Source organism: Pulveribacter sp. (genome assembly GCF_032079985.1).
GTDB lineage: Bacteria > Pseudomonadota > Gammaproteobacteria > Burkholderiales > Burkholderiaceae_C > Melaminivora.
On the sequence record NZ_DAMATK010000001.1, the window covers coordinates 933454 to 1044578 of the forward strand.

Annotated in this window: 111 protein-coding genes and 5 tRNA genes (1 of these 116 running past the window's edge); 66 read left to right on the forward strand and 50 right to left on the reverse strand. The window is 67.8% G+C overall.

The window, feature by feature from the left end:
• The 8 genes from hisF to tatC all read left to right on the forward strand — a co-directional run.
• On the forward strand, positions 1–347 hold the end of the coding sequence (gene hisF / locus RT282_RS04310; protein WP_313312039.1) for an imidazole glycerol phosphate synthase subunit HisF. 433 nt of this gene lie to the left of the window's left edge; the window shows 347 of its 780 coding nt (coding positions 434–780); its start codon lies beyond the left edge, outside the window; it ends in the stop codon at positions 345–347.
• 103 nt (positions 348–450) lie between these two features.
• Positions 451–840: a phosphoribosyl-AMP cyclohydrolase gene (hisI, locus tag RT282_RS04315; protein WP_312304864.1), complete on the forward strand. Its 390-nt coding sequence runs from the start codon at positions 451–453 to the stop codon at positions 838–840.
• Positions 841–850: 10 nt separating this feature from the next.
• Positions 851–1240: a phosphoribosyl-ATP diphosphatase gene (locus tag RT282_RS04320; RefSeq protein ID WP_313312041.1), complete on the forward strand. Its 390-nt coding sequence runs from the start codon at positions 851–853 to the stop codon at positions 1238–1240.
• Positions 1237–1623 carry a hypothetical protein gene (locus tag RT282_RS04325; protein WP_312304834.1) on the forward strand — a complete coding sequence of 129 codons (387 nt, stop codon included), beginning with the start codon at positions 1237–1239 and terminating at the stop codon, positions 1621–1623. Before RT282_RS04320 ends, RT282_RS04325 begins: the two co-directional genes overlap by 4 nt.
• A gap of 6 nt (positions 1624–1629) precedes the next feature.
• On the forward strand, positions 1630–1989 hold the full coding sequence (locus RT282_RS04330; protein ID WP_312304831.1) for a histidine triad nucleotide-binding protein: 360 nt from the start codon (positions 1630–1632) through the stop codon (positions 1987–1989).
• Between the two features lie 74 nt (positions 1990–2063).
• Positions 2064–2327 carry a Sec-independent protein translocase subunit TatA gene (gene tatA, locus RT282_RS04335; protein ID WP_312304828.1) on the forward strand — a complete coding sequence of 88 codons (264 nt, stop codon included), beginning with the start codon at positions 2064–2066 and terminating at the stop codon, positions 2325–2327.
• 25 nt (positions 2328–2352) lie between these two features.
• Positions 2353–2850 (forward strand): Sec-independent protein translocase protein TatB, encoded by a 498-nt coding sequence (gene tatB, locus RT282_RS04340; RefSeq protein ID WP_313312044.1) that lies wholly within the window; start codon positions 2353–2355, stop codon positions 2848–2850.
• 85 nt (positions 2851–2935) lie between these two features.
• Positions 2936–3724, forward strand: a complete 789-nt coding sequence (tatC, locus tag RT282_RS04345; RefSeq protein WP_312304822.1) for a twin-arginine translocase subunit TatC — start codon at positions 2936–2938, stop codon at positions 3722–3724.
• A 91-nt stretch (positions 3725–3815) separates the two neighbouring features.
• On the opposite strand, the gene RT282_RS04350 is transcribed toward tatC, so the two are convergent.
• Positions 3816–4958 (reverse strand): Do family serine endopeptidase, encoded by a 1143-nt coding sequence (locus RT282_RS04350; RefSeq protein ID WP_312304820.1) that lies wholly within the window; start codon positions 4956–4958, stop codon positions 3816–3818.
• Between the two features lie 102 nt (positions 4959–5060).
• Between RT282_RS04350 and RT282_RS04355 the strand changes: the two genes are divergently transcribed.
• On the forward strand, positions 5061–5816 hold the full coding sequence (locus RT282_RS04355; RefSeq protein ID WP_312304817.1) for a Nif3-like dinuclear metal center hexameric protein: 756 nt from the start codon (positions 5061–5063) through the stop codon (positions 5814–5816).
• 80 nt (positions 5817–5896) lie between these two features.
• Positions 5897–6937 carry a 4-hydroxythreonine-4-phosphate dehydrogenase PdxA gene (gene pdxA / locus RT282_RS04360; RefSeq protein ID WP_312757603.1) on the forward strand — a complete coding sequence of 347 codons (1041 nt, stop codon included), beginning with the start codon at positions 5897–5899 and terminating at the stop codon, positions 6935–6937.
• Between the two features lie 155 nt (positions 6938–7092).
• On the opposite strand, the gene mscL is transcribed toward pdxA, so the two are convergent.
• On the reverse strand, positions 7093–7530 hold the full coding sequence (gene mscL / locus RT282_RS04365) for a large conductance mechanosensitive channel protein MscL (protein ID WP_313312047.1): 438 nt from the start codon (positions 7528–7530) through the stop codon (positions 7093–7095).
• Between the two features lie 135 nt (positions 7531–7665).
• Between mscL and petA the strand changes: the two genes are divergently transcribed.
• The 6 genes from petA to RT282_RS04395 all read left to right on the forward strand — a co-directional run bounded on the left by petA (position 7666) and on the right by RT282_RS04395 (position 11866).
• Entirely contained in the window at positions 7666–8265 is a 600-nt protein-coding gene (gene petA / locus RT282_RS04370) for a ubiquinol-cytochrome c reductase iron-sulfur subunit (RefSeq protein WP_312304812.1), read from the forward strand.
• A gap of 12 nt (positions 8266–8277) precedes the next feature.
• Entirely contained in the window at positions 8278–9699 is a 1422-nt protein-coding gene (locus RT282_RS04375) for a cytochrome bc complex cytochrome b subunit (RefSeq protein WP_312757608.1), read from the forward strand.
• 21 nt (positions 9700–9720) lie between these two features.
• The gene (locus tag RT282_RS04380; RefSeq protein WP_313312049.1) at positions 9721–10476 is read left to right on the forward strand and encodes a cytochrome c1; all 756 of its coding nucleotides are present in this window, start codon (positions 9721–9723) and stop codon (positions 10474–10476) included.
• Between the two features lie 109 nt (positions 10477–10585).
• Positions 10586–11197, forward strand: a complete 612-nt coding sequence (locus tag RT282_RS04385) for a glutathione S-transferase N-terminal domain-containing protein (protein ID WP_312304805.1) — start codon at positions 10586–10588, stop codon at positions 11195–11197.
• A gap of 44 nt (positions 11198–11241) precedes the next feature.
• Complete coding sequence (locus tag RT282_RS04390) at positions 11242–11748, forward strand: ClpXP protease specificity-enhancing factor (protein WP_313312051.1); 507 nt, start codon at positions 11242–11244, stop codon at positions 11746–11748.
• A 42-nt stretch (positions 11749–11790) separates the two neighbouring features.
• Positions 11791–11866 (forward strand) — tRNA-Thr (locus RT282_RS04395).
• 41 nt (positions 11867–11907) lie between these two features.
• Here RT282_RS04395 and RT282_RS04400 read toward each other — a convergent pair.
• A complete protein-coding gene (locus RT282_RS04400) occupies positions 11908–12207 on the reverse strand; it encodes a hypothetical protein (RefSeq protein ID WP_312304802.1) in 300 nt (99 codons plus the stop codon).
• Positions 12208–12411: 204 nt separating this feature from the next.
• Here RT282_RS04400 and secA point away from each other — a divergent pair, with 204 nt between their 5' ends.
• From secA to RT282_RS04445, 9 genes are all read left to right on the forward strand, one after another.
• Complete coding sequence (gene secA / locus RT282_RS04405; RefSeq protein WP_313312052.1) at positions 12412–15180, forward strand: preprotein translocase subunit SecA; 2769 nt, start codon at positions 12412–12414, stop codon at positions 15178–15180.
• Between the two features lie 181 nt (positions 15181–15361).
• On the forward strand, positions 15362–16591 hold the full coding sequence (gene argJ, locus RT282_RS04410) for a bifunctional glutamate N-acetyltransferase/amino-acid acetyltransferase ArgJ (RefSeq protein ID WP_313312053.1): 1230 nt from the start codon (positions 15362–15364) through the stop codon (positions 16589–16591).
• Positions 16592–16666: 75 nt separating this feature from the next.
• Positions 16667–17542: an ATP-binding protein gene (locus tag RT282_RS04415; RefSeq protein ID WP_313312054.1), complete on the forward strand. Its 876-nt coding sequence runs from the start codon at positions 16667–16669 to the stop codon at positions 17540–17542.
• The gene (locus RT282_RS04420) at positions 17539–17973 is read left to right on the forward strand and encodes an NUDIX domain-containing protein (protein ID WP_312304794.1); all 435 of its coding nucleotides are present in this window, start codon (positions 17539–17541) and stop codon (positions 17971–17973) included. Before RT282_RS04415 ends, RT282_RS04420 begins: the two co-directional genes overlap by 4 nt.
• A gap of 423 nt (positions 17974–18396) precedes the next feature.
• The gene (locus tag RT282_RS04425) at positions 18397–19749 is read left to right on the forward strand and encodes a substrate-binding protein (RefSeq protein WP_312304792.1); all 1353 of its coding nucleotides are present in this window, start codon (positions 18397–18399) and stop codon (positions 19747–19749) included.
• A 150-nt stretch (positions 19750–19899) separates the two neighbouring features.
• Positions 19900–20775 carry a branched-chain amino acid ABC transporter permease gene (locus RT282_RS04430; protein WP_312757620.1) on the forward strand — a complete coding sequence of 292 codons (876 nt, stop codon included), beginning with the start codon at positions 19900–19902 and terminating at the stop codon, positions 20773–20775.
• 13 nt (positions 20776–20788) lie between these two features.
• Positions 20789–22636, forward strand: coding sequence for a branched-chain amino acid ABC transporter ATP-binding protein/permease (locus RT282_RS04435; protein WP_313312055.1), 1848 nt, complete (start codon positions 20789–20791; stop codon positions 22634–22636).
• A complete protein-coding gene (locus RT282_RS04440; RefSeq protein ID WP_313312057.1) occupies positions 22633–23331 on the forward strand; it encodes an ABC transporter ATP-binding protein in 699 nt (232 codons plus the stop codon). Before RT282_RS04435 ends, RT282_RS04440 begins: the two co-directional genes overlap by 4 nt.
• A 12-nt stretch (positions 23332–23343) precedes the next feature.
• Positions 23344–23631: a DUF1330 domain-containing protein gene (locus tag RT282_RS04445; RefSeq protein WP_313312059.1), complete on the forward strand. Its 288-nt coding sequence runs from the start codon at positions 23344–23346 to the stop codon at positions 23629–23631.
• Here RT282_RS04445 and RT282_RS04450 read toward each other — a convergent pair.
• The 8 genes from RT282_RS04450 to RT282_RS04485 all read right to left on the reverse strand — a co-directional run bounded on the left by RT282_RS04450 (position 23619) and on the right by RT282_RS04485 (position 30408).
• The gene (locus tag RT282_RS04450; RefSeq protein ID WP_312306032.1) at positions 23619–23834 is read right to left on the reverse strand and encodes a DNA gyrase inhibitor YacG; all 216 of its coding nucleotides are present in this window, start codon (positions 23832–23834) and stop codon (positions 23619–23621) included. The genes RT282_RS04445 and RT282_RS04450 overlap by 13 nt on opposite strands.
• An 11-nt stretch (positions 23835–23845) precedes the next feature.
• On the reverse strand, positions 23846–24601 hold the full coding sequence (zapD, locus tag RT282_RS04455) for a cell division protein ZapD (protein ID WP_313312061.1): 756 nt from the start codon (positions 24599–24601) through the stop codon (positions 23846–23848).
• Between the two features lie 51 nt (positions 24602–24652).
• Complete coding sequence (coaE, locus tag RT282_RS04460; RefSeq protein ID WP_312306029.1) at positions 24653–25273, reverse strand: dephospho-CoA kinase; 621 nt, start codon at positions 25271–25273, stop codon at positions 24653–24655.
• Entirely contained in the window at positions 25270–26157 is an 888-nt protein-coding gene (locus RT282_RS04465; RefSeq protein ID WP_312306027.1) for an A24 family peptidase, read from the reverse strand. Before RT282_RS04465 ends, coaE begins: the two co-directional genes overlap by 4 nt.
• Complete coding sequence (locus RT282_RS04470; protein WP_312306025.1) at positions 26157–27374, reverse strand: type II secretion system F family protein; 1218 nt, start codon at positions 27372–27374, stop codon at positions 26157–26159. Before RT282_RS04470 ends, RT282_RS04465 begins: the two co-directional genes overlap by 1 nt.
• Before the next feature lie 25 nt (positions 27375–27399).
• Positions 27400–29136 (reverse strand): type IV-A pilus assembly ATPase PilB, encoded by a 1737-nt coding sequence (gene pilB / locus RT282_RS04475; protein ID WP_313312063.1) that lies wholly within the window; start codon positions 29134–29136, stop codon positions 27400–27402.
• 188 nt (positions 29137–29324) lie between these two features.
• Positions 29325–29401: transfer RNA gene (locus RT282_RS04480), tRNA-Pro, on the reverse strand.
• 23 nt (positions 29402–29424) lie between these two features.
• Positions 29425–30408 (reverse strand): polyprenyl synthetase family protein, encoded by a 984-nt coding sequence (locus RT282_RS04485; RefSeq protein WP_313312065.1) that lies wholly within the window; start codon positions 30406–30408, stop codon positions 29425–29427.
• 181 nt (positions 30409–30589) lie between these two features.
• Here RT282_RS04485 and rplU point away from each other — a divergent pair, with 181 nt between their 5' ends.
• The 4 genes from rplU (at position 30590) to proB (ending at position 33575) form a co-directional block, all read left to right on the forward strand.
• On the forward strand, positions 30590–30901 hold the full coding sequence (gene rplU / locus RT282_RS04490; protein WP_312306021.1) for a 50S ribosomal protein L21: 312 nt from the start codon (positions 30590–30592) through the stop codon (positions 30899–30901).
• 18 nt (positions 30902–30919) lie between these two features.
• Positions 30920–31177 (forward strand): 50S ribosomal protein L27, encoded by a 258-nt coding sequence (gene rpmA / locus RT282_RS04495; protein ID WP_312306019.1) that lies wholly within the window; start codon positions 30920–30922, stop codon positions 31175–31177.
• Between the two features lie 94 nt (positions 31178–31271).
• A complete protein-coding gene (gene cgtA / locus RT282_RS04500) occupies positions 31272–32351 on the forward strand; it encodes an Obg family GTPase CgtA (protein ID WP_312757638.1) in 1080 nt (359 codons plus the stop codon).
• 81 nt (positions 32352–32432) lie between these two features.
• Positions 32433–33575 (forward strand): glutamate 5-kinase, encoded by a 1143-nt coding sequence (gene proB, locus RT282_RS04505; protein ID WP_312306016.1) that lies wholly within the window; start codon positions 32433–32435, stop codon positions 33573–33575.
• A gap of 4 nt (positions 33576–33579) precedes the next feature.
• Here proB and RT282_RS04510 read toward each other — a convergent pair whose 3' ends face one another.
• Positions 33580–34272 (reverse strand): RNA pyrophosphohydrolase, encoded by a 693-nt coding sequence (locus RT282_RS04510; protein ID WP_313312068.1) that lies wholly within the window; start codon positions 34270–34272, stop codon positions 33580–33582.
• Positions 34273–34362: 90 nt separating this feature from the next.
• On the opposite strand from RT282_RS04510, the gene RT282_RS04515 reads away from it, so the two are divergent.
• The gene (locus RT282_RS04515; RefSeq protein ID WP_313312069.1) at positions 34363–36108 is read left to right on the forward strand and encodes a proline--tRNA ligase; all 1746 of its coding nucleotides are present in this window, start codon (positions 34363–34365) and stop codon (positions 36106–36108) included.
• Complete coding sequence (locus RT282_RS04520; RefSeq protein WP_312306011.1) at positions 36105–36788, forward strand: lytic transglycosylase domain-containing protein; 684 nt, start codon at positions 36105–36107, stop codon at positions 36786–36788. The genes RT282_RS04515 and RT282_RS04520 overlap by 4 nt, the downstream gene beginning before the upstream one ends.
• Here the strand turns inward: RT282_RS04520 and RT282_RS04525 are convergent.
• From RT282_RS04525 to hemA, 6 genes are all read right to left on the reverse strand, one after another.
• On the reverse strand, positions 36764–38125 hold the full coding sequence (locus tag RT282_RS04525) for a hemolysin family protein (RefSeq protein ID WP_313312071.1): 1362 nt from the start codon (positions 38123–38125) through the stop codon (positions 36764–36766). The two genes, RT282_RS04520 and RT282_RS04525, sit on opposite strands and share 25 nt — an antisense overlap.
• Before the next feature lie 99 nt (positions 38126–38224).
• The gene (locus RT282_RS04530; protein WP_313312073.1) at positions 38225–39235 is read right to left on the reverse strand and encodes an AAA family ATPase; all 1011 of its coding nucleotides are present in this window, start codon (positions 39233–39235) and stop codon (positions 38225–38227) included.
• 176 nt (positions 39236–39411) lie between these two features.
• Positions 39412–39744 (reverse strand): Grx4 family monothiol glutaredoxin, encoded by a 333-nt coding sequence (gene grxD / locus RT282_RS04535; protein ID WP_312306006.1) that lies wholly within the window; start codon positions 39742–39744, stop codon positions 39412–39414.
• A gap of 54 nt (positions 39745–39798) precedes the next feature.
• Positions 39799–40647, reverse strand: coding sequence for a peptide chain release factor N(5)-glutamine methyltransferase (gene prmC / locus RT282_RS04540; RefSeq protein ID WP_313312075.1), 849 nt, complete (start codon positions 40645–40647; stop codon positions 39799–39801).
• A 43-nt stretch (positions 40648–40690) separates the two neighbouring features.
• Positions 40691–41773 (reverse strand): peptide chain release factor 1, encoded by a 1083-nt coding sequence (gene prfA / locus RT282_RS04545; RefSeq protein ID WP_313312076.1) that lies wholly within the window; start codon positions 41771–41773, stop codon positions 40691–40693.
• Positions 41774–41877: 104 nt separating this feature from the next.
• Positions 41878–43185: a glutamyl-tRNA reductase gene (gene hemA, locus RT282_RS04550; protein WP_313312078.1), complete on the reverse strand. Its 1308-nt coding sequence runs from the start codon at positions 43183–43185 to the stop codon at positions 41878–41880.
• 74 nt (positions 43186–43259) lie between these two features.
• Between hemA and RT282_RS04555 the strand changes: the two genes are divergently transcribed.
• On the forward strand, positions 43260–43538 hold the full coding sequence (locus RT282_RS04555) for a hypothetical protein (RefSeq protein WP_313312079.1): 279 nt from the start codon (positions 43260–43262) through the stop codon (positions 43536–43538).
• Here RT282_RS04555 and RT282_RS04560 read toward each other — a convergent pair.
• On the reverse strand, positions 43512–44444 hold the full coding sequence (locus tag RT282_RS04560) for a LysR substrate-binding domain-containing protein (protein WP_313312081.1): 933 nt from the start codon (positions 44442–44444) through the stop codon (positions 43512–43514). The two genes, RT282_RS04555 and RT282_RS04560, sit on opposite strands and share 27 nt — an antisense overlap.
• Positions 44445–44589: 145 nt before the next feature.
• Between RT282_RS04560 and RT282_RS04565 the strand changes: the two genes are divergently transcribed.
• Together RT282_RS04565 and RT282_RS04570 are read left to right on the forward strand one after the other, a co-directional pair.
• Positions 44590–45576 (forward strand): tripartite tricarboxylate transporter substrate binding protein BugE, encoded by a 987-nt coding sequence (locus tag RT282_RS04565; RefSeq protein WP_312307194.1) that lies wholly within the window; start codon positions 44590–44592, stop codon positions 45574–45576.
• A complete protein-coding gene (locus RT282_RS04570; protein ID WP_312307193.1) occupies positions 45576–46448 on the forward strand; it encodes an N-formylglutamate amidohydrolase in 873 nt (290 codons plus the stop codon). The genes RT282_RS04565 and RT282_RS04570 overlap by 1 nt, the downstream gene beginning before the upstream one ends.
• Positions 46449–46506: 58 nt before the next feature.
• Here RT282_RS04570 and RT282_RS04575 read toward each other — a convergent pair whose 3' ends face one another.
• The 6 genes from RT282_RS04575 to ugpB form a co-directional block, all read right to left on the reverse strand.
• Complete coding sequence (locus RT282_RS04575; protein WP_313312084.1) at positions 46507–48987, reverse strand: DUF3772 domain-containing protein; 2481 nt, start codon at positions 48985–48987, stop codon at positions 46507–46509.
• 108 nt (positions 48988–49095) lie between these two features.
• Complete coding sequence (gene ugpQ, locus RT282_RS04580; RefSeq protein WP_313312085.1) at positions 49096–49845, reverse strand: glycerophosphodiester phosphodiesterase; 750 nt, start codon at positions 49843–49845, stop codon at positions 49096–49098.
• 14 nt (positions 49846–49859) lie between these two features.
• Positions 49860–50867: a sn-glycerol-3-phosphate import ATP-binding protein UgpC gene (locus RT282_RS04585; RefSeq protein ID WP_312304932.1), complete on the reverse strand. Its 1008-nt coding sequence runs from the start codon at positions 50865–50867 to the stop codon at positions 49860–49862.
• A 63-nt stretch (positions 50868–50930) separates the two neighbouring features.
• Positions 50931–51779: a sn-glycerol-3-phosphate ABC transporter permease UgpE gene (gene ugpE / locus RT282_RS04590; RefSeq protein ID WP_312304935.1), complete on the reverse strand. Its 849-nt coding sequence runs from the start codon at positions 51777–51779 to the stop codon at positions 50931–50933.
• 168 nt (positions 51780–51947) lie between these two features.
• Positions 51948–52829, reverse strand: a complete 882-nt coding sequence (gene ugpA, locus RT282_RS04595; protein ID WP_313312088.1) for a sn-glycerol-3-phosphate ABC transporter permease UgpA — start codon at positions 52827–52829, stop codon at positions 51948–51950.
• A gap of 129 nt (positions 52830–52958) precedes the next feature.
• Positions 52959–54272 carry a sn-glycerol-3-phosphate ABC transporter substrate-binding protein UgpB gene (gene ugpB, locus RT282_RS04600; protein ID WP_312304939.1) on the reverse strand — a complete coding sequence of 438 codons (1314 nt, stop codon included), beginning with the start codon at positions 54270–54272 and terminating at the stop codon, positions 52959–52961.
• A gap of 296 nt (positions 54273–54568) precedes the next feature.
• Here ugpB and serA point away from each other — a divergent pair, with 296 nt between their 5' ends.
• The 19 genes from serA (at position 54569) to RT282_RS04695 (ending at position 75138) form a co-directional block, all read left to right on the forward strand.
• Positions 54569–55798, forward strand: coding sequence for a phosphoglycerate dehydrogenase (gene serA / locus RT282_RS04605; protein WP_313312090.1), 1230 nt, complete (start codon positions 54569–54571; stop codon positions 55796–55798).
• Between the two features lie 192 nt (positions 55799–55990).
• Positions 55991–59914 (forward strand): FAD/FMN-binding oxidoreductase, encoded by a 3924-nt coding sequence (locus RT282_RS04610; protein WP_313312093.1) that lies wholly within the window; start codon positions 55991–55993, stop codon positions 59912–59914.
• Entirely contained in the window at positions 59911–60375 is a 465-nt protein-coding gene (locus RT282_RS04615; protein ID WP_313312096.1) for an HIT family protein, read from the forward strand. Before RT282_RS04610 ends, RT282_RS04615 begins: the two co-directional genes overlap by 4 nt.
• 69 nt (positions 60376–60444) lie before the next feature.
• A complete protein-coding gene (locus RT282_RS04620; protein ID WP_312304946.1) occupies positions 60445–60882 on the forward strand; it encodes a DUF971 domain-containing protein in 438 nt (145 codons plus the stop codon).
• Positions 60883–60985: 103 nt separating this feature from the next.
• Positions 60986–61717: a bifunctional demethylmenaquinone methyltransferase/2-methoxy-6-polyprenyl-1,4-benzoquinol methylase UbiE gene (gene ubiE, locus RT282_RS04625; RefSeq protein WP_312304949.1), complete on the forward strand. Its 732-nt coding sequence runs from the start codon at positions 60986–60988 to the stop codon at positions 61715–61717.
• Between the two features lie 67 nt (positions 61718–61784).
• Positions 61785–62804 carry a Tim44-like domain-containing protein gene (locus tag RT282_RS04630; protein WP_312304951.1) on the forward strand — a complete coding sequence of 340 codons (1020 nt, stop codon included), beginning with the start codon at positions 61785–61787 and terminating at the stop codon, positions 62802–62804.
• Between the two features lie 89 nt (positions 62805–62893).
• Positions 62894–63478 carry a hypothetical protein gene (locus tag RT282_RS04635; protein ID WP_313312098.1) on the forward strand — a complete coding sequence of 195 codons (585 nt, stop codon included), beginning with the start codon at positions 62894–62896 and terminating at the stop codon, positions 63476–63478.
• Positions 63475–65043, forward strand: a complete 1569-nt coding sequence (gene ubiB / locus RT282_RS04640; protein WP_313312100.1) for a ubiquinone biosynthesis regulatory protein kinase UbiB — start codon at positions 63475–63477, stop codon at positions 65041–65043. Before RT282_RS04635 ends, ubiB begins: the two co-directional genes overlap by 4 nt.
• Positions 65044–65121: 78 nt before the next feature.
• Positions 65122–66573 (forward strand): sodium:solute symporter family protein, encoded by a 1452-nt coding sequence (locus RT282_RS04645; RefSeq protein ID WP_313312102.1) that lies wholly within the window; start codon positions 65122–65124, stop codon positions 66571–66573.
• Between the two features lie 69 nt (positions 66574–66642).
• Positions 66643–66909, forward strand: coding sequence for an FmdB family zinc ribbon protein (locus RT282_RS04650; RefSeq protein WP_313312104.1), 267 nt, complete (start codon positions 66643–66645; stop codon positions 66907–66909).
• A gap of 22 nt (positions 66910–66931) precedes the next feature.
• Positions 66932–67555: a DUF502 domain-containing protein gene (locus tag RT282_RS04655; RefSeq protein WP_313312627.1), complete on the forward strand. Its 624-nt coding sequence runs from the start codon at positions 66932–66934 to the stop codon at positions 67553–67555.
• 98 nt (positions 67556–67653) lie between these two features.
• On the forward strand, positions 67654–69453 hold the full coding sequence (aspS, locus tag RT282_RS04660; RefSeq protein WP_313312105.1) for an aspartate--tRNA ligase: 1800 nt from the start codon (positions 67654–67656) through the stop codon (positions 69451–69453).
• 70 nt (positions 69454–69523) lie between these two features.
• Positions 69524–70339 carry a curli production assembly/transport component CsgG gene (locus tag RT282_RS04665; protein WP_312304965.1) on the forward strand — a complete coding sequence of 272 codons (816 nt, stop codon included), beginning with the start codon at positions 69524–69526 and terminating at the stop codon, positions 70337–70339.
• A 35-nt stretch (positions 70340–70374) separates the two neighbouring features.
• On the forward strand, positions 70375–70848 hold the full coding sequence (gene nudB / locus RT282_RS04670; protein ID WP_313312106.1) for a dihydroneopterin triphosphate diphosphatase: 474 nt from the start codon (positions 70375–70377) through the stop codon (positions 70846–70848).
• Positions 70845–71621 carry an endonuclease/exonuclease/phosphatase family protein gene (locus RT282_RS04675; protein WP_313312630.1) on the forward strand — a complete coding sequence of 259 codons (777 nt, stop codon included), beginning with the start codon at positions 70845–70847 and terminating at the stop codon, positions 71619–71621. Before nudB ends, RT282_RS04675 begins: the two co-directional genes overlap by 4 nt.
• A gap of 8 nt (positions 71622–71629) precedes the next feature.
• Complete coding sequence (gene clsB, locus RT282_RS04680) at positions 71630–72865, forward strand: cardiolipin synthase ClsB (protein WP_313312108.1); 1236 nt, start codon at positions 71630–71632, stop codon at positions 72863–72865.
• A 113-nt stretch (positions 72866–72978) separates the two neighbouring features.
• The gene (gene folE / locus RT282_RS04685) at positions 72979–73707 is read left to right on the forward strand and encodes a GTP cyclohydrolase I (RefSeq protein WP_313312109.1); all 729 of its coding nucleotides are present in this window, start codon (positions 72979–72981) and stop codon (positions 73705–73707) included.
• Between the two features lie 42 nt (positions 73708–73749).
• Positions 73750–74172, forward strand: coding sequence for a BLUF domain-containing protein (locus RT282_RS04690; protein WP_312304975.1), 423 nt, complete (start codon positions 73750–73752; stop codon positions 74170–74172).
• 81 nt (positions 74173–74253) lie between these two features.
• Positions 74254–75138: a DMT family transporter gene (locus RT282_RS04695; RefSeq protein WP_313312110.1), complete on the forward strand. Its 885-nt coding sequence runs from the start codon at positions 74254–74256 to the stop codon at positions 75136–75138.
• Between the two features lie 6 nt (positions 75139–75144).
• Here RT282_RS04695 and RT282_RS04700 read toward each other — a convergent pair whose 3' ends face one another.
• Together RT282_RS04700 and RT282_RS04705 are read right to left on the reverse strand one after the other, a co-directional pair.
• Positions 75145–75816, reverse strand: coding sequence for a hypothetical protein (locus RT282_RS04700; RefSeq protein WP_313312111.1), 672 nt, complete (start codon positions 75814–75816; stop codon positions 75145–75147).
• Positions 75817–75892: 76 nt separating this feature from the next.
• Positions 75893–76501 carry a hypothetical protein gene (locus RT282_RS04705; RefSeq protein ID WP_312304980.1) on the reverse strand — a complete coding sequence of 203 codons (609 nt, stop codon included), beginning with the start codon at positions 76499–76501 and terminating at the stop codon, positions 75893–75895.
• A 117-nt stretch (positions 76502–76618) separates the two neighbouring features.
• On the opposite strand from RT282_RS04705, the gene RT282_RS04710 reads away from it, so the two are divergent.
• Positions 76619–77251: a LysE family translocator gene (locus tag RT282_RS04710; protein WP_312304982.1), complete on the forward strand. Its 633-nt coding sequence runs from the start codon at positions 76619–76621 to the stop codon at positions 77249–77251.
• A gap of 69 nt (positions 77252–77320) precedes the next feature.
• Here the strand turns inward: RT282_RS04710 and RT282_RS04715 are convergent, their stop codons facing one another.
• The 6 genes from RT282_RS04715 to RT282_RS04740 form a co-directional block, all read right to left on the reverse strand.
• Complete coding sequence (locus RT282_RS04715) at positions 77321–78724, reverse strand: amidase (protein WP_313312114.1); 1404 nt, start codon at positions 78722–78724, stop codon at positions 77321–77323.
• Between the two features lie 231 nt (positions 78725–78955).
• Entirely contained in the window at positions 78956–80458 is a 1503-nt protein-coding gene (locus RT282_RS04720; RefSeq protein WP_312760637.1) for an ABC transporter substrate-binding protein, read from the reverse strand.
• 73 nt (positions 80459–80531) lie between these two features.
• Positions 80532–81344 (reverse strand): ATP-binding cassette domain-containing protein, encoded by an 813-nt coding sequence (locus RT282_RS04725; RefSeq protein WP_313312118.1) that lies wholly within the window; start codon positions 81342–81344, stop codon positions 80532–80534.
• Positions 81345–81435: 91 nt separating this feature from the next.
• Complete coding sequence (locus RT282_RS04730) at positions 81436–82425, reverse strand: ABC transporter ATP-binding protein (RefSeq protein WP_313312120.1); 990 nt, start codon at positions 82423–82425, stop codon at positions 81436–81438.
• A 159-nt stretch (positions 82426–82584) separates the two neighbouring features.
• Positions 82585–83415, reverse strand: a complete 831-nt coding sequence (locus tag RT282_RS04735) for an ABC transporter permease (RefSeq protein ID WP_313312123.1) — start codon at positions 83413–83415, stop codon at positions 82585–82587.
• 61 nt (positions 83416–83476) lie between these two features.
• The gene (locus RT282_RS04740; protein WP_312303669.1) at positions 83477–84439 is read right to left on the reverse strand and encodes an ABC transporter permease; all 963 of its coding nucleotides are present in this window, start codon (positions 84437–84439) and stop codon (positions 83477–83479) included.
• Positions 84440–84613: 174 nt separating this feature from the next.
• Between RT282_RS04740 and RT282_RS04745 the strand changes: the two genes are divergently transcribed.
• Entirely contained in the window at positions 84614–84877 is a 264-nt protein-coding gene (locus RT282_RS04745; RefSeq protein ID WP_312303672.1) for a YfhL family 4Fe-4S dicluster ferredoxin, read from the forward strand.
• Positions 84878–84934: 57 nt separating this feature from the next.
• Here the strand turns inward: RT282_RS04745 and pth are convergent, their stop codons facing one another.
• The 7 genes from pth to RT282_RS04780 form a co-directional block, all read right to left on the reverse strand.
• Positions 84935–85549: an aminoacyl-tRNA hydrolase gene (gene pth / locus RT282_RS04750; RefSeq protein ID WP_312303675.1), complete on the reverse strand. Its 615-nt coding sequence runs from the start codon at positions 85547–85549 to the stop codon at positions 84935–84937.
• A 124-nt stretch (positions 85550–85673) separates the two neighbouring features.
• Entirely contained in the window at positions 85674–86297 is a 624-nt protein-coding gene (locus RT282_RS04755; protein ID WP_312303678.1) for a 50S ribosomal protein L25/general stress protein Ctc, read from the reverse strand.
• 112 nt (positions 86298–86409) lie between these two features.
• Positions 86410–87375: a ribose-phosphate pyrophosphokinase gene (locus tag RT282_RS04760; protein ID WP_312303680.1), complete on the reverse strand. Its 966-nt coding sequence runs from the start codon at positions 87373–87375 to the stop codon at positions 86410–86412.
• 45 nt (positions 87376–87420) lie between these two features.
• Positions 87421–87497 (reverse strand) — tRNA-Gln (locus RT282_RS04765).
• 39 nt (positions 87498–87536) lie between these two features.
• Positions 87537–88391: a 4-(cytidine 5'-diphospho)-2-C-methyl-D-erythritol kinase gene (ispE, locus tag RT282_RS04770; protein WP_313312127.1), complete on the reverse strand. Its 855-nt coding sequence runs from the start codon at positions 88389–88391 to the stop codon at positions 87537–87539.
• A gap of 5 nt (positions 88392–88396) precedes the next feature.
• Complete coding sequence (locus tag RT282_RS04775) at positions 88397–88909, reverse strand: outer membrane lipoprotein LolB (protein WP_312303684.1); 513 nt, start codon at positions 88907–88909, stop codon at positions 88397–88399.
• Entirely contained in the window at positions 88906–90714 is a 1809-nt protein-coding gene (locus tag RT282_RS04780; RefSeq protein ID WP_409519450.1) for a tetratricopeptide repeat protein, read from the reverse strand. Before RT282_RS04780 ends, RT282_RS04775 begins: the two co-directional genes overlap by 4 nt.
• Positions 90715–90780: 66 nt before the next feature.
• Between RT282_RS04780 and mutM the strand changes: the two genes are divergently transcribed.
• From mutM to mutY, 3 genes are all read left to right on the forward strand, one after another.
• A complete protein-coding gene (gene mutM, locus RT282_RS04785) occupies positions 90781–91599 on the forward strand; it encodes a bifunctional DNA-formamidopyrimidine glycosylase/DNA-(apurinic or apyrimidinic site) lyase (RefSeq protein ID WP_313312133.1) in 819 nt (272 codons plus the stop codon).
• 92 nt (positions 91600–91691) lie between these two features.
• Positions 91692–93683, forward strand: a complete 1992-nt coding sequence (locus tag RT282_RS04790) for a dynamin family protein (RefSeq protein ID WP_313312135.1) — start codon at positions 91692–91694, stop codon at positions 93681–93683.
• Positions 93680–94777, forward strand: a complete 1098-nt coding sequence (mutY, locus tag RT282_RS04795) for an A/G-specific adenine glycosylase (protein ID WP_312303694.1) — start codon at positions 93680–93682, stop codon at positions 94775–94777. The genes RT282_RS04790 and mutY overlap by 4 nt, the downstream gene beginning before the upstream one ends.
• Before the next feature lie 101 nt (positions 94778–94878).
• On the opposite strand, the gene rapZ is transcribed toward mutY, so the two are convergent.
• From rapZ to RT282_RS04810, 3 genes are read right to left on the reverse strand one after another with little or no spacing between them, the layout of a single operon-like run.
• Entirely contained in the window at positions 94879–95763 is an 885-nt protein-coding gene (rapZ, locus tag RT282_RS04800) for an RNase adapter RapZ (protein ID WP_312303696.1), read from the reverse strand.
• Positions 95760–97475: a DNA repair protein RecN gene (gene recN, locus RT282_RS04805; protein ID WP_313312137.1), complete on the reverse strand. Its 1716-nt coding sequence runs from the start codon at positions 97473–97475 to the stop codon at positions 95760–95762. The genes rapZ and recN overlap by 4 nt, the downstream gene beginning before the upstream one ends.
• Positions 97476–97477: 2 nt before the next feature.
• Positions 97478–98377 carry an NAD kinase gene (locus RT282_RS04810; protein WP_312303701.1) on the reverse strand — a complete coding sequence of 300 codons (900 nt, stop codon included), beginning with the start codon at positions 98375–98377 and terminating at the stop codon, positions 97478–97480.
• Between the two features lie 31 nt (positions 98378–98408).
• Between RT282_RS04810 and hrcA the strand changes: the two genes are divergently transcribed.
• From hrcA to RT282_RS04830, 4 genes are all read left to right on the forward strand, one after another.
• Positions 98409–99413, forward strand: a complete 1005-nt coding sequence (gene hrcA / locus RT282_RS04815) for a heat-inducible transcriptional repressor HrcA (protein ID WP_312758025.1) — start codon at positions 98409–98411, stop codon at positions 99411–99413.
• Between the two features lie 37 nt (positions 99414–99450).
• Positions 99451–99527 (forward strand) — tRNA-Ile (locus RT282_RS04820).
• Between the two features lie 122 nt (positions 99528–99649).
• Positions 99650–100828 (forward strand): SPOR domain-containing protein, encoded by a 1179-nt coding sequence (locus tag RT282_RS04825; RefSeq protein ID WP_313312138.1) that lies wholly within the window; start codon positions 99650–99652, stop codon positions 100826–100828.
• Between the two features lie 96 nt (positions 100829–100924).
• Entirely contained in the window at positions 100925–101278 is a 354-nt protein-coding gene (locus RT282_RS04830) for an I78 family peptidase inhibitor (protein ID WP_409519451.1), read from the forward strand.
• A gap of 26 nt (positions 101279–101304) precedes the next feature.
• Here the strand turns inward: RT282_RS04830 and hemW are convergent, their stop codons facing one another.
• From hemW to RT282_RS04855, 5 genes are all read right to left on the reverse strand, one after another.
• Positions 101305–102540, reverse strand: coding sequence for a radical SAM family heme chaperone HemW (gene hemW / locus RT282_RS04835; RefSeq protein ID WP_313312140.1), 1236 nt, complete (start codon positions 102538–102540; stop codon positions 101305–101307).
• A 102-nt stretch (positions 102541–102642) separates the two neighbouring features.
• Positions 102643–103242 (reverse strand): RdgB/HAM1 family non-canonical purine NTP pyrophosphatase, encoded by a 600-nt coding sequence (gene rdgB / locus RT282_RS04840; protein ID WP_312303711.1) that lies wholly within the window; start codon positions 103240–103242, stop codon positions 102643–102645.
• 55 nt (positions 103243–103297) lie between these two features.
• Positions 103298–104026, reverse strand: coding sequence for a ribonuclease PH (rph, locus tag RT282_RS04845; RefSeq protein WP_313312142.1), 729 nt, complete (start codon positions 104024–104026; stop codon positions 103298–103300).
• 52 nt (positions 104027–104078) lie between these two features.
• Positions 104079–104993, reverse strand: a complete 915-nt coding sequence (locus tag RT282_RS04850) for a serine/threonine-protein phosphatase (RefSeq protein ID WP_312303716.1) — start codon at positions 104991–104993, stop codon at positions 104079–104081.
• The gene (locus RT282_RS04855) at positions 104990–106006 is read right to left on the reverse strand and encodes a serine/threonine-protein kinase (RefSeq protein ID WP_312303719.1); all 1017 of its coding nucleotides are present in this window, start codon (positions 106004–106006) and stop codon (positions 104990–104992) included. Before RT282_RS04855 ends, RT282_RS04850 begins: the two co-directional genes overlap by 4 nt.
• A 99-nt stretch (positions 106007–106105) precedes the next feature.
• Here RT282_RS04855 and RT282_RS04860 point away from each other — a divergent pair, with 99 nt between their 5' ends.
• From RT282_RS04860 to RT282_RS04875, 4 genes are all read left to right on the forward strand, one after another.
• Complete coding sequence (locus tag RT282_RS04860) at positions 106106–106999, forward strand: YicC/YloC family endoribonuclease (RefSeq protein ID WP_313312633.1); 894 nt, start codon at positions 106106–106108, stop codon at positions 106997–106999.
• A gap of 36 nt (positions 107000–107035) precedes the next feature.
• Entirely contained in the window at positions 107036–107656 is a 621-nt protein-coding gene (gmk, locus tag RT282_RS04865; RefSeq protein ID WP_312303725.1) for a guanylate kinase, read from the forward strand.
• A 24-nt stretch (positions 107657–107680) separates the two neighbouring features.
• A complete protein-coding gene (rpoZ, locus tag RT282_RS04870) occupies positions 107681–107884 on the forward strand; it encodes a DNA-directed RNA polymerase subunit omega (RefSeq protein ID WP_312303727.1) in 204 nt (67 codons plus the stop codon).
• Positions 107885–108009: 125 nt separating this feature from the next.
• Positions 108010–110268, forward strand: coding sequence for a bifunctional (p)ppGpp synthetase/guanosine-3',5'-bis(diphosphate) 3'-pyrophosphohydrolase (locus RT282_RS04875; protein WP_313312145.1), 2259 nt, complete (start codon positions 108010–108012; stop codon positions 110266–110268).
• 19 nt (positions 110269–110287) lie between these two features.
• Here the strand turns inward: RT282_RS04875 and greB are convergent, their stop codons facing one another.
• Together greB and RT282_RS04885 are read right to left on the reverse strand one after the other, a co-directional pair.
• Entirely contained in the window at positions 110288–110863 is a 576-nt protein-coding gene (greB, locus tag RT282_RS04880; protein ID WP_313312147.1) for a transcription elongation factor GreB, read from the reverse strand.
• 74 nt (positions 110864–110937) lie between these two features.
• Positions 110938–111014: transfer RNA gene (locus tag RT282_RS04885), tRNA-Arg, on the reverse strand.
• Positions 111015–111125: the final 111 nt, after the last annotated feature.

Here is a 111125-nt window from a genome sequence, read left to right on the forward strand (position 1 = left end):
GATGGGACGTGTACAGCCACGGCGGGCGCAAGAACACGGGGCTGGACGCCGTGCAGTGGGCCTCCGACATGGCGCGCCGCGGCGCCGGCGAGATCCTGCTGACCAGCATGGACCGCGACGGCACCAAGAGCGGCTTCGACCTGCAGCTGACGCGCGCCGTGAGCGACGCGGTCAGCGTGCCCGTCATCGCCTCGGGCGGCGTGGGCAACCTGGAGCACCTGGCCGACGGCGTGAGCATCGGCGGGGCCGATGCGGTGCTGGCCGCCAGCATCTTCCACTACGGCGAGTTCACCGTGCGCCAGGCCAAGGAGCACATGCGCGCCCGTGGCATTGCCGTGCGGCTGTGACTGGGTTTTTAGAAAAATCGGCCTCCAGCCCTTGCTGGACAAGCGCTGGCAGCTCTCTTTTTCATAGTATTACGGGCCTGAACACATGACCACCGAAGCCGCCGTGCCCTGGCTCGACCAGGTGCGCTGGGACGCCCAGGGCCTGGTGCCCGCCATCGCCCAGGAAGCCGCCACGGGCGACGTGCTGATGCTGGCCTGGATGGACCGCGAGGCGCTGCAAAAGACGGCCGAGCTGGGCCGCGCCGTGTACTTCAGCCGCTCGCGCGGCAAGCTGTGGTTCAAGGGCGAGGAGTCGGGCCACGTGCAGACGGTGCACGAGATCCGCCTGGATTGCGACGCCGACGTGGTGCTGCTGCGCGTCACGCAGCAGGGCCACGAACCCGGCATCGCCTGCCACACGGGGCGGCACAGCTGCTTCTTCAGTGTGCTCAAGGGCGGGCAGTGGCAGGCCGTCGATCCGGTCTTGAAAGACCCGGCTTCCATCTACAAGTAAGACTGACCTCATGCCCAGCAGCAACGACTCCCTGGCCCGCCTGGCCGCCATCATCGAAAGCCGCAAGCCCGCCAACGGCGGCGACGCCGGCACCAGCTACGTGGCGCGGCTGCTGCACAAGGGGCCGGACGCCTTCCTCAAGAAAATTGGCGAGGAGGCCACCGAGGTGGTCATGGCCGCCAAGGACGTGCAGCACGGTGCCGACCCGGCGCAGCTGGTCTACGAGGTGGCCGACTTGTGGTTCCACAGCATGGTGGCGCTGGCCCACTACGGCCTGCAGCCGGCCGACGTGATTGCCGAGCTGGAGCGCCGCGAGGGCACCAGCGGCATCGAGGAAAAGGCCCTGCGCAAGGCGCGCGCGCGCGAGCAGGAAGAACGTTCAGGAGGAAACACGCCATGAACCGCGACATCATCGACGTCGAGCCCAACCAGCGTGCCGACTCGCTCAAGGCCGTGGGCTGGGTCAGCTACCTGCTGCACCTGGTCGTCGCTCTGGGCGCCGTGCTGCCGGGCGCGCAGCCGGGCGCGGCGCTGCTGCTGGTGGCGCTGATCATCGACCTGGTCAAGAAGAGCGACGCCGAGGGCACCTGGCAGGCCAGCCATTTCTCCTGGCGCATCCGCACCGTGATCTGGGCCGGGGTGCTGTACATCGTCACGGCGCCGCTGTGGTTCCTGTTCTTCTTCCCGGGCTGGATTGCCTGGTGCCTGATTTCCCTGTGGTTCCTCTATCGCATCGTGCGTGGCATGGTCGCCATGAACAAAAGCGAGGCCATCCAAGCCTGACTCCCCATGACACACGATCCCCACTGCCTGTTTTGCAAGATCGTCGCCGGCGAGATTCCGGCCAAGAAGGCCTACGAGGACGAGCAAGTCCTGGTTTTCCACGACATCAGTCCCTGGGCGCCGGTGCACCTGCTGGTCGTGCCCAAGCAGCACATTCCCTCCATGGCCTCGGTCACGCCCGAGCACGCGCCCCTGCTGGGCCACATGATGACGCTGGCCCCCCGACTGGCGGCCGAGCACGGGTGCAACCCGTACCCGGAAGGCGGCTTTCGCCTGGTGATCAACACCGGTGAGGAGGGCGGGCAGGAAATCCACCACCTGCACATGCACGTCGTCGGCGGCCCGCGTCCCTGGAAAAAGGGGTAAGGCGCAGGTAGGGGATATGCGCCTGGTTGCCATGCCCGCCGTCTAGAATGGCTCGTATTCGTTAGGAGATTTCCATGGGTTCGTTTTCCATCTGGCACTGGCTGGTCGTGCTGCTGATCGTGGTGCTGGTCTTCGGCACCAAGAAACTCAAGAACATCGGCACCGACCTGGGCGGGGCCGTCAAGGGCTTCAAAGACGGCATGCGCGACGGCGCCACCGACGCTGACGGCAACAACGCCAACGCCAGCGCCGCCCATCCCCCCGTCGGCCAGGTGACGGGCACGCCCGCCGCACCCGAGCGCGACACCATCGACGTCGAAGCCCGCCGCAAGGGCTGAGCCGGACCGCTGCCCGACGCACCGCATGATCGACATCGGCCTGTCCAAGATGGCGCTGATTGGCGCCGTTGCGCTCATCGTCATCGGCCCGGAGAAGCTGCCGCGCGTGGCCCGTACGGTGGGCACGCTGCTGGGCAAGGCGCAGCGCTACGTGGCCGACGTGAAGGCCGAGGTCAACCGCTCCATGGAGCTCGATGAGCTGCGCAAGATGAAGGACAGCGTGGAAAGTGCCGCGCGCGACGTCGAGCAGAGCATCCACGCCGGTGCCAGCGACCTGCAAAAGGGCCTGGACGACACCGTGGCCGGCCTTGAGTCCGCCGCCGATGGCGGCAGGAGCGACGCGGCCGGCTCAGGGTTCGAATCCGCCAGCACCATCGTCCCCGCCTACAGCCACCCCGGCAAGAACTGGCGCCTCAAGCGCGGCGCCGTGCCGCGCTGGTACAAGGCCCGCGCGGGTGTGCGCACGCACGTGCAGTCCGGCGCGGCGCGGGTGGCGCGTTTTCGGCCCAAGAAATTCCATTGACCGCCTGAACTGCCTGTTGTTCTGACGGCGCCCGCCGGCGCGTGCGGCTCGCCTGCGCACACACCGGGCAGCCGCCGCCACGCCTATGTCCCAACCAACGAATTCCGAAGACGAACTGGCCGGCACCGAGCAGCCTTTCGTCGCGCACCTGATGGAGCTGCGCGACCGGCTCATGCGCGCCATCATCGCCGTGGGCATCGTCGCCGCCGTGCTGTTCTTCTGGCCCGGGCCAGGCCGGCTGTACGACCTGCTGGCCGCGCCGCTGGTGGCGCACCTGCCGCAGGGCGCGACCATGATCGCCACCTCGGTCATCTCGCCCTTCATGGTGCCCCTGAAGATATTGCTGCTGGCGGCCTTCCTGGTGGCGCTGCCCGTCGTGCTGTACCAGGTATGGGCCTTTGTCGCGCCCGGGCTGTATTCCCATGAGAAGCGCCTGGTGCTGCCGCTGGTCATCTCCAGCACGGTGCTGTTCTTCCTGGGCGTGGCGTTCTGCTACTTCTTCGTCTTCGGCCAGGTGTTTGCCTTCATCCAGAGCTTTGCGCCCAAGAGCATCACCGCCGCGCCGGACATCGAGGCCTATCTCGGCTTCGTCATGACCATGTTCCTGGCCTTCGGCCTGGCCTTCGAGGTGCCGATCGCCGTGGTGGTGCTGGCCCGCCTGGAGGTGGTGACGGTGGAAAAGCTCAAGAGCTTCCGCGGCTACTTCGTTGTCGCGGCTTTCATCATCGCCGCCATCGTCACGCCGCCGGACGTGGTCTCGCAGCTGGCTCTGGCCATTCCCATGTGTCTGCTGTACGAGCTGGGCATCTGGGCCGCGCGGCTGTTCATCCGCCACACCAAGGCGCCCGAGGACGCACCCGACCGGGCGACCTGATTCCCTGCTTTCCAGCTCGGATATAAAAAGAGCTGCCAGCGCTTGTGCACCAAGCGCTGGCAGCTCTTTTTTTGATAGCTACATGGCCTGCCTAGCGGCGGCGCTGCTGCTGGCGCGGGCGGGTGCCGGCGGTCACGGCGATCTCCAGCCGCGTGTCACCGCGCTGCACTTCGAAGGGCGAGGCCTCGCCGGGCTTGAGCGCGGCCACGGCGGTCAGCAGCTGCGGCACATTGCGGATGGCCTTGCCGGACACGCTCAGGATCACGTCGCCCGGGCGCATGCCGGCCTGCGCGGCCGGGCCGGCCTGCAGCACGCCGGTGATGATCACGCCCTCGGTGGCATGCACGCCGAAGGTCTGCGCCAGCTCGGGCGACAGCTCGCCCGGCTCCACGCCGATCCAGCCGCGCGTCACCTGGCCGTCGCGCACGATGCCGTCCAGCACCAGCTTGGCGGTGGACACGGGAATGGCAAAGCCGATGCCCATGCTGCCGCCCGAGCGCGAGTAGATGGCGGTGTTGATGCCCATCAGGTTGCCGTTCACGTCCACCAGCGCGCCGCCGGAGTTGCCGGGGTTGATGGCCGCGTCGGTCTGGATGAAGTTCTCGAAGGTGTTGATGCCCAGCTGGCTGCGACCCAGCGCCGAGACGATGCCGCTGGTCACCGTCTGGCCCACGCCGAAGGGGTTGCCGATGGCCAGCACCTGGTCGCCCACGGCCGCCTGGTCGGAGTCGCCCAGCACGATGACGGGCAGCTTGTCCAGCTCCACCTTGAGCACGGCCAGATCCGTCTCCGGGTCGGTGCCGATCACGGTGGCGCTGGCGCGGCGGCTGTCGGTGAGCGTCACCTCGATCTCGTCGGCGCCCTCGACCACGTGGTTGTTGGTCAGGATGTAGCCGTCCGGGCTGATGATCACGCCGCTGCCCAGGCCCATCTGCGCCTGCGTGCCCTGATCGCCGAAGAAGAACTGGAACCACGGGTCGTTGCTGCGCGGATGGCGCACCGCCTTGCTGGTGTTGATGCTGACCACCGCTGGCGCCGCCTTGCGCGCCGCGGCGCTGAAGCTGCCCGCGGCCGGCTGGGCCCCGGGCGTGGCCGGCGCCTCGATCAGCGAGATGCCGGCGGGCGTGGTGGTCATGCCGCCGCGCAGCCACGACGGCTGCAGCGTGGCGACGACGAAATACGCGGCAACGAGTACCGTCACGGCCTGGGAAAACAGCAACCAGTAGCGCTTCATGGCAAGGGGAGGGTGTGGGCTGGCAAAGGCTTCGATTGTCGCGCCAATGCAGTGCGCCCACAGCGGGCGATGGCGGCAAGGATGGCGGCACAATCAACAGGCATGAGCATTGACAGAGACGATCTCCTGGGCCGCTTCGACGAGCTGCTGCAGCCGCAGCGTTTCAAGGACTACGGCCCCAACGGGTTGCAGGTGGAGGGCAAGCCCACCATCGGCCGCATCGTCAGCGGCGTGACGGCCAGCCGAGCGCTGATCGACGCGGCCATTGAACTGAAGGCCGACGCCGTCTTCGTGCACCACGGCCTGTTCTGGCGCGGCATGGACGGGCGCATCACCGGCTGGTTGAAGCAGCGCATCCAGCGCCTGCTGGCCCACGACATCAACCTCTTCGCCTACCACCTGCCGCTGGACGCGCATTCCGAGCTGGGCAACAACGCCCAGCTGGGCACGCGCCTGGGCTGGCAGGCCGACGCGCACTTCGGCGAGCAGGAGCTGGGCTTTGTGGCGCCCTGCGACGTCAGCAGCGCCCAGGCTCTGGCCGGCCACGTGCAGCAGGTGCTGGGACGCACGGTGACGCTGGTGGCGCCGGGCGGCGCGCCGCGCCCCATCCGCCGCGTGGCCTGGTGCACGGGCGGCGCCCAGGGCTTCTTCGAGGGCGCCATCGCTGCCGGGGCGGATGCCTTCATCACCGGCGAAATCTCCGAACCCCAGGCCCACCTGGCGCGCGAGACCGGCGTGGCCTTCATCGCCGCCGGCCACCATGCCACCGAGCGCTACGGCGCCCCGGCCGTGGCCGGGCACGTCGCCGCCGAGCTGGGCTTGGACCACCAGTTCATCGATATCGACAACCCGGCCTGAGCCTGGATACTATTATTTTCATAGCTACTAGCGCTTGTCGGGTGGGCGCTGGAGGCTGATTTCATTGGAAGACCGACGCCATGCATTCCACGCTGCCACTGGCCATCACGCAGGGCGACCCGGCCGGCATTGGTCCCGAGATCGTCGCCAAGGCGTTTCGCGACGCGCCCGACGTGCTGCAGGGCTGCTTCGTTGTGGGCGACGCCCCCACACTGGCGCGGGCCGCGGCCATCACCGCGCAGCTGGGCCGGCCGGAGCTGGCCGTGCAGCGCATCGCCCGCCTGCAGGATCTGACGCAGCTGCCACCGCAGGCGCTGCCGGTATGGCAACTGCCAGGCCTGGGCAGCCCGCCGCCCTTCGGCGCCGTCAGCGCCGAGGCCGGCCGTGCGGCGGCCGACTGCGTGGTCTGGGCGGCGCGCGCCGCGTTGGCCGGCGAGGTGGCGGGCCTGGTCACCGCGCCGCTGCACAAGGAGGCGCTGGCCGCCGCCGGCGTGCCCTTTCCCGGCCATACCGAGCTGCTGCAGGCCGAGGCCGCGCGCCACGCTGGCGTGTCCGTGGCGCAGATGCCGGTGCGCATGATGCTGGCCAGCGACGAGCTGCGCACGGTGCTGGTCAGCATCCACGTGGCGCTGCGCGAGGCCATCGAGGCCGTCACGCAGGACGGCGTGCTGCAGACCCTGCGCATCACCCACGCCGCGCTCGCGCGCAGCCTGGGCCGCGCGCCGCGCATCGGCGTGGCCGGGCTGAACCCGCACGCGGGCGAGGGCGGCCTGTTCGGGCGCGAGGAGATCGAAACCATCGCCCCGGCCATCGCCACCGCCCGGGCCGAGGGCATCGACGCGCACGGCCCCTATGCGCCCGACACGGTCTTCATGCGCGCCCGCCATACCGCCGCACGTCCGGGCGAGTTCGACGTGGTGCTGGCCATGTACCACGACCAGGGTCTGATTCCGGTCAAGTACCTGGGCGTGGACAAGGGGGTGAACGTGACGCTGGGCCTGCCGCTGGTTCGCACCAGCCCGGACCACGGCACGGCGTTCGACATCGCCGGCAGCGGCGCCGCCGACCCGGCCAGCCTCATCGAGGCCGTGCGCATGGCCCGCGCCCTGGCGCACGGCTGAGCGCCCATGAAAAAGCCCGCCGGGCGGCGGACGGGCATGCGGCTGCGTGGCACACCTGCCAACCTGTGCGGTATTGATTTCTCATCATCCGCCATGGCGCGTGTGGTGTGAAACCGGCGCACCCCAAGCCCGTGCAGGGGCCGCCCCGCAGCGCCTCAGGAGGAGGTCTTTTTCAGGCTATCGCGAATCTCGCGCAGCAGCTGGATGTCCTCCGGGGTCGCAGCCGGCTCCTCCACCTTCTTTTCATGCTCGCGCTTCAGGCGGTTGATCTGCTTGACCATGACAAAGATGATGAAGGCCAGGATGAAGAAATTCAGGCTGATGGTCAGGAAATGCCCATAGGCAAAGACCGGAACGCCCGCCTTGCGGACGGCCTCCAGCGTGTGCGGTACGTCTGCAGGCACGCGCGCCAGCGGGATGAACAGGTTGGAAAAATCCAGCTTGCCGAACACCAGGCCTACCACGGGCATGATCAGGTCGTTCACCACCGAATCCACGATCTTGCCGAAGGCACCACCGATGATCACGCCGACGGCCAGATCGATCACGTTGCCCTTGACCGCGAATTCTTTGAATTCTTGTGCGATACCCATTTGCCAATCCTTTGTCCTGGATGAAAGACCCGAAGTATTGTCCAAGCCACTGCGCTCGCGCATCTGGGGGGAACCTTTTTCGCTCCGCTACAATTTGCAGTTGACCTTTTATAACGATGCATACCGAGGATCCCCATGAGTGATACTCCGATCGACTCCAGCAAACGGACGTGGCTCATCGCGTCCGGCTGCGCTGGCGCGGCGGGCGGCGTGGCAGTAGCCGTCCCCTTTGTGAGCACGTTCCAGCCGTCCGAGCGGGCCAAGGCGGCCGGCGCTGCGGTCGAGGTGGATATCTCCGGGCTCAAGGCCGGCGAGAAGATCACGGTGGAGTGGCGCGGCAAGCCGGTGTGGATCGTCAAGCGCACGCCCGAGCAGCTGGCCGAGCTGCCCAAGCTGGACGGGCAGCTGGCCGATCCCCAGTCCAAGCGCAACCCCGCGGAGCTGACGCCCGAGTACGCCCGCAACGAGCACCGCTCCATCAAGCCCGAGATCCTCGTGGCCGTGGGTATCTGCACCCATCTGGGCTGCTCGCCGGTGGACAAGTTCACGACCGGGCCCCAGCCCTCGCTGCCCGACGACTGGCACGGCGGCTTTCTGTGCCCGTGCCACGGCTCCACCTTCGACCTCGCCGGCCGCGTGTTCAAGAACAAGCCCGCGCCGGACAATCTGGAGGTGCCGCCGCACATGTACCTGTCGGACACCCGCCTTTTGATCGGCGAAGACAAGAAGGCCTGAGGGGACTGACACATGGCTGCTTACCGCGAATTCAAGGAAGTCTCGCCCAACGCCTCGGCCGGCGCGAAGACCATGAACTGGCTGGAGAACCGTTTTCCTACGGCCTTCGACGCCTACAAGGTTCACATGTCGGAGTACTACGCTCCGAAGAACTTCAACTTCTGGTACATCTTCGGCTCGCTGGCCCTCCTGGTGCTGGTGATCCAGATCGTCACCGGCATCTTCCTGGTGATGCACTACAAGCCCGACGCCGCCAAGGCCTTCGAGTCGGTTGAGTACATCATGCGCGACGTGCCCTGGGGCTGGCTGATCCGCTACATGCACTCCACGGGTGCCTCGGCGTTCTTCGTGGTGGTCTATCTGCACATGTTCCGCGGCCTGCTGTACGGCAGCTACCGCAAGCCGCGCGAGTTGGTCTGGATCTTCGGCTGCGCCATCTTCCTGGCGCTGATGGCCGAGGCCTTCATGGGCTACCTGCTGCCCTGGGGCCAGATGTCCTACTGGGGCGCACAGGTGATCGTGAACCTGTTCTCGGCCATTCCCTTCATCGGCCCTGACCTGGCCCTGCTGATCCGCGGCGACTACGTGGTGGGCGACGCCACGCTGAACCGCTTCTTCAGCTTCCACGTCATCGCCGTGCCGCTGGTGCTGTTGGGCCTGGTGGTGGCGCACCTCTTGGCGCTGCACGACGTGGGCTCCAACAACCCTGACGGCATCGAGATCAAGGGTCCGGGCAAGGCGGTGGACGACAAGGGCCATCCGCTGGACGGCATCCCTTTCCATCCCTACTACACGGTGCACGACATCTTTGGCGTGTGCGTGTTCCTGTTCATCTTCTCGGCCATCGTCTTCTTTGCGCCCGAGTTCGGCGGCTACTTCCTGGAGTACAACAACTTCATCCCGGCCGATCCACTGAAGACGCCCGCGCACATCGCGCCCGTGTGGTACTTCACGCCCTTCTATTCAATGCTGCGCGCCATCACGAGCGAGATGATGTATGCGCTGATCGCCTGCGTGGTTCTGGGTGCCGGCTTTGGCGTCCTGAAGGCACGACTGCCGGGCATCATGAAGGGCATCGTCGTGGTGGCCGCCGTTGTCGCCATTGCCCTGATGCTGGCCATTGATGCCAAGTTCTGGGGCGTGGTGGTCATGGGTGGTGCCGTGGTGATCCTGTTCTTCCTGCCTTGGCTGGACCACAGCCCGGCGCGCTCCATCCGCTACCGTCCCGACTGGCACAAGTGGATGTACGCGGTGTTCGTGATCAACTTCGTCATCCTGGCCTACCTGGGCGTGCAGCCGCCGTCGCCGATCGGCGAGCGCGTCTCTCAAGTGGGCACGCTGTTTTACTTTGGCTTCTTCCTGCTCATGCCCTGGTGGAGCCAGCTGGGCACGCCCAAGCCCGTGCCCGAGCGCGTGACCTTTGCCGCCCACTGAGCCGAGCTGGAGAACACCAACATGAAGAAGATCATTTTTGCGCTGCTCACCGCAGTGGGCCTGGTTGCCGGCGCGCATGCCGCTGGCGGCGGCATTGCATGGGACAAGGCGCCCGTCAACACCAGCGACACCGCCTCGCTGCAAAACGGCGCCAAGCTGTTCGTCAACTACTGCCTGAACTGCCACTCTGCCGCCTTCATGCGCTTCAACCGCCTGAAGGACATCGGCCTGAGCGACGAGCAGATCAAGGACAACCTGCTGTTCACCACCACCAAGGTGGGCGACACCATGAAGGCGGCCATCGATCCGCTGCAGGCCAAGGCCTGGTTCGGCGCCAACCCGCCCGATCTGACGGTGATCGCGCGCTCGCGTGCCGGCTCGGGTGGTACGGGCGCCGACTACCTCTACACTTTCCTGCGCACCTTCTACCGCGACCCGGCGACCGGCACGGGCTGGAACAACCTGGCCTTCCCCAGCGTCGGCATGCCGCACGTGCTGTGGCAGCTGCAGGGCGATCGTCGTCCGGTGTTCGAAGAGCGCACCGTTCACGGCGCGACCGAGCACATCTTCAAAGGCTGGGAGCAGGTTTCCAGCGGCACCATGACGCCCCTGCAGTACGACCAGGCCGTGGGCGACCTGGTGAATTACATCCAGTGGATGGGGGAGCCGGCGCAGAACACCCGTGTGCGCGTGGGCGTCTGGGTACTGGCCTTCTTGGGGGTGTTCACGCTGATCGCCTGGAGGCTGAACGCCGCCTTCTGGAAAGACGTCAAGTAATTTCCGTTTTTTACAGGGCCCGGTCCGCGTGCGCGAGTACGCTGCCGGGCTGCATGCCAGAGTGGGCGCCTGAGCGCCCACTCTTTTTGATTTTCAGGAGCCGCCTACCATGATGGTGCTTTACTCGGGCACGACCTGCCCTTTCTCCCATCGCTGCCGTTTCGTTCTGTTCGAAAAGGGCATGGACTTCGAGATCCGGGACGTGGACCTGTATAACAAGCCCGAGGACATCAGCGTGATGAACCCCTACGGCCAGGTGCCCATCCTGGTCGAGCGCGACCTCATCCTGTACGAGTCCAACATCATCAACGAGTACATCGACGAGCGCTTCCCGCATCCGCAGTTGATGCCGGGCGATCCCATCGACCGCGCCCGCGTGCGGCTGTTCCTGCTCAACTTCGAGAAGGAACTGTTCGTGCACGTCAACACGCTAGAGTCGCGCGCCACCAAGGGCAATGAGAAGGCGCTGGAAAAGGCCCGCGCCCACATCCGCGATCGCCTCACGCAGCTGGCTCCGGTGTTCCTGAAGAACAAGTACATGCTGGGCGAGGGCTTCTCCATGCTGGACGTGGCCATCGCTCCGTTGCTGTGGCGCCTGGATTACTACGGCATCGAGCTGTCCAAGAACGCTGCGCCACTGCTCAAGTATGCCGAGCGCATCTTCTCGCGCCCGGCCTACATCGAAGCGCTGACGCCCTCCGAGAAGGTGATGCGCAAGTAAGTACCAGGCACTGCGGGCGCCGCGGCGCCCACTCTCAAAGCACGATGATGAACGACGACGCTGCCGCACCGACCTTGCCCTCCACGCGGCCCTACCTGATCCGCGCCCTGCACGAATGGTGCACGGACAACGGTTTCACACCCTACCTCGTGGTGCGGGTGAACGAATCGGTCCGCGTGCCGCGTGAGTACGTGAACAACGGCGAGATCGTGCTCAACGTCAGCCACGACGCCACCAGCGCGCTGCAGCTGGGCAACGATTTCATCGAGTTCAAGGCGCGATTTGGCGGCAAGCCGCACGAGATCATCGTGCCGGTGCGTCGCGTCATCGCCATCTATTCGCGCGAGAACGGCCAGGGCATGGCTTTCCCGCTGGAGGACGAGCCCGAGGTGCAGCCTGGAGCGTCCCTGGCCGCGGCCGAACCTGTACGGCCAGCAGGAGCGGCAACGCTGCAACCCGTGGAGGCCAGCGGCGGCGAACAAACTCCCGAGGACGGGCCGCGCCCGCCCTCCGGCGGCGGACCGCGCCCGTCACTCAAGCGCGTCAAGTAACTCGGCATCAAGCCGCCTTCGGGCGGCTACAATGCGCGCTTTGCCGGTTTAGCTCAGTTGGTAGAGCACCCGCCTTGTAAGCGGTAGGTCGTCAGTTCGAATCCGACAACCGGCACCATCTTTCACGTCTCCTCGCGCCAGTCCCGGCGGCCCTGCGGCTCAGCCCTGGATCTTCAGGCGGATGGAGTTCACCTCCCACCCCCGACTGCGCAGATGCGCCTGGAACGCAGGCAGCAGTTGCCGCGTCTTGGCAGCCGCGGCGTTGCTCTTGACCAGCAGGCACCAGCAGTCGCCCTCGATGGGGCCGGCCTGCAGGGCAGGGCGCAGCAGGGGGGGCACCAGGGCCTCGATGGCCTTCAGGCGCTGGCTGGATTCCTGTGTGAGCGCGGCCAGGCGCGCCAGGGTCGGAGATTCCTGGCTGGCTTGCTGGACGGTAATGGGGTGGTGGCGACGGTTCATGGCGGGCGGGCATTATCACGGATGGTGTGTGTCTCGCATGGCTGCCAGCGGCGCGGACCGTGCCGGAGACGCAAAGGTAGAATGTTCCGTTTTGCTGCCCGTCACAGATCCGGGCTGGCAGCCCCTTCCAGAACACCCTACCTATCCTAGGACACGGGTCGCCCTGGCGCCTCTTCCTCCGGCGTGCAGCGCGGTCCTGCTCGCATGGCCACCAACTTCCTCACCAAGATATTCGGCAGCCGCAACGACCGGCTGCTCAAGCAGTACCGCAAGACCGTTGCGCGCATCAACGCCATGGAGCCGGAGTACGAAGGCTTCAGTGACGAGGCGCTGCGCGGCAAGACCCAGGAGTTCAAGGACCGCATCGCCAAGGGCGAGGCCCTGGATGCGCTGCTGCCGGAGGCGTTTGCCGTCGTGCGCGAGGCCTCCAAGCGCGTCATGAAGATGCGTCACTTCGACGTGCAGATGCTGGGCGGCATGGCCCTGCACTACGGCAAGATCGCCGAGATGCGCACGGGCGAGGGCAAGACCCTCACAGCCACGCTGCCGGTGTACTTGAATGCGCTGTCGGGCAAGGGTGTGCACGTGGTCACGGTGAACGACTACCTGGCCAGCCGCGACGCGCAGTGGATGGGGCGGCTGTACAACTTCCTGGGCCTGTCGGTGGGCATCAACCTGCCTCAGATGCCGCGCGAGGAAAAGCAGGCAGCCTACGCCAGCGACATCACCTACGGCACCAACAACGAGTACGGCTTCGACTACCTGCGCGACAACATGGTCTACGACGCGCGCGAACGCGTGCAGCGCGGGCTGAACTACGCCATCGTCGACGAGGTGGACTCCATCCTGATCGACGAGGCGCGCACGCCGCTCATCATCAGCGGCCAGGCCGACGACCACACGGCCATGTACGTGGCCATCAACAAGATCGTGCCCCTGCTCACCCGCCAGGAGGGCGAGGCCGACCCCCGCACCGGCGAGGGCGTGACCAAGCCGGGCGATTTCACGGTGGACGAGAAGACCCACCAGGTCTTTTTGACCGAGCAGGGCCACGAGAACGCCGAGCGCATCCTGGCCAGCGCCGGTCTGATCGCCGAGGGCGCGACGTTGTATGACCCGGCCAACATCGCACTGGTGCATCACCTGTATGCCGCACTGCGCGCCCAGCATCTGTACCACCGTGACCAGCACTACGTGGTGCAAAACGGCGAGATCGTCATCGTGGACGAATTCACCGGCCGCCTGATGGCCGGGCGCCGCTGGAGCGAGGGCCTGCACCAGGCGGTGGAGGCCAAGGAGGGCGTGAACATCCAGGCCGAGAACCAGACGCTCGCCTCCATCACCTTCCAGAACTATTTCCGTCTGTACGCCAAGCTTGCCGGCATGACCGGCACGGCCGATACCGAGGCCTATGAGTTCCAGGAGATCTACGGTCTGGAGACCGTGGTCATTCCGCCCAACCGCCCCAGTCGCCGCGATGATCAGCTGGACCGCGTGTACAAGACCACGCGTGAGAAGTACGACGCCGCCATCGCCGACATCCGCGAGTGCTACGAACGCGGCCAGCCAGTGCTGGTGGGCACCAGCTCCATCGAGAACTCGGAAATCATCGCGCAGCTGCTGACCCAGGCCAACCTGCCGCACCAGGTGCTCAATGCCAAGCAACACGCACGCGAGGCCGACATCGTCGCCCAGGCCGGCCGCCCGGGCATGATCACCATCGCCACCAACATGGCGGGCCGCGGCACCGATATCGTGCTGGGCGGCAACGTCGAGAAGGCGGTGGCGGCGCTGGAAGAAGACGAGTCCCTCAGCCCCGAACAGCGCGCCGCCCGTGCCGAGGAGCTGCGCCGCGAGTGGAAGGTCGAGAACGAGAAGGTCTCCGCCCTGGGAGGTCTGCGCATCATCGCCACCGAGCGGCACGAGTCGCGTCGCATTGACAACCAGCTGCGCGGCCGCTCCGGCCGTCAGGGCGACCCGGGCTCCTCTCGCTTTTACCTGAGCCTGGACGACCAGCTCATGCGCATCTTCGCCGGCGATCGCGTCAAGGCCATCATGGACCGCCTGAAGATGCCCGACGGCGAGGCCATCGAGGCCGGCATCGTCACGCGCAGCATCGAGTCGGCCCAGCGCAAGGTGGAGGCGCGCAACTTCGACATCCGCAAGCAGCTGCTGGAGTACGACGACGTCGCCAACGACCAGCGCAAGGTCATCTACCAGCAGCGCAACGAGATCCTGGACGCGCCCCAGCTGGCCACCCTGATCGAGGGCATGCGCGACGACTGCATGGCCGACCTGGTGCATCAGTTCGTACCGCCCGAGTCGGTGGAGGAACAGTGGGACCTGCCGGCCCTGGAGAAGGCGCTGGCGACCGACTGGCAGATCGAGCTGCCGCTGCAGCAGCTGGTCGAGGGCTCGGAGGCCATCACCGACGAGGACATCCTGGAGATGGTGCAAAAGGCCGCCCGCGAAGCCTTCAATGCCAAGGTCAGCCAGGTCGGCGAAGAGAATTTCACCCAGTTCGAGCGCATGGTGCTGCTGCAGAGCTTCGACACCAACTGGCGCGACCACCTCTCCGCGCTGGACTACCTGCGCCAGGGCATCCACCTGCGTGGCTATGCGCAAAAGCAACCCAAGCAGGAGTACAAGCGCGAGGCCTTCGAGCTGTTCCGCCAGCTGATCGACCAGGTCAAGAACGAAGTCACCCGCGTCATGATGACGGTGCAGGTGCAGTCGCCCAGCCAGCTGGACGAGGCCGCACAGGCCCTCGAGCAGCGCGGCGAAGGCAGCATTGCCAACGTGACCTACACCGCTCCCGGTGAGGACGGCAATCCGCAGTCCCAGGACGGCGCAGCGGAGGCTGGTGACGATGGCCAGGCGCTGGCGCTGCCCGGCGTACGCGTCGGCCGCAACGACCCCTGCCCCTGCGGCAGCGGCAAGAAGTACAAGCAGTGCCACGGCAAGTTGAACTAGACATTCGGAGCAACCCCCTGAGCGACTTCGTCGCTTCCCCCTTCTCTTGAATGGCTGCGCCATTCGGGAAGGGGGACGACACCAGCGCGGCGGGGCGGCCCTTGCGCGGTGTCTGCTGGCATTGGGGCGCGCCGTTCATAGCGCCTGGTGTTCCTATTTGCCCTCTCAAGAAAGACGATCTATGCCCGTGAATCTCTCCGCTCCCGTGGCCCAGGACCTGCACCCCATTGACGGCGTGCGCATCGGCGTGGCCGAGGCCGGCGTGCGCAAGGTCGGGCGCAAGGACCTGACCGTCTTCCTGCTCGATGAGGGCGCCACGGTGGCCGGGGTGTTTACGCAAAACCGCTTTTGCGCCGCGCCGGTGCAGGTCTGCCGCGAGCACCTGGACGGCGGCCAGGCCATCCGCGCCATGGTGGTCAACACCGGCAATGCCAACGCCGGCACCGGCGCCGATGGCTTGGCGCGTGCCCGCGCCACCTGCCAGGCACTGGCTGATCACCTAGGCCTGCAGCCGTCGCAGGTGCTGCCGTTTTCCACCGGCGTGATCATGGAGCCGCTGCCGGTCGAGCGTATCCAGGCCGGCCTGCCCGCGGCACTGGCCGATGCGCAGCAGGAGCACTGGGCGCGTGCGGCCGAGGGCATCATGACGACCGACACGATCCCGAAGGCCTTCAGCACGCAGCTGCAGATCGGCGGCGTCACGGTATCAGTCACCGGGATCTCCAAGGGCGCGGGCATGATCCGACCCAACATGGCCACCATGCTGGGCTTCCTGGCCACGGACGCCTGCATCGCTCCGGCACTCATGCGCCAGCTGGTGCGCGAGCTGGCCGACCAGTCCTTCAACCGCATCACCATCGACGGCGACACCAGCACCAACGACTCGTTCGTGCTCCTTGCCACGCACAAGGCGCAGCACGCGCCCATCACCTCGCTGGACAGCGCCGAGGGCAGCGCATTGAAGGCCGCGCTGCTGCAGGTGTCGCAGCAGCTGGCCCAGGCCATCGTGCGCGACGGCGAGGGCGCGACCAAGTTCATCACCGTGCGCGTGGAAGGTGGCAAGACAGGCGAGGAGTGCCGCCAGGTAGCCTACGCCATCGCGCATTCGCCGCTGGTCAAGACGGCCTTCTTCGCCAGCGACCCGAACCTGGGCCGCATTCTGGCGGCCGTGGGCTACGCCGGCATCGCCGATCTGGACCAGACGCTGATCGATCTGTACCTGGACGACGTGCACGTGGCCGTGCAGGGTGGGCGCAACCCGGCCTACCGCGAGGAAGACGGTCAGCGCGTGATGAAGCAAAGCGAGATCACGGTGCGCGTGGTGCTGGGCCGTGGCGATGCAGCGGACACCGTGTGGACCTGCGACCTGAGCCACGACTACGTGACCATCAACGCCGACTACCGCTCCTGATACCCCGCCGGGCAGGCTATTGAACTATTGTTTTGATAGCTGCTCGCGCTTGCTGGATAAGGCTTAGAGGCCAAAATGAGTGAGAAACTGGATCGTTTGCTGCTGCGTGCCGAGCAGCTGATTTCCCGCATCGAAGCCGTGCTGCCCCAGCCTCTGGCCGCGCCGGACTGGTCTGCTGCCATTGCCTGGCGCTACCGCCGCCGCAGCGGTGGCCAGGGCCAGCTGGTCCCGGTGCGACAGGTGGCAGCCATCGCCCTGCAGGACCTGCAGGAGATCGACGCGCAAAAGGACAAGATCCGCCGCAACACCGAGCAGTTCGTGCAGGGCCGCACGGCCAACAATGTGCTGCTGACGGGCGCGCGCGGCACTGGCAAGTCGTCGCTGATCCGCGCCTGCCTGCAGGCCTATGCGGCGCAGGGGCTGCGCCTGATCGAGGTGGACAAGAGCGACCTGACGGACCTGCCCGACATCGTGGAGGTCGTCGCCGGCCGGCCCGAGAAGTTCATCATCTACTGCGACGACCTGAGCTTCGAAGAAGGCGAGGGCGGTTACAAGGCGCTCAAATCTATCCTGGACGGATCCGTGGCCGCGGCCACGCCCAACGTGCTGATCTACGCCACCAGCAATCGCCGCCACCTGCTGCCCGAGCAGATGAAGGACAACCTCAGCTACACCACGGCGGCGGATGGCGAGATCCACCCCGGCGAGGTGGTGGAGGAAAAGATCTCCCTGTCCGAGCGCTTCGGCCTGTGGGTCAGCTTCTACCCCTTCAGCCAACACGAATACCTGACCATCGTCGCCCAGTGGCTGTCCGCTCTCGGTGTGCCGGCGGCGGACATCGAGGCGGCGCGGCCCGAGGCGCTGGTCTGGGCGCTGGAGCGCGGCTCGCGCAGCGGGCGCGTGGCGCACCAGTTCGCTCGCGATTACGCCGGACGGCTGCACCAGGCGTGACGGTGGCCGAGGTGCCCTCCCGCGAGCGCGTCGAGGTGGCCGTTGGCATCCTGCTGCGCGGCGACGACGCCTTCCTGCTGGGCTCGCGGCCGGCGGGCAAGCCCTATGCCGGCTACTGGGAGTTCCCGGGCGGCAAGGTCGAGCCGGGTGAAACCGTCGAGCAGGCGCTGCGCCGCGAGCTGCAGGAGGAGCTTGGCGTGGACGTGCAGCAGATCGAGCGGTGGCAGGTATCTGAGCATGACTACCCGCATGCCCTGGTGCGGCTGCACTGGTGCAAGGTTCGCAGCTGGCAGGGCGAGTTCGAAATGCGTGAAGGCCAGGCGGTCAGCTGGCAGACTTTTCCCCTGACCGTTGCGCCCGTGCTACCGGGCTCTTACCCCGTGCTCGATCTGCTGGCGCAGGAGCGCGGGACCACCTTCGAGCGCGGCTAGGGACCGCCGCGCCGGTGCGTCGCCTCATCGCGCAGGCGGCGCCTGAAGTGTGCCGGAATTGCCGGCAAGCCTTTAAGGGGCGATTTCATCGTCTTTTGCCCGATAAAAACTTACATATGCCTGACTGTTTACTGTTCAGGACGGGTTTCCACGATCTTCTTACGTCTGTCTGACAAAACGACTTTCCCTGACGCTAATTTGTTCAGGGTTTTCTCGTCTTGGGAGTTGATGTGGGTCACGTTAAATTGATTTCGCGCCATGAATCGTCGGTGGCGTTAGTTCTCGTGAGCAGTGATGCACTTGGACAGGTGTCAGTTTAATTCCTGATGTCAGCGGGCTTGCCCCCAAAGTCGCCTCACCGTTTCTCAAACCAACGGGTTCCGCTTGGCCCGGTCGGCACCATAAGCCGAAAGAAGGAGACACATGTCAAAGACGCAATTCACGGAAGGTTCTGCCCCCTACATTTCCCGCCGCAGCGCGCTGCAGGCGGGCGCAGGCCTGGCGCTGACCGGGGTGGCAGGGGTGCGCTGGGCCTTTGCTGCTGACAAGCCTGCCATGGGGACCTGGCCCGCGGGCTCGCAGGGCAGCACGGTCTACATCGGCGCCGCGGTGCCTCTGACGGGTGCCTATGCCGTGCAGGGCGAGGACGAGCGCAAGGGTATGGAACTGGCCATCGAGCACATCAATTCGAATCACGAGCTGATGAAGAAATTGGCGCCCAAAATCAATAATGGGGTATTGGGAAAGAAGGTCGGTTTTCTATCGGCCGACTCCGCAGCAAAGCCGAATCAGGCCTTGCAGGTCGAGCAGACATTCATCAATCAAAACAAGATTGTTGCGATGATCGGCTCGACATCGTCCGCAGTGGCGGTGGCTCTGAATAAATTCGCTCAGCGCGAGAAGATTCTCTATATGGCCGGAATCTCCGGGTCAAATGACACCACCGGCAAGGATTGCGTGCGCTATGGTTTTCGCCAGGGCGTTTATGGGGAGATGTGCGCCAATGCCATCGGCCCCATTTTGGTCAAGCAGTTCGGCAAGAACCGCAAGGCGGCCTTCATGACGCCGGACTACACCTATGGCCACACCACCACCGAGTCGGTGCGTGACTTCCTGGTCAAGCAGGCTGGCTGGACCATGGTCACCAACCAGGTCTCCCCGCTGGGCACGCAGGACTTCAGCCAGTACCTGACCAACATCGCCAATGCCGGCGCCGACTTCCTGATCAACGTGAACTGGGGCCGCGACGCCGTGCTGTCGAGCCAGCAGGCCAAGCAGTTCGGCCTGCTGCCGAAGATGACGCTGGTGCTGCCCTACCAGATCCCGTTCTTCGCCCGCGAGGCGGGGGTGGATATCAGCGAGGGGGTGTTCGCTGCCACCGACTTCTGGTGGACGCTGGAGGACCAGTACCCGCTGGCCAAGCAGTTCGTCGAGTCCTTCCAGAAGAAGTACGGCTACCGCCCCGAGTGGGGAGCTGAGAACGGCTACATGAGCTTCGCCCACTGGGCCCGCATGGTGACGGAGGCCGGCAGTTTCTACCCGCCCGACGTGATCAAGCAGTGGGAGAAGGGCGAGCCCGTGCCCCACCTGCTCGGTGACTTCCACTACCGCCCGCAGGACCACCAGTACGTGCGCCCCGTCATCATCGTGCGCGGCAAGGCCAAGAAGGACATGAAGAACCCAGAGGACTTCTGGGATGTGGTGGAAGTGGTGCCCGGCGACAAGGTGATCCAGGCACCCGACGCCTTCGGTTGCAAGCTCGGCGACTACACCTGACCGGTCGGGGCAGGCGCCGGCTTCTGCTGGGCGCCTGAGCCCCCGCTTCTGCCGTTTTCGTTCTCTGCAGATACCCGCGCCGCCAGCGGTGGGGCGGGTATCTGCCGCCCGAAAACCATTCTTCATCATTCTCGATCAAGGCAGGTCAGCGTGATCAACTGGGCCAACTTCATCTCACAGTGTTTCAACGGGCTGGTGCTCGGCGCTTTGCTGGCGCTGATCTCCTCCGGCCTGACGATCATCTATGGCACGCTGGGCGTGCTCAATCTGGCGCACGGCGCCATGTTCATGCTGGGTGGCTACGCCGGCTGGCTGGCCTATACCTACACCAGCTCGTTCATCGTCGCGGTCGTTGCCGGGGCCTTGTTCGTGATGGTGGTGGGCCTGATCACGGAGCAGTTGATCATTCGCCACTTCTACTCCCGACCGCCGGAGGACCAGCTCCTGGTGACCTTTGGCCTTGGCATCGTCTTCGTCGAGGCCGTGCGGTTCTTCTTCGGCAGCCTGTCCAAGACCGTACCGCCGCCGGCGCCGCTCACGGGCATCACGCAACTGGGCTTCATGGTCTATCCGACCTACCGGATCGGCCTACTGGCGATCATCGCGGTGGCGCTTTTTCTCCTGTACTGGGTGCTGTACCGCACCCGCATCGGGATGATCGTGCGCGCCGGCATCGAGGACTCCGTGATGGTCGACTCGCTCGGTATCAACGTCTACCGCATCTTCATGCTGGTGTTCGGCATCGGCGCCATGGCGGCGGGCTTTGCCGGCATCGTCAATGCGCCGGTGGTCTCGGTGGCGCCAGACGTCGGCGACGCTATCCTGGTGCAAACCTTTGTCGTAGTGGTGATTGGCGGCGTGGGCTCGTTCCCTGGGGCCATCCTGGGTGGGCTGATTGCTGGCGAGATCATCAGCCTGACCTCGATGGTCAACCCCGCTTACTCCTACGTCATGCTGTTCGTCGCCATGACGCTGGTGCTGGTGCTGCGCCCGCGCGGGCTGCTGGGCAGTGTTGGTCGTGAATGAAGGGAATCACACAATGACAAGACAGCGTCCCTTCCTCGTCGAGGGATTGACCATCCTCGCGCTGATAGCGGCCCCCTTCGTGCTGCCGCACCTGGGTTTTTCTCCGGCCACCATCAATCGCATCCTGATCTGGGGGCTGGTTGGCATTGGTTTCGACCTGCTGTTCGGCTACACCGGCCTGCTGTCGTTCGGCCAGTCGGCCTTCTTCGGCTCGGGTGGCATGTTCGCGGCCTATCTGCTTACGCAGACGTCGTTCACCAACACCGTCGGGGCGCTGTTGCTCGGCACCGTCTTCGCTGGGGTGATCGGCTACGTCATCGGGCTGATAGCGCTACGGCGTACCGGCATCTATTTCGCGATGATCACCGTTGCGATCGCCGAAGTGTTCTTCTTCGTGGAATTCAACCCTCTGTCGCAGTACACCGGCGGCGAGAACGGCCTGCCGGGCGTGCCGTCGCCCAACCTGAGCCTGGGTTTCACCACCCTGGAGTTCAAGAGCAACCTGGAGATGTACGCCTTCTTCGCGTTCTGGTACTTCGTAGGGCTGGTGATTGCACTACGCATCGTGCGCTCGCCTTTTGGCCTGGTCATGCGTGCCATCCGCGAGAACCCGCTGCGCGCCCAGGCGCTGGGGCACAACGTCCATGGCTACAAGCTGGTCGTGTTCGTCATCGCGGCGATGTACGCCGGCTTTGGCGGCGGTCTGCTGGGCATGATGCAGGGGTTTATGCCGCCAGACGCATTCATGTTCGCGACCTCGGGTGAGATCGTCATGCAGACCGCCATCGGCGGCGCGGGCACGCTGTTCGGGCCGTTGCTGGGTGCCATCGTCTGGCTGTACCTGAGTGACTTCTTCCAGACGGTGCTCAACCTGGGAGCGACGTGGCGGCTGATCCTGGGTATCGTGTTCGTGCTGCTGGTGTGCTTCCTGCGCCGCGGCCTGGCGGGTGCCATTTCCGACCTCTACCACATGCTGCGCAATCGGCGGCAAGTTGCTTCGCCTGCGGTGCCGGCACCCGCACCCGTGGCTGCACCGGCTGGGCGCATGGACGCCGGGGGCGATGCGACAGTGACCATCAAGACCACGGCCGGCAAGACCGGTCCCATCCTCAAGGCTACCGGCCTGACCAAGCGCTACGGTGGTCTGCTGGCCAACAGCAACATCGACTTCACCGTCGATCATGGCGAGATCCGCGGCATCATCGGCCCCAATGGCGCCGGCAAGAGCACCTTCTTCAAGATGCTGACCTGCGAGGTCGAACCCACGGCGGGACGCATCGTCTTCGACGGCAAGGACATCACGGAGATGAACGTCACGGATGCCTGCCAGATGGGTTTGACCAAGAGCTACCAGATCAATCAGCTTTTCGAGCGGCTGACGGTGCGACAGAACCTGTCCATTGCCGCCCTGGGCGAGCTGCGCGGCAAGTTCAAGCTCGACCTGTTCCGCAGCCTGAACAAGGTGCCCAAGCTGAACCGCCTGGTGGAGCAGACGGCCACGCTGGTGAACCTGACCGCCCGCCTGGATGCTCCGGTGTCCGAGCTGGCCTATGGCGAGAAGCGCCGGCTGGAGATCGGCTTGGCACTGGCAACCTCGCCCAGCCTGCTGCTGCTGGACGAACCCCTGGCCGGCATGAGCCCGCAGGAGCGCGTGGAAACCGTGGCTCTGCTCAAGTCCATCGCACGCGGGCGCACCCTGGTCATCATCGACCACGACATGGACTCGCTGTTCGAACTGGTCGGCAAGGTCACCGTGCTGCAAGAGGGGAGCTTGCTCGTAGAAGGCACACCCGAAGAAATCAAATCCAACCCCAAGGTCCAAGAGGCCTACCTCGGGGGTGTTTATGAGGAGGTGGCATGAGCTTGCTCGAAGTCACTGGCCTGAACAGTTACTACGGCGACAGCCACATCCTGTTCGACGTTGCCATGCACGTGGAGCAGAACGAGGTGGTCGCCCTGCTGGGCCGCAACGGAGCCGGAAAGTCGACCACCTTCAAGAGCCTGATGGGCGTGGTCAAACCCAGGAGCGGCAGCGTCAAGCTGGACGGCGTGGAGCTGGCCGGCAAGAAGGCGCATGTAATAGCACGCCACGGTATGCAGCTCGTGCACGAAGAGCGCCGGGTTTTCGGCAGCCTTACCGTGGAGGAGAACATCATCCTGGCGGGGCTGACGGCCGATAACAAATGGCCTCTAGCCCGCATTTACGAGATGTTCCCCCGACTCAAGGACCGCTGCCGCAGCCGCGGTACCGATCTTTCAGGCGGGGAGCAGCAGATGCTGGCCATCGCCCGGGCACTGGTGCGCGACCCGAAAATTGTCTTGTTGGATGAGCCTTTCGAAGGGCTTGCGCCGGTGATCGTCAAGGACTTGGTGCGCATCTGCCGGGAGCTGGCCCAGCAGGGACAGACCATCGTGCTGATCGAGCAGAACCTCGCGGCCACACTTTCGCTGGCCAAGCGGGTCTACATACTGAACAACGGCCATATTGCGCATGAGGGTACGGCAGCCGATCTCAAGGCCCAGCCGGAGATCATCCAGCGTTATCTGGGCGTTTGAGAGGTTCCGGACATGCCTGTTGCCTATGCCGTTGGGCGCATCAGTGTCAAAAATGCGCAGCTGTGGGCCGAGTACCGCAGCCGCGTTCCGGCCACGCTGCTCTCCTGGGGTGGGGAGTTGCTGCTGCGTGGCAAGGCCGTAATGGCGTTATGCGGCGCCGAGTCCCACGAGGATATCGTTGCGATCGCCTTCCCCGACGTGCAGGCAGCACAAGGCTGGTTTGCCTCGCCGGGCTACCAAGCGCTCACTGCATTGCGCAGCGAGGCGGCCGACGTGGTGCTGACGATCTACGAAGCCTGATCGCCAGCGCCAGGGTCGGCCGGTTCATGGCCAGGCATGCGGAATTCTTCGTTGGCCCACGCTCCCAGATCGATTTTCTTGCAGCGCTCGCTGCAGAAGGGCCGGAAAGGATTCGCCGAGCTGTACAGGCTGGGGCCGCCGCATGTTGGGCAGGGGACCTGCTTGGCTGACGATGTGTCGGTGGAAGAGGGTATCTGCGCCATGGTGGGTCGATTCAGGCACACAGCGTGAGTTCAAAGGCTGCGTCTTCGCTAGTGGGCACTAGTCGGCCGCTTTCTTCCTGACGCATCAGTCGCACGGAGACGATCAGCCGGTTGCCGCTGATCTCCGGGATCAGCTGCAGGGCCGGGTCAATCGCCAGTCGCAGCAGCTGGAAGGTGCGCCCTTGCGGCAGGTTCTGCTGGAATTGTCCGCGTTCGGCGGCCACCTTCTGGGGCGTACCCGTATCCCGCAGCAGCCGAAGCAGTAGGAGTATGGCCTCGGCCAGCGGGGCCAGGTTGGCGGTCCAGCGGTCCAGGTCATGCTGGCGCTGTGGTGCTGGCAGATGCTGCCAGGCGTAATAGGCTGGCAGATCAAACCCGCAGGTGCCACCCGGAATGCCCACGCGGCTGCGGATGCTCATCAGCCACTCGTTTTCGGTCAGCGTCTGGCCGGCTTTGCCGCTTTGCGAATTCAGCGCGGAAAAGCACTGATCCAGCTGGCTGATCACGCCGTTCAACGCAGCCTCGGAAATCGAGGGATTGCCGCGAAATCCCTCCAGCTGGTGCTTGTGCTTTTCCAGATCCTTGAGCACGTCGGCCTTGAGGTCGGCGCGTGCAGCCACGTCCATCACCTCAAAGATGGTGACCAGTGCGTAGTGATGGTCCAGCGGATGGCTGCGGCTGGCCAGCTCGCCCAGTCGGCGAAACAGCTGCTCCAGACGCAGGTAGGTTCTCAGGCGTTCGTTGAAGGGGTATTCGTAGAGGATCACGCTGCGGACTTTCCGGGCAGGCACGCGGCCGCATCGCCGGCGCCCTGTGCATCATAGTCCCAAGCTTGCACCGATCTGACGGGCTACGGCCTGTAGCTCTGGCAGTCCAAGCCCCTCGTTGAAAACCACCCAGTCGGCCGCCGCGCGCCTTGTGGCGCGGCTGCTCTGCGTGGCCATGATGGCACGCACCGCCTGCTCGTCCAGGCCGCTGCGCGAGCGCACGCGCTCGATCTGCGTGTGTTCGCTGCAATCCACCACCAGCACGGCATCGAGCTGGCGCGGCCAGCGGGCTGATTCGGTGAGCAGGGGAATGTCCAGTACCACTACGCGGTGGCCGGCATCCTGGGCATGCTGCTGTGCCTGCGCGATGGCCTGGCCCACCAGCGGGTGGATGATGGCCTGCAGCTGCTCGCGGGCATGCGGCTGGGAGAAGGCGAGTGCTCGCATCCGTGCGCGATCCATGGCGCCATGGGCGTCAATGAAATCTTTGCCGAACTGCGTTCGTATGGCGTCAATGGCGCTGCCGCCGCTCTCGGTCACGGAGCGTGCCAGCTGGTCCGCGTCCACTAGCGCTGCACCGCAGGCCTGCAGCATGGCGGCGAAGGTACTCTTGCCGCTGCCGATGCCGCCCGTCACGCCCAGCCGCAGGGGGCGGTGGCGTGCATGTGTCATGCCAGGCCCAGGGCGGAGAACACCGCCTGCATGATGCGGCCCGGCCCCCACAGCAGTGCAGCGAAGCCGCCGCCGGCCAGAAAGGGGCCAAACGGCACGTACTTGCCATCGCGCAGGCTGCTGGCGAATTTCATTGCGATGCCGACAAGGGCTCCGATGACGGATGCGAGCAAGATGATGGGCACCAACGCCTGCCAGCCAAACCACGCGCCCAGGGCGGCAAAGAGCTTGAAGTCGCCATAACCCATGCCTTCCTTGCCCGTGGCCAGCTTGAAACTCCAGTAGACGGTCCACAGCGACAAGTAGCCGGCCGCTGCGCCCGCCACGGCCTCCGTCAGCGGCACAGCGGTCAGCCCCGCGGCCGATGCCAGCAACCCTCCCCACAGCAGGGGCAGGGTGATATCGTCGGGCAGCAGGGTGGTGTCCCAGTCAATGAAGGTTAGCGCTACCAATGCCGCACAAAACGCACACCAGGCCACCGTCGTTGCCGTCCAGCCCCATTTGGTGCCGCAGGCATAGAACAGCGCACCCGTTGCCAACTCCACCAGGGGATAGCGCGCGCTGATGGGGGCCTTGCAAGAAGAGCAACGCCCACGCAGGGCCAGCCAACTGAACACTGGCACGTTTTCAAACCAGCGGATGGCGTGTCCGCAAGATGGGCAGCGTGAGCGGGGTGTCCAAAGATTGAAGCGTTCTGCCTTTTCCTCGGCAGCCTGGCTGTCTGCAGGCAAAAGGCCGCGGTCCTGGGCGTATTGCACGCACTCGGCAGCCCACTGTTGCTCCATCATCAATGGCAGCCGATGGATGACCACGTTCAGAAAGCTGCCCACGAGCAGTCCGACGATGCCGATGAATACGGCATCGGCGATGGGAGACCCCGTCATCAGACCACTTGTCCCAGCTTGAAGATGGGCAGATACATGGAAACCACGATGCCGCCAATGAGGGTGCCCAGGAATACGATGATGATGGGCTCCATCAGGCTGGATAGGCCAGCCACCATTTCATCCACCTCGGCTTCGTAGAAGTCAGCCGCCTTGCCCAGCATGTGGTCCAGGGCGCCGGACTCCTCGCCGATCGCACACATCTGCAGCACCATGGAAGGGAAAACGTTGGCGTTGCCCATGGCCGCTGTGAGGCTGGTGCCGGTGGACACCTCCTGCTGAATGCGTTCGGTGGCCGACGCATAAACGTAGTTGCCCGCGGCCCCGCCGACGGAGTCCAGAGCCTCGACCAGCGGCACGCCTGCGGCGAACATGGTGGACAGGGTGCGCGTCCAGCGTGCGACGGCTGACTTGTCGATCAGTGCGCCGAAGATGGGCAGCTTGAGCAGCAATCGGTCCATGGTCGCCTGCATCTTCTCGCTGCGCTTCCAGGCCTGCATAAAAAAGTAGAAGCCCCCCCCGATCACGCCGAAGATCAGCCACCAATAGGCGACAAAGAACTCGCTTATGGCCATGACCAGCAGCGTGGGTGCCGGCAGGTCTGCGCCGAAGGAGGTGAACACTTCCTTGAACGCAGGAATCACGAAGATCATGATGATGGTCACCACCACGAAGGCCACCACGATCACGGAGATGGGATACATCAGCGCCGAGCGGATCTTGGACTTGATGGCCTCGGTCTTCTCCATGTACAGCGCCAGCCGGTCCAGCAGTGCCTCCAGAATACCGGCTGCCTCGCCCGCCTCCACCAGATTGCAGTACAGGCTGTCGAAGTACATGGGGTACTTGCGAAACGCTGCGTTCAGCGAAGTGCCTGTCTCCACATCTGCCCGGATGTCATTGAGCAGTTTGGTTACGCTAGGGTTGCTGTTACCCCGGCCCACGATGTCGAAGGACTGCAGCAGGGGTACGCCCGCCTTCATCATGGTCGCCATTTGGCGGGTGAAGAGCGCAATGTCCTTGGGTTTGATCTTCTTGCCCGAACGCGTGCGGCGTTTTTTGATCTTGGTGGCCAGCACGCCCTGGCGGCGCAGTGTGGCTTTGACCTGGTTTTCCCCAGAGGCGCGCACCTCGCCGCGCACGATCTTGCCGCTGCGGTCTTTCCCCTCCCACTCAAAGACTGCGTCCTTGATCCCCCTCGATGCAACCGTAGCCATATCTCAACCTCTCTGTTGGCGGTCTTTATTCATTGGTGACGCCCAGGACTTCTTCCAGCGACGTCAACCCTGTTTTTACTTTGTGCAGGCCGGACTGGCGCAGCGAGCGCACTCCCTCCAGCCGGGCCTGGGCCGCGATCTCCAAAGCGCTGCCGTCGGCCAAAATGATGCGTTGCAGGTCTTCGGTGATGGGCATCACCTCATAGATGCCCACCCGGCCCTTGTAGCCGTTGTTGCAGGCCGAGCAGCCAACGGGTCGGTAGGGCGTCCAGGACCCATCGATCTCCTCCTCGCTGAAGCCGGCGTCCAGCAAGGATTCGTGCGGAATGTCCGCAGGCTCCTTGCAATTGGGGCACAGGCGGCGCGCCAGGCGTTGCGCGGTGATCAGGATCACGCTGGAGGCAATGTTGAATGGGGCGATGCCCATGTTGCGCATGCGCGTGAGCGTGGTGGGCGCGTCGTTGGTGTGCAGCGTGGAGAGCACCAGGTGGCCGGTCTGCGCAGCCTTGATGGAGATGTCTGCCGTTTCCAGGTCGCGGATTTCGCCCACCATGATGATGTCCGGGTCCTGGCGCAGGAAGGCCTTGAGCGCGGCGGCGAAGGTAAGCCCCGCCTTTTCATTCACGTTGACCTGGTTCACGCCGGGCAGATTGATTTCCGACGGGTCTTCGGCCGTGGCGATGTTTACGCCGGGCTTGTTCAGCAGATTCAGGCAGGTGTAAAGCGACACCGTCTTGCCCGATCCGGTGGGACCCGTCACCAAAATCATGCCGTAGGGGCGGCCGATGGCCTGCAGTAGTCGTTCTTTCTCTTCGGGCTCGTAGCCCAGCGCATCGATACCCAGCTTGGCGCTACTAGGGTCCAGGATACGGATCACAATCTTCTCGCCGAACAACGTAGGCAGCGTGCTGACGCGGAAGTCGATCACCCGGTCAGGACCGACTTTTAGCTTCATGCGCCCGTCCTGGGGTACACGCTTTTCGGAAATATCCAGTCGGGAGATCACCTTGATGCGCGAGGCCAGCTTGTCCTTGATGGCGATCGGCGGCGAGGCAATCTCACGCAATTCGCCATCGATACGGAATCGAACGCGGTAGTGATGTTCGTAAGGCTCGAAATGCAGGTCGGACGCACGCATGTTGAACGCGTCCAGCAGCATCTTGTGCAGGAACTTGACGATAGGCGCGTCTTCGACCTCGTTCGCCTGGGTGTCCTCCTCTTCGGTCGCCGCCTCCATAGCGGTGTCGTCGAACTCGAAGTCACCGCCGCTGACGATGGCATCCATCGACTCAGGCCCGCCCTTGGCGGTGGCATCAATCAGGCTCAGCAGCTTGTCATGCTCAGCGATCACCCAGTCCACGCCCATCTGCGTGGTGAACTTGATCTTCTCCGCGGCCTCTTGGTTGGTGGGGTCCGCTGTGGCAACGATCAGGCGGTTGCTGCGCTTGCTCAGCGCCACGACCCCATAAGCCTGGCACAACTTGATGTCCAGCAGCTCCTTGGAAATGCGCAAAGGGTCCAACGCCTCGATGTCCAGTAGCGGTGCACCAAAGACGGCAGATACGGTGTGTGCGACATCAGCGGGCGAAATACTGCCGCTGGCTGTCAGAGTCGCGATAAAACTGGTGCGCGAAGCTTGTGATTTTTTGTAAACTTCTTCAGCTGTTTGTTGCGTCAGCTTGCCCACCGACATCAACGCGCGCGCCAAGCCCGGCAGTGCGACGGGCTGGGCTTCTTTTTGAGGGGTGTTGACGGCAGCCATGTAACCAGCGGAGTCTTGTGCGGGAAAAGGAAACCATCCTATCACTGCACCTCTCGAATACTCGCCCCGCCAACCCGGCCGGCGCCGGGCGGATGCGTTTCCACCTCTCGAAGGGGGTGCATAGGCCAAAAAAAGCCCCTGGCCAATGTTGGCCAGGGGCTACATATCTGGAATAAAAGAATGAATCCTGGTCGGGGTGAGAGGATTCGAACCTCCGGCCTCTACGTCCCGAACGTAGCGCTCTACCAGGCTAAGCTACACCCCGAAAGCTCCTTGCATCCACGCACTTCAAGTGCGCCGCTCAAGCAGCTGAGCCGCCAATTGTAGCAAACCTTCAGCATAAGAATTGGCTGGCAGCTTGCGTGCCGCATCGATTGCCAGCTGTGCCTGGGTCGCTGCGGCCTGACGGGTGGCGTCCAGCGCACCCGTCTCGCGGATGATGGCTACCACGTTGGGCAGCTCGTCGGTCGAGCCGGTTTCGATCACTCTGCGCAGCAGCTGTTGCTGCTCAGGATTGCCCCGCTGCATGGCGATGATGAGGGGCAAGGTCACCTTGCCCTCGCGCAGGTCGTCGCCCAGGTTCTTGCCCATTTCGCCGGCATCGCCGTCATAGTCCAGTACGTCGTCAATGACTTGGAAGGCTGTACCTAACGCCTGTCCATAGTCAGCGCAAGCCTGCTCAATGTCGGCGTGGCTGCCTGCCAGAAGGGCCGCCAGGCGCGCGCTGGCCTCGAACAGCTTGGCGGTCTTGGACCGGATCACTTCGAGATAGCCAGCTTCGTCCAGCGAGGCATCGTGGGTGTTCATGAGCTGCTGCACCTCGCCCTCTGCGATGACATTGGTGGCGTCGGCCAGCACTTGCATGACACGCATGTTGCCCGTGTCCACCATCATCTGGAAGGCGCGCGAGTAGAGGAAGTCACCCACCAGCACGCTGGCCGGGTTGCCGAAGTTCTCGTTGGCGGTAGCGCGGCCACGGCGCAGGGTGGATTCGTCCACGACATCGTCGTGCAGCAGCGTAGCGGTGTGGATGAACTCGACCACTGCCGCCAGTTTGAAGCGTTGCGCGCCCTGGTAGCCGAGTGCACCGCTGACCAGCAGCAGCAGGGCGGGGCGCAGGCGCTTGCCGCCTGCAGAGATGATGTAACGGGCCACCTGGCCCACCAGCGGCACGCTGGACTGCAGACGGGTGGCGATGACCTTGTCCACCTCCTGCATGTCTTCGGCGATCAGAGCGAGGGCGGCGGCGGTGCTGGGGGATTGGACTGCCAAGATGGTGGCCGGTTGGTGGCAAAACCCGGGATTATAGGAATGCCCGAGCGCTGGCCCCGTGTGCATGCAGCCCTGCGGCGGCGTGCAAGTGGGCGCGGATAGTGGTGTTTTTGCCGGCCCGTAGTACAATCCTGGGTTCTGCAAAAATTCGTTTGCGGAACTCCAACTGAACGAGGTTTACATGTACGCGGTCATAAAAACCGGTGGCAAGCAGTATCGCGTTGCCGCTGGCGAAAAAATTAAGGTAGAACAGATTGCTGCGGAAGTAGGCCAGGAGATCGTGATCGACCAGGTTCTGGCTGTCGGCAACGGCGCTGAACTCAAGATCGGTACGCCCCTGGTATCCGGCGCAAGCGTGAAGGCCACCGTCGTGGCACACGGCAAGCACGACAAGGTTCGCATCTTCAAGATGCGCCGTCGCAAGCACTATCAGAAACGTCAAGGCCATCGCCAGCAGTTCACCGAGCTGCAGATCGAGGCGATTGCCGCTTAACTACCAGGAGCAGATCTCATGGCACAGAAAAAAGGCGGCGGCTCTACGCGAAACGGGCGCGATTCCAAGCCCAAGATGCTCGGTGTGAAGGCTTACGGTGGTGAGCTGATCAGCGCTGGCTCCATCATTGTGCGTCAGCGCGGCACGCGCATGCACCCCGGCCTGAACGTGGGCATCGGCAAGGACCACACGCTGTTCGCCCTGGTGGACGGCCACGTGTCCTTCGGCACCAAGGGCGCACTGTCCAAGCACACCGTGAGCGTGACTCCGGTCTGACCGCAGTCGCTCCGGCGTGATCCGCAAAGCCCCGCATCGCCGGGGCTTTGTCGTTTGCGCGCCAGGGCGGCGCGCTTTTGTAAACTGCACAATCATGAAATTTGTCGACGAAGCCTTTATCGACATTGCCGCCGGCGATGGGGGCAATGGCTGCGTGTCGTTCCGCCACGAGAAGTACAAGGAGTTCGGCGGTCCCAACGGCGGGGACGGCGGGCGGGGCGGGCATGTGTTCGCGCTGGCCGACCCGAACCTGAACACGCTCGTCGACTACCGCTACTCGCGCCGCCACGAGGCCAAGCGTGGCGAGCACGGCATGGGCTCGGACATGTTCGGTGCGGCCGGCAGCGACATCACGCTGAAGATGCCCGTGGGCACCATCCTGAGCGATGCCGAGACGGGCGAGGTGCTGTACGAACTGCTGCAGCCGGGCGAGGTCATCATGATCGCCAAGGGCGGCGATGGCGGCTTCGGCAACCTGCGCTTCAAAAGCGCCATCAACCGCGCCCCGCGGCAAAAGACGCCCGGCTGGCCGGGCGAGCGCAAGAACCTCAAGCTGGAGCTGAAGGTGCTGGCCGACGTAGGCTTGCTGGGCATGCCCAACGCCGGCAAGTCCACCTTCATCGCCGCCGTCTCCAATGCACGGCCCAAGATCGCGGACTACCCCTTCACCACGCTGCACCCCAACCTGGGCGTGGTGCGGGTGGGGCCGGAGCAGAGCTTCGTCGTGGCCGACATTCCCGGGCTGATCGAAGGCGCCTCTGAGGGTGCGGGCCTGGGCCACCAGTTCCTGCGCCACCTGCAGCGCACTCGGCTGCTGCTGCACGTGGTCGACCTGGCGCCGTTTGACGAAGGTGTGGACCCGGTGGCGCAGGCCAAGGCGATCGTCGCCGAGCTGAAGAAATACGACGCCCAGCTCTACGCCAAGCCGCGCTGGCTGGTGCTCAACAAGCTGGACATGGTGCCGGCCGAGGAGCGCGCCGCACGCGTGCAGGACTTTGTCAAGCGCTTCAAATGGAAGGGGCCGGTGTTCGAGATCTCCGCCCTGACGCGCGAAGGTTGCGAGCCGCTGATCCGCGCCATCTACCAGCATGTACACGCCGAGCAGCGGGCAGCGAACGCCGAGCCGGTCGAGGTGGATCCGCGCTTTGCCGGCGACCAGGACCAGACGGCGTAAGCTTGCCGCCGCTGCAGTACTATTGTTTTCATAGCTGCCAGCGCTTGCCAGATAAGGGCTAGAGCCCGATTTCATTCAAATATGAACTCCAGTGTGTTGCGTGATGCCCGGCGCATCGTGGTCAAGGTCGGCTCCAGCCTCGTCACCAACGAGGGGCGCGGGCTGGACGAGTTCGCCATTGGCGAATGGAGCCGCCAGCTGGCGGCCCTGGTGCGCGGCGAGGCCGGTGCGCCGCGCGAGGTCATCATGGTCTCCAGCGGCGCCATCGCCGAGGGCATGAAGCGGCTGGGCTGGGGCAAGCGTCCGCGCGAGATCCATGAGCTGCAGGCCGCCGCCGCCGTCGGCCAGATGGGGCTGGCGCAGATGTACGAGACCAAGCTGCGCGAGCAGGACATGGGCAGCGCCCAGGTGCTGCTGACCCACGCCGACCTGGCCGACCGCGAGCGCTACCTGAACGCGCGCTCCACGCTGCTGACGCTGTTGCATCTGGGCGTGGTGCCGGTCATCAACGAGAACGACACGGTAGTCACCGACGAGATCAAGTTCGGCGACAACGACACGCTGGGCGCCCTGGTGGCCAACTTGGTGGAAGCCGATGCACTGGTCATCCTGACGGACCAGAAAGGCCTGTATACGGCCGACCCGCGGCGCGACCCGTCCGCGCAGTTCGTGCACGAGGCGCAGGCCGGCGACCCGGCGCTGGAGGCCATGGCCGGCGGCGCAGGCTCCAGCATCGGCAAGGGCGGCATGATCACCAAGATCATCGCGGCCCGCCGAGCCGCGGGTTCGGGCGCCTCCACCGTGATCGCCTGGGGGCGCGAGAGCGACGTGCTGCTGCGCCTGGCGCGCGGCGAGGCCATCGGCACGCTGCTGGTGGCGCAGACTGCCAAGTACCACGCGCGCAAGCAGTGGATGGTGGACCACCTGCAGCTGCGCGGTGCGGTGACGGTGGACGCTGGCGCCGCCGCCAAGCTGCGCGGCGAGGGCAAGAGCCTGCTGCCCATCGGCATGGTGGCGGTGGAGGGCGACTTCGATCGGGGCGACGTGATTGCCGTGCGCGACGCGGCCGGCAGCGAGATCGCCCGCGGCCTGGCCAACTACGCCAGCGCCGAGGCTCGCCTGCTGTGCCGCAAGCCGTCCTCGCAGTTTGAACAGCTGCTGGGCTACGCCGCCGAGCCGGAGATGGTGCATCGCGACAACATGGTGTTGTCGCCGCAGCACTGAACAGTCAGTCCTTGTCGCCCGGCTGGGGGCCACGCGTCAATGGCGCCAAGGGCTCCAGCGGGGCCGGCACGCCGTTTTGCGGGTCCGGGTCGAAGCTGGCGCCGGGCGGCAGCTCCACCCCGGGTCGGACCAGCATGCTGCCGCCGCTGCGGTGAGAAGGCATCTGCAGGCCGTCGTATTCTCTCGAGCGCATACCGCTGCGCAGGTAGCGGTTGCGCTGTTCGTGGCGAGGGATGAAGCGGGCCAGCTCGGTCAGCGCCATCTCATAGACGCCGCGCTTGAACTCGACCACCACGTCCAGCGGCACCCAGTATTCGTTCCAGCGCCAGGCGTCGAACTCAGGGTGGTTGGTGGCACGCAGGTTTAAATCCCAGTCGTGGCCTAGCAGCTGCAGCAGATACCAGATCTGCTTTTGGCCGCGGTAGTGTCCGCGCGCATCGCGGCGGATGAACCGGTCTGGCACCTCGTAGCGCAACCAGTCGCGGGTGCGAGCAATGACACGTACCTGGCTGGGCTGCAGTCCGACCTCTTCGTGAAGCTCCCGGAACATGGCCTGTTCGGGGGTTTCGCCGCGGTCGATGCCGCCTTGCGGGAACTGCCAGCTGTGGGTGCGTATGCGCTTGCCCCAGAACACCTGGTTCTTCTGGTTGAGCAGGATGATGCCGACGTTTGGGCGGAAACCGTCCCGGTCGAGCATAATCTGACCCCAAATTTTTCAAACTGTAGTCATTATGCACGCACCCCCGCGTGCAGCAAGCGCACCCGCCGCGGTGGCCAGGCCCGTTCGATGAAAGCTTCCCAATTCTTTGTTTCCACCCTGAAAGAGGCGCCGGCGGACGCCGAGGTCGTGAGCCACCAGCTCATGACCCGCGCCGGCATGATCAAGAAGCTGGGCGCCGGCATCTATACCTATATGCCCATGGGCCTGCGCGTGATCCGCAAGGTGGAATCCATCGTGCGCGAGGAGATGAACCGCGCGGGTGCCGTGGAGTGCACCATGCCCGTGGTGCAGCCCGCCGAGCTGTGGCAGGAGACCGGCCGCTTCGAGAAGATGGGCCCGGAGCTGCTGCGCATCCAGGACCGGCATGCGCGCGACTTCGTCATCCAGCCCACCAGCGAGGAAGTGGTCACTGACATCGCCCGCCAGGAGCTGCGCAGCTACAAGCAGCTGCCCAAGAACCTCTACCAGATCCAGACCAAGTTCCGCGATGAGCGCCGTCCGCGCTTCGGCCTGATGCGCGGGCGCGAGTTCATCATGAAGGACGCCTATTCCTTCGACCGCGACCAGGCCGGCGCCAAGGCCAGCTACCAGGTCATGGCCCAGGCCTACCGCCGCATCTTCGACCGCTTCGGCCTGCGCTACCGCGCCGTGGCGGCCGACTCGGGCGCCATCGGCGGCGACCTGAGCGAGGAATTCCAGGTCATCGCCGCCACCGGCGAGGACGCCATCGTCTATTGCCCCACCAGCGACTACGCAGCCAACCTGGAAAAGGCCGAGGCACTGGCACCCGCCGGCCCGCGCTCTGCCGCCAGCCAGCAGTGCACGCTCACTCCCACGCCCGGCAAGGCCACGTGCGCCGACGTGGCCGAGCTGTTGGGCGTGCCGCTGGCGCGCACCGTCAAGTCGCTGGTACTGGCCACGGACCTGCTCAACGAGGCCGGCGTGCCGGCGGGCGTGCAGGTCTGGCTGCTGCTGCTGCGTGGCGACCACGACATGAACGAAATCAAGGTTTCCAAGGTCCCGGGGCTGGACGCAGGCTTCCGTTTTGCCAGCGTGCCCGAGATCGAGGAGCACTTCGGCTGCAAACCCGGCTACCTGGGTCCGCTGGGCCTGAAGAAGCCGGTGCGCATCGTCGCCGACCGTGAGGTGGCGGTGATGGCCGACTGGATCTGCGGTGCCAACCAGGAAGACCACCACATCACCGGCGTGAACTGGGGCCGTGATCTGCCCGAGCCCGAGGCTGTCGCCGACCTGCGCAACGTGGTGGCTGGCGACCCCTCGCCCGACGGCAAGGGGGAACTTGCCATCGAGCGCGGCATCGAAGTCGGCCACGTGTTCTACCTGGGCACCAAATACTCCAAGGCCATGAACGCCACCTTCCTGGGTGAAGATGGCAAGCCGGCGCATTTCGAGATGGGCTGCTACGGCATCGGCGTGACGCGCCTGCCTGCCGCCGCCATCGAGCAGAATCACGACGAGCGCGGCATCATCTGGCCCGACGCCATCGCCCCTTTCACCGTGGTGCTGTGCCCCATCGGCATGGACCGCAGTCAAGAAGTGAAGGCGGCTGCCGAAAAGCTCTATGCCGAGCTGCTGGCCGCAGGCGTCGATGTGCTGCTGGACGACCGCGGCGAGCGCCCGGGCGCCATGTTCGCGGACTGGGAGCTGATCGGCGTGCCGCACCGCGTGGTGCTGTCCGACCGGGGCCTCAAGGAGGGCCAGGTGGAATACCAGCACCGCCGCGACAGCAGTGCCACCAAGGTGGGCGCGGACGACATACTTGCGTACGTGAAGGAACGTTTGACAGCATGACATTCGAGGGGATCGAGACGGCAGCGGCGCCCGCGCCGCGCGGCGCGCTGTCGCGCCGCGCCTGCCTGACATCGCTGGCGGCCGGGCCGGCCGCGTGGCTGGGCCTGCCCGCGGCGGCGCACGCCAGCAGCCAGCTGGAGGAGCCGCTGATCGACTCCGTGCGCTCGGCGCTCAGCTCCGCCGTGGCCGACCTGGCGCCGCCGGAGCCGCTGTTTGCCAGCACCGAGGCGCGGCTGCTCTATCTGCGCTGGCTGGGCACCATGAGCGAGCGCCTGCGCAGCCGCAAGCCCGACTGGGAGGTGCGCCGCGACTTCCTGCAGACCGTCTGGTACGAGGCCAAGCGCGCCGGGCTGGACGTGTCCATGGTCATGGGCCTGATCCAGGTGGAGAGCGCCTTCCGCAAGTTCGCCGTGTCCTCCGTGGGCGCGCGCGGCTACATGCAGGTCATGCCGTTCTGGACGCGCGTGATTGGTGATGGCGACCCGGCCAAGCTGTTCCACATGCAGACCAACCTGCGTTTTGGCTGCGTCATCCTGCGCCACTACCTCGACCGCGAGCAGGGCGATCTGTACCTGGCCCTGGGCCGCTACAACGGCAGTCGCGGCCGCGCGCCGTACCCCAACGCGGTATTTGCCGCGCAGCGCAACTGGTTCTTTCAGGAACGTACGTCGGCCGCCTGAGGCTCCTGCCCCGCCGGCGGGAGATCATCGGCGCTGGCGCGCAGCGGACTCAGCCGTGACACCAGCACCTGGTCGACCCGGTAGCTGTCCACGTCGATCACCTCGAACTTGTAGCCGCTGAGCGTCACGCTGTCGGTGCGCCGCGGCACGCGGCGCAGCATCACGGTCAGAAAGCCGGCCAGCGTCTCGTACTCGTCCGCGTGGGGCAGCTCGTCGATGGCCAGGGTGCGCAGCACGTCGTCGATGGGCGTGATGCCGTCCACCAGCCAGGAGTTCTCGTCGCGCCGCACGATCTGCTCCTCGTCGTCCGAGCCCGGCCCCACTAGGTCGCCCATCACCGTGCTCATCACGTCGTTGAGCGTCACCACGCCCACCACCAGGCTGTATTCGTTGACGATGACGGCGAAATCCTCGTGCACCTGGCGGAACTGCTCCAGCACCTCGGCCAGCGACAGGCGGTCGGGCACGATCAGCACCTTGCGCACCAAGCCTTCTTCGGCCAGGGAGATGGGCTGGTTGTTCAGCGCGCGCTGAAACAGATCCTTGGCATCCACGTAGCCCACCACGTGGTCGATATCGTCCACGCACACCGGGTAGGTGGAAAACGGCTCGTTGGCGATGCGCGCGCGGATCACGTGGTCCGGGTCGTCGCGCAGGAAGTAGGCCACGCGGTCGCGCGTGGACATGGCACTGACCACGCTGCGCGTGTCCAGTTCGAACAGGTTTTCGATGACCTGCTGCTCGCGCGCCGCCAGCACGCCGGAACGCGCGCCGGCCTCCATCATGGCCAGGATGTCGTCCGAGGTGACGCGCTCGTCGCGCTGCGAGGGCAGGCCCGACAGGCGCAGCAGCGCATCGGCCGCACGGCTGTACAGCCAGATCAGCGGCTTGAACAGCCGCATGCACCACTGCATGGGCCTCACGACGAGCACCGCCATGCGTTCGGAGTTCGCCATGCCCAGCCGCTTGGGCAGCAGGTCGGCGAACAGGATGAACAGCGAGGTGACCAGCAGGAACGAAGCCCAAAAGCCCATCGTCTGCGCCTGTGCCTGCGGCAGCCACAGCTCCAGCACGGCGGCGAAGTAGGGGCTCAGGGCGCTTTCGCCGACGATGCCGCCGAGGATGGCCACGGCGTTCAGCCCCACCTGCACCACCGTGAAATAGTCGCCCGGCTGCTCCTGCATCAGCAGCACGCGCGCCGCGCGTGCATCACCTTCGTCGGCCATCTGACGCAGCCGCAGCCGGCGCGAAGCGGCCAGCGACAGTTCGGCGACCGAAAAGAAGGCGCTCGCGGCAATCAGCAGCGCGATGACGAAAAGGCTCTGGAACAGGGTCATACAGGGGCGGGAGGGCGTGCCACCCGCGGGCTGTGGCGGTCACGCGAGTGTAGCGGTCGCCCCGGCCCCTGCCGTCCGCTGCGCCCGGCCGCCCCGGCCCTACTGCATGAAGCCGATGCGGGCCTTGCGCCCTGCGGCCTGCGGCAGGTCGGCGGCTTCGATCTGCTCGCGCCGGGCCAGCCGGGCGTTGCCGAAGCCGGTCATCAGCGCGCGGCGCATCTCGCGCGGCGGCATCTCGGCCAGCAGGTCCAGCACGTCGGCCGGGGGCTCGGGCGCGAAATGCCGGCCCCAGTCGTGCTCGGCGCGGATGCCCCGGTACATGCGGCTGGCGATGGCGCGGGCCTGCTCGGGCGAGGGCGGCTGCACCTCGAACACGTTCATGCGGTTCAGGATGGGGTCGGGGATGCCGCGCTCGTCGTTGGCGGTGGTGATCCAGATGACCTGGCTGGCATCGATGGCCACTTCGGCGAACTCGTCGGTGAAGCTCTGCGCCGTATCGTGCTCCAGCAGGCCGTACAGCGCGCCCAGCGGGTCGTACTGCGCGTCGCACGCGGCCTTGTCGATCTCGTCCACGACGATGACCGGGTTGGCGTACTCGCCCTCCACCAGCGCCTCGAAGACCTTGCCCGGGCGCGCGCCCTTCCACTGCGACGAAGCGCCCGACAGCAGCCAGCCGGCCGTCATGGAGCTCATGGGCACCAGGCTCATGCCGGTGCCCAGCAGCTCGGCCAGCTGGCGCGCGAAATGCGTCTTGCCGATGCCCGGCGGGCCCAGCAGCAGCATGGGTGTGACCTCCAGCCCGTCGCGGCTGTCCTGCGCCAGCGCGACGTGGCGCTTGACGTCGTCCAGCACGTCGGTGAAGTTGGGTAGCTGCTCGTACAGCGCCGCCATGTCGGGCACGCCCGAGGGCTTGACCTGGAAGCGCTCGGGCCCGCGCTCGAGCATGCGCTCGTACACGGCGCGCAGAGGGTCGTGGTCGCGCGCGGCATTGCCCTCCTGCAGCCGTGAGAGCTTGCGCTCGACCTCGACGGGCTGGAACACGCTGCGCATCTGCGCCACCGGCAGCGACAGGGCCGGGGTCTGGGGCACGAGGCTGAGACTCGTCGTCATGCAACACTCCTTCGAGAAACCGTGCCTGTAGGAGCATGAACAGGCTCCAAGGACGGATTCATTCAAGCATGCGTGCCGGACGCCCCTCGTCGGAACAATCCCGCATTCATCGGCCAGAAAAAAACCGCTCCTGGGGAGCGGTCCTGTCTTGCGCCCGTGTGCGGGCAGGGCGGGGCTCAGCCGGCGGACTGCTGGCCCGAGACGACCTGCTGCAGCTCGCCCGACTCGTACATCTCCATCATGATGTCCGAGCCGCCGATGAACTCGCCGCGCACATACAGCTGCGGGATGGTGGGCCAGTGGCTGTAGTCCTTGATGCCCTGCCGGATCTCCTGGTCGTCCAGCACGTTCACGGTGGCGATGTCCTTGGGCTCCACTCCGCAGGCCTTGAGGATCTGCACCGCGCGGCCGGAAAAACCGCACATGGGAAAACTGGCGCTGCCCTTCATGAACAGCAGGATGTCGTTGGTCTTGACCAGTTGGTCGATGCGTTGCTGGACGTCGCTCATGATGGTGGTGCTCCTGGTGGGTGGGGCGCCCCGGCGCGGGGCGAGTGAAGGGGATTATTTCATCCGGGCTGGATGTTTCGCCGGCATTGTCCCGCCGCTGCAGCGGGCTATGCCAGCCAGATCGTGCCGGCTTTGTACCTGATCGAAACCGGCCGCTTGCAGTAGTGCCTGCACGGCGCTGGCTTGGTCCCAGCCGTGCTCCAGCAGCAGCCAGCCGCCGGCGGCCAGGCGTGCGGGGGCCTGGGCGATGATGGCGCGGATATCGTCCAGCCCGTCGGCGCCGCTGGCCAGCGCCGACAGCGGCTCGTGCGTGAGGGCGGCCAGGTGCGGATCGGCGGCGGGAATGTAGGGCGGGTTGCTGACGATCACCTCGAACGGACCGGCGATGCCCTCCAGCCAGTTGCCCCGGGTGAACTGCACAGGCAGGCCCAGTCGCGCGGCGTTGGCGCGGGCGACGGCCAGGGCGTCGGCGCTGGCGTCCACCGCCAGCACCCGGGCCTGCGGGCGCCGGCTTTGCAGGGCCAGGGCGATGGCGCCGCTGCCGGTGCCCAGATCGGCCATGCGCGCCGTGGACGCGGCCAGCTCCAGCGCCCAGTCCACCAGTGTCTCCGTGTCGGGGCGCGGGTCGAGCACGCGGGCGTCCACCTGCAGCGCCAGGCCGTAGAACTCCTTGTGGCCCGTGAGGTAGGCCACCGGTTCGCCCGCGGCGCGGCGGGCGCATAGCCCCTGGTAGCGGGCCAGGGCATCGTCGGGCAGGGCGTCGCCGTCATGCGTCAGCAGCCAGGCGCGGTCGTGCAGGGGACGCTGCAGCAGGTGCAGCAGCAGCATCTGTGCGTCGATGCGGGCCAGGCCGCCGGCCTGCGCCTGCGCCAGGGCACGGGCGATGGTTGCTTCTGTATTCATAGCTGCTGGCGCTTGTCTGGTAAGGGCTGGAGGCTGATTTGGCTTAAACGGCCGTTTCCAGCTCGGCCAGCAGCTCGGCCTCGCGGGCGTGCTGCAGGGCGTCCAGCACCTCCTGCAGATCGCCCTCCATGATGGCCAGCAGCTTGTACAGCGTCAGGTTGATGCGGTGGTCGGTGAGCCGCCCCTGCGGGAAGTTGTAGGTGCGGATGCGGTCGCTGCGGTCGCCGCTGCCCACGAGGCCCTTGCGCATGGCGGCCTCCTTGGCGGCGCGCTCGCTGCGCTCCTTTTCCTGGATGCGCGCCTGCAGCACGGCCAGCGCCTTGGCCTTGTTGCTGTGCTGGCTGCGCCCGTCCTGGCATTCGGCCACGATGCCCGTGGGCAGGTGCACCACGCGCACGGCCGAGTCGGTCTTGTTGATGTGCTGGCCGCCCGCGCCGCTGGCACGGAAGGTGTCGATGCGCAGGTCGGCCGGGTTCAGCGTGATGGCCTGGCTCTCGTCGGGCTCGGGCATCACGGCCACGGTGCAGGCGCTGGTGTGGATGCGGCCTTGCGTCTCGGTGGCCGGCACGCGCTGCACGCGGTGGCCGCCGGACTCGAAGCGCAGCCGGCCGTAGGCATGGTCGCCCTCGACGCGCAGCACCACCTCCTTGTAGCCGCCCAGTTCGGCCTCGTGCGCGCTCATGATCTCCACGCGCCAGCCGGCCTGCGCGGCGTAGCGGGTGTACATGCGCGCCAGGTCGCCGGCGAACAGGGCGGATTCGTCACCGCCCGTGCCGGCGCGGATTTCCAGGAACGCGTTGCGCTCGTCATCCGGGTCCTTGGGCAGCAGCAGGCGCTGCAGCTCGTCCTCCAGCTGCGCCAGTTCCTGGGTCGCGGCGGCGATCTCGTCCTGCGCCAGCTCGGCCATGTCGGGGTCTTGCAGCATGTCCTGGGCGCCGGCCAGGTCGGCCTGGCGCTGCTGCCAGCGGGCCCAGCGGCCGGCCACGGCCGTCACCTCGGCGTGCTCGCGCGACAGCACGCGGTACTGCTGCATGTCGGCCATGATGTCCTCGCGCGAGAGCAAAAAGTCCAGTTCGGCCAGGCGCTGCGCGTAGCGCTCCAGCTGGGTGCGGAGAAAGGGTGGCATGGGCGGGTGGAAAAGAGGTTGGTTTGCTACATTTTCAGTAGCTACCCGCGCTTGTTTGGCGGGCGTTTCAGGCCGATTTGGCCTGTAATGTGCGGCGGGCGCCGCTACAGCGCGCTCTTGGCTTTCGAGCGCAGGAACAGGCGCGAGACGGCCTGGGCCGTCTGCTCGCGCGCATCGGCGTCGCCGGCGCGCAGCTCGGCCATGGTGCCGTGCAGCATCTTTTGCGTCAGGCCGCGCGAGAGGGCCTCCAGCACCGTGTCCACGTCCTCGCCGCGGGCCAGCAGCTTTTTGGCGCGGGCGATCTCCAGCTGGCGCCACTCGTCGGCCTGGCGGTTGAGCTGCTGGATGAGCGGCACTACGGCGGCGCCCTGGGCCGCGGGGCGGCGCAGGTCCATCCAGTGCATGAAGCTCTGCACGCCGGCGTCGATGATGGCCTCGGCTTGGGCCACGGCCGCCTGGCGGTTGGCCTGGGCGGTCTGCACCACGCCGGCAAGGTCGTCCACGGTGTAGAGGTAGACGTCTTCCAGGCCCTTGACCTCGGGCTCGATGTCGCGCGGCACGGCCAGGTCGACCATGAAGATGGGGCGGTGGCGGCGTTTTTTGAGCGCCCGCTCCACGGCGCCCAGGCCGATGATGGGCAGCTGGCTGGCGGTGCAGCTGACGATGGCGTCGAACTCGTGCAGGTGGTCCGGCAGGTCGGCCAGGCGCATGACGGAGCCGCCAAAACGCGTGGCCAGCGCCTCGCCGCGCTCCAGCGTGCGGTTGGCTATTGATATGTGCTTAGGGCTCTTGGCCGCGAAGTGCGTGGCGCACAGCTCGATCATCTCGCCCGCGCCCACGAACAGCACGCGGATCGTGGACAGGTCCTCGAACAGCTGGCCGGCCAGGCGCACGGCGGCGGCGGCCATGCTGATGCTGTGCGCGCCAATGTCGGTGCTGGAGCGCACCTCCTTGGCCACGGCAAAGCTGCGCTGGAACAGCTGGTTGAGCGTGCTGCCCAGGGCGCCGGCGCCTTCGGCTGCGCGCACGGCGTTCTTCATCTGGCCCAGGATCTGGGCCTCGCCCAGCACCATGGAGTCCAGCCCGCTGGCCACGCGGAATGCGTGGCGCGCGGCCAGGCCGTTTTCCAGGGTGTAGGAATGCGAGCGCAGCAGCTGGGGGCTGACGCCGCCGCTGTGGGCCAGCCAGTCCAGCGTGTGCTCCATGGCCGAGGCAGGGGCGGCGCAGTAAATCTCGGTGCGGTTGCAGGTGGACAGCAGGGCGGTTTCGACCTGCGGATGCTGGCCGCCGCCGGCCAGCGACTGGCGCAGGCCCTGCAGCGTGGGCGCGATCTGGTCCAGCGCGAACGCGAAACGGCCCCGCAGGTCCAGCGGAGCGGTCGTGTGGTTGATGCCCAGGGCCCAGACTGCCATGGGGCGGGATTATAAAATTTGCCGCGCAGACGGCCAGCCCAGGGGGCATAGGCCTTGATCTGCGTCATGCCCGTATGAGTCTGCTTGCCCTCGTCATCCACCTGCTGAACCTGTTCGCGCCCGCCCTGGGCGTGGCGCTGTTGCTCGTGCTGGCCAGCCATGTTTTCATGCGAAAAAGGGCTAAAGGCCGCGGCTGGCTTGCGCCAGCAGCTATCAATTTCGTAGTTGGCGGGGCCGTGCTGGCGGCCGGCCTGGCGCTGCTGGGGCGCGACGGCCGCATGCTGACCTACGCCGCCCTGGCCGTGGCCTGCGCCACCAGCCAGTGGCTATGGCTGCGCGGCTGGCGCGCCTGACGCACCTGGCGCGGCGGGTGCCTCGGCCTGCTCGAGCAGCCAGTCGCGCAGCGCCGGCAGGGCCGGGTGGGCGGGCCCGGCGCTGGCGTGGCACAGGTGGTAGCCGCGCTCGGTGGTCACGGGCAGGTCCAGGGCGATGGCGATGCGCCCGGCGGCCAGCTCGGCCTCCACCAGGCAGCGCTGCACCACGGCCACGCCCAGCCCGGCAATCACCGCCTGCGTGAGCAGGGCTACCTGGTCGAAGTCCGCCGCCGGCGCCAGAGGCCCGTGCGCGCAGCCCACGCCGGCGAACCAGTGCGCCCAGTTGCCCGGATAGTGGGTGTGAAACAGCAGCGGCCGCGCCAGCAGGTCGGCCGGCCGGCGTATGGCCTGCGGGCCGTGCAGGTCCTGCGGGCGGCAGATGGGCACCAGCTCGCGCCCGACCAGGTAGTGCGCCGTGATGCCCGCCGGCCAGGCCTGGCCGCCCACGCGGATCCAGGCGTCGATCTCCGGCGCCGTGAGCGGGTCGTCGCGCTGGTAGGGCGCAAACGACAGGGCGACGCCGGGGTGGCGCGCGCTGAAGCAGGGCAGCCGCGGGATCAGCCACTGGCTGAACAGCGTGGGCGCCACCGACAGGCGCAGCGGCCGCGTGCTGCGCCCGGCGCGCAAGGCCTGCGAGGCCGATTCGATGCTGGCGATCGACGGACCCACCACGTCCAGGTACTGCAGGCCCTCGGCCGTGAGCACGCTGCGCCGGCCCTCGCGCGTGAACAGCAGCACGCCCAGGTGCTCCTCCAGCCGGGCGATGGCGCGGCTGATGGCGCCCTGGGTGACGGCCAGCTCGCCGGCCGCGCGCGAAAAGCTGCCCAGCCGCGCCGCGGCGGCAAAGGCGTGAAGCTCGGGCAGGGAGGGCGAGTGCATGCGCATGGGTCAGGGCGGCCGCAAGTATGAGCAGTGGTAATGGGTGAGGGTCATTTTGTCGCTTTTCACAAGGCCCGCCCGTGGCCAAGAATCGCGGCGCCCTCGCGGCACCTTGTTACACCCGCATATTCCAATTTCTCAGGAGATGACCATGGCGCTGCGCCGTACCCTGCTGTCCACCCTGGCCGCCTGCGCTGCGGCCGCGGCCTTCGCCCCGCTGGCCAACGCCCAGGCGGGCGACTACCCCAACCGGCCCATCAAGCTGATCGTGCCGTTTGCACCCGGCGGCTCCACCGACATGGTCGCGCGCATGCTGGCCGACAAGATGACGCAGGTGCTGGGTCAGCCCGTGGTGGTGGACAACAAGGGCGGCGCCGGCGGCTCCATCGGCGCCGACGCCATCGCCAAGTCCGCGCCCGACGGCTACACCATCGGCATGGCCACGGTGAGCACGCACGGCGCCAACCCGGCCATCTACGCCAAGCTGCCCTACAACGCGGTGAAGGATTTCGCACCCATCACCAACGTGATGAGCGTGCCCAGCGTGTTCGTGGTGCACCCCAGCGTGCCGGCCAAGACCATGCAGGAGTTCATCGCCCTGGCCAAGGCCAAGCCGGGCAAGTACACCTTCGCCTCGCCCGGCACCGGCTCGCTGGGCCACGCCAACATCGAGAACTTCATGAACCTGGCGGACATCCAGCTGCTGCACATCCCCTACAAGGGCGCGGGCCAGGCCATTACCGACGCGCTGGGCGGCCAGGTGGATTCGATGACCGACAACCTGCCCTCCACGCTGTCCAACATCCAGTCGGGCAAGCTGCGCCCGCTGGCCGTGCTGGCCCTCAAGCGCAGCCCTGTGCTGCCCGACGTGCCCACCTACAGCGAGCTGGGCTACCCCGGCATGGGCGACGGCGGCTGGTTCGGCCTGGTGGCGCCCGCGGGCACGCCAAAGCCCATCATCGACAAGCTCAACGCCGCGGCGCACAAGGTCATGGCCATGCCCGACTACCTGGAAAAGCAAAAGGGCATCTCCGGCGAATCCATGGCCAACACGCCCGAGCAGTTCGCCAAGCAGATCCAGGCCGCCATCGAGCGCTACACGGCCGTGGCCAAGCGCGCCGACATCCGCCTGAACTGATGGCACAGCCGCACGAGCCGGTACGGGTCTGGCAGCCCGAGGGCCAAGCGCTGCCGCTGGTGTGCGACTCGCCCCACAGCGGCACGCACTACCCGCAGGACTTCGGCCACGCCGTGCCCCTGGCACTGCTGCGCCGGGGCGAGGACACGCACGTGCACACGCTGTGGCAGCGCGCGCCGGCCCACGGCGCCACGCTGATCGCCGCCACCTTCCCGCGCACCTACATCGACCCCAACCGCGCCGAGACCGACCTGGACCCGGCGCAGATGGATGGTGAGTGGGACGGCCCGCCCCTGGCCCCCGGCCCGAAGACCCGCCAGGGCCTGGGGCTGGTGTGGCAGCAGGTGGTGCAGGCCGGCGTGGCCACGCCGCTGTACGACCGCCGCCTGCGCGTGGCCGAGGTGCGCTCGCGCATCGAGCGCTACTGGCGCCCCTACCACGCGCAGCTGCAACGCGCCATCGACGAGAGCGTGGCCCGCTTTGGCGGCGTGTGGCACCTGAACCTGCACTCCATGCCCGGCGACGTGTACCAGCGCCTGGGCCGCCAGGACGCGCCGCCGCTGGCGGACTTCGTGCTGGGCGACCGCGACGGCACCACCTGCGCGCCCGAGTTCATCCACCTGATCGGCGACACGCTGCGCGGCTTTGGCTACAGCGTGGCCTACAACGAGCCGTACAAGGGCGTGGAGCTGATCGGGCGCATCGGCCAGCCGCAGCTGCGCCGCCACAGCCTGCAGATCGAGATCCGCCGCCCGGTCTACATGGACGAGGACACGCGCGAGCCCAATGCCGGCTTCGCGCCCCTGCAGCAGCACCTGGACAGCCTGCTGGGCACCGTGGCCGCGTATGTGCGCGGACAGGCTGGTCTATAGCAAAAAACGGCTCCAGCGCTTAGCTGACAAGCGCTGGAAGCTATCAAAAAGGTAGTATTCAGCTGGTGAAGGGTGGCGTGGCCGGCGGCTCGCCTCCGTCGCCCGCCATGGCCGGGCCGCTGCCGGCGTGCGTGACGAAGGTGGTGGCCGGGGGCGACAGGTGCAGCCCCTCGGCCCGCAGCGCGTCCAGGATGGAAAACAGGATGTCGCTGCGCGCCCCGCCCACGCTGCGCGGGTTGGCCACCCAGCCAGTGGCGGTGAAGGTCAGCGTGCCGTTCTGGATGCCGTCCAGCTGCACCACGGGCGCGGGCTCCGGCAACATGGCCGGGTGCTCGCGGAAGGCCGCCAGGATCAGCTCGCGCATGCGCTTGGCGTCGGTGTTCAGGGGCGCCGGCAGGCTCAGCTGCACGCGGCCCTGGGCACCGGTCAGCGTCATGTTGCGCACGGTCTTGGTAATGAACTCCGAGTTGGGCACGATGACGGTGGAGCGGTCGCCCAGCTGGATCTCGGTGGCGCGCACGTTCACGCGGCGCACGTCGCCCTCGGTGTCGCCCAGCTTGACCCAGTCGCCCACGCGCACCGGGCGCTCGGCCAGCAGGATCAGCCCGGAGATGAAGTTCTGCACGATGGCCTGCAGCCCGAAGCCGATGCCCACCGACAACGCGCTGGCCACCCAGGCGATGCGCTCCACGCTGATCCCCAGGCCGGCCAGGGCGATGGCGATCACCACCACCCCGCCCACATAGCCCAGCAGCGTGGTGATGGAGCTGCTCATGCCCGGCTCCAGCGCGGTGCTGGGGAAGTAGCGGTCGCTCAGCCAGCGCTTGAACAGGCGGATCGCCACGAAGCCGGCCACCAGCACCAGCGCCGCCGTGGCCAGTGCTTGCGGGGCGAGGGTGAAGTCGCCGATCTTCAGGGCGCCGTCGAAGCGGCTGCCGCGGCGAAACAGCTCGTCCGGACCGGTGCCGAACGGCGCCATCAGCGCGATCACCATGTAGAAGAACAGCAGCACGCGCAGCAGGCCCGAGGCCAGGACGGCCAGCTGGTCCAGCAGCCGCGCCTCCAGCCCCAGGGCGCTGTGCAGGTGGCGGCCCACGGCGCCGCGCGAGGACAGCAGCGCCTCACTCAGGTCGTCGGCCAGCATGAACAGCAAATAGGCCGTAGCGAAGACCACGCCGAACCACACCGTCTGGCGCGCCAGCATGCTGGCCAGCGCGATGAAACCCAGTGCCAGCGTGGCCACCGAGGCCAACACGGCCAGGGCGGCGGCGGCCAGCAGCGCGCCCAGCCACAGCGGACGCACGTTGGCCAGGGGGACGGGCTCACCCGCCTCGGCGGCCGGCGCCTCGGGCGCCTCGCGCCGGCGCGCCTGCGCCAGCAGCAGACCCACGGCCCAGGCGAGCAGCAGCGCCAGCAGCGCGTGGGTGAAGACCTCGGCCGCCAGGCTGGCGCCGATGATGGCGTTGACCTCCACCGCCATCGTGCCCACGCCCGACAGCAGGGCGATCCACCAGGGGTAGGGCGCCATGCGCCGCGCCTGCGCGTCGGCCAAAGGCAGCAGGCGCCAGCTGGGCCGGCGGCGCGCCAGCAGCGCGTGGCCCAGGGTGATGACGAAGGTGGCGTACGCCGCGGCGCGCACGCTGGCATGCTCCAGCGCCTGCAGCGGCGCGCTCAGTTCGCCCGGCAGCGACAGCGCGCCCCAGGCCAGTTGCATGGCCGTGCCCACCAGCAGCACGTTGACCGCGATGGCGGCGGCCACCAGCAGCGTGCGGCGCAGCCGCGTGGTCGGCAGGTGCACGGGCAGCAGCCGCACCAGGATGCGCTCGGCCGCCCAGGTGCCGGCCACGATCAGCAGCAGTGCCGCGACCAGCGAGCCCACGAAGCCACCGCGCCGCGGCGGCTGCACGGCGGCCTGCACGGCGTCGCGCAGGTCCAGCGCCAGCGACTGCAGCCGTGCCTGGTCGCCCGGCCAGGCGTTGCGCAGGTTGCGCCAGAAGGTGGCGCTCAGGGGCGAATCGGTGCGCGAGGTCAGGGCGGCCTGGAACTGTGCATGCCGCTGGCGCGTCAGGTCGCCAGCGCGCTGCTCGGCATCCACGCTGATCAGGCGAGCCAGCTTCAGCTCGCCGTCGACGGCGGCGCGCTGTTTGGCCAGGGCGGTGCGCTGCTGCGCCACATCGGGCGCGTCGGCCGGCGCGCCCTTCTCAGGCGCCGGGCCCAGGCCCTGCAGGCGCAGGTCGATGTCGGCCAGGTCGGTGGTACGCTGGGCGGCCAGGCGGTCGGCCGCGGCGCCGATGGCGTTGGCCTCGGCCACCAGCTTGCGGCCGTCGTCCTCATCGGCCAGCTTTGGCGGTATGGCGTCCAGCCGACGGCGCAGCTCGTCCACTGAGGGCAGGGGCTGGCCGTCGCTGCTGGAGGCGGATGCCGCGGAGGCGGGGGGCGCCGGCGCTGCCCAGGCGGGCAGGGCCAGCGTACAGGCCAGCAGCAGTGCGATCAGCAGCGGCAGAAAGAAGGCAGGGCAGCGGGAGCGGTGGCGCGGCATGGCCGGCATTGTCCGCGAGCCCCTGGCGTGCCCAGGGGGACGCCTGCTGGGATTTGTGAATGGCGGCAACCAGATGCTGGCGCGCCGCCTGGGCCTGCTGCTTGGTGGTCAGCGCGCGGGGCTGAACAGGTCCACGCGGTCGCTGATGATGCCGTCCGTGTCCAGCTCGATGAGCCGCTCGGCCGCCCATTCGTCGTTCACGGTGTAGCTCAGCGCACGCAGGCCGGCCCGGTGCACGGCCTGTACGTGGTCCGCGGTCCACAGTGCGTGGTTGCAGACGATGGCCACGCAACCCAGCTGCAGGGCAGTGTCCAGCCAGCCGTCATGCAGCTTGTCCAGCAGCAGCCCGCGCGGCAGCTGCGGCGCGGTCTCGCGCGCGCCCGATAGCGCCAGCGGCTGGAACGAGGTCAGCAGCGGCGGCACGTCCTGGCCGTGCCACAGCCGCGCGGCCAGGGCGGCCACGGCGCGGCCAGTGACCTCTTCGGCGCCGGGCGTGGGCTTGATCTCGATGTTCAGGTAGTAATGGTTGGCGATGCACCAGCGCGCCAGGCTCTCCAGCGTGGGGATGGGCTCGCCGGCGTACTGGCGCGAGTGCCAGGCGCCCGCGTCCAGCTGCGCCAGCTCGCCCCAGGTCAGTTCGCCGGCCGTGCCGCGGCCGCTGGTGGTGCGGGGCAGCGTGGCGTCGTGCAGCAGAAAGGCGACGCCGTCGGCGCTGAGCTTGGCGTCGCACTCGAACATGCGCCAGCCGTGCTGCGCGCCCAGGCGGAAGGCGGCCAGGGTGTTCTCGGGCGCCAGGCGCCCAGCGCCGCGGTGGGCGATCCAGCGCGGGTAGGGCCAGGGCGCGGTGGGGGCGTTCATGGCGACTCTCCCCCTTAGCCGATGCGCTTGCCGCTCGTGGCGTCGAAGGCGTGCACGCGGCCGGCGCGCGGCATGACGTGCAGGGTGGAGCCGAGTTCGGGTGCATGGGCGCCTTCTTCCACGCGCACGACGATCTGCTCGCCGTTGAGGCGGCCGTAGATCAGGCGTTCGGCGCCCAGCATTTCCACGGTTTCCACCAGCACCGGCCAGCCCTCGCTGCCCACGTCCAGGTGCTCGGGGCGGATGCCCAGGATCTGTCCGGCCGTGGCGCCCGGCGCCTGCTGCAGCAGGTTCATGGGCGGCGAGCCGATGAAGCTGGCCACGAAGGTGGAGGCGGGCGTGTGGTAGACCTCCTCGGGCGTGCCGAACTGCTCCATGTTGCCGGCGTTCATGACGATGATGCGCTCGGCCAGCGTCATGGCCTCGACCTGGTCGTGGGTGACGAACAGGCTGGTGATGCCCAGCTCGCGGTGCAGCTTCTGGATCTCCAGGCGGGTCTGCACGCGCAGCTTGGCGTCCAGGTTGGACAGTGGTTCGTCGAACAGGAAGACCTGCGGCTGGCGCACGATGGCGCGGCCCATGGCCACGCGCTGGCGCTGGCCGCCCGAGAGCTGGCGCGGCTTGCGGTCCAGCAGGTGCGACAGCTCCAGGATCTTGGCGGCCTTGTCCACGCGCTGGCGGATCTCGTCCTTCGGCACGCTGGCGATCTTCAGGCCGTAGGCCATGTTGTCGAACACGCTCATGTGCGGGTACAGGGCGTAGTTCTGGAACACCATGGCGATGTCGCGCTTGGCCGGCTCCAGGTTGTTGACCACGCGCTCGCCGATCTTCAACTCGCCGCCGGTGATCTCCTCCAGGCCGGCGACCATGCGCAGCAGCGTGGACTTGCCACAGCCGGAGGGGCCGACGATGACGACGAACTCGCCGTCCGCGATCTCGGCGTTCACGCCGTGGATGACCGGCACAGCCAGCTTGCCGGTGCCATAGATCTTGGTGATGTTCTTGAGGGAAATGGAAGCCATGGTTGCTATTGAATCAGGAGCTGCTGGCGCTTGATGGACAAGCGATGGAGCGGTATTTGATGCTTATTTCTCGGTGTCCACCAGGCCCTTGACGAACCATTTCTGCATCAGGATGACCACCGCCGTGGGCGGCAGCATGGCGATGATGGCCGTGGCCATGACGATGTTCCAGTCCACGGCGGCCTCGCCACCGGCCAGCATGCGCTTGATGCCGATGACCACCGGGTACATGTCCTCGCTGGTGGTCATGAGCAGCGGCCACAGGTACTGGTTCCAGCCGTAGATGAACTGGATCACGAACAGCGCCGCGATCGAGGTGCGCGACAGCGGCACCAGCACGTCCACGAAAAAGCGCATGGGCCCGGCGCCGTCGATGCGCGCAGCCTCCACCAGCTCGTCCGGCACCGTCAGGAAGAACTGGCGGAAGAGGAACGTGGCCGTGGCCGAGGCGATCAGCGGCAGCGTCAGGCCGCCGTAGGTGTTCAGCAGGCCCAGGTCGGCCACCACCTTGTAGGTCGGCAGGATGCGCACTTCCACCGGCAGCATCAGCGTCAGGAAGATGGCCCAGAAGCACAGCATCTTGAACGGGAAGCGGAAATACACGATGGCGAATGCCGACAGCAGCGAGATGGCGATCTTGCCCACCGTGATGACCATGGCCACCACGAAGCTGACCCACATCATGCGCACCACGTTGGTGTTGGAGCCCAGCTTGCCCGAGCCGAACAGGGCGGCCTGGTAGTTCTCCCACAGGTGCGTGCCCGGCAGCAGCGGCATGGGCGACTGCACGATGGTCTGGGCCGTGTGGGTGGAGGCGACGAGCGCCAGGTAGAGGGGAAAGGCGACGATGGCCACGCCGAGCACCAGCACGGCGTGCGACAGGAAGGTCAGCCAGGGATTGCGATCAATCATTTATTTTCTTCACAGGAATGCCAGAGCCCGCGACCCAAAACACTGGCGCGACCCGTGCCAGGGCCGCCGTGCAAGGGCCGCCCCGCAGCACCGGCGGCGTCCCTCTGCCCGCAGCGCGCAGCGCTGCGAGAGCGGGGGGAAGGAGCGAAGCGACATAGGGGGGTGTTCCTAGTACTGCACCTTCTTTTCGACGTAGCGGAACTGCACCACGGTGAGCGCCACCACGATCAGCATCAGGATCACCGACTGCGCGGCCGAGCCGCCCAGGTCCAGCGCCTTGAAGCCGTCCTGGTACACCTTGTAGACCAGGATGGAGGTGGACTGGCCGGGGCCGCCCTGCGTGGCCGCATCGATGATGCCGAAGGTGTCGAAGAAAGCGTAGACGATGTTGATGACCAGCAGGAAGAACGTGGTGGGCGACAGCAGCGGCAGCTGGATGTTCCAAAAGCGCCGCCAGGCGCCCGCGCCGTCGATCGAGGCGGCCTCGATCAGCGCCTTCGGGATGGATTGCAGCCCGGCCAGGAAGAACAGGAAGTTGTAGGAAATCTGCTTCCAGACCGAGGCGATGACGATCAGCGCCATGGCCTGGCCGTCATTCATCATGTGGTTCCAGCCGTAGCCCAGGCGGCCCAGGTAGTAGGTGATGACGCCGATCGAGGGCGAGAACAGGAACACCCACAGCACGCCGGCGATCACGGGCGCCACGGCGTAGGGCACGATGAGCAGGGTCTTGTAGACCATGGCAAAGCGCACGATGCGGTCGGCGAAGATGGCCAGCGCCAGCGCCAGGCCGATGCCTATGCCCGCCACCAGGATGGAAAACAGTGCCGTGCGCTTGAAGGAGTTCAGGTAGGAGGGGTCGTCCAGCAGCTGCTGGAAGTTCTGCAGGCCCACCCATTCGACGCTCATGCCGAAGGCGTCTTCCATCTGGAAGGACTGCAGCACCGCCTGCCAGGCGGGCCAGAAGAAGAAGACGCTGATGATGAGCAGCTGCGGGGCGATCAGCACCCAGGGCAGCCACGCCGAGCGGAAAAGTACGCGTTTTTCCATGACGGTCCAAAAAGCAAAAAACCGCCGGTGCAGTCCATGCAGCCGTCGGGAAAGAGACGGCCCGCACGGGTGGGCGGGCCGCGGCCCCGGCGCGCCCTCTTGGGGCACGGCGCGGGGCAGACAAGGCGATTACTTCTTGTAGGACTTCTCGAAGCGGGCCAGCAGCTCGTTGCCGCGGCTGACGATGGAATCCAGGGCCTCCTTGGCGGTCTTCTTGCCGGCCCACACCTGCTCGAGCTCTTCGTCCTCGATGGTGCGGATCTGCACGTAGTTGCCCAGGCGGATGCCGCGCGAGTTGTCGGTCACCTTGCGCACCATCTGGTTCACGGCCACGTCAGTGCCGGGGTTCTGCTGGTAGAAGCCGGACTTGTCCGTCAGCTCATAGGCGGCCATGGTGATGGGCAGGTAGCCCGTGCGCTGGTGGCTGGCGGCCTGCACCTTGGTCTGCGACAGGAACTCGAAGAACTTGGCCACGCCCTTGTATTCCTCGGGCTTCTTGCCGGCCATGACCCACAGCGAGGCGCCGCCGATCACGGTGTTCTGCGGCGCGCCCTTCACGTCGGCGTAGTAGGGCAGGGGAGCGATGGCGTAGGCGAACTTGGCGTTCTTGGCCACGTCGCCGTAGAAGCCCGACGACGTCTGGATCATGGCGCACTCACCCGAGGTGAAGGACGCCTGGGCGGCCGAGCCGCGGCCCTTGTAGACGAACTCGCCGTTCTTGGCGGCCTGCGACAGGTTCTCGATGTGCTTGACGTGCAGCGGCGAGTTAACCTTCATGCGGGCCTTGTAGCCGTTGGCCGACAGGCCGTTCTTCTCGGTGGCGAACTCCACGTTGTGCCAGGCGGAGAACGACTCCAGCTGCGTCCAGCCCATCCAGGCCAGCGTCATGGGGCAGCTGTGGCCGCTGGCCTTGAGCTTCTTCGCGGCTTCGAACACCTCGGGCCAGGTGGCGGGGGCCTTGTCGGTGTTCAGACCGGCCTTCTTGAAGGCGTCCTTGTTGATGTAGAAGACCGTGGTCGAGCTGTTGAACGGCATGCTCAGCATCTCGCCGCTGGGAGCCGTGTAGTAGGCGGCGACGGCGGGGATGTAGCCGGCGGGGTTGAAGTCCGCACCCGCATCCTTCATCACCTTGCCCACGGGCACGGTGGCGCCCTTGCTGGCCATCATCGTGGCCGTGCCCACTTCAAACACCTGCAGGACGTGCGGCGCGTTGCCCGAGCGGAAGGCGGCGATGGCGGCCGTCATGGATTCGTCATAGGTGCCCTTGAAGGTGGGCACGATCTTGTAGTCCTTCTGGCTCTCGTTGAACTGCTTGGCCAGGTCGTTGACCCACTCGTTGTTCACGGCTGTCATCGAGTGCCACCACTGGATCTCGGTCTGCGCCTGCGCGGCGACGCTGACGGCGAGCATGGAGGCAGCCAGTGCCAGATGTTTGACTTGCATGGGGTGAAAGCTCCTTTTTGGGGAATGGACGGAAGGCGAAAGCGCACCATGGTGGCGCCGCCTTGTGACGGAAACATGACGTTGTGGCACAGCGAAAAGCACTCAACAACGGGGATTACCCGCCAGCCGAAAGGTGCAAATTGTGACACTTCCATTACGGTTTTCTGACATACCGGGGACTTTGCCCTTGCATCGTGCAGGTCTGTGGTGCTCACCCCGCACCATTCGCCTTCTGACAGTAAGGATTTGTGCACTGCACAATGATGAGCCTCCCTTCACTCCACCGGTGTTCCTCCATGCCCAAGACCTCCCTGGACAAAAGCAAGATCAAGTTCCTGTTGCTCGAGGGGGTGCACTCCTGCGCCGTCGACGCCCTGGCCGCCGCCGGCTACACCAACGTGCAGCGGCTGACGGGCGCGCTGGAGGGGCAGGAGCTCAAGGACAAGCTGGCCGACGCGCACTTCGTGGGCATCCGCTCGCGCACCCAGCTCACCGCCGAGGTGCTGGCCGCCGCGCCCAAGCTGGTGGCCGTGGGGGCGTTTTGCATCGGCACCAACCAGATCGACCTGCCCGCGGCGCGTGCGCGCGGCATCGCCGTGTTCAACGCGCCGTATTCCAACACCCGCTCGGTGGCCGAGCTGGTGCTGGCCGAGAGCATCCTGCTGCTGCGCGGCATTGCCGAGAAGAACGCCGTGGCGCACCGCGGCGGCTGGCTCAAGAGCGCCGAAGGCGCCTTCGAGGCGCGCGGCAAGACGCTGGGCATCGTCGGCTATGGCGCCATCGGCTCGCAGCTGTCGGTGCTGGCCGAGAGCCTGGGCATGCACGTGATCTTTCACGACGTGGTGGCCAAGCTGCCGCTGGGCAACGCGCGCCAGGCGCCGTCGCTGGCCGCGCTGCTGGGCGAGGCCGACATCGTCAGCCTGCACGTGCCCGAGCTGCCCTCCACCCAGTGGATGATGGGCGCGCAGCAGATCGCCGCCATGAAGCCCGGCGCCATCCTGATCAATGCCTCGCGCGGCACCGTGGTAGAGATCGAGCCGCTGGCCGAGGCCATCAAGAGCGGCCGCCTCGCGGGCGCCGCCATCGATGTCTTCCCCAAGGAGCCCAAGAGCAACAAGGACGAGTTCGTCTCGCCCCTGCGCGGGCTGGACAACGTCATCCTCACGCCGCACATCGGCGGCTCCACCATGGAGGCGCAGGCCAACATCGGCCTGGAGGTGGCGCACAAGCTCATCCGCTACAGCGACAACGGCACCAGCACCTCGTCGGTCAACTTCCCCGAGGTGGCGCTGCCCGCACACGAGGGCAAGCACCGGCTGCTGCACATCCACCAGAACGTGCCGGGCGTGCTGTCGCAGATCAACCGCATCCTGTCGGACAACGATGTGAACATCGCTGCCCAGTACCTGCAGACGCGCGAGGACCTGGGCTATGTGGTCATCGACCTGGACGCCCGCTCCTCCGACCTGGCGCTGGAAAAGCTGGCCCAGGTGCCGGGCACGCTGCGCACGCGCGTGCTTTTCTGATGCGGCGCGCATTGCGGTTTTTGCTATTGAAAGGGGAGCTGCCAGCGCTTGCCAGGCAAGGGCTGGAGCCGTTTTTTGCTTGAGAAACAGGCTCCGCCCCTCGCGCGGCGCGTGCGCGGGGGGCGTCGCTTAAAATCGCCAGCCCCCGAGAGCCCCAGCGGGCGCAGACCCGCCCGACCCCAGGTTGACCCCATGAACGATCCGATTGCGCTGGCTGCCCTGCAAGGCGCGCAGGGCGGGCAGACTGCCCGGCTGCGCGAGATTCCGTACAACTACACCTCGTTTTCCGACCGCGAGATCGTCATCCGCCTGCTGGGCGAGCCGGCCTGGGCCGTGCTGGACGAGCTGCGCCGCGAGCGGCGCACGGGCCGATCCGCCCGCATGCTCTACGAGGTGCTGGGCGACATCTGGGTCGTGCAGCGCAACCCCTATCTGCAGGACGACCTGCTGCACAACCCCGACCGGCGCAAGCTGCTGGTGGATGCGCTGCGCCACCGCATGGCCGAGATCGACAAGCGCCGCCTGCCGCACGAGGACCCCGAGCGCGACCGCCGCGTGGGCGTGCTGGTGCAGGCCGCGCAGCGGGCGATCGCCGAGTTCGACGCCACGCTGGCCGAGGTGGCCAGCATGCGCCGCGCCGCGCAAAAACGCTTCGCCCGGCTGACGGCCAAGGACAACGTCAAGTTCGACGGGCTGTCGCGCGTCTCGCACGTCACCGACGCCACCGACTGGCGCGTGGAGTTCCCCTTCGTCGTGCTCACGCCCGACACGGAGGCCGAGATGGCCGAGCTGGTCAAGGCCTGCATCGAGCTGGAGCTGACCATCATCCCGCGCGGCGGCGGCACCGGCTACACCGGCGGCGCCATTCCGCTGACCTGGCGCAGCGCCGTCATCAACACCGAGAAGCTCGAGGCCATGACGGCGGTGGAGATGCGCCGCCTGCCCGGCCTGGAACACGAGGTGGCCACCGTCTGGACCGAGGCTGGCGTGGTCACCCAGCGCGTGGCCGATGCGGCAGAAAACGCCGGCTTCGTCTTCGCCGTGGACCCGACCAGCGCCGAGGCCAGCTGCGTGGGCGGCAACATCGCCATGAACGCCGGTGGCAAGAAGGCCGTGCTGTGGGGCACGGCGCTGGACAACCTGGCCAGCTGGCGCATGGTGACGCCTGAAGGGCAGTGGCTGGAGGTCACGCGCATCGGGCACAACCTGGGCAAGATCCACGACGCTGCAGTTGCCAGCTTCGAGCTGCAGTACTTCCAGGCCGACGGCAGGACGCCGATCCGCACCGAGCGCCTGGACATCCCTGGCCACACCTTCCGCAAGGAAGGCCTGGGCAAGGACGTGACGGACAAGTTCCTGTCGGGCCTGCCCGGCATCCAGAAGGAGGGCACGGACGGCCTGATCACCAGCGCCCGCTGGATCGTGCACCGCATGCCCGAGCACACGCGCACCGTGTGCCTGGAGTTCTTCGGCAACGCCAAGGACGCGGTGCCCAGCATCGTCGAGATCAAGGACTTCATGTTCTCCGAGCAAAAGCGCTCCGGCGTGCTGCTGGCCGGCCTGGAGCATCTGGACGACCGCTACCTGCGCGCCGTGGGCTACACCACCAAGAGCAAGCGCGGCGGGCTGCCCAAGATGCTGCTGGTGGGCGACATCGTGGGCGACGACCCCGACGCCGTGGCCCGCGCCGCCGCCGAGGTGGTGCGCATCGCCAATTCGCGCTCGGGCGAGGGCTTCACGGCGGTGAGCGCCGAGGCGCGCAAGAAGTTCTGGGCCGACCGCAAGAAGACCGCGGCCATCAGCCGCCACACCAACGCCTTCAAGATCAACGAGGACGTGGTGATCCCGCTGCCGCGCATGGCCGAGTACACCGACGGCATCGAGCGCATCAACATCGAGCTGTCCCTGCGCAACAAGATCGAGCTGGCCGACGCGCTGGAGGATTTCCTGGCCCAGGGCCAGCTGCCGCTGGGCAAGCCCGAGGCGGTCGGCGAGGCGCCGTCGCCCGAGCTGCTGGAGGAAAAGCTGGCGCTGGCCCTGGCCCAGGTGCGCGAGACGCGCGCGCTCTGGCAGGACTGGCTGCGGCGGGTGGAGGAGCTGTTCCCGCAGCTGCAGGACCACCGCCTGCGCGCCAGCTGGAAGGCGCAGATTCGCGATCCGCTGCGCAACATCTTCACCGGCAGCGACTTCGAGCCGCTGATGCAGGCGCTGGGCGACGTGCAGCAGCGCGTGCTCAAGGGCCGGGTGTGGGTGGCGCTGCACATGCACGCGGGCGACGGCAACGTGCACACCAACATTCCCGTGCACAGCGATAACTACGACATGCTGCAGACCGCGCACGAGGCCGTGGCGCGCATCATGGTGCTGGCGCGCAGCCTGGGCGGCGTGATCTCGGGCGAGCACGGTATTGGCATCACCAAGCTGGAGTTCCTGACCGACGAGGAGCTGGCGCCGTTTGCCGCCTACAAGCAGCGCATCGACCCGCACGGGCGCTTCAACCGCGGCAAGCTGCTACGCAATCAGGAGCTGCTGGCGCAAGCTGAGCAAGGGCTGCAGGCCGATTTGGCTCACAGGGGCGCGCGCGCATCGCTGATGTTCGCCGACCTGACCAACGCCTATACGCCCAGCTTCGGGCTGATGGGGCACGAGTCGCTGATCATGCAGCAGAGCGACATCGGCGACATCGTCGCCAGCGTCAAGGACTGCCTGCGCTGCGGCAAGTGCAAGCCGGTGTGCGCCACCCACGTGCCGCGCGCCAACCTTTTGTACAGCCCGCGCAACAAGATCCTGGCCACCTCGCTGCTGGCCGAGGCCTTTTTGTACGAGGAGCAGACGCGCCGCGGCATCTCCAGCCACCACTGGCAGGAGTTCGAGGACGTGGCCGACCACTGCACGGTGTGCCACAAGTGCTACAACCCCTGCCCGGTCAAGATCGACTTCGGCGACGTGACCATGAACATGCGCAACCTGCTGCGCAAGATGGGCAAGAAGAGCTGGCGCCCGGGCAACGCCTTGGCCATGACCATGCTCAACGCCACCGACCCGCGCACCATCGGTGCGCTGCGCGCCGGCATGGTCAACGTCGGCTACAAGGCCCAGCGACTGGCCGTGGACGCTTTGCAGGCCGTGGCCCGCAAGCAGACGGCCCACCCGCCCGCCACCGTAGGGCCGGCGCCCATCAAGGAACAGGTCATCCACTTCGTGAACAAGAAGCTGCCCGGCGGCCTGCCCACGAAGACGGCGCGCGCGCTGCTGGACATCCAGGACAAGGACTACGTGCCCATCATCCGCAACCCCGAGACGGGCGCGGACAGCGAGGCGGTGTTTTACTTTCCCGGCTGCGGCTCCGAGCGGCTGTTTTCCCAGGTCGGCCTGGCCACGCAGGCCATGCTGTGGCACGCCGGCGTGCAGACGGTGCTGCCGCCCGGTTACCTGTGCTGCGGCTATCCGCAGCGCGGCAGCGGCCAGTTCGACAAGGCCGAGAAGATGATCACCGACAACCGGGTGCTGTTCCACCGCGTGGCCACCACGCTGAACTACCTGGACATCAAGACGGTGGTGGTCTCGTGCGGCACCTGCTACGACCAGCTGCAGGGCTACCAGTTCGACAAGATCTTCCCCGGCAGCCGCATCATCGACATCCACGAATACCTGCTGGAAAAGGGCATCACGCTGCCGGCGGGGCAGGGCGGCTACCTGTACCACGAGCCCTGCCACAACCCCATGAAGCAGGGCGACTCCATGCAGACCGTGCGCGCCCTGGTGGGCGACAAGGTCCTGAAGAGCGAGCGCTGCTGCGGCGAATCCGGCACGCTGGGCGTGACGCGGCCCGACGTGGCCACGCAGGTGCGCTTTCGCAAGGAAGAAGAGATCCGCAAGGGCGAGGCGCAGCTGCGCGCCAGCGGCGCCGTGGGTGCGCAGGACAACATCAAGATCCTGACCAGCTGCCCCAGCTGCCTGCAGGGCATCTCGCGCTACCAGGGCGACCTGCAGAACGGCTTGCTCGAAGCCGACTACATCGTCATCGAGATGGCGCGCCAGATCCTGGGCGAGAACTGGCTGCCCGAGTACGTGCAGCGCGCCAACGCCGGCGGCATCGAGCGGGTCCTTGTATGACCGCCGGCCCGCAATGCCCCCTGTGCGCCGCCGACGGCGGCACGCTGATCTGGCGCGGCCAGCAGCTGCGCGTGATCCATGTGGACGAGCCGGGCTTTCCCGCCTTCTACCGCGTGGTCTGGAACGCGCACGTGGCCGAGTTCTCCGACCTGGACGAGGCCGCGCGCCTGCACTGCATGCAGGCCGTCACCCTGGTCGAGCAGGCCCTGCGCGAGCAGGTGCAGCCGGACAAGGTCAACCTGGCCACCCTGGGCAACGTGGTGCCGCACCTGCACTGGCATGTGATCGGCCGCTACACCTGGGACAGCCACTGGCCCGCGCCGCTGTGGGCCGTGCCCCAGCGCCCCCGCAGCGCCGAGCACGAGGCGCAACTGGCCGAGCACTTGCCTGCCCTGCACCAGGCGCTGCGCGAGCGGCTCGCCGCCTGGGGCGGCGAGAGCGTTCAGGTGCAATCGATTTGATAGCTGCCGGCGCTTGCTGCATAAGCGCTGGCGGCCTTTTTTGCTTGAAACAAGGCACGAGGTGAACCCATGGCCCAACCGCTCGACAACACTCCCGCGCCGCAGGCCATCACCGTGCACGAGCGCTCGCGTGTGCTGGAGGTGGCGTTCAGCGATGGCGCGGTCTTTCGCATCCCCTTCGAGCTGATGCGCGTGTACTCGCCCTCGGCCGAGGTGCAGGGCCACGGCCCGGGCCAGGAGGTGTTGCAGACCGGCAAGCGCGACGTGGCCCTGGTGGGCCTGGAGCCCGTGGGCCACTACGCCGTGCGCCCAGCCTTCTCCGACGGGCACGACAGCGGCATCTTCACCTGGGCCTATCTCTATGAGCTGGGCCGCGACCAGCAGCAGCTGATGCGCGAGTACGAGCGCCGCCTGGCCGAGGCCGGCGTGGACCGTGACGCGCCCATGGGCGGCAAGGCGGCCCACGGCGGTGGCGGCTGCAGCAGCGGCGGCTGCGGCGGGCATTGAGCCCGCGGCCTTGTCCCCCATTTGTCCGAATAGCGACACAAGCCCCACGCTGGCGCGGGGTTGTCCCTGTACGCGCCGCCAACCCCTGACCTAGCATCACGCCATGAGCACCACCCACTTCGGTTTCCAGTCGGTCGACGAAAGCGACAAGGCGCGCCGCGTACGCGGCGTTTTCGACTCCGTCGCGCCCAAGTACGACCTGATGAACGACCTGATGTCCGGTGGCCTGCACCGGGCCTGGAAGGCCTACACGGTGATGGTGGCCAACCTGCGCGAGGGCGACCAGGTGCTGGACATTGCCGGCGGCACGGGCGACCTGGCGCTGGCTTTCTCCAAGAAGGTCGGCGCCACCGGCCGCGTGGTGCACACCGACATCAACGAGGCCATGCTGCGCACCGGCCGCGACCGGCTGATCAACGCCGGCGTGGTGCTGCCCACGGCGGTGTGCGACGCCGAGCACCTGCCCTTTCCCGACAACCACTTCGACCTGGTCAGCGTGGCCTTCGGCCTGCGCAACATGACCCACAAGGACGCGGCGCTGGCCGAGATGTGCCGCGTGCTGAAACCCCGCGGGCGCCTGCTGGTGCTGGAGTTCTCCAAGGTCGCCAAGCCCCTGTCCAAGGCCTACGACTGGTACTCCTTCAAGGTGCTGCCGCGGCTGGGTTCCATGGTGGCCGGCGACGCCGCCAGCTACCAGTATCTGGCCGAGTCCATCCGCATGCATCCGGGTCAGGAGGAGCTCAAATCCCTCATGAAACAAAGTGGCTTTGGGCATGTGGACTATCACAACATGACGGGCGGCGTGGTGGCGCTGCATGTTGGAATCAAGTGCTGAACGAATACCAAGCGGGCGAAATCCGCTTCCGGGGCGCTCGCCGCTCACACCTTCCTTGGGAGATGACATGAACAGCAAACTGTGGTCCGTGGCGCTGGTGGCCGTGCTGGCGCTGGTGCACCTGGACGCCGACGCGCGCCGCATGGGCGGAGGCAAGTCCTTCGGCCGCCAGTCCTCCAACGTCACGCAGCGCGAGGCCACGCCGCCGCGCGCGCCCGGCACGCCGGCGCAGCAGGGCGCCGCGCCCAACCAGGCCGCCAACGCGGCACCGGCAGCGGCTGGCGCCGGCGCCGCTGCGGCCGCCACACGCAAGCCCTGGGGCGCCATGCTGGGCGGCCTGGCTGCCGGCCTGGGCCTGGCCTGGCTGGCCAACTCGCTGGGTCTTGGCGCGGGCTTTGCGCAGTTCCTGATGTTCGCGCTGCTGGCGCTGGTGGTCATGGCCGTGGTGGGCATGGTCATGCGCTCGCGTCGTCCGGCGCAGACCGCGGCCGCCTCGCCCTTCGCCTTCCAGGGTGCGGGCGCAGGCACGCCGCCGGCGGACGTGCAGATGCCGCGCCAGTACAACCCCGAGAAGGTGGGCAACGACGCCTCGGCCCGCCCCTGGGAGCGCGCCGGCGCGGCCTTCCAGGCGCAGCCCGGCGCGGCGGCTGGCGGCTCCATGATCGGCTCGGCCCTGGCCGGCTCGCAGAACTGGGGCGTGCCCGACGGCTTTGACACCGAGGGCTTCCTGACGGCGGCCAAGCGCAACTTCGTGACGCTGCAGGCCGCCTGGGACCGCTCGGACATCGCCACGCTGCGCTCCATGATGACCGACGCCATGGTCGGCGAGATCCGCACCCAGCTGTCCGAGCGCGAGCAGCACCGCGGCGGCGCCGAGCCCAACCACACCGACGTGGTCATGCTGGAGGCGCAGCTGCTGGGCATCGAGGACCTGGGCGATGGCTACATGGCCAGCGTGGAGTTCTCCGGCATGATTCGCGAGGAGGCCTCCGCCGGCCCCAGCCCCTTCCGCGAGGTCTGGAACATGACCAAGCCCAAGAGCGGCTCCAGCGGCTGGCTGGTGGCCGGCCTGCAGGCACTGCAGTAATCCATCCACCAATCACAGCGAAGAAGGCGCCGCACTCTCGGCCAAAAAGCCGACAGTGCGGCCGCCACTTCGGGGAATAATCGGGGGCTATGTCTAAGCAGTCCCCTTTTTCGTTTCTGGACGGCCTCATGGAACGCATCGTTTCCGGCCCGCAGCCGCCGGCCTGGCTGGTGCACGAGGTGCAGCACCGGGCGGTGCTGTTCCTGAACCACGTGCTGATGCAGGAGCGTGAAGCGATGGACCGCCTGGCGCGCCAGGCCGGGCGCACGGCGCACGTGCAGTGGCGCAACTTCTTCATGACGCTGCAGCTCACCCCCGCCGGCCTGCTGGACCTGGCACCCGAGGGCGCCCAGCCCGACCTGCGGCTGCAGGTGTTCGAGGCGTCACCGCTGTCGCTGGCGCGCAGCGCCCTGGCCGGTGAGCGGCCCTCCATCCGCATCGAGGGTGACGTGCAACTGGCCGCCGACATCAACTGGGTGGTGGACAACGTGCGCTGGGACGTCGAGGATGATCTGGCACGCGTGATCGGCGATGCGCCGGCGCGGGCTGTGGCCTCGGTGGCCGAGCGCGTGGCTGCGGCCCTGCGCCGCTTCGTGGGCGCGCGCATGGGCGGCGCCGGCGACCTCGGCGCCCACGGCGCCGACAACAGCACAGCGCACCGTTCGCCGCCATGAGGCGCTTCGTGCGGGGGTTCACCATCCTGCGGGTGGTGCTGGGCCATGGCCTGGACGAGGTCGTGCTGTCCAATTTTCGCCACCCCTGGCTGCATTTGCTCACGCGCGTCATCACCTTCGGACGGCGCCTGGATGCGCCGCGCGGCGTGCGCCTGCGCCTGGCGCTGGAGCGGCTGGGGCCGATCTTCGTGAAGTTCGGCCAGGTGCTGTCCACGCGGCGCGACCTGATGCCGCCGGACATCGCCGACGAGCTTGCGCTGCTGCAGGACCGCGTGCCGCCGTTCGACCCGGCTATTTCAGTGGCCACCATCGAGCGGGCCTTTCGCCGGCCGATCGACGAGGTGTTTGTCTCGTTCGACCGCACGCCGGTAGCCAGCGCCTCCATCGCCCAGGTGCACTTCGCCGTCATCCGCGATCGGCATGGGCGCGAGCGCGATGTGGCCGTGAAGGTGCTTCGCCCCGGCATGCTGCCGGTGATCGACCAGGACCTGGCCCTGATGGGCATGATGGCCCGCTGGGTGGAGCGCCTGTCGGCGGACGGCAAGCGCCTCAAGCCCCGCCAGGTGGTGGCCGAGTTCGACAACTACCTGCACGACGAGCTGGATCTGATCCGCGAGGCGGCCAACGCCGCCCAGCTGCGGCGCAACATGAAGGACGTCGGGCTGGTGCTGATCCCGGAGGTGTTCTGGGATTTCTGCCACCCCGACGTGCTGGTGATGGAGCGCATGAACGGCGTGCCCATCAACCAGGTCGCTCGTCTGCGCGAGGCCGGCGTAGACATCAAGAAGCTGGCCCGCGACGGCGTGACCATCTTCTTCACCCAGGTGTTTCGCGACGGCTTCTTCCACGCCGACATGCACCCCGGCAACATCCAGGTCAGCCTGGACCCGGACACCTTCGGGCGCTACATCTCGCTGGACTTCGGCATCGTCGGCACGCTCACCGAGTACGACAAGGAATACCTGGCGCAGAACTTCACGGCCTTCTTCCGGCGCGACTACAAGCGTGTGGCCGAGCTGCACATCGAAAGCGGCTGGGTGCCACCCACTACGCGCGTCAATGAGCTGGAGTCGGCGATTCGCGCCGTCTGCGAGCCGTACTTCGACCGGCCGCTCAAGGAGATCTCGCTGGGCATGGTGCTGCTGCGCCTGTTCCAGACCTCGCGGCGCTTCCAGGTGGAGATCCAGCCGCAACTGGTGCTGCTGCAAAAGACGCTGCTCAACATCGAAGGCCTGGGCCGCCAGCTCGACCCAGAACTGGACCTGTGGAGCACGGCCAAGCCCTTCCTGGAGCGCTGGATGCTCGAGCAGCTGGGTCCGCAGCGCCTGTGGCGCGAACTGCGCATGGAGGCACCGCGCTACGCCAAGATCCTGCCCGAGCTGCCGCGCCTGATGCACGAATACCTCAGCCACCGCGGCCAGGGCGACGGCCGGGCGGAGCTGCAGGCGCTGCTGGCCGAACAAAAGCGCACCAACCGCCTGCTGCAAGGCGTGATCTACGGCGGCGTCGGCTTCCTGCTGGGGTTGATCGTGATGCAGATCATTGCGCGCCTGCGCGTGTTCTGAGCCGGGCACGCCTTCGGTTTTCTTTTCCCTTCCCACCCTTCTTCGTCAACCACTTTTCCTTCCTTCAGGAGTTGCCACGTGTTGCTCTTCATGGTGATCGCCTATCTGTTTGTCACCATCGGCATCGGCCTGTGGGCCGCCAGGCGTGTGCAGAACACGGCCGACTTCGCCATCGCCGGTCGGCACCTGCCCATGTACATGATCATCACCACCACGTTCGCCACGTGGTTCGGCTCGGAGATCGTGCTGGGCGTTCCCGCCAAGTTCATTCACGGCGGCTTGAACGCCGTGGTGGAGGACCCCTTCGGGGCCGGCATGTGCCTGATCCTGGTGGGCGTGTTTTTCGCCGGCAAGCTGTACCGCATGACGCTGCTGACCATCAGCGACTACTACCGCGAGCGCTATGGGCGCGGCATCGAGGTGATCTGCTCGCTGATCATCATGCTCAGCTACCTGGGCTGGGTGTCGGCCCAGGTCACGGCGTTGGGCCTGGTTTTCCACCTGCTGTCGGGCGGGGTGATCTCCATCCCCTGGGGCATGGCCATCGGCGTGGGCTCCATCTTGGTCTATACGCTGTGGGGCGGCATGTGGTCCGTGGCGGTGACGGACTTCATCCAGATGATCATCCTGGTGGTGGGCCTGCTGGTGCTGTCGTTCTTCGCGGCCGACATGGCTGGCGGCGCCGGCAAAATCATTGACCTGGCCGTGAGCCGCGACATGTTCCGCTTCTGGCCCGAGCCGACCTGGCACGAGATCATCTTCTTCTTCGGCGCGGCCATCACCATGATGCTGGGCTCCATCCCGCAGCAGGACGTGTTCCAGCGCGTCATGTCGGCCAACAGCGAAAAGGCCGCCACGCATGGCACGGTCATCGGCGGCACGGCGTACATCCTGTTCGCCTTCGTGCCCATGTTCCTGGTGGCCAGTGCGCTGATCATCATGCCCGAGCAGACTGCGGCGCTGCTGGAAGACGACCCGCAGAAGGTGCTGCCCACGCTGGTCATGGACCGCATGCCGGTCATGATGCAGGTGCTGTTCTTCGGCGCACTGCTGTCGGCCATCAAGTCCTGCGCCTCGGCCACGCTGCTGGCGCCGGCCGTCACCTTCACCGAGAACATCTGGCGCCAGTTCCGTCCCACCTACATCAGCGACGACGAGAACCTGCGCATCATGCGCATCAGCGTCTTCGTGTTCGCCATCTGCGTGCTGATCTACTCCATCAAGATGGAGGGCACGCCCATCTTCGAGCTGGTGTCGGGCGCCTACCAGGTGCCGTTGGTGGGCGCCTTCGTGCCGCTGGTCTTCGGCCTGTACTGGAAGCGCGCCAACACCCAGGGAGCGCTGTGCGCCGTGGTGCTGGGCATCGGCACCTGGCTGCTGTTCATGGCCACGCCCGCGCTCGGCGAGGTCTTTCCGCAGCAGCTGGCCGGCGTGCTGGCGGCCGTGGTCGGCATGGTGGGCGGGTCGCTGGCGCCGCAGTTTGTGCGCAACGCCCACCTGGCCGCGCAACCCGTGGCGGGCCTGGACTGAGCGCCGCAGGAAAAACCCGCCGTTGCCTATAATTGCGGGTTTTTCCTCGCCCTCCAGCGCGTTTTTGCAATGCCTATTTACGCCTACCAGTGCGGCTCCTGCGGCCATGCCAAGGACGTGCTGCAAAAAATTGCCGACGCCCCGCTCACTACCTGCCCGGCCTGCGGCGCCCACGCCTTCGCCAAGCAGCTGACGGCCCCGGGCTTTCAGCTCAAGGGCACGGGCTGGTATGCCACCGACTTCAGCGGCCGCAAGCAGCCGGCTGCCGGGGCTGCTCCTGAAAAAGGAGCTGCCGCCGCAAGTCCAGCGCCCGCTGCAAGCACTTCTGATGCCTGAAAAAATGACCAAGGCCACGCCCATGGCCGCGCTGCGCAAGTGGCTGTTCACCGGCCTGCTGGTCGTGGTGCCCGGCGTCATCACGGCCTGGGTTCTGTCCTGGATCGTGGGCGCCCTGGACCAGACCTTGGCCATCCTGCCCGGCTCTTGGCAGCCCGACCGGCTGCTGGGCTTTCACATCCCCGGCTTTGGCGTGCTGCTCACGCTGAGCATCCTGCTGGCGGTGGGCGCCCTGGCCAGCAACTTCGCCGGGCGCAAGCTGGTGGAGTGGGGCGACGCGCTGGTCAGCCACATCCCGGTGGTGCGCTCCATCTACTCCAGCGTCAAGCAGGTGTCTGACACGCTGTTTTCCGAGAGCGGCAACGCCTTTCGCACCGCCGTGCTGGTGCAGTGGCCACGTGAGGGCGTGTGGACGGTAGCCTTCATCACCGGCACGCCCAGCGGCGAGGTCGCGGCCCACCTGCGCGACGAGTTCGTCAGCGTCTACGTGCCCACTACGCCCAACCCCACGGGCGGCTACTTCGTGCTGATGCGCAAGAGCGACTGCGTGGAGCTGGACATGAGCATCGACGCGGCCCTCAAGTACATTGTTTCGATGGGAGTCGTGGCCCCGCCCGACCCCCTGGCTGCCGAGGCGGGCAGGTAGCCCCTCGGGGCGGCCGGACCGGCGGCCCCTGGCACCGCAGCACCCTCATCACCATCGTCGCGCCCCTGGGGCGCAGGAAGAAAAAAGAGCTCCCAACCATGGCCATGCGCTCCCACTACTGCGGTCTCGTGACCGAAGCCCTGATGGGCCAAACCGTCACCCTGTGCGGCTGGGTGAACCGCCGCCGCGACCATGGCGGCGTGATCTTCATTGATCTGCGCGACCGCGAAGGCTACGTGCAGGTGGTCTGCGACCCCGACCGCCCCGAGATGTTCAAGGTGGCCGAGGACATCCGCAACGAGTTCTGTGTGCAGGTCAAGGGCCTGGTGCGCCCGCGCCCCGCCGGCACCACTAACGACAAGATCAAGAGCGGCCAGATCGAGGTGCTGTGCCACGAGCTGGTGGTGCTCAACGCCTCGGTCACGCCACCCTTCCAGATGGACGACGACAACCTGTCCGAGACCACGCGCCTGACCCACCGCGTCATGGACCTGCGCCGCCCCCACATGCAGCGCAACATGATGCTGCGTTACAAGACGGCCATCCAGGTGCGCAACTTCCTGGACCAGGAAGGCTTCATCGATATCGAGACGCCCATGCTGGGCAAGAGCACGCCCGAGGGCGCGCGCGACTACCTGGTGCCCAGCCGCGTGCACGACGGCCAGTTCTTTGCGCTGCCGCAGTCGCCCCAGCTGTACAAGCAGATGCTGATGGTGGCCGGCTACGACCGCTACTACCAGATCACCAAGTGCTTCCGCGACGAGGACCTGCGCGCCGACCGCCAGCCCGAGTTCACGCAGATCGACTGCGAGACCTCCTTCCTGGGCGAGGAAGAAATCCGCGCCATCTTCGAGCGCATGATCCGCGAGGTCTTCCGGGCGCAGCTGGACGTGGAGCTGGGCGACTTCCCCACCATGAGCTACCAGGAGGCGGCGCGCCGCTTCGGCTCGGACAAGCCCGACCTGCGCGTCAAGCTTGAATTCACCGAGCTGACCGACGTCATGGCCGATGTGGACTTCAAGGTTTTCTCCGCACCCGCCACCACCAAGGGCGGCCGCGTGGTGGCCCTGCGCGTGCCCGGCGGCGCGGCCATCAGCCGTGGCGAGATCGACCAGTACACCGAGTTCGTGAAGATCTACGGCGCCAAGGGCCTGGCCTGGATCAAGGTCAACGAGGCTGCCAAGGGCCGTGACGGCCTGCAGTCGCCCATCGTCAAGAACATCCACGATGCCGCCATTGCCGAGATCCTCCAGCGCACCGGCGCGCAGGACGGCGACCTGATCTTCTTCGGCGCCGACAAGGAAAAGATCGTCAACGACAGCATCGGCGCGCTGCGCCTGAAGGTCGGCCACAGCGATTTCGGCAAGAAGAGCGGCCTGTTCGAGGACCGCTGGGCGCCGCTGTGGGTGGTGGACTTCCCCATGTTCGAGCACGACGAGGAAACGGGCCGCTGGGTGGCCGTGCACCACCCCTTCACGTCCCCCAAGGATGGTCACGAAGACCTGATGGACACCGACCCGGGCAAGTGCATCGCCAAGGCCTACGACATGGTCTTGAACGGCTGGGAGCTGGGCGGCGGCTCGGTGCGTATCCACCGCGCCGACGTGCAGGCCAAGGTCTTCGCCGCGCTGCACATCAGCCCCGAGGACCAGCGTGCCAAGTTCGGCTATCTGCTGGACGCGCTGCAGTACGGCGCGCCCCCGCACGGCGGCCTGGCCTTCGGCCTGGACCGCCTCATCACCCTGATGACCGGTGCCGAGTCCATCCGCGACGTGATCGCCTTCCCCAAGACCCAGCGCGCCCAGGACCTGCTGACGCAGGCGCCGTCGCCGGTGGACGAGAAGCAGCTGCGCGAGCTGCATATCCGGCTGCGCAACCCGGTGGCGGCCGCCAGCTGAGCGGGGGAGCTGGCTTTCCTGTGGCTGGACGAGCAGGGCGCCTTGGGCGCCCTTTTTGTTGAGGTATCCCATGTCGACTTTGCGACGATCTATTCAGAGCGCCGGCCTGTGGCTCACGCTGGCGGCCACTCTGGCGCTGCCCGCCTGCGGCGAGAAGAAAACCGAACTGGGCGAGGGCGGTTCGGTCGTCAGCGGTTCGGCCGGACCCGAGGGGGCGCAGGGTGCCTCTCGTGAGCTGCTGCGCTGCGAGGCGCCGGTGGCCACCGTGGCGCTGGCCGAGAACCCGCACGGTTACGTGATGAGCAGCCAGTACCACCTGCCGCCGTCGCCCGTGCCGCTGGTCAAGCTGCTGGCGCAGCAAAGCGGCTGCTTTCGCGTGGTGGACCGGGGTGCGGGCCTGCGCGGCACGGTGCAGGAGCAGGACCTGAAGGAGGCCGGTGTGCTGCGCAAGCAGGGCTCCACCGTGGCCCGGGGCCGGGGCTACGAAGCGCAGTACACCCTCACGCCCAGCCTGACCTTCAGCGAGCAGGACGCAGGCCGCGGACTGGGCGGGTTGATCGCGATGATCCCCGGGCTGCGCGACATCGCCGGCCTGGTGGGGCTGGTCGAGCAGGTCAAGCTCAAGGAGGCGCAGACCGCCCTCTTGCTGTCGGACAACGAGACCACCGAGCAGGTGGCCGCCGCCACCGGAGCGGCACGCACCACCGACCTGGGGCTGGGCGGCCTGGTGCTGGGGCGCCTGGGCGGCGGCGCGGGCGCGGGCTGGAGCAACACCAACGAGGGCAAGGTCATCGCCGCGGCCTTTCTGGACGCGCACAACCATCTGGTGGTGCAGGCCCGGGCGCTGCAGGCCAAGGCACTTCCGCCCGCCGTGCCATCGCGCTGACGACTGCGCCTGCGCTGCATACTGAGAACTGCGCCATGCAGCAGCCGCTCCTTCACAAGATTCCCGAATCCGTTCTCGTCGTGCTCCATACGCCGCGGCTGGACGTGCTGCTGCTGCGCCGCACCGAGTTGCACGAGGGGCGGGAGTTCTGGCAGTCGGTCACTGGCAGCAAGGACTGGCCGCAGGAATCCTGGCTGCAGGCCGCTGCGCGCGAGGTGGGCGAGGAGACAGGCATCGACGCCCACGCGCCGGGGTGCCGGCTGCGCGACTGGGGCCTGGAGAACGTCTATACGATCTACCCGCAGTGGCAGCACCGCTACGCCCCGGGTGTTTGGAAGAACACCGAACGGGTGCTGGGCCTGCAGGTGCCGCCTGATACACCTGTCACCTTGAATCCGCGCGAACACACGGCATATGCTTGGCTGGACTGGCGCGAGGCGGCAGAGCGCTGCTACTCGCCCTCCAACGCCGAGGCCATCCTCTGGCTCCCCCGACTCGCATGCCGATGAACGCCGCCGCCCCTTCAGCCATTGAACTGCCCGCCGAGCACCCAGGCATCCTGCGCGTGGCCACCTACAACATCCACAAGGGCGTGCAGGGCCTTGGCCCGGCGCGGCGGCTGGAGATCCACAACCTGGGCTTGGCCGTGGAGCAGCTGGACGCCGACATCGTCTGCCTGCAGGAGGTGCGATCGGTCAACCGGCGCGAGGCGCTGTACTTCGAGCGCTGGCCCGAGGTGTCGCAGGCCGAGTACCTCGCGCCTGAAGGCTACGAGGCCATCTATCGCACCAACGCCTTCACGCGCCATGGCGAGCACGGCAACGCGCTGCTCACCCGCTGGCCGGTGGTGGGCCACCGGCACGAGGACATCTCCGACCACCGCTTCGAACAGCGCGGCCTGCTGCACGTGGAGGTGCTGGTGCAGGGCCAGCCGGTGCACGCCATCGTGGTGCATTTGGGCCTGATCGCCGGCAGCCGCATCCGCCAGGTGGCGCAGCTGCAGCGCTTCATCGACCGCGAGGTGCCGCCGGACGCGCCTTTGGTGGTGGCCGGTGACTTCAACGACTGGGGCCTGCAGATCAAGCGCATGCTGGCGGGCTTTGGCCTGTTCGAGTACGACGAGTCTCCCCAGGCCTATACCTACCCGGCGCGCCTGCCCATGGTGCAGCTGGACCACGTCTACGTGCGAGGCCTGCGTCCCCTGTCGCTGCAGGTGCCGCGCGGCAGGATCTGGTGGCGCATGTCCGACCACTTGCCGCTGATCGCGGAATTCCAGCTGTAGCGCAGGCCATGCCTGAGCCACGGCCGCGCAGCGATCGCCCCAACCGCTCCAACCACCAGGTCGAATTGCTGCAGGGCACGGCCGAGTTCTTCCCGGCCCTGATCGCCGCCATGGACGCGGCCGTCTCCGACATCCAGCTGGAGACCTACATCTTCGACTGCACCGGCAGCGGCGCCAGCGTGGCCGAGGCGCTGGTGCGCGCCGCCGCGCGTGGCGTACGCGTGCACCTGGTAGTGGACGGCTTCGGCACGGCGGCGCTGCCCGCGTCCTGGCGCCAGGCCTTCGAGCAGGCCGGCGTGCTGCTGCAGGTCTATTCGCCTCTGGGCCCGCTGGGCCTGCTGCTGCCGCGGCGCTGGCGCCGGCTGCACCGCAAGCTGTGCGTGGTGGACGGCCAGGTGCTGTTTTGCGGCGGCATCAACGTGCTGGACGATTTCCACGACCCCAACCACGGCATGCTGGCCGCGCCGCGGCTGGACTTCGCCGTGCGCGTGCAGGGCAGCCTGGTGGACCAGGCCAGCGAGGCCATGGAGCAGCTGTGGTGGCAGCTCAAGGCCGGCCAGGACGCGCGCCGGCGCCGCCTGGGCCTGGCACTGGCGGACTGGCGCGCGGCGCGGCTGGCCAAGCTCAAGGGCCGACACGCCGAGCGCGCCAGCCGCGGCATGCGCGCCATCTTCCTGCTGCGCGACAACGTACACCACCGCACGCACATCGAGCGCTCGTACCGCCGGGCCATCGCCCGCGCGCGGCACGAGGTCATCATCGCCAACGCCTACTTCATCCCCGGCGGTCGGCTGCGCCGCGCCCTCAAGCACGCGGCCCGGCGCGGTGTGCGCGTGCAGCTGCTGCTGCAGGGGCGCTACGAATACTTCATGCAGTACCACGCGGCCCGGCCGGTGTACGGCGCGCTGCTGGCGGCCGGCGTGGAGATCTACGAGTACGAGCCCAGCTTCCTGCACGCCAAGGTGGCCGTCATCGACGCGCACGGCGCGCGGCCCTGGGCCACGGTGGGCTCGTCCAATCTGGACCCGCTGTCGCTGCTGCTGGCGCGCGAGGCCAATGTCGTGGTCAAGGACGCGGCCTTCGCCCGCCAGTTGCGCCAGCGCCTGGCCCGCGCCATGGCCGACGCCGGCCGGCCCCTGGACCCGCAGGCCTACGCCCACCGCCCCTGGCGCGAGCGGTTGCTGGACCGCATGGCCTTCGGCCTGATGCGCGCCGCGCTGTGGGTGACGGGCAAGCGCTATTGACGCGACGGGTGTTTGCTATGGTTTAAATAGCTGTCAGCGCTTGGCTGGCAAGCCCTGGAGGTCAAAAACACTACGAAGCAGCGGGCGGCCGTTCGCTGTTACCATGCCGCCCCATGTCATCCCAACCCGCAGCCCCTGGCGCGCCCACTGTCGCCGACGACGAGGGCACGCCCGTCTCCGTCAAGATCCGCGAGCGCCTGGCCGCCGCGCGACGGCGCTTCCACGCCAACGACAACATCGCCGAGTTCCTGCAGCCGGGCGAGCTGGAGCTGCTGCTGGACGAGGTCGAGACCAAGATGCAGGGTGTGCTCGACAGCCTGGTGATCGACACCGAGGGCGACCACAACACACAGAGCACCGCGCGCCGCGTGGCCAAGATGTACTTGAACGAGGTCTTCAAGGGCCGCTACGTGGCGCCGCCGCCCATCACCGAGTTCCCCAACGCCGAGCACCTGAACGAGCTGATGATCGTCGGCCCGATCACCGTGCGCAGCGCCTGCAGCCACCACTTCTGCCCGGTGATCGGCAAGATCTGGATCGGCGTGCTGCCCAACGAGCACACCAACGTCATCGGCCTGTCCAAGTACGCACGGCTGGTGGACTGGGTCATGGGCCGCCCGCAGATTCAGGAAGAGGCCGTGGTGCAGCTGGCCGACCTGATCATGGAAAAGACCCAGCCCGACGGCCTGGCCATCGTCATGGAGGCCAGCCACTTCTGCATGTCCTGGCGCGGCGTGCGCGAGATGGACAGCAAGATGCTCAACTCCGTCATGCGCGGCGTGTTTCTCACCAACCCTACGCTGCGGCGCGAATTTCTCTCGCTCATCCCCGGGCGGGCCTGACGCACAGTCACCCTCAACACAGCCGTACAAGGAACCTGAGCCATGCTGGTGCGCCTGCTCTACGTCAGCCGCGCGGTGGACCCCTCGCCCGCCGCCATCGAAGCCATCCTGGCCCAGTCGCGCCAGCACAACCCGGCCACTGGCATCACCGGCGTGCTGTGCTACGGCGGGGGCATCTTCCTGCAGGCCATCGAGGGCGGCCGCACGGCGGTCAGCGACCTGTACGGTCACATCCAGCGCGACGCGCGGCACAAGGACGTGGAGCTGCTGGCCTTCGAAGAGATCAGCGAGCGGCGCTTTGGCGGCTGGACCATGGGCCAGGTCAACCTGGCCAAGCTGAACCACTCCATCGTCCTCAAATACTCCGAGCGGCCCGAGTTCGACCCCTACGCCGCCTCCGGCAAGGTCTCCTTCGCGCTGCTGGAGGAGTTGATGGCCACGGCCTCCGTCATCGGCCGCGCCTGACCGCGCCCGCGCCGCCCCTGCGGCCGCGGCCTGCCTCAGCAGCGGGCCGCGGCCTTTTCCATTGAGCCGCCCACCCACTCCATGTCCCTGCAAGCCTTCGGCCTGATCTTGCTGGCGGGACTGATCCACGCCCTGTGGAACATCGCCGCCAAGAAGGCCGGCGGCGATGCGCGCTTCGCCTTCTTCACCTCGCTGCTGATGATGTTCGTCTGGGCGCCGCTGGGCTGGTGGCTGGGGCGCGACGTGGTGCCGCTGTGGAGCGCGCGCGAGTGGGGCATCGTGGCCCTGAGCGGGCTGCTGCACGTGCTGTACTACGTCATCTTGCTGCGCGGCTACCGCAAGGCCGATCTGACGGTGGTCTACCCGCTGGCGCGCGGCACGGGGCCGCTGCTGTCTTCGCTCACCGCCGTGCTGCTGCTGGGCGAACGGCTGACGGCCATGGGTGTGCTGGGCATCGCCGGCGTGGTGGGCGGCGTGTTCCTGATCGCCGGCGGCCCGGGGCTGCTGCGCGTCGGCCGGGGCGGCGGCGATGCGCAGCGTCGCCTGGGCAAGGGCCTGACGTATGGCGTGCTGACGGGCGTGTTCATCGCCAGCTACACCGTGGTGGACGGCTACGCCGTCAAGGCCATGCTGCTGTCGCCCATCCTGGTGGACTACATGGGCAATCTGCTGCGCGTGGCGGTGCTGACACCGGTGGCGCTGCGCCGCCCGGCCGAGCTGCGGACGCTGTGGACGGCGCAGTGGCGCTTCGCGCTGCTGGTGGCCACCGTCAGCCCCATCGCCTACGTGCTGGTGCTGTACGCCCTGCAGACGGCGCCGTTGTCGCTGGTGGCGCCGGCGCGCGAAGTGTCCATGCTGTTCGCCGCGCTGATCGGCGGCCATCTGCTGGGCGAGGGCGACCGCGCCGCGCGCATCATCGGTGCCGTGCTGATCGCCGCCGGCGTGGTAGCGCTGGCGCTGGGCTGAACCGCCTCAGGGCGCGCGGGGCGCGTCGATCTCGGCCCAGCCCGGGCCGTGCCGCCAGCCGGCGCCCAGGTGCTGCGCCAGGTGCGCCAGGGCGTCACCGTCCAGTGCCGGCATGCCGGGTGTGGGCGTCGCCGGTGGCGCCTCGGCCGCTACGCCTTCGGCCTGCACGCGCAGGCTGTTGTCTGACGGGCCGGGCAAGATGCGCACGCAGGCCGGCGCACCGACGGGTGCTTCGGCAAGCAGGTGGATGGCGCCCAGCAGCAGGCACAGCAGCGGCTGCTGCGGTACCCGGGCGCTGGGCAGGGGGGCCTCGGGCGGCGGCAGTTCCAGCTGCAGGCCGCGCATCGCCAGCAGCGGGTAGGCCAGGTCGCGCGCCAGCTGGGCGGTGGCGGCGACGGGTTCGGGTGCGTGCGGGCCTTGCAGGTCCCAGTGACGCAGACGCCGGCTGCTCTCCGCCAGGCTGGTCAGGTGCTCTTCCTGCTGCTCCAGCTGGGCGGACAGCGGCTCGCTGGCGTCCTGCGCGCGCCGGCGCAGCACTACGGCGGCCATGCGCATGATGGTCAGCATGCCGGCGATGTCATGGCGAACCACCGGCATGGCCCGGGCCAGGATGGCGTGCTGTACGCCCAATGCGGCCCAGACCGGGGCGCTGGAGAAGGGGGGGTCGTTGGCTGTCATGGATGAGGCGCCATTGGACCAGCGCCCATGCCCGGCCGGGGTAGGACAGGGCCGCATGTAAGCAGGTGTGAACGAATCAGGTCGTCGCCGTGAGCCGCAGATAAGCGGCGCGCGTGGCCGGCGAGACCGCCTTCACCAGCTGGGCGTGGGGCGTCTGGTGGCGCGCCATGACGCGGGCGCTGGCGACAGCCCGGGATTTGCAGAACCAGTGGCAGCTGTGCTGCATCAGCAGCAGCTCGGCGGTCATGGTGAAGGCGCGCTCGCGCGGGGCCAGGCCGTTCTCGTTGCGCATGGTGGCGCCGATGCCGCGTGCGTGCACGGCCAGCAGCTCGCGCATGTCGAAGGTGGCGGCCGGCAGCAGCTGGGTGGCAAACGGCAGGCCGATGGCCAGACGGCTCACGCGCGTCTCCTCGGCCGGCAGGCGGGCGAAGCCGGCGGCGAAGCGCTCGAACTGCTCGCACAGCTGCGCCTCGCTGGCGGCCAGCGTGTCCAGCACCTGCTGGCGGCGCTCGGGCGTGGCCTCGCCCATGGCGCGCAGGTAGCCCTGGGTCAGGGTTTGCATCAGGCGCTCGATCTGGTAGGGCGCCAGCTGCTGGCTCAGCAGCACGATGCGGCGGCGCTGTTGCTGGCTGTTCAGCAGCCAGGCGCTGGTGGCGGCGAAAGCCACCAGGAGGAAGGGGTCCATGGCAACGTCGAGTCGAGAAAAAACGGGAATGCAGCGCGCAGCGGCGCGCGCAAAGCCGGTATTGTGCTGCCTTGACCCGCCCGGCCAGGGCGCCACCGAATCCCCCGGAGTCACCCTATGCCCACCCTGCAGACTTTGATCGCATTCTTCGGCGTCGCCGTGCTGCTGGCCCTCACGCCGGGGCCGGACAATCTGTTCGTGCTGGTGCAGTCCGCGCAGCGAGGCTGGCGCGCCGGCATGTGCGTGGTGCTGGGCCTGTGCCTGGGCCTGGTGGGGCACACGGCGGCGGTGGCGCTGGGGCTGGCGGCCGTGTTCGCGGCTTCCAGCTCCGCGTTCACGGCGCTCAAGCTGTGCGGCGCGGCCTACTTGGCGTGGCTGGCCTGGGGCGCGCTGCGTGCGCCGGCCGCCACCGGCGGGCCGCAGGCCCTGCCGGAGCAGGCGGGCGGCGCCTTGCGCATGGTTGGGCGCGGCGTGGTCATGAACCTGACCAACCCCAAGGTGCTGATCTTCTTCCTGGCCTTCCTGCCGCAGTTCGCCGACCCGGCGCGCGGGGCCCTGGCGCCGCAGATCATGGCGCTGGGCCTGGTGTTCATGGTGGCCACGCTGCTGGTCTTTGGCGCCATTGCCTGCTTCTCGGGTGCCTTCGGCGCGCTGCTGCAGCGCTCGGCGCGAGCGCAGCGGCTGCTCAACCGCACGGCCGGACTGATCTTTCTGGGCCTGGCGGTGCGGCTGGCGACGGCGCAGCGCTGATGCTATCCAAAGAATAGCTGCCAGCGCTTGTGTGACAACCGCTGGAGCAGTTTTTGACCAGAATTCCTATCAGGCCGTCGGCGGCGTCGGCCAGGGCCGCTGCGGGCCGCGCAGCTGCTCGTAGGCATGGGCCACGCGCAGCACGCCCAGGTCGTCGAAGCGCTGGCCGGCGATCTGCAGCCCGATGGGCAGACCGGCGCCGCTGTAGCCGCAGTTGACGGACGCGGCTGGCTGCTCGGACATGTTGAACGGCACGGTGAAGGCGATGTGCTCCAGCGGCCGCAGCGGGTCGTTGGTGGGCGAGGGCAGCTCGGCGGTGAAGGCGGTGATGGGCGCAACCGGCGACAGCACGTAGTCGAAGGGCGCGCAGGCGCGCACGGTGGCCACGCGCGTGGCATGGAACTGCTGGCTGGCCTCGTACACCTGCGGGCCGTCCAGGGCCGCGGCGCTCATGGCCCAGTCGCGGATGAAGGGCAGCACGCGCGCCTGCTGCTGCGGTGCCAGGGTACGCAGGTCCATGTACGAGCGCATGCGCCAGAAGCGGTCCATGCCGTCCAGCATGGCGCGGGTCAAAAAGGGCTGCATGGGCACGATGGTGGCGCCGGCCTGCTCCAGTGTGCGTGCGGCGGCCTGCACGGCGGCGCGCACCTCGGGCTGTACCGGCAGGCCGCAGCCGGCGTCCAGCAGCAACCCGAAGCGCAGGCCGCGCAGCGTCTCCGGCCCGGAGGCGTAGCCGTCCCAGTCGATGGCCTGCGCCGGCAAGCCCATGCTGTCGCGCGTGTCGGGCTGGCTCAGCGCCTGCATCATCAGCGCCGCGTCGGCCACGTTGCGCGTCATGGGGCCGGCGGCGCGACCGGTGTAGGGCGGGTCGATGGGGATGCGGCCCAGGCTGGGCTTCAAGGTAAAGATGCCGCACCAGCTGGCCGGCAGGCGCAGCGAGCCGCCGATGTCCGTGCCCACGTGCAGCGGCCCGTAGCCGGCCGCTGCGGCTGCGCCGGCGCCGCTGCTGGAGCCGCCCGGGCCCTTGGACAGGTCCCACGGGTTGCGCGCCAGCGCATGAAAGGACGACAGGCCCGAGGACAGCATGCCGAAGTCCGGCATGGTGGTCTTGGCCACCAGCACCGCGCCGGCCTCGCGCAGGCGTGCGGCGGGCGGCGCGTCCTGCGGGGCAGGGGCCAGGTCGGTGGCGGCCGTGCCCAGAGGCGTAGGGTCGCCGGCGGTGGCGATGTTGTCCTTGAGCGTGGCGGGCACGCCGTCCAGCGGCCCGCAGGGCGCGCCGCGCAGCCAGCGCGCCTCGCTGGCGCGCGCCTGCTCCAGCGCTGCGTCCGGCCGCAGCAGCCAGGTGGCGTGCAGGTGCGGCTCCCAGCGCTCGATGTGCGCCAGCACGGCGTGCGTGGCCTCCACTGGCGAAAAACTGCGCGCGCCGTACCCCTGCAGCAGCTCGCGCGCGGACAACTCATGTAACTCGGCCATGCCCGTTTCCTCCCAAAGTCGGCCTGCATTTCACCTCGCGCCTGCTCCTCGCGCTTCGTTCTGCTGGAGCCTGGCGGAGGTGCGGGGCTGGTTGAATTGGAATCTGACCCCCCATTACGGCGCGCCCCCAGCCAGCAGACGCCATGGATCCGGCTTCGCCGTTCCACTGGCGTCGTCCCCCTTCCCAGCGCGCGAAGCGCGCGCCAGAGAAGGGGGAAGCGGCGCAGCCGCTCAGGGGGTTGCCCAAGACACTGTCGAGAGGTCGTTGACGAACACCGGCATGTCCTTCCACAGCCCGCGCAGCCCCTTGGCCGCCACGGTGACCCATTGCGGCTGGTACAGGAAGGCGTGCACGCAGTCCTCGGCCAGGAGGCGCTGGGCGTCGCCCAGCAGGCGGGCGCGGTCGGCCGGGCGGGTGGCGGTCTTGATCTGCTCGTACAGCTGGTCGAACTTTTCCGAGTGGTAGCCCCAGTAGTAGTCCGGCTTGGCGAAGTTGCCCAGGTCGAAGGGCTCGACGTGCGAAATGATGGTCAGGTCGTAGTTCTTGTTGCCGTAGGTGCCCGACAGCCACTGCGCCCATTCCACATTCTGCAGCTTGGCGGTGATGCCCACCTTGGCCAGCTGCGCGGCGATGACCTCGCCGCCCTGGCGCGCGTAGGGCGCGGGCGGCAGCGTCATGGTCAGCTCCAGCGGCGTCTTGATGCCGGCCTCGGCCAGCAGGCGCTTGGCCTTGTCCGGGTCGTAGGGGTTGATTCCGGTGGTGTCCACGTAGCCGAAGGCGCCGGGCACGTAATGGCTGCCGATCGGCACGCCCAGGCCGTCGGCCGCGCCCTGGATGACGGCCTTGCGATCGATGGCGGCGGCGATGGCGCGGCGCACGCGCACGTCGTCCAGCGGTTTCTTGGCGTTGTTGATCGCCAGGATGGTCTTGGCACGCGAGCCGCTGATGATGAGCTGGTAGCGCGGGTTGTTCTTGAACTGCGCCATGCTGCGCGGCGTGACGCGCGGGAAGAGGTCCACGTCGCCGGCCATCAGCGCGGCGACCTGCGCCGCCGGATCGGGGATGAAGCGGAAGGTGGCACGGCGGATGCGCACCTGGCCGGCCTGGCGCCATTCGGGCCAGGCGGTGAGCGAGATGGACGCTCCCCGGCTCCAGGCGCCCAGCTTGTACGGGCCGGTGCCCACGGGCTTGGCGGCGTTGGTTTCGGCGCTCTTGGGCTCGACGATGATGGCCGTGGCCTGACCCAGCAGGAACAGCAGGTCCGGGTCGATGTCCTTGTTGATGACCACCACCGTGTGCTCGTCCACCACCTGCGTGGTCAGGCTGGCGAAGGTGCGCTTGTCCTTGTTGGTGCTCTTGTCGCCGCCGGCGCGGTCGAACGAGAACTTGACGGCCTCGGCGTTGAACGGCTCGCCGTTGTGGAACTTCACGCCCTTGCGCAGGCGGAAGGTGTAGGTCTTGAGGTCGGGCGAGACCTCCCAGCCCTCGGCCAGCAGCGGCGAGACGCTGCCGTCGCTGTTGATCTTGGTCAGCGTCTCGTAGATGTTGTAGAGCGTGATCTCGGCGATGGAGGAGGCGGCGCCCGCCGTCGGGTCCAGCCCCGGCGGCTCCAGCGTCATGGCCAGCGTCAGGCTGTCCTTCTTGCCGGCCTGGGCCAGGGCCTGCAGCGGCGTGGCCAGCACGGTGGCGGCGAGGGCGCTGGTGGTGGCCAGCGCGGTACGGCGGTTGAACATGGCTTGCGTCTCCTTGTAATGGGTCGGTCAGGACCGGAATGTTGCGCCGCACAAGGCGGGGCCTGCCGCGTTTTTACACCACCAGCCGCGGCACGGCCGCCACCAGTGACTGCGTGTACGGATGCTGCGGCCGGGCAAACAGCTGCTGCGGCGCGCCGCGCTCGACCACGCGCCCACCCTGCAGCACCAGCACCTCGTCGCACAGGTGGCTGACCACGGCCAGGTCGTGGCTGATGAGCAGATAGGTCACGCCGTGCTGCTCCTGCAGCTCGGCCAGCAGGTTCAGCACCTGGGCCTGCACGGACACGTCCAGCGCGCTCACTGGCTCGTCGGCCACGATCAGGCGCGGGCGGGTGATGAGGGCGCGGGCGATGGCGATGCGCTGGCGCTGGCCACCGGAAAACTCATGCGGGTACTTGTGCGCGTCGCCCGGGCGCAGGCCGACCTGGGCCAGCACCTCGGCGGCGCGCTCGGCGGCTTCGGCGCGCGTCGGGCGGCCGAGGGCGCGCAGCGGTTCGGTGACGATGCGCTGCACCGTCTGGCGCGGGTCCAGCGAGCCGTACGGGTCCTGGAAGACCATCTGGAAGTCGCGCCGAGCCGTGCGCAGCTCGCCAGGCGCCAGCCGGTGCAGGTCGCGCCCGAGCAGCTGCACGCTGCCGCTGGCCGGCGCCTCCAGCGCCATGACCAGGCGCGCCAGCGTGGACTTGCCGGAGCCGGATTCGCCCACCACGCCCAGGCTGCGGCCGGCGGCAAGTGAGAAGTCCACGCCGTGCAGCACCGGCAGCACCGGGCGCGGGCCCAGCAGCCGCGTGCGCGGCAGCAGGTAGTGGTGGTGCAGGTCGCGCACCTGCAGCAGGGGCGCGGGGGCGCTCGTCTCGGCGCTCATCCGCGCACTCCCAGCTGCCGGCAAGAATATGAGTCAAAAGTGACTCCAGCGCTTATGCAGCAAGCGCTGGCAGCTATCGATAGGGTAGCAATCAAGCGGCTTCCCCCAGGCGGATGCAGCGCGCCGTGTGCCCCGGGCCCAGCGGCACGGGTGGGGGCAGTGCGGCGTTGCAGGCGGCGATGGTCAGCGGGCAGCGGCCGGCGAAGGGGCAGCCCGGCGGCAGGTCGGCCAGCTCGGGCACGGTGCCGGCGATGGTCGGCAGGCGCAGCCCCGGGACGCGGCCGTGGCCCAGCTGCGGCCGTGCGGCGAACAGGCCCCGGGTGTAGGGGTGGGCCAGCCGGCTGAACACGGCGCGCGTCGGCCCCTGCTCGACCACCGTGCCGCCGTACATGACCAGCGTGCGCTGCACGCTCTGGGCGATCACCGCCAGGTCGTGCGAGATCAGCAGCAGCGCCATGCCGCGCTCGGCCACCAGGCCCTGGATCAGCTCCAGCACCTGCTGCTGCAGCGTCACGTCCAGGGCGGTGGTGGGCTCGTCGGCGATCAGCAGGTCGGGTCCGCAGGCCAGCGCCATGGCGATGGTGATGCGCTGGCGCTGGCCGCCGGAGAACTGGTGCGGGTAGGCGTCCAGCCGCTCGGCCGCACGGGCGATGCCCACGCGCTCCAGCAGGGCCACGGCCTCGGTGCGTGCCTGGGCGGCGGACAGGCCGCGGTGCAGGCGCAGCGGCTCGGCCACCTGCCGGCCGATGGGGTGCACGGGGTTGAGGGCCGTCATCGGCTCCTGGAACACCATGGCCATGCGGTTGCCGCGCAGGCGGCACCACTGCGCGTCGGGCAGGCCGAGCAGCTCCTGCCCGTCCAGGCGGATGCTGCCCGTCACCTGCGCGCCCTCGGGCAGCAGGCCCATGAGGGCCAGCGCCGTGAGCGACTTGCCGCTGCCGGATTCGCCTATCAAACCCAGCGTCTCGCCGCGCGCCAGGGTGAAGTCCATCCCGCGCACGGCCTCCACGCTACCGCGCCGGGTGGACAGCGCGATGCGCAGGTCGCGTACTTCAAGCAAAGCTGCCTGCACCTTATCCATGCCTCATTGTCACGGCCAGCGCGCCCTGCACACGGCCGCGCCAGGCCAGCAGACGCCTTGGATCCGGCTTGGCCGGTCCAGTGGCGTTGTCCCCTCTCCCGGCGCGCGCAGCGCGGCGAGAGAGGGGGGAAGCGGCGCAGCCGCTCAGGGGGGTGCTCCTCATTTCACCAGACGGGGGTCGAGCACATCGCGCAGCCCGTCGCCCAGCAGGTTCAGGCCCAGCACGGCCAGGGCGATGGCCACACCCGGCCAGACGGCCAGCAGCGGCGCCTGGAACATCAGTGTCTGCGCCTCGGCCAGCATGCGGCCCCAGGACGGCTGCGGCGGCTGCGTGCCCAGGCCCAGGTAGGACAGCGCGGCCTCGGCCAGCACCGCCAGGGCGAACTGGATGGTGGCCTGCACGATCAGCACCGGGGCGATGTTGGGCAGCACGTGCTCCAGCGTGATGCGCGCCGCGCCCTTGCCGCTGGCACGCGCGGCCAGCACGTATTCGCGTGCCCAGACGGCCTGCGCCGAGGCGCGCGTGACGCGGGCGAAGGTGGGCACGTAGAAGATGCCGATGGCAATGATGGCGTTGACCATGCCCGGCCCGTAGACGGTGGTCAGCATGATCGCCAGCAGCAGCGCCGGGAAGGCGAAGGTGAAGTCGGCCACGCGCATGATCAGCTCTTCCACCCAGCCTCGGTGCGCGGCGGCCACCAGGCCCGCCAGCGTGCCCAGCGACAGGCCGATGCCCACGGCGATGATGCCCACGGCGATGGTGGAGCGCGCGCCCACCAGCAGCAGCGAGGCCACGTCGCGTCCGAAGGCGTCGGTGCCCAGCCAGTGCGCGCGGCTGGGCGGGGCCAGGGTGCTGGCCATGTCCATCTCGTAGGGCGGCCAGGGCGTCCAGACGAAGGACAGCAGGGCCGCGCCGATCAGACCCAGCGTGAGCAGGGCGCCCAGCACCAGGCTGCGGTGGCGCAGCGCGCGCGGCAGACGCGCCCTCATTGGATTACCTCCGTGCTTCGCACTGCGGTGCGAGCCCCCTTCGGGGCGGCCGGGCGGGGGCTCATGCCCCGGCCACCTTCACGCGCGGGTCGATGGCGGCGTACAGCAGGTCGACGACGAAGTTCACCAGCACCACCATGGCCGCCAGCAGCATGATGCAGTTGCGCACCACGATCAGGTCGCGGTTGGCGATGGACTGGAAGATGAGCCGGCCCAGGCCGGGCAGGTAGAACACGTTCTCCACCACGATGGTGCCGGCCAGCAGGTTGGCGAACTGCAGGCCCATGACGGTGACGACGGGGATCATGGCGTTGCGCAGCACGTGGCGCAGCAGCGCGGCGCGGCGGGTGAGGCCCTTGGCGCGGGCGGTGCGCACGAAGTCCTCGCGCATCACGTCCAGCACCGCCGAGCGGGTGATGCGCGCCAGGATGGCGCCCTGCACCACGGCCAGCGACACGGCCGGCAGCAGCAGCGCCTGCAGCGCCGGCCACGGGCCGCCACCGGCTTCCTCCGTCCAGCCGGGGAAGCCGCCGGCCGAGAACCACTGCAGCTTCACCGAGAACACCAGGATCAGCAGGATGGCGAACCAGAAGTTGGGGATGGCAATGCCCAGTTGCGCCAGGGCCATCACGCCCACATCGCCCAGCCGGTTGTGGCGCGCGGCGGCGTACACGCCGGCGGCCAGGGCCAGGGCGGAGGCCAGCAGCATCGCCAGCAGGGCCAGCGGGATGGTCAGGGCCAGGCGCTCGGCGATCAGCTCGCCCACGGGGGTGCCGTAGGCGTGGCTGATGCCCATGTCGCCGGTGAGCAGCCCGCCCATCCACTGCAGGTAGCGCTGCCAGGCCGGCAGGTCCAGGCCAAGCTGGCGGGTGAGTTCGGCCACGGCCTCGGGGGCGGCGTCCGGTCCCAGCAGCACCTGGGCAGCGTTGCCGGGCAGGATCTCCAGCACCAGGAACACCACGCAGGACGCGGCCAGCAGGGTGGCGGCCAGCGTGGCAAGGCGTTTCAGGACGAACAGGGCCATGGACGAGATGCGGGGCGGCGGTCGGCGCCGGGGCCCGCAGCATAGCGGCAAAAGCCGCAGGGGCGTTCGGGCCATGGCCGGCGCGGCCGGGTGGGCGGGGCGGATAATCCGGCCCATGCCCCAGCCCGCCGCCATCGCCCGCCCTGCGCCCGCCCCTTCGCGTGGAGCCGCGCCATGGCGTTGATGATCACCGAGGAATGCATCAACTGCGACGTGTGCGAGCCGCAGTGCCCGAACGAGGCCATCTCCATGGGCCCGGAGCACTACGTCATCGACCCGGCCAAGTGCACCGAGTGCGTGGGCCATTTCGACGAGCCGCAGTGCGTGGCCATCTGCCCGGTGGCCTGCATCCCGCGCGACCCCGCGCACCTGGAAAGCCAGGAGACGCTGCTGAAAAAGTTCGAGCGCCTGCAGGCGCAGCAGGCGCTGATCAAATAAGGATTTTTTTGGCCCTCAGCCCTTGTGGGGCAAGCGCTGGCAGCTCTCTTTTTTGAATCAAACAGGCGTCGCCGCTGGGCGCGGTGGCTTGGGCCGGGGCGGCTTGACGGTGTTGATCTGCTGCACGGCCTTGTCCATGTCGCCGGACAGCAGCACGGGCAGGGCCTTCAGGGCGTGCTGCAGGCTGTCCTCGATGCGCTCGCGCTCGGACTGCATGGGCCGCTTGAGCACCCAGTGCACGACCTCGGACTTGGCCCCCGGGTGGCCGATGCCGATGCGCAGCCGCCAGTAGTCGGGCGAGCCCAGCTGGGCGTGGATGTCGCGCAGGCCGTTGTGCCCGCCGTGGCTGCCACCTTTTTTGAGCTTGACGGTGCCGGGCTCGAAGTCCAGCTCGTCGTGGGCCACCAGCACCTCGTCCGGGGCGATCTTGAAAAAGCGCGCCAGCGCCGCCACGGACTTGCCCGACAGGTTCATGTAGGTCTGCGGCTTGAGCAGCCACACGCTGGTCCCCTGCACGTTGGCGCGCGCGGCCAGGCCCCAGTAGCTGCGCTCGGGCACCAGCTGCACCTTGAGCTGCCGCGCCACCTCGTCGACCCACTGGAAGCCCGCGTTATGGCGGGTGTCCTCGTACTCCGGCCCCGGGTTGCCCAGGCCCACAAACAATCTGATCATCTGGCGGATTATCCGGAACGCGCCTGCTTGGCGCGGAAAAGACAACGGCCCGCGCGAGGCGGGCCGTGTGGCGTGGCGGCAGGCCGGAGCCTGCCGCGTGGCGCGAAGCAATCCGGTCAGTGGATTACTTCTTGCCCTTCTTGGCCGGAGCGGCTGCGGGCGCTGCGGCTGCGGCATCCACCACCACTTCGGGCAGCTTGATCGACACCAGGGCGGGGTTCTTGTTGGAACCGCGCACCACGATCTTCACGCCGTGGGGCGTCTTGATGGACTGCACGCCAGGGGCCGTCTTGGAGGTCAGCTGGCTCAGGTCCACCTTCAGGAACTCGGGCAGCTGCGAGGGCATGCAGACCACGTCCAGCTCGTGCAGCACGGGGGTCACGGTGCAGCCCTCGACCTTCACGGCGGGGGACTCTTCCACGCCTTCGAAGTGCAGCGGCACCTTCAGGTGCACGCGGGTACGCTCGTCCACGCGCTGGAAGTCCACGTGCAGCACCTGCTGCTTGAAGGGGTGGTACTGCACGTCGCGCAGCAGCACTTTGCTGGTCGTGCCGTTCAGTTCCATATCCAGAATGCTGGAGTGGAAGGCTTCCTTCTTCAGGGCGTGCCACAGGGCGTTGTGGTCCAGCTCGATCAGCTGGGGCTCGGCGCTGCCGCCGTAGACGATGCCGGGGGCCTTGCCGGTGATGCGCAGGCGGCGGCTCGCACCCGTACCTTGCTTGGCGCGCTCAAAAGCGACGAATTGCATGTTGATAACTCCTGATGGGGGCCGGCCGCGACCAGCTCGGCCCACTGTTGAAAACGGCCCCGGTCCCCTGGGACGGGGTGGGGCCTGCGTTGTGTTCCGGAGCGAGGCGTGGTTACGCTTGCTCCGAGAACAGACTCATCACCGAGTCGCCCTTGGCGATGCGCCGGATGGTCTCGGCGATCAGCGGCGCCACGGACAGCTGGCGGATCTTGGGGCAGCCCTTGGCGGCGTCGCTCAAGGGGATGGTGTTGGTGACCACCACTTCGTCCAGGGCCGAGCCGCTGGCGATGCGCTCGATGGCCGGGCCGGAGAAGATGGGGTGCGTGCAGTAGGCATAGACGTTCTTGGCGCCGCGCTCCTTGAGCACCTCGGCGGCTTTGACCAGCGTGCCGGCGGTGTCGATCATGTCGTCCATGATCACGCAGTTGCGGCCTTCGATCTCTCCGATCACGTGCATGACTTCGGACACGTTGGCCTTGGGGCGGCGCTTGTCGATGATGGCCAGGTCACAGCCCAGCTGCTTGGCCAGGGCGCGGGCGCGCACCACGCCGCCCACATCGGGGCTGACCACGATCAGGTCTTCGTACTTCTTCTGGTTCAGATCGCCCAGCAGCACCGGCGAGGCGTAGATGTTGTCCACCGGGATGTCGAAGAAGCCCTGGATCTGGTCGGCGTGCAGGTCCATGGTCAGCACGCGGTTCACGCCCACGGCCTGCAGCATGTTGGCCACGACCTTGGCCGAGATCGGCACGCGGGTGGAACGCGGACGGCGGTCCTGGCGGGCGTAGCCAAAGTAGGGAATGACGGCACTGATGCGCTCGGCGGAGGCGCGCTTGAGCGCGTCGACCATGATGAGCAGTTCCATCAGGTTTTCGTTGGTGGGCTGGCAGGTCGACTGCACCACGAACACGTCGCGGGCCCGCACGTTCTGCTTGATCTCGACGGTGACTTCACCATCCGAGAAGCGGCCCACGTCAATGGCCCCCAGGGTGGTGCCCATGTGCTGGGCGATCTCAGAGGCGAGCGCCGGATTGGCATTGCCCGTGAAAACCATGAAATCAGGGTGATTGGCTTGCATGAGCAACTCGGCTGATGTCACGTCCCGCGTGGGACTGAAGAAATTTGGCAGGGGAGGAAGGACTCGAACCCTCGCATGCCGGAATCAAAATCCGGTGCCTTAACCAACTTGGCGACTCCCCTACACAGGTCTCCTGGCGTAGCCAGAAAACCCCGTATCTTTCAATCTTGGACCCAGCCGCTGAGCGGATGGAGCCTAAGATTCTTGCACATGCGAACCTGCCATGCTGCGGGTGCATCGAGCAGATCAACCGCATGTGCCATTTGCGCAAACACCGCACTTCCCGAGCCGGTCATCCTGGCTTCTAGTCCCTTGCTGGCAAGCCATTGAATGGCTTGTTCGACTTCGGGGCACAGCGCCTGGGCGACTGGCTGCAGGTCGTTTCTTCCGAAACTTTTGGGCGCTGCAGCAAAGTCCGAGATTGTAGCATGCCTTGAATCGCGCTTGAGGAAAGGGCTGGAAAAAATTGCTTTTGTATCCAGTCCGGCCTCGGGTTTGACCACCACATAGTGCACGGATTCGAGAGCCTGCGGCAACTCGAGAGGCCGGATTATGTCACCAATTCCTTCCACCCAGGCGTTGGTTCCGCACAAAAAAAATGGCACGTCGGCGCCCAGTTCCACGCCGATGACCTGCAGCTGCGCGCGTGTCAGGCCCAGGCCCCACAGGCGGTTGAGCGCCAGCAGCGTGCTGGCCGCATCCGATGAACCCCCGCCCATGCCGGCCTGTGCGGGCACCTGCTTGTCCACGGCGATGTGTGCGCCGTGGGTGCAGCCGGTGGCGCGCTGCAGCGCGCGCGCGGCGCGCAGGCACAGGTCGTCCGCCGGCAACGGCACGCCCAGGTCCTCGCGGGTGAGGGCGCTGCCTGACGTGCGGCGCTCGAAGTGCAGCGTGTCGTGCCAGTCCAGCAGCATGAAGATCGACTGCAGCAGGTGGTAGCCGTCGGGCCGGCGGCCCGTGACGTGCAGGAACAGGTTGAGCTTTGCCGGGGCCGGCACGTCGTGCAGCGCGCGCATGGGCCTCAGCGCTCCAGCACGAGACGCAGCACGGTCTGGGGTGCGGGCGTGTGGCGGGTGGCGACAAGCCGACCGTCTGCCAGGCGCGACAGGTCGGCCTGCCAGCCGGCGGCCTGCACGGCCTGGCCATGCAGCCAGTCGAACAGGGCTTCGATGGGCAGATCCGTGCCGGTGAGGTCACGCACCAGCTCGTGTAGTGAAGAGGACTCGCGTTCCTGTCCCCCTGTCTTGAGCAGCGCCTGGCCCGGCTGCCAGCCGAGTTCGGCCAGTGTGTTGCCCAGGGGGTTGTAGAGCGTGAGACTGCCTTGGCGGGCTGAGCCGGCGAGCACGAAGCCCGCGCTGAAGGATTGCGCCGCAGCATCTTCCACCTGCACCGCCAGGCGACCGCTCCAGCGGTCAGGACGTTCCTCTCCCGCTGCCGGGCGCGGGGGCTGGACGCAGCCGGCCAGCCAGGCGGCCGCCAGTACGGTCAGGCCCAGCCGCGCCCGCTCGGGCGTGCACACGGCGACCGCGCTCACAGCGTGACTCCCAGTCGTTTGAGTGTTTCACGCAGTGTTTCGTTGTCGCCGTTCAGGCGCTGGCCTTCGCGCCAGATCTCCAGGGCCCGCTCGCGCCGTTTCATGCTCCACAGCACCTCGCCCAAGTGGGCGGCGATCTCCGCGTCGGGCTGCGTCTTGAACGCCTGCTCCAGCAGGCTCAGCGCGCGCTCGCGGTTGCCGAGGCGAAACTCCACCCAGCCCAGACTGTCGGTGATGAAAGGGTCGTCCGGCGCGTGCTCCAGCGCCCGCGTGATGAGCGTGCGCGCCTCGTTCAGACGCTCGCCGCGGTCGGCCAGCAGATAGCCCAGGGCATTAAGGGCATGGTGGTGATCGGGCTTGCGCGCGATGATGGCGCGCAGCAGGCGCTCGGCCTCCTGCAGTCGGCCGGCTTTCTCGGCCAGCATGGCCAAGTCGTACGCCAGGTCGTTGTCCTGCGGGGCCAGGGCCACGGCCTTGCCTTGCATCTCATAGGCCTGCTGGTAGTCGCTGGCGTCGCGCAGCAGCTGGGCCTCAGCCTGCCACTTCAGGCGCTCCTCCTCGGCGGAGTCGGCCGGCATGGCGCGGATCAGCGCCCGTGCCTGGCTGAGCTTGCCTTGACGCGCCAGCAGCGAGGCGCGCCGCATCTGGGTGCTGAGCGTCTGCACGCCGCCGTCGATGCGCTCCAGCCAAGCCTCGGCCTGGGCGTAGTCGCCGCGCTTTTCCGCGACCTGGGCGTGCATCAGCCAGGCCTGGTTCAGCGCCCGCGTACGCGCCTCGCTGGGCGGTACCTGTTCCAGCAGCTTCGTGAATTGCTCCAGCGCAGTATCGGCGCCGGCCAGATCGCCCGACTGCAGCTTGAGCGAGGCCTGGATCAGCCAGGGCTCCGACGCGTCGGGCCGCTCACGCGTAACGGCGTCGATCTGCGCCTGCGCATCAGCCAAGCGCTGCGATTCGAGCAGCTGGCGCGCATAGGCCATGCGCACCTCCGGCAGCGGGGTGGCGGCCAGATAGGGGAGCAGTAGCGCTTCGGCATCCTTGCTGCCCTCGTCCAGCAGTTGCACGGCCAGCATGGCGGCACCGTCGTCCGTGTGGTCCAGATCCAGGGCGCTGCGCGCCGCCTCCAGGGCGCCGGCCTTGTCGCCGGCCGTCAGGCGCATGCGCCCTATGGTGGTCCAGGCGGCGGAGCCCAAGGCCGGGTGCTTCAGCTCTGCCTGCAGCGCCTGCGCGACCACGCGGGCGGCGGCGGCCTTGTTGCTGGCCCGGGCATACAGCTGAGGCAGGGCGCGGATGGTGGAGAGCTTTTCGCGCGTGGTGGCGCGCGCCACCTCCTTGGCCAGAGGCTCCGCGCTTTCATTCACGCGGTTGAGCGTGACCAGCACATACAGCAGATACCGGTTGGCGTCGCGCGACTCGGGATAGGCGGCGTTCCAGGCGTGGATGGCGATCAGCGCCGCCTCGGCCGAGCGCGACTGCAGTGCCAGTTCGCTGGCGCGGCGGTACAGGCGCGGATCGTTGCTGCGCCGGGCGGCATCCAGCATCAGCGCATAGCCAGTGGCAGCATCGCCGTTGCTCGCGCTCATCTCGCTCATCAGCAGCTCGTAGAACAGCTCGGCGGTCAGTGCGGTTTCGTTGTCGTCCAGGGGGTGCTCGGTGTCCTCGACCTCCGGGGGCGGGGCAGGCACCATATCCTGCGGCGCGGCGGGCTGCGCCAGCGCTGCGGGGAGCAAGCCTGCAGCCAGCAACCAAGCCAGCGCAAAAGGCCTGAAACGGCGGTGAGATAAGACCATCGGCCCATAATAATCCAAGCCCAGGGCGGCTTTTGCCGGCCGCCAGCCTCTCGCTTCCGCATTGAATTTCCGACACAAAACCGCATGCCCGAACTGCCCGAGGTAGAGGTCACGCGCCGCAGTTTCAGCGACGCCATTGCTGGCGCCGCCGTGCAGGGTGCGGTACTGGGCAAGCCGCTGCGCTGGCCGCTGGGCTGCACGCCAGGCCAACTGGCGGGCAGGCGCGTGCTGGGCGTGCGCCGGCGTGGCAAATACCTGCTGCTGGACCTGGACGAGGGCCTGCTGCTGTTACACCTGGGCATGTCCGGCAGCCTGCGCTTTGCCCGCTGTCTGCCGCCGCCGGGACCGCACGACCACTTCGACCTGCTGACCGACCGGGGTGTGCTGCGCCTGCACGACCCGCGCCGCTTTGGTGCCGTGGTCTGGGCGCCACACGAGCAGGACGAGCGGGCGCGCAAGCTGCTGTCCGGCCTGGGCGTGGAGCCGCTGGACGAGGCGGCCTTTGGCTTCGACGCCTTCCTGGCCGGCTTGCGGGCCAGCCGTACGCCTATCAAGCAGCTTCTTTTGGGCGGCAGGCTGGTGGTGGGGGTCGGCAACATTTACGCCAGCGAGGTGTTGCACCTGGCTGGCATCCACCCGGCCACGCCCGCGCAACGTATTGGTCCGATACGCGCCCGCAGGCTGCATGCGGCCATCCGCCAGGTGCTGGCGCGGGCGGTGGAGCGCGGCGGCTCCACGCTGCGCGACTTCTCCAATGCTGAGGGTGCGGCAGGGCACTTCCAGCTGGAGGCCAGCGTCTACGGCCGCGAGGGCCAGCCCTGCCACGGCTGCGGCACGCCCATCAGGCTGCTGCGCCAGGGTCAGCGCAGCAGCTACTTCTGTCCGCGCTGCCAGCGCGCCTGAGCGGCACGGGCGCCGCAAGGGGCGGTGCTATATTGCGGCGGCATGCGCCCCGCGCGGCTGCAGCCCCTTTCTTGTCCTGATTGCCAAGCGCAGTGATACCTTCATTCAACGAACAGTTCGACCAGCACGGCACATGGCGGCGGGCATTTGCCCAGCAGCTGCACCAGCTGGGCCAGTGGCTGGCCTCGCACGACCTCATGGACGCCGCCGTGCAAGAGCGCGTGCAACGCCTGGAAGAGCAGGTGCGCCGCGACAAGGTGGTGGTCGCCTTCGTGGCTGAGTTCTCGCGCGGCAAGTCCGAGCTGATCAACGCCATCTTCTTCGCCGACTATGGCCGGCGCATCATGCCCGCCAGCGCCGGGCGCACCACCATGTGCCCGACCGAGCTGAGCTACGAGAGCGGCAGCGCACCCAGCCTGCGCCTGCTGCCCATCGAGACGCGCATGCAGTCGCCGGGCCTGGCCGAATGGCGGCTGCGCACCGACCGCTGGGTGGAGGTGCTGCTGGACATGGACGATCCGGCGCAGCTGGCCGGCGCCCTGGAGAAGGTCGCGCAGGTGCGCCGCGTGCCGGTGGACGAGGCGCGCGCCCTGGGCTTTTGGCATGACGACGCCGAGGACGACAACCCCGTGCCCGACGCCGCCGGCCTGGTGGAGGTGCCCATGTGGCGCCACGCCCTCATCAACATTCCGCACCCGCTGCTGGCGCAGGGCCTGGTCATCCTGGACACGCCCGGCCTGAACGCCGTGGGTGCCGAGCCCGAGCTGACCATCAACCTGATACCGCAGGCGCACGCCGTGGTCTTCATTCTGGGCGCAGACACCGGCGTGACGCGCTCGGATCTGTCCATCTGGCGCGACCACCTGGGCGGGATGGAGGGCGCGCAGGACGCGCGCCTGGTGGTGCTCAACAAGATCGACACCCTCTGGGACACGCTGAGTTCGCCCTCGCAGGTGCAGGCGCAGCTGGAGCGCCAGCGCGTCACCTCGGCCGAGATGCTGGGCGTGCCGCTGGAGCGGGTGGTGCCCGTGTCGGCGCAAAAGGGCCTGGTGGCCAAGATCCAGTGCGACGACGTGCTGCTGGAGGCCAGTGGCCTGCCGCTGCTGGAGGAAGCCCTGGCCGACGGCGTGGTGGGGCGCCGCCAGACCATTCTGCGCGCCAACGTGGCCGCCGGCGTGGCGGCGCTGCACGAGCAGGTGCAGCGTGCCATCAACGTGCGCCGCCGCGACCTGGACGACCAGATGCTGGAGCTGCGCAGTCTGCGCGGCAAGAACGCCACCGTGATCGACGCCATGCGCTCTCGCATCGAGATGGAGCAACGCGAGTTCGAAGCCAGCGCCGCGCGCATCCAGGCGCTGCGCATGGTGCACCTGAAGATGCTGCGCGAGCTGTTCCACCAGCTGGGCGCGCGCTCGCTCAAGGCCGAGCTGACGGCACTGTCGGACGCGCTGACCCCCGTCGGGCTGAAGCTGGGCCTGCGCCGTGTCTATGGCGAGACCTTCGCCCGCCTGCGTGCCATCGTGCAGGCCGCGCAGGCCACGGGTATCGAGATCCAGGCCATGCTCGGCGGCACCTTCCGCCAGCTGAACGCCGAGTACGGCTTTTCGCTGCAGGTGCCGGCGGCGCCGCAGCTGGCGTCCTACGAGCAGGACATCATGGCCATCGAGCAGCGCCACCTGCAGTACGTGGGCATGGGCAACGCGCTGCGCCTGACGCAGCCGGAGTTTTCGCAGCGCCTGCTGCGCGCGCTGGGCCTGCGCCTGCGCACCGTCTTCGAGAGCGCGGCCAACGAACTGGAGCAGTGGAGCAAGACTGCCACCGCCCAGCTGGACGCCCAGCTGCGCGAGCGCAAGCGCAGCTTCGCCCGGCGCATCGAGGCGGTGGAGCGCATCCAGACGGCGGCCAACAGCCTGATGGACCGCATCGCCGAGATCGAAGACGGCGAGCGCGAGCTGACCGAGCTGCAAGTGCGCCTGACCAGCCTGACCGACGGGCTGATGCACACGCCCGCCCAGGCAGCGACGGCCACGGCGCTGCACGAGCCGGACATCGACATCACCGAGCCCATGCCCCTGCAGGCATGAGCGTGCCCGCAGCAGGCGGGCGCGGCGGCGCGGCGACGGACGTGGCCGGCCGCGTCGTGCAGTGGCAGGCCGCGCACGGGCGCAACCACCTGCCCTGGCAGAACACGCGCGACCCCTACCGTGTGTGGCTGTCCGAAATCATGCTGCAGCAGACCCAGGTGGCCACGGTGCTGGGTTACTACCAGCGCTTCCTGGACCGCTTCCCCAACGTACAGGCGCTGGCCGCCGCGCCGCAGGACGATGTGCTGGCGCTGTGGAGCGGCCTGGGCTACTACAGCCGTGCGCGCAACCTGCACCGCTGCGCGCAGATCGTGGTGGCCGAGCACGGCGGACAGTTCCCGCGCAGCGTGGAGCAGCTGGCCGCGCTGCCGGGCATAGGCCGCTCCACGGCCGGGGCGATTGCCGCTTTTTGCTTTGGCGTGCGCGCACCCATCCTGGACGCCAATGTGCGGCGCGTGCTCACCCGCGTGCTGGGCTTTGGCCAGGACCTGGCGCAGGCCGCCAGCGAGCGCGCCCTGTGGCAGCAGGCAGAGGAGCTGTTGCCGACGGAAGACCTGCAGCAGGCCATGCCGCGCTATACCCAGGGCCTGATGGACCTGGGTGCGGGCATCTGCCTGCCGCGCAAGCCCAGCTGCATGCTGTGCCCGCTGCAGGAGGTGTGCGTGGCCCGCCGCGAGGGCGAGCCCGAACGCTACCCGGTGCGCACCCGCAAGCTCAAGCGCAGCGCCGGCAGCTGGTGGCTGCTGTTGCAGCGCGATGCGGACGGGCGGGTGTGGCTGCAGCGGCGCCCGGCCACGGGCATCTGGGCCGGCCTGTACTGCCCGCCGGCCTTCGACAGTCACGAAGCGCTGATGGACGCGGCGCCGACCGGCCCGCTGCAGGACCTGCCCGCCTTCACCCACGTGCTGACCCACCGCGACCTGCATCTGCACCCGGTGCTGGCGCCGGTGCAGCTCGCCGCCGTGGCACTGGCCCAGGAGGATGAAGCTCCCGGCGCTTGGTTCGCGCCCGCGCAGTGGCGCGCCCTGGGCCTGCCGGCGCCCATCCGTGCGCTGCTGGAGCGGCTGGCGCAGGACAGCGGCCTGCAAAATTGATAGCTGCTGCCGCTTAATCTGCGTAGGTTTGCGGTGGTTTTAATGTTGAAATTGGCTTGCAGCAAGCGCAGGCAGCTACTAAAGATGTAGCGACTGCGCTGCTACGTTGTGGCCTGCGCCTTCAGCCCATCCAGCTCGCGGTGGCGCAGCAGCGTGTTCCACTGCCCGCCAAAGTGCTGCGCCAGCTGCTCCGCCAGGTACACCGAGCGGTGCTGCCCGCCCGTGCAACCGATGGCGACGGTGACATAGCTGCGGTGGTTGCGCGCCATGGCCTCCAGCCACTGGTCCAGAAACTGGGTGATGTGCGACTGCATCAGCCCCACCTCGGGCTGCTGGCGCAGGAACTCGGCCACCGGCGCGTCGCGCCCGGTCAGGGGGCGCAGCAGCGGCTCGTAATGCGGGTTCGGCAGCATGCGCACGTCGAACACATAGTCCGCGTCCATGGGTACGCCGCGCTTGAAGGCGAACGACTGGAAAATCAGCGTCAGCCGGTCCGTGGACACGGGCAGCAGGCTCTTCACGTAGCCCAGCAGCTGGGCCGGGCGCAGCGTGCTGGTGTCGATCACGTGCGACTGCTCGCGCAGCTCGGCCAGCAGCTCGCGCTCCAGCTCGATGGTCTGCACCAGGGCGTGCTGGCCGTCCAGCAGCGCCTTGTTGGACAGCGGGTGGCGCCGGCGCGTTTCGGAAAAGCGCCGCACCAGGGTGTCGGTAGAGGCGTCCAGGAACAGCGAGCGCACGGACACGCCGCTCTTGCGCAGCTGCTCCAGCTGGCGCGGCACCTGGGGCAGGGTGCTGACGCTGCGCACATCCATGGCCACGGCCACGCGGTGGCCGTGGTGCGCGTGCTCCAGTGCCAGCAGGCCGGCCAGCAGCTCGGGTGGCAGGTTGTCGACGCAGTAGGTGCCGGAGTCCTCCAGCGCATGCAGCGCCACGGATTTGCCCGAGCCGGCCATGCCGGTGATGACGGTGACGTCCAGCTTTTTCATGGCGTCGCCTGCTGCGGCTTCTTGCGCGCGGCGCGCGGGCCGGCCGCGGCGGGCTGGGCCGCGCCCTGCAGCATCTCGCGGGCGTGCGCCAGCGTGGTGGCCGACAGGCGTTCGCCGCCCAGCATGCGTGCCAGCTCGGCCACGCGGGCCTCGCCTTCTGCCGGGGCGACGGTGCTGGTGGTTTCCGTGGAGCCCTTGTGCTTGGCCACCACCAGATGGTGGTCGGCGCAGGCGGCTACCTGCGGCAGGTGGGTGACGGCCAGCACCTGGCGCGCGCGGCCCAGCTGCTGCATCAGCCGGCCCACGGTTTCGGCCACGGCGCCGCCCACACCCGAATCCACCTCGTCGAAGATCAGCGTGGGCGCCTCGCCCAGCTCGCTGGTGGTCACCGAGATGGCCAGCGCGATGCGCGACAGCTCGCCGCCCGAGGCCACGCGGCCGATGGGCCGCGCCGTCATGCCGGGGTGGCTGCTGACGAGAAAGGCCACCTGGTCGGTGCCGTGGGGGCCGGGCTCGCCTGACTCCAGCTGCACCTCGAAGCGCCCGCCGGTCATGCCCAGGCCCTGCATGGCCTGGGTGATGGCGGCGCCCAGACGCGGCGCGGCCTGGGCGCGCTGGCTGCTCAAGGCGCGGGCGGCCTTGCGGTAGGCCTCGCCATGGCGCTGGGCCGCGGCCTCCAGGGCCTGCAGATCGGCAGAGGCCTCCAGCCGCTGCAGCTCGGCGCGCCAGCCGGCCAGCAGGGCGGGCAGCTCCTCGGGCGTGCGGCGGTAGCGGCGCGCCAGCTGCAGCCACTGCGACACGCGGGCGTCCAGCTGGGCCAGCTGGTCGGGGTCGGGCTCGGCGTGGCGCAGGTAACCCTGCAGCGAATGCAGCACGTCGCCGGCCTGGGCCATGCAGGAGGTCAGCACCTCGTTCATGGCGCGAAAGCTTTCGTCCACGTGCTCGTAGCCCTGCAGCAGCTCCTGCGCCTGGGCCATCGCGCTCAGGGCGCCGCCGCCTTCGTCGCCGCCTTCCAGCAGCGCCAGTGCGCCCTGGGCGTTGTCGATCAGCGACTGGGCGTTGGACAGGCGGGCGTGCCGGGCGTTCAGTTCCTCCCACTCGCCCTCGGCGGGGGCGAGCTTGTCCACCTCGCCGATTTGCCACTGCAGCCGCTCGCGCTCCTGCGCCAGGGAGTTCTGCGCGGCGCGGGCGTGTTCCAGCGCCTTGTGCGCGTCGCGCCAGGCGGCCCACGGCGCGGCCAGGGGCTGGCCCTGCACGCCGGCATAGGCGTCCAGCAGGGCGCGCACGGCCTCGGGTCGGGTCAGGCTTTGCCAGGCGTGCTGGCCATGGATGTCCAGCAGGTGGTCGCCCAGAGCACGCATCTGCGTGGCGGTGACGGGGGTGCCGTTGATCCAGGCGCGGCTCTTGCCGGCAGTGTCGATGGTGCGGCGCAGCAGCAGCGTGTCCTCGGTCTGGATGCCGGCCTCGTGCAGCCAGGCGGCCAGTGCCGGCGGGCCATCGGCGTCGAACTCGGCGCTGATGTCGGTGCGCTGCGCGCCCTCGCGGATCACGCCGGTGTCCGCGCGCGCGCCCAGCAGCAGCTGCAGTGCGTCGATCAGGATGGATTTGCCCGCGCCCGTCTCGCCGGTCAGGACGGTGAAGCCAGCCTGCAGGTCCAGCTCCAGCGAGCGCACGATCACGAAGTCCGAGAGCGCGATACGCCTCAGGGCCATGGTCAGGAACCTCCCTCGTTCCAGCGGAGCTTCTTGCGCAAGGTGGCAAAGTAGCTCCAGCCGCGCGGATGCAGAAAACACACGCGGTGCGCCGAGCGGCGCACCAGGATGCGGTCGCCGTGCTGCAGCGAGGCCAGCGACTGCATGTCGAAATTGGCGCTGATGTCGCGCCCGCCCACCACCTCGATCGCCACCTCGCTGGCGTCGGACAGCACGATGGGCCGGTTGGACAACATGTGCGGCGCAATCGGCACCAGCACCCAGCCGGGAATGGACGGGTGCAGCATGGGCCCGCCCGCAGACAGCGCATAGGCCGTGGAGCCGGTGGGCGAGGCGACGATCAGACCGTCTGCCCGCTGGTTGGCGACGAAGACGCCATCCACCTCGATGCGCAGCTCTACCATGCCCGATGTGGAGCCGCGGTTGACCACCACGTCGTTGAGCGCCAGCGCCTGGAACACGCATTCGCCGCCCCGCATCACGCAGGCCTGCATGAGCGGGCGCACGTCTTCCTCGTATTCGCCGTGCAGGATGGGCGTGAGGGCGTCCTGGTAGCTGTCCAGCGGCACGTCGGTGATGAAGCCCAGCCGTCCCTGGTTGATGCCCACCAGCGGCGTGCCGTAGCTGGCCAGGTGCCGGCCCACGCCCAGCATGGTGCCGTCGCCACCCACCACCAGACACAGGTCGCACTGGCGGCCAATACCTTCCACGTCCAGCGTGGGGTAGCGAGCGCCCAGGTCCAGCAGAGCGGCGGTTTCGGCCTCCAGCGCCAGCTCGCAGCCCTGGGCAAGGACGAACTGCGCAATGCCGTCGATGACCTCGCGCGAACCCTCGGCAGCCGTTGCGGCTGGGGGGCGCTGGTATTTGCCGATGACTGCGACGCGGCGGAAGATGGGCATCATTGGGTGGAAATTACATCACTAAAATGACGTGATGCTGGATGACCGTGCCAAGGTGCTGCTCAAGGCGCTGGTAGAGCGCTACATCTCCGAAGGCCAGCCCGTCGGTTCGCGCACGCTGTCGCGCGCTTCGGGGCTGGACCTGTCGCCGGCCACCATCCGCAACGTGATGGCCGACCTGGAGGAGCTGGGCCTGATCGTCAGCCCCCACACCTCTGCCGGGCGCATTCCCACCGCCAAGGGCTACCGCCTGTTCGTGGACACCATGCTCACGGTGCAAAAGGGCGAGCTGCCGGCGCTGCAGCTGATGCCCGAGCAGCCGCAGAAGGTGATCGCCAACGCTGCGCACCTGCTGTCCAACCTGTCGCAGTTCGTCGGCGTGGTCATGGCGCCGCGGCGCGCGTCGGTGTTTCGCCACATCGAATTCTTGCGCCTGTCCGAGCGGCGCCTGCTGGTCATCATCGTCTCGCCCGACGGGGACGTGCAAAACCGCGTCATCTTCACCGAGGTGGACTACACCCAGTCGCAGCTGGTGGAGGCCGCCAACTTCCTGAACTCCAACTACGCCGGCCTGGCCATGGAGCAGGTGCGCGAGCGCCTGAAGGGCGAGGTCGAGCAGCTGCGCGGCGAGATCGCCGACCTGATGCAGGCAGCGGTGAGCGCCGGTACCGAGGCCATGAGCGAGTCGCGCGAAGAGGTGGTGATCTCCGGCGAGCGCAATTTGCTGTCGGTGAGCGACTTCTCCAGCGACATGGGCCACCTGCGCCGCGCCTTCGACCTGTTCGAGCAAAAGACCCAGATCCTGCGCCTGCTGGACATCTCCAGCCGCGCCGAGGGCGTGCGCATCTTCATCGGCGGTGAAAGCCAGGTGGTGCCGTTCGAGGAGCTGTCGGTGGTCAGCGCGCCCTACGAGGTGGACGGCCAGGTGGTGGGCACGCTGGGCGTGATCGGCCCCACGCGCATGGCCTACGACCGCATGATCCAGATCGTGGACATCACCTCCAAGCTGGTCTCCAACGCCCTGAGCCACCGCAAGTGAGCCCCTTACAATAGCGCCCGCCGTGAACGGCGCCTCCGGGGCGTTAGCTCAGTTGGTCAGAGCAGGGGACTCATAATCCCTTGGTCGCTGGTTCGAGCCCAGCACGCCCTACCAAGCCGGACAGAAAGAGCCCGCCATCGAACCACAGATGGCGGGCTTTTGCTTTTTTCTGCCGCCAATCCGGCCTCCTTGCTAACCCTATTTACCCGGATGGGGTGCATGCCAGAATGCCGCGCATGCACGCCAGCACAGCCCAGGCCGCCTACGCGACGCACTCCGGCGGCGCGCCGGGGAGCATGGCGGCGCCGACCAGCATGACGGTGGCGCTGTACCGGGCGGCGCTGGGGCCGGTGGGCTCCGCGGAGCACTACCTCGCCGCCTTCGCGCGCATGGATGCCACCGAGCGTGTGCTGCCCGGCTGGAACAGCGCCGCAGCTTTCTGCACGCTGGGCTGGATGGTCTTCCGGCGGCTGTGGGGCGCGCTGCTGGCCTATCTGGCCGGGCTGCTGGTGCTGGCCCTGCTGCTGGGCGCCCTGGCGGCGGGCGGGCGGGCGCTGCCGGCGCCGGTGCTGGCGGGGCTGATGCTGGCTTTGGCGCTGCTGGCCTTTGCCGTGCCTGGGTTGTACGGCGACGCGCTGGTGCACCGGCAGGTACAGCGGAACATTGCCGCCGCCGTCGAGGCTGCGCCGACCATGTTGGAGGCCATGGGCCTGCTGGAGCGGCGCGCGGCCAGCCGGGCGCGCCTGGCCGCCGTGGCGACTGGCGGCGCGGCCCTGGCACTGCTGGCGACGGCGGTTGCCACGCTCTACCTGCTGGGACCGCAGCGCGAGCAGGCGCTGCGCCAAACATCGACCCCGCCGCCCGTAGCCTTGCCGAAGGCCGAACCGCGAGCCGCGCCTTCAGCCGCTGTCGATGCGCCGGCTGCGGAGAAACCGGTGGCTGAAGAGGCGGCTGCCGCAGAGCCGGCGCTTGCCGCCGCACCTCTAGAGGGCGCACCGCAGGCCGATGCACTGGCAACCATGGCTCCCGCGACCGCCGTTGAACCGGTTGCAGCACCCACAACGGCCGAGCAGCCGACCCAAGCAACCGCGAACAAGCCCGCTCCCGAGCCGGTCCCACCGGCGATCAAAAAGCCGGCCAAAGAACCGGTAAAACAGTCGGCCCAGCCGGCCCGCCGCCTCTACATCAACGTCGGCCTGTTCGCCGAGCCTGCCAATGCCCAGCGCACGCATGCGCGGCTCCTGCGCGCCGGCCTGCCGTCCGCCGTACGCCAGGTGACAGCGGCCGATGGGCGGCAGCTGCAGCGCGTGCGCGTGGGACCGTTTGCCTCGTCCGCCGATGCCAACGCAGCGGTTGCACGGGTGCGGGCGCTGGGCCTGGACGCGGTGGCCGCGGCCGAAAAACCGGTCGAATAGCCCACTGCGCCTGCCTGTTACCTGTGGTGACCCCCGGCCTGCGGGCCGCGCGCTAAGGTCCTGGCCTTTTTACGCTCGAACAAGGAGAAGCAAGCGATGCCTGTGCAGTGGATGAACAAGGTGGTGGCGGGTGCGGCGCTGGCGGTGCTGGCAGGGTGCTCGTCGATCGGCCTGCCCGGCGGCGGCACCGGTGCGCCGGCCACGCCCGCGCCCGCGCCGATCGGCGCCAGCACGGCGCCCGTGGGCAGCACGTGCGATGCGCAAGGCGCGCAGTGGGCGGTGGGCCGCAGCAGCACGGCCAAGGTGGTGGAGGAGGCACGGGTACGCGCCGGCGCGCGCATGGCCCGCGTCCTGGGCCCCGGCCAGGCGACGACTATGGAGTTCAACGGCGAGCGGCTGAATCTTCAGGTGGACGGCGCCGGCAAGGTGATGGCCGCGCGCTGCGGCTGAAAGGCCCCCGCGGCGCTGCGGGCGATTCAGTCCGGCAGGAACAGCGCCTGCAGATCCGACAGGAAATCAAACCCCCGCTCGGTGGGCCAGGCGCGGTCCCTGTCGCGCCCGATCAGGCCCTGCTGCTCGGCCTGCTGCAGCCCTTGGGCGATGGCCGTCAGGGGCAGGCCGGTGCGGGTGGTGAAGTCCGCCAGCGCAAAGCCCTCGCGCAGGCGCAGCGCGCCCAGCATGTACTCGAACGGCAGGTCGGCGCGGCGCACGTCTTCGTCCTGCGCGATGGCGTTGCCGGCCAGGGCCTGGGCCATGTAGCGCTGCGGATCGCGAAAACGCACCTGGCGCACCACGCGGTGGGCAAAGCTGAGCTTGCTGTGCGCGCCCGCGCCAATGCCCAGGTAGTCACCAAACTGCCAGTAGTTGCGGTTGTGCAGGCACTGGTGGCCCTCGCGCGCATAGGCCGAGACCTCGTAGCGCTGCATCTGCGCTGCGCCGGTCAGCTCGGTGATGCGGTCCAGCATGGCCCAGGCGTCGTCGTCTTCGGGCAGGCCGGGGGGCGGGTGCTTGGCGAAGAAGGTGTTGGGCTCGATGGTCAGGTGGTAGATGGACAGGTGCGGCGGAGCGTGCGCCAGCGCGGTGTGCACGTCCTCCTCCAGCTGCGCCAGCGTCTGGCCAGGCAGGGCGTACATCAGGTCCAGGTTGAAGGTCTCGAACGCCTCGGCCGCCTCCTGCACGGCGGCCAGGGCCTGGGCGCGGTCGTGCACGCGGCCCAGGGCGGCCAGGTGAGCGTCGTTGAAGCTCTGCACGCCGATGGACAGGCGCGTGACGCCGGCGCCGCGGTAGGCGCGAAAACGCTCGCGCTCGAAGGTGCCGGGGTTGGCCTCCAGCGTGATCTCGCAGCCCGGCTCCAGCCGCAGCCGCGCGCGGATGGCGGCCAGCAGCCGGTCGATGGCCTCGGGCGCGAACAGGCTGGGCGTGCCGCCGCCGATGAAGATGCTGTGCACGGTGCGGCCCCAGATCAGCGGCAGGGCGGCCTCCAGGTCGGCGATCAGGGCGTCGATGTAGCGCTGCTCGGGTAGGCCGTCCGTGCCGGCGCGGGCCTCGTGCGAGTTGAAGTCGCAGTACGGGCACTTGCGCAGGCACCAGGGGATGTGCACGTACAGCGACAGCGGGGGCAGGCTGGTCAGCTGCAGCAGGCCCGGGCGCATGTAGTGCAGCACGTCGCGCCGCGGGGCGGGCTCGGCTGCCGGGGTGATGGGGATGGTCATGCGGCGCTCATAAAACCATAGCTGCTGGCGCTTGATTGGCAATGTTTTGAGGCATAAATCTCATTCAAAACCTTGCTGCACAAGCGGTAGCAGCTCATATTTTCATAGCCAGCGCTCGCGCATCAGCGCCAGCATTAGCTGGGCGGCGCGGCCGCGGTGGCTGCGGGCGTTCTTCTCGTCGGCGGGCAGCTCCGCGAAGGTCTTGCCCAGCTCGGGCAGCACCATGACCGGGTCGAAGCCGAAGCCACCGCTGCCGCGCGGCGCGCGTGCGATCTCGCCGGCCACGCGGCCCACGGCGATCAGCGGCTCCGGGTCGCCCGGGCTGCGCACGGCCACCAGGGTGCTGACCATGGCGGCGCGCCGGTCGTCGATGCCCTGCATCTGCTCGAGCAGAGCGCGCACGTTGTTGGCGTCGCCCTTGTCATAGCCGAACTGGGTGGCGTAGTAGGCCGTCTGCACGCCCGGCTGGCCGCCGAAGGCGTGCACGCACAGGCCGGCGTCGTCGGCCAGCGCCGGCAGGCCGGTGTGGGCAGCAGCGAAGCGGGCCTTGGCCAGGGCGTTTTCCACAAAGGTGTCGAACGGCTCCTCCGCTTCGCCCACGCCGAGCTCGCCCTGGGCGATCAGCTGCACGCCCAGCGGGGCGAACATGTCCTGCAGCTCGGCCAGCTTGCCGCGGTTGTTGGAGGCGAGAACCAGTTGCATGGGAATATGAGTAAAAAATGCCTGCAGCGCTTGCCAGTCAAGCGCTGGCAGCTATTTAAATGATAGCGAGCGCCTGGCGCTGCAGGGTGATCAGGTCGGCGATGCCGGCTTCGGCCAGGGACAGCAGCGCGTCCAGCTCGGTGCGCGAGAAGGCCGCGCCCTCGGCCGTGCCCTGCACCTCCACGTAGTGGCCGGCGCTGGTCATCACCACGTTCATGTCGGTGTCGCAGGCCACGTCCTCGGTGTATTCCAGGTCCAGCAGCGGCGTGCCCTGCACCATGCCGACGGACACGGCGGCGACCGCGCCGGTCAGGGGCGATGCGGCGATCTTGCCCGAGGCCAGCAGCGTGGCCACGGCGTCGTGCGCCGCCACCCAGGCGCCGGTGATGGCGGCCGTGCGCGTGCCGCCGTCGGCCTGCAGCACGTCGCAGTCCAGGTGGATGGTGCGCTCGCCGAGGGCGGCGAGGTCGAACACGGCGCGCAGGCTGCGCCCGATCAGGCGCTGGATCTCCTGCGTGCGCCCGGTCTGCTTGCCGCGCGCGGCCTCGCGGTCGCTGCGCGTGTGGGTGGCGCGCGGCAGCATGCCGTATTCGGCCGTGACCCAGCCGGCGCCGGTGCCGCGGCGGTGCGGGGGCACGCGCTCCTCGACGGAAGCCGTGCACAGCACGCGCGTCTGGCCGAACTCGATGAGCACCGAACCTTCGGCATGCATGGTGTAGCCGCGCGTGATGCGCACCGGGCGCAGCTGGTCTGCGGCCCGCGCGCCGCTGCGTTCGAACGTCATGGGTTTCTCCTTCTTCGGCGGCCCGGGGCGGCGCGTGCCCGGCCGGTGCCTCTTACAGCTTCTTTTCCGCGGAGCGGCGGATGGCTTCGTTGATCTCGGCGATGGAGCGCTCGATGGCCTCATCGTCCAGTTCGTCATCCAGGTCGTCGTCCAGGCCGTCCAGCGGCTCGCACTGGATGGTGGAGGCGAACACGTCCTCCTGGATGTCCTCGGTGGACACGCCCTGGGTGGTCTCGAAGGCGTCGGGCGTCTCCCACTCCATGGCCACCACGGTGACGTTGTCGCTGGAGTTGCCGGCCTTGCGCAAAGCGTCCTCCACCAGGTCGGGCACGGCCTGGGCGACGGCCTGGCGCGCCATCTGGCGCGCGATGGTGGCGTCGTCCAGCGTGCCCCACAGGCCGTCGGAGCACAGCAGGATGCGGTCGCCGTGCTCCAGCAGGAGTGGCGAGGAGACGTCGAACAGAGGCTTGGTGGGCGAGCCCAGGCAGGTGAACAGCACGTTGCGGTTGATGCGCTCCAGCCCGGCGATGGCGGCGTTGCGCAGCTCCTGGTAGGAGTGGTCACGCGTGCGCATCAGCACCTCGCCATCGCGCACCAGGTACAGGCGCGAGTCGCCGCAGTGGATCCACTGCGCGCGCCCGTCCTGCACCACCGCGGCCACCAGCGTGGTGCGCGGCGTGTCGACCATGCCGTGGCGGCTGCCGTGGCGCAGGATCTGGTGGTGCGCGGCCAGCAGGGACGCGGTGAGAAAGTCCGGCACGCTCTTGAGCGCCGGCCGCGCCTGGCGCTGGAACATGGCCGAGACGGTCTGGATGGCGATCTGCGCCGCCAGTTCGCCCTGCGGATGCCCGCCCATGCCGTCGGCCAGCACGAACAGGCCGGCTTCGCGCGTGTAGCAGTAGCCCATGCGGTCTTCATTCTTCTCGCGCCCGCCGCGGCGGCTGATCTGGAAGACGGAGAACTTCATTTGGGCCGCGCGCCAAGTCCGGTGGCTTCGCCCACCTTCTGCACGTTTTTCTTGGTGTCGGACACGAGGGTGTCGAGCTGCATGCGCATCTTTTCGCCAACCGACAGGCGGGTGTAGCGGCGCTCGCCCTCGCGCGAGAGCTCCTTTTGCAGCGCGAAGACCGACTGCGGGCGCGACATGGGGTCCAGCGCCATGCACCACTCCACCACCTCGATCAGGTTGTCGGAGTACACGCCGCGCAGCTTGTTCAGCGCCAGCGCCAGGCGGTCCTTGTCCTGGCGCTGCGGCGCCTCGTTGGGCGGAAAGCCCTGCATGCAGGCGTAGATGCAGGCACCGATGGCGTAGATGTCCGTCCACGGGCCCATCTGCGAGTCGCGCCGGTACATCTCGGGCGCGGCGAAGCCGGGCGTGTACATGGGGCGGATGAAGTTGCCTTCCTTGGACAGCACCTCGCGCGCGGCGCCGAAGTCGATCAGCACCGAACGGTTGTCGTCGGTGATGAAGATGTTGGCCGGCTTGATGTCCAGGTGCAGCATCTTGTGCTGGTGCACCACGCGCAGGCCGCGCAGCACCTCGTCGAACAGCGAGCGGATGGTGGACTCGCGGAACACCTTCTGCGCCTTCAGGTCGCGCGCGGTGATGATGAAGTCCTGCAGGGTGCCGCCCTCCAGGTAGTTCATCACCATGTAGACGGTTTCGTTCTCGCGGAAGAAGTTGAGCACGCTCACCACCGAGGCGTGCGAGATCTGCGCCAGCGAGCGGCCTTCTTCAAAGAAACTCTTGAGGCCCAGGCGGTACAGCGAGAGCTTTTCCGGCGGCACCTTGGGCAGCAGCTCGCCCGGCTCGCGCGTGGCCAGGGAGGCGGGGATGTATTCCTTCAGGGCCACCTGTTGGCCTTCAGGGTCGAGCGCGAGGTACACCACACCGAAGCCGCCGGAGGCCAGGCGGCGCACCACGCGGTAGCCGCCCAGGACGGTGCCAGGAGGCAAGGGAGCCGGCTTGGTTTTTGACATGGGCAGGAGCGAGGAGAACGCGGGCGCTGGCCGGAGGCCGGATAATCGCGGGTTTGCAGGCAACGAATCCACCTGAGAGATCCCATGGCAGTTTACAGCATGACCGGTTACGCCAGCGCGCAGCTGCAGGCCCCTGGAGCCGGGGGGGAAGGCGCTGGCGCGGGGCGCCGCCTGGGCCTTGAAATCCGCTCGGTCAACAGCCGTTTTCTGGACCTGACGTTTCGCCTGTCCGAAGAGCTGCGCTCCCAGGAGCCGGCGCTGCGTGCCCTGCTGACGGCGCGCCTCAAGCGCGGCAAGGTAGAGGTGCGTGCGTTTGTCGAAGGCGGCGAGGGCGCCGGACTGGCCGAGCCGCCGGCGCCGCTGCTGGCCCGTCTGGCCCAGGTGCAGGCCGCCGTGCAGGCCCAGTTGCCGGGCGCACGTCCGCTGTCGGTGGCCGATGCCCTGCGCCTGAGCGCCGGCGCCGCCGCACCGCAGCAGGACCTGGGCCCGGCGCTGCTGGAGCTGGCGCGCGGCGCGCTGGACGAGTTGACGGCCGCCCGCGAGCGCGAGGGCGCCCGCCTGGTGGCCATGCTGCGCGATCGCCTGGCCCAGCTGGCCGAGCTGGCCCGCCAGGCCGGCCCGCTGGTGCCTCGCCTGGTGGAGCACCAGCGCCAGCGCTTCATGGAGCGCTGGAAGGAGGCCATGCAACTGGCCGAAGGCGCGGCCGTGCCCGAGGCCGCTCAGGAGCGCGCCCTGACCGAGGCCACGGCGTTCGCCATCCGCATCGACGTGGCCGAGGAGCTGACCCGGCTGGCCGCGCATCTGGATGAAATCACGCGGCTGCTGGACAAGGGCGGCGAGGTCGGCAAGCGGCTGGACTTCCTGATCCAGGAGTTGCACCGCGAGGCCAACACGCTGGGCTCCAAGTCGGCCACCATGGAGCTGACGCGCATCGGCGTGGACATGAAGGTGCTGATCGAGCAAATGCGCGAGCAGGTGCAGAACGTCGAGTAATAATCCTGTTTTGATAGCGCCCACCGCATGTCTCGTATGGACTATCCCGGAAATCTCTTCGTCGTCTCAGCCCCCAGCGGGGCGGGGAAATCCAGCCTTGTAAAGGCGCTGATGGAGGTGGACTCGCACGTTCAGCCCTCGGTGTCGCACACAACGCGGGCGCCGCGCGGGCAGGAAAAGCACGGGCGCGAGTATTTCTTCGCCTCCGAGCAGGAGTTCGACGCCATGGTGGCCGCCAACGGTTTCGTCGAGTGGGCCAACGTGCACGGCCGACGCTACGGCACCTCGCGCCGGGCCATCGAGGAGCGCGTGGCCCAGGGCGCGGACGTGGTGCTGGAGATCGACTACCAGGGCGCGCTGCAGATCAAGCAGGCTTTCGTGAATGCCGTGCTGGTATTCATCCTGCCGCCGAGCTGGGAAGAACTGCGCTCGCGCCTGGAGCGGCGCGGCGAGGATTCGTCCGAGGTGATCGAGATGCGCCTGAAGAATGCGGCCCAGGAAATGGCCCAGGCCGGAAAATTCGACTTCGTTATAATCAATGAAGTTTTCGAGCGGGCGCTTTTCGACCTGAAAACCATCGTCCATGCCCAGCGGCTGAAGTACATCGCCCAGCGCCGCGCCCGGGCCGACACCTTCGCCTCGCTCGACATTCCCTGACACCCCGATCCCCTGGAGAAGACCATGGCCCGCATTACCGTGGAAGACTGCCTCGAGCAGGTCCCCAACCGTTTCCAGCTGGTGCTCGCCGCCACCTACCGCGCCCGCATGCTGAGCCAGGGCCACACGCCCAAGATCGACAGCCGCAACAAGCCGGCCGTCACCGCCCTGCGCGAGATCGCGGCTGGCAAGGTGGGGCTGGAAATGCTGAAGAAGGTGCCGGGCTAAGCCGCCGGGGCTGCCTGATCCCAGCGCATAAGCACCGCCCAGGCGGTGCTTTTTTGTTGGTGCGTCATGGACATGGCGCGTGTTGCCGCGCAGGCATCGGGATGCGGCGCTATAGTTGCAAGGCTATGGCTTCCTCCCAGAACGCGGTATTGACTGACAGGACTGCGGCGCCCGATGTGGCAGCGCGGCCAGCGGCAGCCAACGCCGCTGCTGCCAGCTTTGCCGCCTTGCTGGAAAAGCTGGACTATCTGGACGATGCCCAGATCGAGCAGGTGCGCCAGGCCTACCGCTATGCGGACCAAGCCCACCTGGGCCAGCTGCGCAGCAGCGGCGAACCCTATATCACCCATCCCATCGCGGTCGCCGCGCTGTGCGCCAGCTGGAAGCTCGACGCCCAGGCTCTGATGGCGGCACTGCTGCACGATGCGATGGAGGACTGTGGCATCACCAAGGCCGATCTGGTCGAGCGCTTTGGCTCTCCCGTGGCCGAGCTGGTGGATGGCCTGACCAAGCTGGACAAGCTGCAGTTCAACACCCGCGAGGAAAACCAGGCCGAGTCCTTTCGCAAGATGCTGCTGGCCATGGCGCGCGACGTGCGCGTCATCCTCATCAAGCTGGCCGACCGTACGCACAACATGCGCACCCTGTCGGACATGCCGCGCTCCAAGTGGGGCCGCATCTCCTCCGAGACGCTGGAGGTCTACGCGCCCATCGCCCACCGCCTGGGGCTGAATCAGACCTACCGCGAGCTGCAGGACCTGTCTTTCCGTCACCTGCACCCCTGGCGCTATGCCACGCTGGCCAAGGCCGTCACCCGCAGCCGCAACCGCAGCCGCGACAGCGTGCAGAAGATGCAGGCCGAGGTGGAAGCCGCCTTTGTGCGCGCCGGCATGTCGGTACGCCTGGCGGGGCGCGACAAGACTCTGTTCGCCATCTACCAGAAGATGAGCGACCAGCACCTGAGCTTTGCCCAGGTCATCGACCTGCACGGCTTTCGCGTGGTGGTGCGCTCCATTACGGATTGCTACACCGCGCTGGGCGTGTTGCACCAAGCCTACAAGCCGGTGCCGGGCAAGTTCAAGGATCACATCGCCATTGCCAAGCTCAATGGCTACCAGTCGCTGCACACCACGCTGGTCGGCCCGGCGGGCCTGAACGTGGAGTTCCAGATCCGCACCGAGGAGATGCACATCGTCGCGGAGGCGGGTATCGCCGCGCACTGGCTGTACAAGGCCCAGGAGGCGGCCGGCACGACCGAGCGCCTGGGCACGCAATGGCTGCAGTCGCTGCTGGACATCCAGAACGAGACGCGCGACGCCGCCGAGTTTTGGGACCACGTGAAGGTCGACCTGTTCCCAGACGCGGTCTACGTCTTCACGCCCAAGAGCCAGATCCTGGCGCTGCCGCGCGGCGCCACCGTGGTGGATTTTGCCTATGCCATCCACAGCGACGTGGGCGACCGCACCGTGGGTGCGCGCATCAACAATGAGCAGGTCCCGCTGCGCACCGAGCTGAAGAACGGGGACGTGGTGGAAGTCACTACCGTGCAAGGTGCGCGGCCCAACCCGGCCTGGTTGGGCTTTGTACGCACCGCCCGGGCGCGCTCCAAGATCCGCCACTATCTCAAGACGCTGGCGCAGAGCGAATCCGCCGGGCTGGGCGAGAAGCTGCTCACCCAGGCGCTGCGCGCCGAGGGTATCGAGCAACTGCCCGATGCGCAGAACCATGCCGCCTTGTGGGATCGGCTGCTGCGCTTCACGGGCAGCCGGTCCCAGGCCGAGCTGCTGACCGACATCGGCCTGGGCCGACGGGTGGCCGGCATCGTGGCCAAGCGGCTGGTGGGGCTGCTGGCCGAAAGCGGCCTGCGCCCGGACGCCGTGCTGCTCAGCCGTGAACGCTACGCCGCGCACGAGAACGTCTCCCAGGGCGGCATCATGCTGGACGGCAGCGAAAGTGCCTCCATCCAGTACGCGACCTGCTGCCGTCCCGTGCCGGGTGATCCCATCGTCGGCTATTTGGGGCGGGGCGAAGGCCTGGTGGTGCACCACGCCCGCTGCGGCGTGGCCCAGCGGCTGCAGCGCAAAGACGCCGAGCGCTTCATCGCGGTGGACTGGGCCGACGAGCCGACGCGTCTTTTCGAGGCCGGCATCACTGTGACGGTGAACAACGGCAAGGGGGTGCTGGCGCGCGTTGCCTCCGAATTGTCCAGCTCGGAGGCGGACATCGTGCGCATGGACATGGATGACGCCATGGCGACCACCGAGCTGCGCTTCGTGGTGGCCGTGCGCGACCTGACCCATGTCGAGGCGACGCTGCGCAACCTGCGCCGCACGCCTTCGGTGCTGCGCGCCTGGCGCGTGCTGCCCCAGCCCGCCGCCGATTGACGGGCAGGCAGGGCTGCCGTCAGCGGCCGCCTTGCTCGGGCGCGGGGTAGCTCACCTGCAGCACCTGCAGCGTGCGCTGGCCGGCCGGCGTCATCAAGGTGACCTCATCGCCCTCGCGGGACTTGAGCAGCGCCCGGGCCACCGGGGAGATCCAGCTGATCTGCTGCGATGCGTTGTCGGCCTCGTCGACGCCCATGATGGTCACCGTGCGTTCTTCGTCCTCGTCGTCCACATAGGTGACGGTGGCGCCGAAGAAGACCTGATCGCTGCCGGCATGCACGGATGGGTCCACCACCTCTGCGATCTCCAGTCGCTTGGTCAGGAAACGGATGCGGCGGTCGATCTCGCGCAGGCGTTTCTTGCCATACAGGTAGTCGCCATTTTCCGAACGGTCGCCGTTGCTGGCGGCCCAGTGCACGATGTCCACGACCTTGGGCCGCTCCTCGTCGATCAGCTGCAGCAGCTCGCCGCGCAGGCGCGCGTAGCCCTGGGGAGTGATGTAGTTTTTGCCGCCTGCCGGAATGGGTGAGGCAGGGGCCGCGCCGTCGTCGTCATCTTCGGGGGCGTCGGCTTCGCGGGTAAAGGCTTTGCTCATGCCGCAATGGTGCCGCGTTTCGTGCGGCACATACGAAAAAGCCCTGAGTCCTTTCAGACTCAGGGCTTACCGTTTGGTGCGGCTGGCAGGAATCGAACCCACGACCCCTTGGTTCGTAGCCAAGTACTCTATCCAGCTGAGCTACAGCCGCGAAGCTTTGAATTGTAGCACGAAATTTTCGGGCTCTTTTCAAAAATTGTCGTTTTGCTGTTCCGGCTGGTTGCCAGACCGGATTGCGCTGCGACAACGGGGCGAATTCTAG

Bases quoted from the DNA above. Each gene is read 5' to 3' on its own strand.
- RT282_RS04320 (WP_313312041.1), top strand. From the start codon at position 851: ATGCCCAGCAGCAACGACTCCCTGGCCCGCCTGGCCGCCATCATCGAA.
- RT282_RS04325 (WP_312304834.1), top strand. From the start codon at position 1,237: ATGAACCGCGACATCATCGACGTCGAGCCCAACCAGCGTGCCGACTCG.
- RT282_RS04330 (WP_312304831.1), top strand. From the start codon at position 1,630: ATGACACACGATCCCCACTGCCTGTTTTGCAAGATCGTCGCCGGCGAG.
- tatA (WP_312304828.1), top strand. From the start codon at position 2,064: ATGGGTTCGTTTTCCATCTGGCACTGGCTGGTCGTGCTGCTGATCGTG.
- tatB (WP_313312044.1), top strand. From the start codon at position 2,353: ATGATCGACATCGGCCTGTCCAAGATGGCGCTGATTGGCGCCGTTGCG.
- tatC (WP_312304822.1), top strand. From the start codon at position 2,936: ATGTCCCAACCAACGAATTCCGAAGACGAACTGGCCGGCACCGAGCAG.
- RT282_RS04350 (WP_312304820.1), bottom strand. From the start codon at position 4,958: ATGAAGCGCTACTGGTTGCTGTTTTCCCAGGCCGTGACGGTACTCGTT.
- RT282_RS04355 (WP_312304817.1), top strand. From the start codon at position 5,061: ATGAGCATTGACAGAGACGATCTCCTGGGCCGCTTCGACGAGCTGCTG.
- pdxA (WP_312757603.1), top strand. From the start codon at position 5,897: ATGCATTCCACGCTGCCACTGGCCATCACGCAGGGCGACCCGGCCGGC.
- mscL (WP_313312047.1), bottom strand. From the start codon at position 7,530: ATGGGTATCGCACAAGAATTCAAAGAATTCGCGGTCAAGGGCAACGTG.
- petA (WP_312304812.1), top strand. From the start codon at position 7,666: ATGAGTGATACTCCGATCGACTCCAGCAAACGGACGTGGCTCATCGCG.
- RT282_RS04375 (WP_312757608.1), top strand. From the start codon at position 8,278: ATGGCTGCTTACCGCGAATTCAAGGAAGTCTCGCCCAACGCCTCGGCC.
- RT282_RS04380 (WP_313312049.1), top strand. From the start codon at position 9,721: ATGAAGAAGATCATTTTTGCGCTGCTCACCGCAGTGGGCCTGGTTGCC.
- RT282_RS04385 (WP_312304805.1), top strand. From the start codon at position 10,586: ATGATGGTGCTTTACTCGGGCACGACCTGCCCTTTCTCCCATCGCTGC.
- RT282_RS04390 (WP_313312051.1), top strand. From the start codon at position 11,242: ATGATGAACGACGACGCTGCCGCACCGACCTTGCCCTCCACGCGGCCC.
- RT282_RS04400 (WP_312304802.1), bottom strand. From the start codon at position 12,207: ATGAACCGTCGCCACCACCCCATTACCGTCCAGCAAGCCAGCCAGGAA.
- secA (WP_313312052.1), top strand. From the start codon at position 12,412: ATGGCCACCAACTTCCTCACCAAGATATTCGGCAGCCGCAACGACCGG.
- argJ (WP_313312053.1), top strand. From the start codon at position 15,362: ATGCCCGTGAATCTCTCCGCTCCCGTGGCCCAGGACCTGCACCCCATT.
- RT282_RS04415 (WP_313312054.1), top strand. From the start codon at position 16,667: ATGAGTGAGAAACTGGATCGTTTGCTGCTGCGTGCCGAGCAGCTGATT.
- RT282_RS04425 (WP_312304792.1), top strand. From the start codon at position 18,397: ATGTCAAAGACGCAATTCACGGAAGGTTCTGCCCCCTACATTTCCCGC.
- RT282_RS04435 (WP_313312055.1), top strand. From the start codon at position 20,789: ATGACAAGACAGCGTCCCTTCCTCGTCGAGGGATTGACCATCCTCGCG.
- RT282_RS04440 (WP_313312057.1), top strand. From the start codon at position 22,633: ATGAGCTTGCTCGAAGTCACTGGCCTGAACAGTTACTACGGCGACAGC.
- RT282_RS04445 (WP_313312059.1), top strand. From the start codon at position 23,344: ATGCCTGTTGCCTATGCCGTTGGGCGCATCAGTGTCAAAAATGCGCAG.
- RT282_RS04450 (WP_312306032.1), bottom strand. From the start codon at position 23,834: ATGGCGCAGATACCCTCTTCCACCGACACATCGTCAGCCAAGCAGGTC.
- coaE (WP_312306029.1), bottom strand. From the start codon at position 25,273: ATGACACATGCACGCCACCGCCCCCTGCGGCTGGGCGTGACGGGCGGC.
- RT282_RS04465 (WP_312306027.1), bottom strand. From the start codon at position 26,157: ATGACGGGGTCTCCCATCGCCGATGCCGTATTCATCGGCATCGTCGGA.
- RT282_RS04470 (WP_312306025.1), bottom strand. From the start codon at position 27,374: ATGGCTACGGTTGCATCGAGGGGGATCAAGGACGCAGTCTTTGAGTGG.
- pilB (WP_313312063.1), bottom strand. From the start codon at position 29,136: ATGGCTGCCGTCAACACCCCTCAAAAAGAAGCCCAGCCCGTCGCACTG.
- rplU (WP_312306021.1), top strand. From the start codon at position 30,590: ATGTACGCGGTCATAAAAACCGGTGGCAAGCAGTATCGCGTTGCCGCT.
- rpmA (WP_312306019.1), top strand. From the start codon at position 30,920: ATGGCACAGAAAAAAGGCGGCGGCTCTACGCGAAACGGGCGCGATTCC.
- cgtA (WP_312757638.1), top strand. From the start codon at position 31,272: ATGAAATTTGTCGACGAAGCCTTTATCGACATTGCCGCCGGCGATGGG.
- proB (WP_312306016.1), top strand. From the start codon at position 32,433: ATGAACTCCAGTGTGTTGCGTGATGCCCGGCGCATCGTGGTCAAGGTC.
- RT282_RS04510 (WP_313312068.1), bottom strand. From the start codon at position 34,272: ATGCTCGACCGGGACGGTTTCCGCCCAAACGTCGGCATCATCCTGCTC.
- RT282_RS04515 (WP_313312069.1), top strand. From the start codon at position 34,363: ATGAAAGCTTCCCAATTCTTTGTTTCCACCCTGAAAGAGGCGCCGGCG.
- RT282_RS04520 (WP_312306011.1), top strand. From the start codon at position 36,105: ATGACATTCGAGGGGATCGAGACGGCAGCGGCGCCCGCGCCGCGCGGC.
- RT282_RS04525 (WP_313312071.1), bottom strand. From the start codon at position 38,125: ATGACCCTGTTCCAGAGCCTTTTCGTCATCGCGCTGCTGATTGCCGCG.
- RT282_RS04530 (WP_313312073.1), bottom strand. From the start codon at position 39,235: ATGACGACGAGTCTCAGCCTCGTGCCCCAGACCCCGGCCCTGTCGCTG.
- grxD (WP_312306006.1), bottom strand. From the start codon at position 39,744: ATGAGCGACGTCCAGCAACGCATCGACCAACTGGTCAAGACCAACGAC.
- prmC (WP_313312075.1), bottom strand. From the start codon at position 40,647: ATGAATACAGAAGCAACCATCGCCCGTGCCCTGGCGCAGGCGCAGGCC.
- prfA (WP_313312076.1), bottom strand. From the start codon at position 41,773: ATGCCACCCTTTCTCCGCACCCAGCTGGAGCGCTACGCGCAGCGCCTG.
- hemA (WP_313312078.1), bottom strand. From the start codon at position 43,185: ATGGCAGTCTGGGCCCTGGGCATCAACCACACGACCGCTCCGCTGGAC.
- RT282_RS04555 (WP_313312079.1), top strand. From the start codon at position 43,260: ATGAGTCTGCTTGCCCTCGTCATCCACCTGCTGAACCTGTTCGCGCCC.
- RT282_RS04560 (WP_313312081.1), bottom strand. From the start codon at position 44,444: ATGCGCATGCACTCGCCCTCCCTGCCCGAGCTTCACGCCTTTGCCGCC.
- RT282_RS04565 (WP_312307194.1), top strand. From the start codon at position 44,590: ATGGCGCTGCGCCGTACCCTGCTGTCCACCCTGGCCGCCTGCGCTGCG.
- RT282_RS04570 (WP_312307193.1), top strand. From the start codon at position 45,576: ATGGCACAGCCGCACGAGCCGGTACGGGTCTGGCAGCCCGAGGGCCAA.
- RT282_RS04575 (WP_313312084.1), bottom strand. From the start codon at position 48,987: ATGCCGCGCCACCGCTCCCGCTGCCCTGCCTTCTTTCTGCCGCTGCTG.
- ugpQ (WP_313312085.1), bottom strand. From the start codon at position 49,845: ATGAACGCCCCCACCGCGCCCTGGCCCTACCCGCGCTGGATCGCCCAC.
- RT282_RS04585 (WP_312304932.1), bottom strand. From the start codon at position 50,867: ATGGCTTCCATTTCCCTCAAGAACATCACCAAGATCTATGGCACCGGC.
- ugpE (WP_312304935.1), bottom strand. From the start codon at position 51,779: ATGATTGATCGCAATCCCTGGCTGACCTTCCTGTCGCACGCCGTGCTG.
- ugpA (WP_313312088.1), bottom strand. From the start codon at position 52,829: ATGGAAAAACGCGTACTTTTCCGCTCGGCGTGGCTGCCCTGGGTGCTG.
- ugpB (WP_312304939.1), bottom strand. From the start codon at position 54,272: ATGCAAGTCAAACATCTGGCACTGGCTGCCTCCATGCTCGCCGTCAGC.
- serA (WP_313312090.1), top strand. From the start codon at position 54,569: ATGCCCAAGACCTCCCTGGACAAAAGCAAGATCAAGTTCCTGTTGCTC.
- RT282_RS04610 (WP_313312093.1), top strand. From the start codon at position 55,991: ATGAACGATCCGATTGCGCTGGCTGCCCTGCAAGGCGCGCAGGGCGGG.
- RT282_RS04615 (WP_313312096.1), top strand. From the start codon at position 59,911: ATGACCGCCGGCCCGCAATGCCCCCTGTGCGCCGCCGACGGCGGCACG.
- RT282_RS04620 (WP_312304946.1), top strand. From the start codon at position 60,445: ATGGCCCAACCGCTCGACAACACTCCCGCGCCGCAGGCCATCACCGTG.
- ubiE (WP_312304949.1), top strand. From the start codon at position 60,986: ATGAGCACCACCCACTTCGGTTTCCAGTCGGTCGACGAAAGCGACAAG.
- RT282_RS04630 (WP_312304951.1), top strand. From the start codon at position 61,785: ATGAACAGCAAACTGTGGTCCGTGGCGCTGGTGGCCGTGCTGGCGCTG.
- RT282_RS04635 (WP_313312098.1), top strand. From the start codon at position 62,894: ATGTCTAAGCAGTCCCCTTTTTCGTTTCTGGACGGCCTCATGGAACGC.
- ubiB (WP_313312100.1), top strand. From the start codon at position 63,475: ATGAGGCGCTTCGTGCGGGGGTTCACCATCCTGCGGGTGGTGCTGGGC.
- RT282_RS04650 (WP_313312104.1), top strand. From the start codon at position 66,643: ATGCCTATTTACGCCTACCAGTGCGGCTCCTGCGGCCATGCCAAGGAC.
- RT282_RS04655 (WP_313312627.1), top strand. From the start codon at position 66,932: ATGGCCGCGCTGCGCAAGTGGCTGTTCACCGGCCTGCTGGTCGTGGTG.
- aspS (WP_313312105.1), top strand. From the start codon at position 67,654: ATGGCCATGCGCTCCCACTACTGCGGTCTCGTGACCGAAGCCCTGATG.
- RT282_RS04665 (WP_312304965.1), top strand. From the start codon at position 69,524: ATGTCGACTTTGCGACGATCTATTCAGAGCGCCGGCCTGTGGCTCACG.
- nudB (WP_313312106.1), top strand. From the start codon at position 70,375: ATGCAGCAGCCGCTCCTTCACAAGATTCCCGAATCCGTTCTCGTCGTG.
- RT282_RS04675 (WP_313312630.1), top strand. From the start codon at position 70,845: ATGAACGCCGCCGCCCCTTCAGCCATTGAACTGCCCGCCGAGCACCCA.
- clsB (WP_313312108.1), top strand. From the start codon at position 71,630: ATGCCTGAGCCACGGCCGCGCAGCGATCGCCCCAACCGCTCCAACCAC.
- folE (WP_313312109.1), top strand. From the start codon at position 72,979: ATGTCATCCCAACCCGCAGCCCCTGGCGCGCCCACTGTCGCCGACGAC.
- RT282_RS04690 (WP_312304975.1), top strand. From the start codon at position 73,750: ATGCTGGTGCGCCTGCTCTACGTCAGCCGCGCGGTGGACCCCTCGCCC.
- RT282_RS04695 (WP_313312110.1), top strand. From the start codon at position 74,254: ATGTCCCTGCAAGCCTTCGGCCTGATCTTGCTGGCGGGACTGATCCAC.
- RT282_RS04700 (WP_313312111.1), bottom strand. From the start codon at position 75,816: ATGACAGCCAACGACCCCCCCTTCTCCAGCGCCCCGGTCTGGGCCGCA.
- RT282_RS04705 (WP_312304980.1), bottom strand. From the start codon at position 76,501: ATGGACCCCTTCCTCCTGGTGGCTTTCGCCGCCACCAGCGCCTGGCTG.
- RT282_RS04710 (WP_312304982.1), top strand. From the start codon at position 76,619: ATGCCCACCCTGCAGACTTTGATCGCATTCTTCGGCGTCGCCGTGCTG.
- RT282_RS04715 (WP_313312114.1), bottom strand. From the start codon at position 78,724: ATGGCCGAGTTACATGAGTTGTCCGCGCGCGAGCTGCTGCAGGGGTAC.
- RT282_RS04720 (WP_312760637.1), bottom strand. From the start codon at position 80,458: ATGTTCAACCGCCGTACCGCGCTGGCCACCACCAGCGCCCTCGCCGCC.
- RT282_RS04725 (WP_313312118.1), bottom strand. From the start codon at position 81,344: ATGAGCGCCGAGACGAGCGCCCCCGCGCCCCTGCTGCAGGTGCGCGAC.
- RT282_RS04730 (WP_313312120.1), bottom strand. From the start codon at position 82,425: ATGGATAAGGTGCAGGCAGCTTTGCTTGAAGTACGCGACCTGCGCATC.
- RT282_RS04735 (WP_313312123.1), bottom strand. From the start codon at position 83,415: ATGAGGGCGCGTCTGCCGCGCGCGCTGCGCCACCGCAGCCTGGTGCTG.
- RT282_RS04740 (WP_312303669.1), bottom strand. From the start codon at position 84,439: ATGGCCCTGTTCGTCCTGAAACGCCTTGCCACGCTGGCCGCCACCCTG.
- RT282_RS04745 (WP_312303672.1), top strand. From the start codon at position 84,614: ATGGCGTTGATGATCACCGAGGAATGCATCAACTGCGACGTGTGCGAG.
- pth (WP_312303675.1), bottom strand. From the start codon at position 85,549: ATGATCAGATTGTTTGTGGGCCTGGGCAACCCGGGGCCGGAGTACGAG.
- RT282_RS04755 (WP_312303678.1), bottom strand. From the start codon at position 86,297: ATGCAATTCGTCGCTTTTGAGCGCGCCAAGCAAGGTACGGGTGCGAGC.
- RT282_RS04760 (WP_312303680.1), bottom strand. From the start codon at position 87,375: ATGCAAGCCAATCACCCTGATTTCATGGTTTTCACGGGCAATGCCAAT.
- ispE (WP_313312127.1), bottom strand. From the start codon at position 88,391: ATGCGCGCGCTGCACGACGTGCCGGCCCCGGCAAAGCTCAACCTGTTC.
- mutM (WP_313312133.1), top strand. From the start codon at position 90,781: ATGCCCGAACTGCCCGAGGTAGAGGTCACGCGCCGCAGTTTCAGCGAC.
- mutY (WP_312303694.1), top strand. From the start codon at position 93,680: ATGAGCGTGCCCGCAGCAGGCGGGCGCGGCGGCGCGGCGACGGACGTG.
- rapZ (WP_312303696.1), bottom strand. From the start codon at position 95,763: ATGAAAAAGCTGGACGTCACCGTCATCACCGGCATGGCCGGCTCGGGC.
- recN (WP_313312137.1), bottom strand. From the start codon at position 97,475: ATGGCCCTGAGGCGTATCGCGCTCTCGGACTTCGTGATCGTGCGCTCG.
- RT282_RS04810 (WP_312303701.1), bottom strand. From the start codon at position 98,377: ATGATGCCCATCTTCCGCCGCGTCGCAGTCATCGGCAAATACCAGCGC.
- hrcA (WP_312758025.1), top strand. From the start codon at position 98,409: ATGCTGGATGACCGTGCCAAGGTGCTGCTCAAGGCGCTGGTAGAGCGC.
- RT282_RS04825 (WP_313312138.1), top strand. From the start codon at position 99,650: ATGCACGCCAGCACAGCCCAGGCCGCCTACGCGACGCACTCCGGCGGC.
- RT282_RS04830 (WP_409519451.1), top strand. From the start codon at position 100,925: ATGCCTGTGCAGTGGATGAACAAGGTGGTGGCGGGTGCGGCGCTGGCG.
- hemW (WP_313312140.1), bottom strand. From the start codon at position 102,540: ATGACCATCCCCATCACCCCGGCAGCCGAGCCCGCCCCGCGGCGCGAC.
- rdgB (WP_312303711.1), bottom strand. From the start codon at position 103,242: ATGCAACTGGTTCTCGCCTCCAACAACCGCGGCAAGCTGGCCGAGCTG.
- rph (WP_313312142.1), bottom strand. From the start codon at position 104,026: ATGACGTTCGAACGCAGCGGCGCGCGGGCCGCAGACCAGCTGCGCCCG.
- RT282_RS04850 (WP_312303716.1), bottom strand. From the start codon at position 104,993: ATGAAGTTCTCCGTCTTCCAGATCAGCCGCCGCGGCGGGCGCGAGAAG.
- RT282_RS04855 (WP_312303719.1), bottom strand. From the start codon at position 106,006: ATGTCAAAAACCAAGCCGGCTCCCTTGCCTCCTGGCACCGTCCTGGGC.
- RT282_RS04860 (WP_313312633.1), top strand. From the start codon at position 106,106: ATGACCGGTTACGCCAGCGCGCAGCTGCAGGCCCCTGGAGCCGGGGGG.
- gmk (WP_312303725.1), top strand. From the start codon at position 107,036: ATGGACTATCCCGGAAATCTCTTCGTCGTCTCAGCCCCCAGCGGGGCG.
- rpoZ (WP_312303727.1), top strand. From the start codon at position 107,681: ATGGCCCGCATTACCGTGGAAGACTGCCTCGAGCAGGTCCCCAACCGT.
- RT282_RS04875 (WP_313312145.1), top strand. From the start codon at position 108,010: ATGGCTTCCTCCCAGAACGCGGTATTGACTGACAGGACTGCGGCGCCC.
- greB (WP_313312147.1), bottom strand. From the start codon at position 110,863: ATGAGCAAAGCCTTTACCCGCGAAGCCGACGCCCCCGAAGATGACGAC.